The sequence below is a fragment of the Coleofasciculus sp. D1-CHI-01 genome, from assembly GCF_040218875.1.
GTDB lineage: Bacteria > Cyanobacteriota > Cyanobacteriia > Cyanobacteriales > Coleofasciculaceae > Coleofasciculus.
In genome coordinates this window covers 1-82710 of record NZ_JAVJQP010000029.1, presented here as the reverse complement: position 1 = coordinate 82710, position 82710 = coordinate 1, and the positions used below count along the sequence as shown (strand labels likewise).

Genomic DNA, 82710 nt, shown 5'->3' with positions numbered 1-82710 from the left:
ACCCTTAAGTAGCAAAGGCTCTAACAGAATCAAAAGCCTGTTTTATTAGAATTGCTTTTTTTAATCTCCATGATTCTTGCGTAGCAAGGATTATGGAGATTATTTTTTAGTATTTTATCATAGTTAGTCTGAAAGAGCCTTTATTTTTTTGACATTCTGGTTTAAAAGGGTTGAAACTGTTGCCTGTTAAGTGTTGCCTCTCCCCACCACAAGACTTATTCAACAGACCCTAAATAAAGGGCGGGTTTTGTTGTTCAGTTATCGTTAACTAGCCCAATTGAGTCCCTAAACCCGCCCCTACATTCTTGCTCCCCTCTCCCCAGAGTGGGAGAGGGGTTGGGGGTGAGGGGTTTCTTTAACTTAAAACGCATAACCTCAGTGCGCCCCTACATTATCCCCCATAAAAATCATCGCTCCATCGGTGTCCAATCCCCCGATGGAATAAACGCCGCCCAATAATACGGATGCTGATACTCTCCACTCTCTAACATCTCCAACTGTGTCTGACGCAACGCCTCACTTCGTCCCTGATTTTCCCTTAATTTCTGATAGTATTTCACCATTAAATCCTTCGTCGCCGTATCCGAAACCTTCCATAAACTCATCACCTGACTCTCCGCCTCCACCACTGTCACCGACGCGGAATCCAGCTAAAATTAATCCAGATAGGAGTAAGGGGTTATTATTAATTGTGCCTGCTCCAGCTTCCGATTGGGGATTGGATTCAAAGAAGCCGTGAGTGGCAATATGTAAAATTGAGGGACTATTGACCTGTTTTACCGCTCGTTCCGTTGCGAACTCTCCCATCAGTGGGGTAATATTTAATAACTGACCAATCGCTTCCGCTTCCTCAGCAGTTCCCGGAAGCGGCGCAAAGGTTTTTTTGGCTAAATCAATAAAGCGAATGTCAGCAACGAATTCACCGGGACGCTGAAAATAGGGGTCAGCAATGAGTACGGGATTATCGTGACTGGGAGAAGGATTTTGGAGTCGCAGTAAGTCCCGTCCAGAGGTAAGATAAGTAAAGGAATAGGTTTCCACTAAATAGCGGTTACTTTCATCAACTAAAGCTTCAAAGGGAATCAAACTGAGAGCGCCCTCGGGAGCAATCAGGATATGGCGAGAATCGCCAATCTTTTCTCGAATCGGTGCCATGATTGCTTGGTCTAATGCACGCGCCGATTGTTTAATTAGGGGAATGGGAAGTTGAGTACCATTTTGGAATAGTTGGCGAAAATCCGTTATTTTTTTCTCAATCGTATCCGCTGCACCTAAATCAATCGCTTCCGGTTCTCCTGTGGAGGAGAGAATATAAGCCGCATAACGCGGTGCATCATAACTATCATCACTGGGATTGTAGGGTTTGTAGCGTACCAGTTCCACTAATACCGCATCGTCGGGAATTAAAGGTTGAATGGTTTCAATAGTGACGGGTTTCGATTCAAGCCGGAATTGTTCACTTTGGCGAGACAGTTGATTTTCCAATTGTTGCACTCGTTGTTCTACCGAGGCGAGTTGAGTGCGGTAGTCTTCTGAAGCTGAGACTATATCATTGTCTGATGTCTTATATATTAGGTTAGCCAGTTGACTATAAGCCTCAGAGAGTTCATCTAACAGCGCCTGATTCTCTGGAGTCAGGTTTTGGCGCAGGCGTTGCAGACTATTGGTGGAAACATCTAAAATGCGTCCCTTGCGTCGGAAGATGGTGGTTAAGGCTAACTTAGCCGCTTGGGGATTATTGGGAGCAGAATGGAGATGGAAGGAGGGAGCAAATTGGGTACTCCAGAACATTGTTTGTAAATAATCCCGTTTCTGGCGTTCATGGTCTTCCCCATGCACGCTCTGATAAAGCCGTAGCATCCGTTCGGCTAAGGGAATCGCCTCATTATATTTCCCTTGATTGTAGAGTTGTTCAACTTGCTGATAGAGTCGGTTGGCTTCAGCTAAGTCATCGGTGGAGTTAGCGATGAGGGAGTCTGGATGGGGGAGGGAAGAGGGAGGCGGTGATTGACTGAGGGCGATTTTGGGGAGGGATAGGGATAATCCCGCTAGGGCAAGAAGGCAGAAGGCAGGAGGCAGGAGGCAGGAGGGGAGAAAGCTGATACCGTAAGATTTTACACTGTTTTTAACTGGAGAGTTACTTCCGCCGCACTGCACTAGGAATATGTTGGTGATGAGTAGGAGTGTGGATGGAGTTGTCTGGTTTATCATAATGGTAGTCTCCCTAGTGTTTGGTCATTTGTCATTCGTCATTTGTCATTTGTCATTTGGGGGGGGCGATTTTGAGGTTGATGGCGCTAAAGCGCAACTACAAGCGCAACTACAAGCGCAACTACAAACAAAAGTAACTTTCATCGCGCTAGCCTGGCGCGATCGCACGTCACGTTATGATTATCTGGGATTCCCCCAATATCCATTCGTAGGGGCGGGTTTAGGGACTCAATTAGGTGGCTTAACGATAACTGAACAACCAAACCCGCCCTTTATTTAATGGCGATTTTGAACGTAGGGGCGCATAGACGTACACCCTTTATTCAATCGATAATTCCATAAATATCAATCTATTGTCGGGGCGGGTTTAGGGACTCAATTAGGTAGCTTAACGATAACTGAACAACCAAACCCGCCCTTTATTTAAACCCCACATCCCCGAATCCGATTCAGATACAGTTGAGCCACTCTATCCCTAGGACTCAACCGTAAAACCTCTTCAAACCCTTGTGCGGCTTGCTCAAAAATCTGGAGATGATAGAACGATAACGCTTCAGTAAACAATTGCAATGTTGCCAACTTCCCAGCTTTTATCTCCGGAGAATCCGCATCAAAGACTTCATAAACTGTGACTAATTCCGCTTTTCCCTTAACCTGTACCTGACCAATTAAACGAATCGCATAGTCAGTTGGATGCTGTAACCCTAAAAACGTATGATGGGAAATTAACAACGACACGCCATACTCCTTCGTCAATCCTTCCACACGAGACGCCAAATTCACCGCATCACTGATTACCGTCGTATCCATGCGATTGCATCCGCCAACTGTCCCCAACATCAAGGAACCTGTATTAATCCCGATACCAATTCGCAGGGGACTATCACCCTGATTCCGGCGTTCTTGATTATACTCTCTCAGTCGATGCAACATGGCAATTCCGGCGTTCACCGCATCATTAACCTCACCGCCAAAGAGTGCCATAATCCCATCGCCAATATACTTATCGATAAACCCTTGATTATCCACAATCGTCGGTTCCATACATTGTAAATAAGAATTAATCAATTTAAAATTCTCATCCGGTGTGATTGTTTCCGAGAGTTGGGTAAAATCCCGAATATCAGAAAATAACACCGACATTTCCTTCTGCACCTGATCCCCGACTTGCACCTCCACAATACTGTCCTTATCCAAAAACTGGAGAAATTGACGCGGCACAAACCGGGAAAATGCCAGATTCAGTTGAGAGAGTTTTTGGGTAAATCGTTCTTGTTCAGCCTCAGCTTGGCGACGTTCGGTAATATCTTGAAAGGCGACAATTGCATAGATAACATTCCCCTGTTCATCAAAAATAGGTGTTCCCCACGTTTCTATGGGAATAATTCTATCGCCCTGGTGAATTTCAATATTATCCGCTGTCGTATATTCACCACGCAAGGCTTTTACCATGGGTAATTTATCATTAGGATAAAGCTGCTTTGTTCCAGCAACATAGTTTTGATAAATTTCAGCAATTTCATCATAGTTTAAATCGGGTAAAATTCCTTTGCCGAGTAACTCCTGCGCCCGTTGATTCAAGTAGTGACTTTTGCCCCGATTATCGATAACAGCGACTCCCACAGGGACGGCTTCTAAAAGTTGACTTAATCGACTTTCATTGCTGCGAATTTCGGCGTAGAGTTTAGCATTATCAATCGAGATTGTGGCTTGAGATGATAAGAGTTTCAGCAGTTCTAGTCGGTCTGAGGTAAAAGCACCTGTCGTTAAAGTATTTTCTAAATAAATCAATCCAGATAGTTTGCCTTGATTCAGCAATGGACTACACAAAATAGACTTAGACTGATTTTGGATCACATAGATATCCTGGGTGAATTTACCCTGATTCATGGCATCATGTAAGACAACGGTTTCGTGGGTACGCGCTACATAATTAATAATACTTGTTGCCACAGCGGTACTACTTTCTACTGGAATAGACTGTAACACCTTAACCGTCTCCTGATTCACCGCCGCCTCCGCTTCAATCAGCAGTTTTCCCTGAGTGGACAGAATCAAATAGCCTTGAGTTGCACCTGCATTTTCAATCAGAATTTGCATGAACTTTGCCAGTAATTGATCCAAAAGGATTTCTCCTGATAACGCTTGGGAGGCTTTCAGAACACTGGTCAAATCTAAGCGAGACGAATCACTGCCATCAGAGGTTTGAATAAAGGGATTCACGTCGGAGGTTTTTCTGTCGGCTGAACGGAAATTTGCCCGCCGTTCAATTAACTGAGAATGGCGTTTTTCTAAGTCCCTAACTTTAGCGTTTGCCCCCCAGCGACTATAGCAATAATGCGCTTTAGTCATATAGGTTTGAGCAATTTCTACTCGATTGAGACTCAGATAAAATTCGGCGGCGCGTTCATAGGCTAAGGCTTCTTCTTGGATATACCCATGTTCTCTTGCCCCTTGAATCGCGTGGTCATAATCGTCCATTGCCGTGAGAAAATCTCCTAGAATTCGTGCTTTCTCTGCTGCCACTAAATCATACTTGTGCTGATAGTTCATCGGGGCATAATTCGCCCAATTTTGCATTTTTTCTTGATTAGCAATGACTTGATTTAAATACTGTTCTTGTTCAGAGGGTTCTACAGTGGGATACTGCGCCAAGAGGATGAGTGAATTGTAGAACAGATGAATCGCATAAACGATTAATCCCTGTGCTGATCCGGCAAATGCCTCAGTCTGATGGGTTACGGAAATCGCTAAATTAAACTCTTGAAATAAATAACTGAGGATTTCTTTGGCTAAATAGGCAAAAAAGAGTAAGGTATGATTATTGGTTTGGTGTAAGTAGGGCAGAGTTTCCTGTTCATCAAAGCTATCCCCCCGCAATTGCACCACTGACTCGACTTCTCCAATTAAGTTCAAGCAGAGTTGTCGCCAAAGTTGGGTTAAATAAAGGGAAAATGTATGGTTAATTTTAGAGAGGGATTTAATATAGTGTTTATGTTTTTTCTCGACAACATCCAAGGGAGTACCAATAAAAAACGAATAGGTACAATCATTGGTCATGCAATAACCCGCATATTCTAAATCCCCGGTTTCCAATCCCGATTGAATTGCCGATCGCAAGGGAATTAAGGTATCCTTAGCATGGGCTTTCCAGTGGTGGATATAGACGTTAAATAGGTGCAGCACTTTACACTTAAGCGCCTTCGCCTCTAATTGATCTAAGAGTCTCAGCGCCAATTCCCCGGCGTAATAGCCTTCCTCTATTTTCCCCAAGATTCCACAGAGAAGCAATCCGTACACTGAATAGGCGTAAGTAGACTCTGGCAAAAGCCCATAGGTTTGACAAAGATTGACCATGGTTAAGATTACCTGGAACAAGAGTTCCGGCTTGGCTAAATAGGTAGCTGACGCCACAGTAACTAGTATTCTCATTGCCGCTTTTTTCTGCGGATCAGTCATTTGGGGAAACTCGTCTAAGTCGGTGAGCGCGGGTAATTCAACTTGTCCATTTTCTCCGTTAGACTCGACTAAAAAGACATCCAGAATTTCCAGGGTTTCTAAGCCAATATCAATTGCCTGAAGTAGCTGATTTTGGGCGATACTAATCTGCATCATTAGTTCATAAACTTTGACGCGATCGCCCAATGCATTGGCTTGGTCTAAAATAACTGTTCCCAACTGCTTTGCCTCGGCAAAATTTCCTCGCAAATAGGCGGCTTCGGCAGCTTCATAATAGAGGCTTACTGTCAAATTATACTGAATCTGCCAGCTATCCGTGGCTAACAAATTTAGTCCTGTATTTAAATAATTAACCGCAGATTCATAAGCAGTGGCAGCTTTGGCTTTTTGTCCAGCTAGGAGATTCAATTGAGCCAGTTCATTTCTCTCAGACTGATCCGTGATTAATGGGATAGCCACATTTAACTGATTAACAATATCAAATAGTTTCTCGTCCTGCTTTTCTGGGGGAATTGTTTTCAGCATAAACTGACCAATTCGCAGGTGAATGGCAGATTGATCCGTTTCAGAAATTAACGAATAAGCAGCTTGTTGAATTCGGTCATGAATGAATCGATATGAAGGATTAACCGTGACACTGATTGGTGATGTAAGAGAAGGGAAATTGTCATTCGGATCATTGTCAGTGAAATAACTAGACGTGGTAAGTACAGCAGATTGAATAAACTTGTAATCTTCACCGAGAGGAATAATTAGTCCTGCTTGAACCGCCTCCCATAAATTAATCGCTGTTTCTAACGGTGATTTATCATAAATAGCGGCTAAGGTGGTTAAATCAAATACATTACCAATCCCAGCCGCAAGCTGTAAAGTTTTCTGGGTATTTTCGGATAATGTTTGTAGTTTTTGGGCGATAAATTCAACAACATTATCGGATACCGTTTCCGCCGCAATTTCTTGAATATCCCATTGCCATGATCCCGAATCAAAATCAAATTGAAGTAACCCTTGGTTATAAATAGAGGTTAAGAACTGAGTAGCAAAGAAGGGATTTCCTTGCGTTTTGTCCCAAACTAATTCTGCTAGCGGTTTCACCTCCTCTAAAGAACAATCCAGCGCATCGGCAATTAGCTGATTCAGGTGGATCAACTCTAAGGGATTGAGATAAATTTTATTGACCGTTACCCCCAGGTTGGGACTCTTCTCTAGTAGCTGATTTAACGGATGAACCGGGTTAATTTCGTTATCCCGATACGCAGCAATAATTAAAAGATAACGACTATCGATATCAGTCAGTAACCGTTCCAACAAATCCACAGACGCCGAATCTGCCCATTGCAAATCATCCAGAAAAATAACCAAAGGATGTTCTGCTTGAGCAAATACCTGGATAAACTGAGCAAACAATCGATTAAAACGATTTTGCGCTTCTGTCGCGGGAAGTTCGGGTACAGGAGGCTGTTGACCGATAATCAGTTCAAGTTTAGGAATAACGTCAATAATAACTTGACCATTAATACCAAACGCCTCTAACAGTTGAGAACGCCAATCGGCAATTTTGGCTTCACTTTCCGTTAAAATTTGTCCGATTAAGTCAGAGAAGGCTTGCACCAAAGACGCGAAGGGACTATTTTGTTTAAATTGGTCAAATTTACCGACGATAAAATACCCCCGTTTTTGCACAATTGGTTGGTGAAGTTCCTGAACTAATGCCGATTTGCCAATCCCGGCAAAACCAGATACGAGCATTAATTCTTTGCTCCCATTAGCCACACGGTTAAAGGCGGCGAGTAAGATTGCTAATTCAGCGTCTCTACCATAATTTTTTTGAGTAAATTGGAACTTTTCAGCGACATCATTTTCTGCAACTGGAAAGGGTTCGATAAAACCATTTGCCTCTAATTGCATCAGACAAATCACTAAATCCGCTTGAATTCCCAAGGCACTTTTATAGCGTTCGTCTGCTGTTTTTGCGAGGAGTTTAAGCACAATGTCTGAAACCGCCTGGGGTATCTCTCCCACTCCCTTACCTTCCTGCATCTGTTTACTCCCGTCTAAAAGATGGGGAGGTTTAGGATATTTCGCCAGATGGCAATGCACTAACTCCATCGCATCTTGAGCCTCAAAGGGGAGGTTTCCGGTCAACAATTCATAAAAGGTGACACCCAGAGAGTAAAAATCTGTGCGATAATCCATATATCGGTTCATTCTGCCCGTTTGTTCCGGGGAAATATAGGCTAAAGTCCCTTCAATAACGTTGGGGTTTTGTAGAGTAGGATTTTCTCGACTCAAAACACTGGCAATGCCAAAATCAATCAGTTGAATTTGTCCGGTTTGGGGATTGTAAACAATATTACTGGGGTTAATATCTTTATGGATAATATTAGCGGCGTGGATTTGATTTAAACTATCGGTTATTTTAATGCCGATGTCGAGAAACTCAGCCAGAGTCAGTGGATGGTGATTCAGCAATAGCTGTAAAGAATCGCCGCCGAAATCCTCGAATATAATGACTACGTTGTTTTGATACTGTTCTAAGCGATAGGCTTTGACGACGCCTGCCAAATTGAGACGGCGGGTAATCTGATATTCCTGCTTATATTTGCGAATCTCTTCCGGTGTAGGATAATTAGTCTTCAGGCGTTTGAGGATAACCGCTTGCTGATCCTCTTGGCGAATTCCTCGATAGACAATTGATTGAGTGCTTTCATGAATTTGGCATAAAATCTGATAACCGGGAATGTTAAACATAGATGTGATTTAAGGGAACAGGGAATGGGCAATGGGCAATGGGCAATGGGCAATGGGCAATGGGCAATGGGCAATGGGGAACAGAGAAGCACAATCAGGTATATAAACTGTTAAAACCAATAATTTTATAGGAATAAAAAATTATCGATAATTATTTTTCATTCATCTGCCTTGGAACCCTCTGCTTTCTACCTATTCAAACAGCGTAACTGATAAATTCGAGCCACGCTATCTTCAGGGTTTTGGCGCAAACACTGTTCAAACAGACTGGCGGCTAGGTCAAGCTTACCCAGATTATAAAATAACAGGGCTTGTTCAAAGGTGGTTTTTGTGACTAACTTAGCCTGTTGCATTTCAGATTCATCGGCATCAAAGACTTCATAAACACTCACCGCCTCAGATTTCCCCTTAACCTTAACTTTATCAATCACGCGAAAACTATAGTTATTGGCATTATTGAGCTGGCAAAAGGTGTAGTGAGAAATCAACAACGGTACGCCATACTCTTTGGTTAATCCTTCCATCCGATACGCTAAATTAACAGCATCACTAATTACCGTACTATCCATGCGCGATGCACCGCCTACGGTACCCAACATCAACGAGCCAGTGTTAATCCCAATGCCAATGCGAATCGGCACATAGCCAGTTTTGGTACGATGACTATTATACTCAGCCAGCCGATGCAACATGGTAATTCCCGCCTTAAGTGCATCATCCGCATTACCACTAAAGAGTGCCATCATGGCATCGCCAATATATTTATCAATAAACCCCTGGTTATCAATAATTGCGGCTTCCATGCGACTAAAATAGGAATTAATAAACTTAAAGTTATCGTCCGGGTTCATTTTCTCGGAAAGAGTGGTAAAATTACGAATATCAGAAAATAACACCGACATGTCTTTTTGTACCTGATCACCCAGTTGCACATCGACAATACTATCTTTCTCTAACAACTGAAGAAATTGACGGGGAACAAAGCGGGATAGGGCTTGATTGAGGGCAAAGAGATCCGTGGTAAACTGAAGGCGTTCGGCTTCAGCTTTTTTGCGTTCCGTGATGTCTTGAAACGCCGCGATCGCGAAAATAATAGTCCCGTCTTGATCAAATATCGGTGTTCCCCAAACCTCTAGGGGAATCACCTGATCCCCGTGGCGGATTTCTAGGTCATCAGCCGTGGCAGTTTCACCCTGAAGCGCTCGCACAATCGGTAACTGATCAAAGGGATAAAGTTGATTGGTTCCGCTGCGATAAATGTGATAAAGTTTAGCTAATTTTTCCGCATTGACTCCCAGGGGGATGCGATGTCGGGTTAACTGTTTTCCCTTACAATTAATATAGTAAAGACAGCCTTGATGATCCAATACCGCCACACCCACAGGCATGGCTTCCAGAAACTGCAACAGTCGTTTTTCACTATCGAGTACGGCTTGAATTGCCTGATTATGCAACTGGGCAGTAACGGTATCCGAATGTTCGGTTGTCGTTTCCAGCAGAATTTCTAAATCGGCATTTTCCTGCTTCAGGGCGGCGATTTCCTGACGCAGACTGGCATTCTCTAAAATAAGCTGCTCTATAGAGGGGTGGTTAGGTTGCATAGGTGCGATCGGCGTTTTCCGGACGAGCTATAGTTTTCATATCAATCTGTTCAGCCTTATTTCGGAAAAAATGTCATTTGTCATTCGTCATTGGTCATTGGTCATTTGTCCTACTCGCGCAAGCAAAAAGCAAGCTACGTCAAGTCGGGGCGGGTTTATTTACATCTGGGTGCAACCGAAAAGATAGTAGTGAAACCCGCCCCTACACAATCTTCCTCATCTTCCCTATCTCCCCCATCTCCCCTCCGCCCCTTTGCCCTAACATCTTTCTGATGAGGGAAGTCAAAATGCATCGGGCGTATCACGCTTAAATGGAATGGCACTGACTTAAAATTTAGCCCTGAACTAAAGTTCGGGCTAAAAGCTCAAACCCGTTAAAACGGGTTAAATACTTACCTAGTAGGCTTTAGCTCACTTGAGCTTCGACAGGGAAATTCATGTCTTGGCTATACAAGTCAGCAATATTCCTCTTAAGCGTGCCATTCCTCTTAAATGACAGGTAACTATGGGAGGATGAGGTGCGCCAACTGTTAATTCAAGTGCCACGAGGACAAGGGAATAAGGTTCTCGATATGGCTAAAGCTCATCAGGGAACGAATCTGGCACGGTTTGAGGCGTCTGATACTGAGGGAAAGCTAGATTTTGTGATTGCTTATGTTCCCAATCGTCAGGTTGAGCAGTTACTAGAAGCCCTAGATACGCTTCCGGATTTACATCTAACCCTAGTCCCTCGGGGGATGATGCCCCTCAAACCACCCCCGTCGGAAGCCCCTGAACAAGTGAAAGAGGTGCAGCTACGCAGCCCCCTGGAGATATTTTTAGCGGGGTTGCAGAGTGTTGGTTCTTGGAAGGGATTTCTGGGGTATGCGGCTTGTGCGGGTGTGGTGGTTTGGATTGGGTTGTTTACCAATACCATTTATCTACTCACCGCCGCGATGCTGATTGCACCCTTTGCCGGACCTGCTATGAATACCGCGATCGCAACGGCACGAGGCGATTTATATTTACTTAAGCGTAGTATGATCCGCTATGGTGCAGGGATTGGCGTGACGGTGGTTGTGGCGGGGATTTTGAGTGTGATTATGCAACAGCAAGCACCCACCAGTCTGATGATGGGGAGTTTTAAGGTATCATCAGTTACGATTCTCCTCCCCCTCATTGCCGGAACCGCAGGGGCGTTGAATCTAATCCAATCTGAACGCAGTAGTCTAGTTTCCGGAGCCGCCGTTGGTGTGTTAGTCGCTGCATCCTTAGCCCCAGCCGCCGGATTAGTGGGAATGGCTGCCGCGATCGCACGCTGGGATATGGTGGTAAATAGTCTGTTCCTGCTTGTACTTCAATTAGCTGGGATTAATTTTTCTGGCGCGATTGTCTTCCGTCTGGTGGGGCTTTCCGCCACGGGCGCTCGCTATAACCGGGGAAAGCGGTGGCTGTTTCCTGTGGGGTTGGGGATTGGGGCGGTTATCATGGCAGGGTTGTTAACCGCGCAACTTTGGCAGGAACCCACGTTACAGCGAACCACACTCGAACAGCGTACCTCAACGGAGATTCAGCAGGTGGTGCAGGAGAGTGAGTTGGCAAAACTGGTACAGTCGAATGTACAGTTTACGCCGACTAAAATCGAGGGACAAAATACGCTACTGACGATAGTTTATGTCCAGCGTAACCCGAAAGTAACGGCTTCTACGGAAACCATTCAGACGCAGTTAACCAAAGCAATTCAAAGCCATTTACTACAGATGGATTTTAATGTTACCCCCTTAGTCCAGGTGAATGTGTTGGAATTGCCAGATGTTTCAGAAAAATAGGGGAATGGGTGTACAACAATTATTCGAGATCGCAGACACTTCAGTGTTGAACGTATCATTAACTACGCTGCTAGCCTTAATCTTCGCCATACTCCTGGCGCTTGTCCATCTATTTGGTGGACAAATGCGCTTTCTTGATGTGATTCCTCGCAGTCAGTGGTTATCATTCGCCGGGGGAGCATCGGTGGCGTATGTTTTTGTGCATTTATTGCCAGAACTCAATCAGGGACAGCGAACCATTGAACAGACAGAAGGATTCGCGATCGCGTTTTTGGAAAGCCACGTTTATTTAGTCGCGCTTCTGGGATTAACTATATTCTATGGCTTAGAACATCTGGTTAAAGTATATCGACAAAATCAGCACAAACTTAGCGGTATACTCTCTCAAGGAATCTTTTGGTTACACATTGGCTCGTTTTCCCTTTATAACCTGTTAATTGGTTATCTACTGATTCATCGCGAGGAACCCGGATTCAAGAGTCTCTTATTCTTTTTTATCGCCATGGCGTTGCACTTTTTTGTCAATGACTATGGATTGCGGGATCATCACAAAGACGCCTATCATCGGGTAGGGCGCTGGGTTTTAGCGGGTGCAATTTTATGTGGTTGGGCAATTGGACAAGCTACGGAAATATCTGAAGCCGCCCTAGCGGTACTGTTTGCCTTTCTAGGTGGCGGAATTATCCTGAATGTGATTAAAGAAGAACTACCCGAAGAACGGCAAAGTCGATTTGGGGCATTTGCTTTGGGTGCAACTGCTTATGCGGGTTTACTCATTTTGGGTTAAATTTTTAGTTGGGTCTTGAAATATCGATGGCGAATCAAGCACTGTCTTCGGATTTTCCATATTTAGCGTAGACCTGTTGAGGGGTAGCTGGCATTACGTTATAGTATTCTTCGCTACCGTTGCTCTTGCCAATCGGAGCTTGGTATCCACAGACAAACTCGGCTGTGCCGTCACTGAAGATATAAGCCCCACTGTAGTAACCCTCTTGCTCAGGATTACCAAAGGTTTCTTTTATAATTTTGGTTCTGTTGTTCATTTTTTTGCTCATCGAAAATCTCCTTCTCAGTAGTCGGACACAATTAAATACTCCTCCTTATCATAAAGCCTTTTCTGATATTTAATATTAAGTTTAATGTCAAAGAAAACGGAACTCAGCAATCCTTATCCTTTAAGCAACCTGAATAACATCCAAATAAGGCTGGTGGGCAGTGCCCACCCTACGGTATATTATAACAATCTAGCTTATTGGCTAAGTCTTTGAACCCGTTTAAACGGGTTTTAGCTTTTAGCCAGAACTTTAGTTCTAGGCTTAATTAAGATTACCTAAATCAGTGGGGAGGGCGGGTTTTGTTGTTTATTTATTGGTGACAAGTAGTTTGAGTGGCTAAACCCGCCCCTACAATTGACTTATTGATTTTTATCACTAACTGTGGTTACACCAAGCGACACTCTAGGGCATCGCACCGTAATCTTTGAGTAATTGTTTGATATACTTTTCTTGAGCAAGTTGTAGTGGAGTTTCACCGTCAAAATTCATCACATTAACCTCTGCGCCTCTAGCGAGCAACTGCACGACTAATTTAGACCAGTTATTTCTGACAGCTTTATGCAGTGGAGTATCGCCATCATCAGCTTAGACCCTATTTGGCTTGCCTGATGCAGAAGAGTACCATGGGAATAATAGGCTGTATTAATCGGGTTTAATATCTCGATGAATGACAGGCGGTGTTTGCTGATGTAAATAAACCAGGATGTCTAAGACTTGAATAGCAATCTGGCGAATCTCCGTTTCATTCCCCCGCCACCCATTTTGTACCGATTCGGCTAGTGAGCATCCGGGGGCAAATTGTTGGATAATATAGAACGTGCGATCGCGCGGTGTATCTTGATAGAAATAATCCAGATACCGAGGAATCCCCGGATGATTCAGTTGAACCAACACCTGCGCTTCTCGTTCAAACTGTTCAATGGCTTTCCCATCATTAATCTGGCGCAGTGACAAGGCTTTCAGGACAACTCGTTCTCCGGTGTCTAACTCTTCGCCAAGATAGGTGATACTGCTTTTTCCCTGTGCCAAGGGTGCTAAAATACGATAGTGTTGAACAATCTTATTCTCTGGCGCTTGTAGTTGTTCCATAGCCGCGTAACTTGTAACCTGATTGATGGAGTTGTCGCCTATGTTGCTATGTCAATGACTCACTCTATGTAGAGTATACCCAAATTTGTTGCCAATTCTGTCACCCCCAGAAAATTTTAAGTGAAGTGGATTACTATTCTTATCATTAAACCAAACTTTATTAGCCATGTCGTACAGTGACTTTACCCTCTATGAACTCAAAAGCCAATTTAATCTAATTATTCAGGAACGAGTCGAATTATTTAACCCGGTAGAATCAGTCATCCCCAGCCCCATTTTGCAAGAAATTCTCGCGGAAAATATTCCTCTAGCCTTAGAAATAGATACAGAAAAAGCTCGTTCAGAATTAATTCTTGCCCCTATCCTGGTTGAACTGCGGAAATCATTCAATCGAAGGATTAGTATTTTTTCGGGATCAGAGTTTACCGTTGACAAACAGAAAGGACTCAACGGTAAATGCGATTTCCTGATTAGCCAGTCACCCGAACAATTATATATCAATGCTCCTGTCGCCACCCTAGTTGAAGCCAAAAACGATAACATCAAATCAGGCATCGCTCAATGTATTGCTGAAATGATAGCTGCTCAACTATTTAACCAGCAGAGAAATCAGCAAATTTCCTGTATCTATGGCGGAGTTACCACAGGGAGTAACTGGAAGTTTATGAAATTAGTAGATAATACCGTATCCCTTGAAGCAGGAGAACACTTTATTGGTAATATAGAACTTATTCTGGGCATTCTAACTCAGATTATCCATACTACGTTTCCCCAGACGTAATCAAGCAGCTTTATGGGTCTTCCGTAGTTAGTGTGCTAAATTGTTAGTTTAATTTGCCGGAGTATTTGCCATAAAGGTGTATTGATTGGTTCGCTAGTTATTCCCGTCGATAAACCGAATTGAACCCGTGACGAATGACGAGTGTATATACCTAAAATTATTGCCTTTCCCCCGAAAAAATGCCAGATAATCCCAACACCAGTCAAAATACCTTACAACTATCCCTAACTGCTTTACGGGAACAGGAATTGCAACGCCTGCACAATAGCTTACGCCAAGGACAACAACCGATGGCAGATTGGCAGGGAGGTTCTTTGGCGGTGTCGGCGGTACCGGGTGCGGGGAAGTCTACGGGAATGGCAGTGGCGGCGGCTATTGCGATCGCACGCTATCAACTTCATGGTAAACGACAATTAGTCGTGGTCACGTTTACGCGATCGGCGGCGGCTTCAATTAAGGGCAAAATTCGCGAGTATCTCAAGCCACTACGCTTACCCCAAAATAGTTTTGTCGTCTATACGCTGCATGGGTTAGCCCTGAATATTGCCAACCGCCATCCGGATTTATCGGGGATTAATTTAGATACGCTGACGGTTGTTACCCCCAATCAAACTCACCGCTTAATTCGGGCTTGTGTAGAACAGTGGATTGCCTCGAATCCGCGCCGTTATTCCCTATTATTGGAAGGCGTCAGTTTTGATGGGGAAGAAACGGAACGATTGCGGCGACAATCGGTATTAAGAACCGAAGTGTTACCGTCTTTAGCTTATACCGTGATTCACGAAGCCAAAAGTTCGGGATTATTACCGGAAGACTTATGGGTAATCAGTCAACAAACCAATGACCCTTATGACATATTAGCGATCGCGGCGGGATTATACGAACAGTATCAACGAGTCGCGCGATCGCGAGACTTTATTGATTATGATGATATGATTCTGGCAGCCTTGCGAGTGCTAGAGAATAACACCGTGCGTCAACTGTGGCAACAGCAATTCTTTGCCGTCTTTGAAGACGAGGCACAGGATTCGAGTCCCCTCCAATATCGCTTATTACAAACCCTAGCCACTGATCCGAATAATCCTGCGATTCCCCTCAATTTAATCCGGGTGGGTGACCCCAATCAAGCGATTAACTCTACCTTTACTCCAGCTGACCCCATTTATTTTAATCGCTTTTGTACCCAATGCCAGGAACAGCAGCGCCTAGCTACCATGGATCAAGCGGGTCGTAGTACACCGATTATTATTAATGCCGCTAATTTTAGCTTAAATTGGGTGAATCAAACCTATACGCAAAACCAGGATGAATCTACTCGTCCCTTTCGTCCCCAAACCATCCACCCCGTACCCCCCGATGACCCCCAAACCGACGCCAATCCCCAGCCAGAGGGGAGAGGGTTAGAGATTTATCAACCCAGTGATATTTATCAAACGGTAGAATTGTTGGGACAACGAGTAATAGACCTATTCACCCGCAACCCAGACCATAACGCCGCCGTCTTAGTCCGAGAAAATCGTCAAGGTAATTTTATTGCCCAGAAACTCGACTATCTCAAACGCCAACATGGAATTGAGGTGTATGATGTCCAAGGGAGCGATCGCCATTCCCACATTCCCATTGAAATACTGGCATTATTGCAATTTATTGACCGTCCCCATTCTCCCGATTACCTCAAAGCCGCATTAGACGTTCTAGTTAAACGCCAACTGATTCCCACCCAAGACTTAAACGCCCTCGCCACTTATCCCGAACAATTCCTCTATCCTGGACCCCTTGACCCCACTCAATCCCCTGGAGTCAGTCAAGCCGCCAGATACTGTCGCAGTCTCTTACGGGCGCGTCTAGAACTACCCCATTACCAGCTTATTTCCTTTTTAGCCCTCACCTTACAGTACGACCAATCGGAACTCGCCACAGCCGATAAACTCGCCGAACGAGTGGTCAAACAAACCTATAGTAGCAGCGCCATGCCTGCTACCTTAGCCGCATTAAGTGAAATTGTCTCCTCCGAACGGTTTGAACCCGTAGAAACCGACAACGCCGACTCTCGCTATCTACGTCACCGTCAACTCACCATCATCACCATGCACAAAGCCAAGGGATTAGATTGGGACTATGTATTTCTTCCCTTTCTCCACGAAGACACCATTCCCGGTAATCCTTGGGTACCCACAGCCGCCCAATTCTTAGGCGATTTTACCCTAGCTGAAGTCGCCCGGGCGCAAATTCGCGCCAGTTTGCACGAACATCAGTTACCCACCGCCATGGAAGCCTGGGAGAAAGCCGGACAACTAAAAACCGCCGAAGAATATCGTCTATTATACGTCGCCATGACTCGCGCCAAACGACTCTTATGGATGTCGGCGGCACAAAAAGGACCCTTTCGCTGGAATACCTTCAGTGGACAAGCTTCAGATAACTTACAGATAAAAAAGCCTTGTCCCGTGTTACCTGTATTAAGTCGTCGCTTCCCCGATTCAGTGGTTTCTCTGGCGACGAGGGTAAATTAAGAGTTAGCCGGAGTGATGGTCAGTGATTTAGTATCAATGGCACTGAAATAAGCATTTTTGGATCAACGGAACCTTACTATACCGTAGGGTGGGCATTGCCCACCAGCATACCAGTCAGCACCATTCGATTTAGTATGGAACAACAATCTGATGAAGACAGACTGATAAATATACTCCAAAAGCACAGGAACTTGAAACGCTGAGTAATAATACCAATAGAGACGATTCATGAATCGCCCCGACGATAGATTCTAGGCGGTGTGTAACAGAAATTGCTGTAGGGGCGGGTTTAGCCTATCAATGTAGATACTCACCAATAACCTAGCAACAAAACCCGCCCTGACCCCAAATTTATCCTTTCAACTTTTTACCTAAAAGCTGGTTGGTTAATTTGGGATTTGCCCGTCCACTGGTTTCCTTCATCACCTGTCCGACAAAAAACCCTTGCAGCTTGGTTTTACCATTCCGATACTGTTCCAATTTCTTGGGATTAGCGGCAATGACTTGATCAATGATGGCTTCCAGTTGGCTGACATCCGAGATTTGAATTAATCCCCGACTTTCAGCTAGTTCCTTGGCTGAACCGCCTTTCGCTAGGAGTTCGGGGAGAATTTCTTTAGCGATTTTGCCGCTAATCGTATCCTCTTCAATCAACTGAATGAGTTCTGCCAAAACTAACGGTTTGAGCGCAATTTCGGTAATCGCCAGTTTCTCGGTATTCAGATAAGCAGCAATGTCTCCCATCACCCAGTTGGCGACTTGTTTGGCATTGGCATTTGCCGTTACAGCGGCTTCAAAATAGTCCGCCACCAGTTTATCTTCAGTTAAGACGCGGGCATCATAGGCAGAAAGCCCGAATTTCTCTTCATAATGATGCCGTTTCTCAGCCGGAAGTTCGGGGAGTTCACTGCGCCATTGTTCGAGTTGTTCTTTAGAGACTTCAATCGGCGGTAAATCAGGTTCGGGGAAGTAGCGGTAATCGCTAGATCCTTCTTTAATTCGCATACTAATCGTGCGTTGACTTCCTTCTTCCCAGAGGCGGGTTTCTTGGACAATCGGTTCCCCGGTTTCAATAGCTTCAATTTGCCGTTCGATTTCGTAGTCAATGGCTTTTTGAATGGCGCTAAAGGAGTTCATGTTTTTAATCTCAACTTTCACGCCAAACTCCTTTTGACCGACGGGGCGCACGGAGATATTCACATCACAGCGTAGGGAACCTTCCTGCATATTGCCATCGCTGATACCCAGGTAACGCATAATCCGGCGTAATTCTTGGGCATATTCGGCGGCTTCTTTGCCAGAACGCAAGTCGGGTTCTGAGACAATTTCTAGGAGGGGGATACCTGCGCGGTTGAAATCGACGAGAGAGTAGGTGGAACCGGAGAGTCGGTCACTTCCGGCATGGACGAGTTTTCCGGCGTCTTCTTCCATGTGCAGACGGGTGATGCCGATTTTTTTGTCGATGGGGTTTCCGTCGTCATCGATGAGTTCGATTTCTAACCAGCCATGTTCGGCGATGGGGAGGTCATATTGAGAGATTTGATAATTTTTGGGGAGATCGGGATAAAAGTATTGTTTGCGGTCAAATTTACTATAGGGGGCGATTTGGCAGTTGAGGGCTAATCCGGCTTTGACGGCGGATTCCAAAACTTTTTGATTGAGAACCGGTAGCACGCCGGGGAGTCCCATGCATATCGGATCGATGTTGGTGTTGGGGGGAGTGCCAAATTCTGTGGAGGAGTAGGAGAATATTTTGGTGGCGGTGTTGAGTTGGCAGTGGGTTTCTAGACCAATGATGGCTTCGTACTTGGTTTTGGGGGGTGCTGCGGTGGTCATCTGTTTCTTTGGCTATCTCGTTGTAAGAGTTTTGGTCTATTTTAGCGTGGGGGTTGGTTGTTCGTAGTAGGTTCGTAGTAGGCACTTTAGTGCCAGTCTCACTAACCGCCTTGGGTTCAAACCCAAGCTAAAAGCTGGGCGGTTGAAACCGCAGCTACACAAACAAAACCCGCCTGCGCGGGTTTCCAGATTTTTAATTTTGTGTTGATTCTACTGCGCCTAAAGTTTTGAGTGCGATCGCGCTGATTGCAGCGATGATTGGGTCGAGGTTTATCGGGCTCACTGCGGCGAATTCTTTTTTAATGGGGTGATGCGGATTTAATCGTGATCAATCCGGATCTAACTTGTCGCTAATGATCAACCCTCCACAATCACCCGATCGAGAGTGTGGCGAATAATCTCCCGTTGTTGGGCATCATATTGCCAACGTTCCAGAAACGCCTTATAATTTCCCTCTCCGGTGATGGCACTTTCCCGTAACGCTACCACTTTTTCCTGCACTTGAGGTAGATTAATTTTTTCAATTAAATGGATCGTTCGTCTTCGCACTCGATCCGATCCTTGCGCCATGGCTTCATTCTGATTCCGACGGTGGGTAATCGCCATCGCAGCGGACATGGCTAAGTTTTTCACCAACAGTTCAGCGACGGTATCCGGTGAGGATTGCAGGGCTTGAATTACCTCTGGCGAGGGAGTATCCGCTAAACTGTCGTCAGCGGTGAGGTACGTGACAAAAAACCCTCTAGCACCATTTGTGGTTTTCACCAATTGGGCGATCGCACCCGCCGCGTCTACTTGGGAGAGTTCACCGGATGACAGTTGCGTCATCAGAGATTGAGTGAGTGCGATCGCGTCGTCAAAGGTCACGTCTTCTGGAATATCCACCTGATTCCATCTCGTAATAAAATGCTAATCACGTTATCTTGATTCAAAATTACTCCTAATGCAAGCACTTTGGCTGGAAAATAATCAACTGCAACTCCGCCGCGATATCCCCATTCCTCAACCACCACCGGGGGAAGCCTTGGTACGAGTTGTGCAGGCGGGTATCTGCAACACGGATTTGGAATTAATTCGCGGCTATTATCCCTATAAAGGTATTTTAGGTCATGAATTCGTCGGTGTTGTTGAACAAGGACCAACCGAGTTACAGGGACAACGAGTCGTTGGCGAGATTAACGCCGTTTGTGGGCAATGTCACTATTGTCAGAATGGACAATCAACCCACTGCGAAAATCGCACGGTACTCGGGATTGTCAACCGCCATGGTGCGTTTGCCGACTATCTCAGTTTACCGATAGAGAATTTGCATCGAGTCCCGGATAATTTACCCACAGATTTAGCTACCTTTACCGAACCCGTCGCCGCTGCCTTGGAAATTCAGCAGCAAGTCACGGTGAGTTCGACGGAACGAGTGTTGGTGGTAGGCGATGGGAAACTGGGACAATTAGTCGCCCAAACTCTTGCTTTAACTGGATGTGACTTGTTTGTGGTGGGGCGTCATCAGCATAAGTTGGCAAATTTATCGGCACGCGGGATTAAGGTGGGATTAGCTGATGCGATCGCCAAACGTTCTTTTGATATTGCGGTTGAGTGTACCGGGAATCCGGCTGGATTTGAACTCGCCCGCCGCGCTTTACGTCCACGAGGTATTTTAGTGCTGAAAAGTACGTATGCGGGTCAGTTAACCTTTGATGCTTCCTCTCTGGTTGTAGACGAAATTACCCTAATTGGGTCGCGTTGTGGTCCTTTTGCCCCCGCCCTTGAGTTACTGGCGTCAGGACGGGTGGATGTGGAACCGCTGATTCAGGGTCATTATCCGTTAGGAGAGGGACTTAAAGCCGTTGAACAGGCAAAAAGTAAGGGCGTGTTGAAGGTTTTATTGGATATGAGTGATCAGTAGTTTGTCATTGGTCATTTGTAAGGGTTTTCAGGATAAAAACACGGGAGTGTCGTTTATTGGAGTTAAGGATTGGATGAGTGTTACCCTAACCGATGTCAAGTATATTTTGTTGGATATTGAAGGTACAACCTCGGATATTCAATTTGTCCATAAGGTGATGTTTCCTTACTCTAGAGAACGGTTGGAACAGTTTGTTTTAAGCGATCAGAATTTAGATGAGGTGGTTGAGGCGATTAACCTGACGCAGCAGACGGTTAAAGCCGAACAAGGACAAGAGATTGATTTAGAGGGCGCGATCGCGACTTTACTCGACTGGATTGATCGCGATCGCAAACACCCTGCCCTGAAATCGATTCAAGGACTGATTTGGAAAGAGGGGTTCGAGACGGAGGCATTTAAATCACATCTTTACCCCGATGTCAAGCCAAAGTTAGAAGAATGGGCGCGATCGGGGTTAAAATTAGGCATCTATTCATCGGGTTCAATTGCTACTCAAAAAATGTTCTTCAGCCACACAGTCGAAGGAGATTTAACCCCACTCTTTTCTAACTATTTCGATTTAACAACGGGGAGTAAAAAAGAAGCGATGAGTTACGAACAGATTATCGAGGTTCTAGGATTAGCCCCCAATAAAATCGTCTTCTTTTCCGACGTTCCCGCTGAATTAGTCGCGGCGCGAGAGAAAGGGTTACGAGTGGTTCATGTCAAGCGCGAGGGAACCGCATCTTGGTCTGACGTACCCGAAGTAGAATCTTTTCATGAGATATCGCACCATTCATTGTAGAGACGTTGCATGCAACGTCTCTACAACTTCCTTTATCCCTGCTGTATCATCCACACCAAAAAGGCTAAAATTTGCTCAACGGGTGGGAGAGGATAAACAATTAAATCAATCGTGACTTTGGTAGCTTCCAGTTGGAGAAATTGCCATTGGTTACCATTACTAACTGTACCATAGATACATTGAAGCGGTTGTTCCTTAGCGATGTTAAATTTCTGGGCAGCAACCATTTCCGCCACACATTGACCAATTCCCGATTTAAGGTTAGCTTGTTTCGCCTCCACAATCACAACGGCTGGCGCTTCAATGTCTAAAAGTTCGGGGGAACGACTGATCAGGAAGTCACAACGTCCATTAAGCCCCAGTGATTCATCGACGTTAAAGTCTTCACCCGAAAATAAACTAATTTGACGGTTCAAAATGCGCCGCACTTCCACTAAAACCGGACTGATAATTAATTCGGATCGGGCTTTTTCACTCCCTGACGCCACGGCGAGAGGGAGATTTTCTTCCAGAATCGCGGCTAAGGTAGAACTGGGTTGAATCGGGTCAATTTTTGGCAAAAATCTGATGCCTTCGGCTGTCGTGAGATTGAAGGCTTCTTTTGCTTTAGCAAGAGTGGTGAATTGACTGTACGGCATTATTGTCTTATCTAGGAGAATCAGTTCCCATCTCAGAAAACAGGTAAATCTAAAACAAATCCCGGTAAAACATCTTCTCCTGATAAACTCGCAGGTAACTGGAGCATCTCAACAGTCTAAGTTTAGAATTACTGGAGTTGAAGTAATCCTTGCCATGCCAGAAACCAATAAAACGCTGACCCGTTGAACCTTGCATATCCTCTCATATTAGCAGATAGGAGTTAGACTCGCGATCGCACGTTTCCCCCTCATCCCCTAACGTCTTCCCACTCCCAGAAAGACGGGGAAGCATCACTCCCAAGTCTACCCCTGTTTATTTCCACCACCTGACTGAGATAAGGAAAACTTTTAGTCTTTACGCTTACGTTTTAATCATTTAAAGTTCATCAAATTTAACACGGGCAGAAAACGTCACGGGTCAATCCTGATTTGATCGGGGTTTGAGGTTGTAGTACAATGTTAACTTAATCCTGTATTGTGCTTATTTTATAGCAATTTTTTAACCTTAAACGCTTCAAAGCCTTATAAATAGGTTATTTTATCCCGTATCGCTGCGGCAAACTTGATACACGACAAGCATCTTACATTACCCAATTTTCTCGACTCAGACCGAGGCAAATTTGACAAAAAAACATTTTTATGCATCTGAGGTTTAATGAAAAAGGGACAATTGGGGGGAATAGGAATGCAACTCAGTAGGAGTTAGAGCAGTACGCTCTCGCGTAGTTACAGTACAAATGTTCTAAGACACTCCTGATAAAGCCTCAATTTCTAATGTGTAAATACACGCCTAGCGTAGGGCTATAGAGGAAGTGCGATCGCATAAGACACAGATCATCGAATCTCTGCTTGAGTCAACAAATTGAGGAACCAGCGACTGGATGGGAGGGAAGAAATAGGGCGCGATCGCACAGCGACTCAACCCAAATAATTCTCTTTATACAGTTGCGCGGTCTTCGCTTTAAATTGAGGACAGGGCGACCCGATCGCATTGAATAGAGTGGTGTTGTTAATTAAACCAAGCGGGTCGCCCCTACAGGAAGGAATTTGACAAAAGTACATTCAGTTATCCCTGTTTGACTGGTAGGGAATCACCGATCCTTTTAGGTCGGTGAGAATGTCAACGATGTCCTGCATCAGACTTTTTATCAGGATAAACGGTTAACCAACTGTTTCCGAAACACCAACCATTTTTCCATAGCATCAGAATTAGAGTCTACTCCTTTGTGCAATAAAATCACCCCATCCTCAAAGCCAACAATACCATACTCCTGCTTTGCCGTTACCTGATCAATTAGCGATACCAGCGACTTCAAGAGTCCTCGTTCCTGATCAAACGCTACCTGATATTGCTGCAATCGCCAAAGGTCAGCAATAATATACTCTACATTAATAACCTCTTGCTGATCATTACGTAAGCTTAAATCCGGTAAGCGGATAATTTCACGGCGACTAGAGAGATGAGGAATAATATACGTTGTCGCCGAAACACTCGCATCCGGTGGAATTTGGGCAACTAAAGGACGCATTTGTTGTACATGTTGCCACTGTTGGGGTAATGAGATATGTACCCACGGATCAAAGGAATCCGGTAGCATAAAATAAAACGCCCGATTTAACGCCGAAGCACTGGAGGTATAGGAAAAAATAAGCGTTAAAGTAATACAAAAAATCCAAAAATATCGAAACAGCGATCGCTTATATAAATCTTGATGCATTGACCACCAAAGAATCGCCCCATAAAATAGCCCTGGCACTACCGTAAGCGCATAACGAATATTAATCGCCAGTACCGATTCACCCTGACCTAAAAATAACTTAAGTAAAGGAAATCCCGCTATCATCCAAGACGCGGGTGAAATCGCTGGCACAAATGCCAACGGTAACCATTGCCCCAATAAATAATTCAACGTGCGACCAAACGGTGTCACCAATTCCACCAACACTCGTCCAGGATTACTCACCATTCCCCAGATAATCTCTAAAGTAGACGCCTCATCCCCCGTAGCATATTGACCGAATCGTTCCATCATAAACCGCTGCGAAATATCCTCGGAAAATAACGGCATAACTAGATTCGTCAGCAGAATCATATAGCCAAAACTGAGGCTACAAACCACTAATCCAATCCGGGGATATCGCCGACTTAGGATTAGGTAAACTCCCACACCAAATAAGCCGATTCCGGCATCTTCGCGCACGGCTAAAAGTAACACAGCTAATAGCCAAAATAGCCACCAGCAGCGTTTTTCCATCGCTAGCAGCAGTCCAAAAACAAATAGGGGAATCTGGGAAATATCGTGAAAGTTCGATAAGGTTGGACCAATAACCGCATTCGCACAGTAGAAGCTAACTGTAATCATCCCAGCTAAGGTTGGTTCCAGATACTCTCGTGCGAGACCATACAACACCAAACCCGCCGCTGTGACCAATGTGACCTGCAATACCGTTAACGTGGCGGGTGTAGGAAATAAAGCATACAGGGGTAACCAAAGTAACAACGCTGGCGTAAAATGTTGTCCCAAACGATGATAATCCACCGTGGGAACCTCTCCCTGGTGAACCACATTCGTCGAAAGTTGGGAGGATAAGGAACTCTCAAAAAAACGCCCGTGCAGGTTATTCCAGAAGACTTGATTAAAAATACCTTGGTCGTAGGAAGAATAAAACGTATAGTGTCGATGTAAGCCTAAAATTAAAGCCATACAAAAAAAAGCGATTGCCGCCGTAATCGCTAACCGTGATAGAGATACCTGAGAAAATTTAAATCGCATCATAGTATGTCCGGCTGTATAATTTGTCTATCATACCCGTAGTTATTTCCCAGAGAACATTATCCTAACGAAGGACAAAAAACAAAGGACGAAGGACTCCTAAATTTTGCTACCATAGCGAGAGTCCCCTTGCTGATGGTAAGATGATCAAGAGAATTTCCTTAAGCTTAGGCTTGTTGAGTGGAATCCTATTCACCGGCAATCCCGTTAATGCTGATATACCCCTAACTCCAGTCTCCACTGCATCCTCAACGGTTCCCCAAACCATTTCTCAAGCCTCCACCTCTAGCAATGTCAAGCTGTTACTCGAAGACTTACCTGAGGGGTTCCAGGAACTTCCCCCCGAATTAACCGCCTCACTTGCCTCTCAATTTAGACTGTTAACCCAGCAATTCCAGGACGCCAACCTGAACCCAGAAAATTTATTCGCCTTTGTCAATCCCGAAAGCTTCCAAATTGTTCTGGGATTTACCAGTCCCCTATCTAGCGAACAAGATTGGGTAAACTTTGATACTAATGTACAGCAGTTACAACAACCCGAAATTCAACAGTTACTGGTTAGTCAACTGAAGCAACGATTGCAAGGGATGGGAGAAATCAACGTTCTGGAATACAAACCCCTCCCAGAATTGAATAACTTTGCAGATACCTCAACAGGCTTTACCTTAGGCATCGATATGGAAGGAACCCCTCTACAGTTAGACATGGCAACCTTTCGCCGAGGTGGGATGATTGCGTTCACTGGGGTGATGTATGTAAATGGACAAATGCCATTAATTCAAGTTGGCGATGTTGCCCAAAAGCTTGATAGTCGTATTGTCCAAGTTTCGGCGCAATCCTATCCTGCTCGTTTAGCCAACCATCAGTTTTAAACCCCCAACCGACAACGTAGATATATACCCACCTGGCGTCTATCGACTAGCGGAGGTGAAAACCCCCGTGTTTTAACCGGGGGATGAAACCGAGCGAAGCGTCCAGCCAAGTCGCTTTAGCTACGAGTGTTTATTTTTTGATAGCACTTAGCCAATAATGTAGTATAATATCAGCAAACATTGCAGGAGGTCGAGCAAATGTTTACCTTAATTTACGAGTTTAAACTCAAGCCAACTAATGCTCAAGTAGCCGTTTTCCAACAATGGCTAGAGCAATGCCGTAAGGTCTATAACTATGCCCTTCGTGAGCGGAAAGATTGGGTTAATAGCCGTAAATGTAAGGGTTACGCTTGCTCAGTCAAAAGCGAGTACATCATACCAGCAGATACACCAGCTCCTACTTACAATAGTCAAGCGGTAGCCCTTACCCAAGCCAAAAAGAATATCCCTGGACTTGAGCCGGTTCACTCACAGGTATTACAACAGACTCTTAAGCGGCTACAGTTAGCGTTTGAGGGGATGTGGAAAAATAGGCGTGGGTTCCCTCGGTTCAAGAAACCTGGTCGGATGCGGTCATTTGTGTTCCCTGCTTTAGGGAAACAACCCATCCAAGGGAATCGAATCAAACTACCTAAAATTGGGCTGGTTAAATTCAATCAATCCCGTCCTATACCTGACGATGCGATCATTAAACTCAACCTAAAAGCACTAGGTAAAGGCTTCTTAGCTAAACATTGCCTGGATGCGGGTTGGGGTCAGTTCTTAGATGTCCTTCGAGCGTGCTGTTTTAAACGGGGTGTGTACTTCCAGAAAGTACCCGCAAAGGGAACAAGTCAAACTTGCCCTAATTGCTTAGAGGATACAGGCAAAAAGAAGCTTTCTCAACGGGTACATAAATGCCAATTCTGTGGGTACACCTGCGATAGAGATGTAGCATCTGCTCAGGTAGTAGAAATCAGAGGAGTCGTAGCCGTGGGACACACGGTAGGTAAGCTTTCTGAGGGTAAAGGTTCCGTCCTGGAAGACGTTAAACTCTGCCTCCCTGTGACGGAAGAATCCCCCGCGTTTTAACCGGGGGAGTGTCAAACAAAATCCCCCGGTAGCTATCAATAGCTTACCGGGAGAGACTCAGCATTTTCTGTTTGATTTCTATTTTAGGTTCAAGGACACCGATCAAAAATCCGTAAAATTCAGTAATTTCCTGGCTCTAGTTTCCATAAATCGTCAAAAATACGGGTTGACAACGGGTTATAGCAATGCTACATAAGAATACTTAAATAACTCTTTAACAAATGACAAAGGACAAATGACAAAGGACAAATAACCCTTACCGCTCAAAACTGTAGATTTTTTGCGTGGTTAAATGCTCAAATACGCGGGAGGGACACTGACTCAGTGAGTACATTTGCCGATCAAGCTGAACTTGTAAACTAAGCAGGGGATCGACCCCAGTAGACACTAGAAATTCTAGACGTCCCAGTTGCGACCAAGTGCTGAGTGTATCTAAGATTTTCGCGATCGCGATCGAGTAGGGATGATGGCTATCCTTGTACCAGTCGGGTTCTGCCAGGTTAGCTTGATCAAAGCCCAGGTGAACAATTAAGGACGGTTTCCCAAACAGGGCGATCGCCACCGGACGGGCTTCTTCCTGTAACAATAGGTTATGGCTTGCCGCTAAATGTCGCAGTTTTTCCAGTCGTTCATACCGTTCCGTCACCGGTTGCGGCGCATCTAACCACTGAATTCCCACGGTAACTAAATAGGTTTGTAGCAACAGATGCCCCAGTTTCTGTGCCTTGGTTGCCAAATAGATCGAGTTATAGTCATTAGATTCAATCAGCAGGGGGACGCGATCGACCACCTCAATCCCATATCCCCTTAATCCAGCAATCTTACGCGGATTATTCGTAATCAGGCGAATTTTTTTGACGCCAATATCATTAAGCATCTGCGCTCCCATCCCATAGTTACGCAGATCCGCCGGGAATCCCAAGCGTTCATTCGCTTCCACCGTATCCAGTCCCATATCCTGGAGGGAATAGGCTTTCAGCTTATTCACCAAACCAATTCCTCGTCCCTCCTGGCGCAAATACACCAGCACCCCTTGACCCGCCGCCTCAATCATTTTTAATGCGGCTTCCAGTTGCTGACGACAATCACAGCGCAGGGAACCCAAGGCATCTCCCGTGAGACATTCTGAGTGCATCCGTACCATCACAGGATGGTCTTGAAACCTGTCCGGATCGCCCTTGACAATTGCGACGTGTTCTGTTCTGTCCAAGGTATTGCGATAGCCATAAATTTTAAACGTGCCAAACTCGGTCGGCAATTTAGCCACCGTTTCCCGGTAGACAAAGCGATCGTGTTCTAGGCGATAACTAATTAAATCGGCAATGCTAATCAGTTTAAGATTATGCTGTTTAGCATACTGAATCAACTGCGGCAAACGCGCCATCGACCCATCGGGATTTTGGATCTCACAGATCACCCCGGCTGGGTATAAACCTGCCAATCGCGGTAAATCCACCGCCGCCTCCGTATGACCCGCCCGCTTCAGGACACCTCCTTCTCTAGCGCGGATCGGGAAAATATGACCTGGACGACGTAAATCACAGGGTTTAGTGTGGGGATTAATCGCAATTTGGATCGTTCGCGCCCGGTCTTCTGCCGAGATCCCGGTTGTCACCCCCAAATGGGATGCCGCATCAATACTAATCGTGAAAGCCGTTTGATTGCTATCGGTATTTTTAGTCACCATTAACGGCAAATCGAGGGCATCGAGGCGTTCTCCCATCAGCGCCAGACAAATCAAGCCCCTTGCTTCCACTGCCATGAAATTAATCATATCCGGTGTGGCAAATTGGGCAGCGCAAATTACGTCCCCTTCGTTCTCCCGGTTTTCATCGTCAACCACAACCAAAGCGCGACCGGCTTTGAGATCGGCTAGGGCTTCATCTATCGAGTTGAATTCAAACAAAACAGTTTCAGGCGATTCCACGTCAAAAGCGCGAGTGCTAGATCCTCTAGAGTTATAGAGTAAGTTACTTTTCGATTGTATCCCGTTTATCTAGGTAGAGAATTCACAGAGGAACGAATTTTTCGTGACCGAACCTGCCATAGTTCATCTTTCGTAGACCCGCCCCTACAAATGTCATCACTCTGCATGGCTCCCCCAGCTCCCTCTGCTCCCCCAGCTTCCCAGACGTAGCATGCTACGTCTCTACATGCTGCTCCCCCTAATCCCCCCTCTCTCTCATCTGCGACTGCTTTAATGCGGCTTTCGCTTGCTGCCAAAGCTGCTCTAATTCATCCAGGCTATACTCAGACAAGGAACGAGTCGCGATCGCTTCCATACCCGACAGACGCTGGATAAACCGTTGGTTGGTGTCTTGCAGCGCTGTGGCTGGGTCAAGGTCATACCAACGGGCGATATTAATTAGTGTAAACAATAAGTCCCCCAGTTCTGCCTGCTGCTCCTCTTTCCCTTCCTGATCAATTGCCTGATGGAATTCCGCTAATTCTTCGGCGAATTTTGCCCAAACCCCATCCACATCATTCCATTCAAACCCGGCGGCGGCGGCTTTTTGAGACATTTTCATTCCTGCCATTAAGGGAGGGAGTTTCCGGGCGTATCCCTGGAGTTTGCGACTCAACCGTTGTGCCTCGGCTGGGGTTTCTCCTTTTTCGGCGGCTTTGATTTGCTCCCAATTGTAATGGACTTCTGCGGCGTCTTGCACATTGACATCACCGAAGACGTGGGGATGACGACGGATCAGTTTTTCGGTAATGCCATCCGCCACTTCTTTTAGAGTAAAGTCACCAACTTCGGCAGCTATTTGGGCTTGTAAGACGACCTGAAGCAGTAAATCGCCCAATTCTTCGGCAATGGCTTGGGGATTGCCACGGCGAATCGCATCCACCACTTCATAAGCTTCTTCAATCACATAAGGGGTCAACGTCTCCGGCGTTTGGGCAAGATCCCAAGGACAACCCCCATCGGGCGATCGCAACTGGGCAACCACATCGATAAGCTGTTGTAGGGCATTTGTCATTTGTCCTTTGTCATTCGTCATTTGTCTTATGCCTTTGTCAGGGGTCGAGAATGCAGGCATTTTGGTTAAGCTATAGGGACAATCCCTCAAGCGGTTCTATCGGGTAACCATGAATATCAATATTGTTGATCAAAAACTCCGCATCGAACTGGAATGGTACGAGCAACTTTGGGCGTTCACCTTAGATAACTTGTGGGAAATCCCTCTCAACCATATTACCAGCATCACTACCGATGAACCTCCTAGCAGTTGGACAGAAATTCGCGCCCCTGGTACAGCGTTACCGGGAGTGATTAAGGCGGGAACCTACTACAGTTCTAGAGGGAAAGAATTTTGGTATGTGACTCGCGATCGCAATTACCTGGTGCTAGCACTACAAGATGAACCCTACCAGAAAATTGTCCTAACCTTAGACCAGAATGACTTTTGGGCAGAACGCATTCAGCAAGCCCAAGCGTCATCGATTTGAGGATAAATTCTGTTCCCTGTTCTCTGTTCCCTGTTCCCCAAACTTAAATTTATTTTGGCGAATAAAGCCAGCTTTGATATTCAGGATTAGTGTCTTTCATATCTTCATAAATCCAGACCATGCGATCTAGAAACCATAGTTTCCCGGCATAGATTAGCGCTGCGCCAAACAGCGTGATCCAAAGGTCAAGTTCAATGACGCCCCACGCCACAAATCCTGTACCAATTGCTGCTACTGTAGTGAGGATATTGGGCATCATTTGATGTCGGGCGGGGACAGGAATTTGATCTCGATTCATCCAAATCCGTTCGCCAAACACGGCTTTAGATGCCCAATTATCAGTTGTTTCCGGTTGGGTAAATAGGCGTGGGTTTACCCAATTCCAAAGTAATGCCACTGCAATCAAAAACAGAGACCACCAACCCAGCCAAACTCGACTCCAAATGGCTAGAATGAGCAAAGGTAGAACTGTGTTGCGTGTCCAGACACTCCAAGGATTAGCATGACGTGTCCATGTGGCGTCATCCATCTTAAACAGTTGAGAAATTTTGTTTTCTAAGGTCATAGTAGTGATAAAATAGTCAGATAATGGCTTCGCTAAACGCACTACGGCAAGGATTTCGTCATTAAGGAAATCGGGTAGCATCCTTCAACTAGATGGCATCACCTTGCTCAGGAAAAATGTACCCTAACTTCCCCAGCCTCCCCAGCTTCCCCAGCTTCCTCAGCTCCCCTGAACCGAGGCTCAGGTTCGTCGATTTGAGGTTCGTTTGCGTTTAGTTGATTTACGGCGCGGCTTTTGCTTTTGACGCTGGTAGCGCTTGTAGGTGGAACTCGTCCAATCACTGATGGAGTGGATGATAGCGCCGAGTTCTAAGCCGACAAATAAGGCAATCCAGTGGGCTTGATAATCGAGGAGCGATCGCGTGATTTGTTGTTTCAACTCTTCCCCAGTCCAGGGTACAGCCTGGAAGAGGTACAGAATCACGAATCCGATTCCCGCCAAGGCGATGATCCAACTCCCCAGATAAAGGATACGAATCGTCGTCCCCAGGATAAAGCCATGGGAAAAAATAGAGCGGTGGCGCATCACCTTTTGGTAAGGTAGCCAAATCCAGCGCAGCCACCCCCAGCGTTTAAAGGGGCGTGAGTAGAGATCTAAGTCGGGACTGAACATGAGTCCACTAAAAAAAAAGCCTCCAGATACGATCAGGGTTAAGTCCCCATTCCTAGTCATGATGCGGGTTATAGCGGTTACAAGGGGGAGACTCCATAAGGTAATGCGATCGTGTATTTGACCAGAGGGCATATTTTTGGTAATTTCGTGTTAACCTAAGTAAGTATGTTACATACACGGGCGGTTAGCTCAGCGGTAGAGCGCCTGCCTTACAAGCAGGATGTCACTGGTTCGAATCCAGTACTGCCCATTTTTTTTGTACAGCACTTGTAGGGGCTTGGTAACCATGTAGGGGCTTGGTAACCAAGCCCCTACTTGATGGGAACCGGGTGTACCGTTTTGATATAATCGCCTAACTTACCCACCCAGTTTTCCCATGTCACAAGCGTGTATTTTAGCTCACTTGAGTCACCCATCCTCTGTGCCGAACCTGATCACCTCTGAACCCACGTTAAGCACGGTTTTAATCGGGATTGCGATCGCGTTTGGATTCGGTGCGGTTCATGCACTGTCCCCTGGACATGGTAAAACCCTCGTCAGTGCCTATTTTATTGGCTCTCAAGGCACACCACAGCAGGCTGTTTTACTCGGATTAACGATAACCTTTACCCATACGCTGAGTATTTTCCTCTTGGGTATAATCGCGCTGTTTGCGTCTCAATACTTCTTACCTGAACAATCCTATCCGGTGCTGAGTTTCGTGAGCGGGTTAACGATTGGTATCGTCGGATTGAGCCTGCTGAGGAAGCGGTTGCATTCCGATTCCCATTGTCATTCACACGCTCATGCACACTCACCCACTAGCTTTTCCTCCCTGGTTAAATTAGGGATTGCGGGGGGATTAATTCCTTGTCCATCTGCATTGGTGATGTTATTGAGCGCTGTGGCTCTGCACCAGATCAGCTATGGGCTGTTTCTGGTGGGCGGGTTTAGTCTGGGGTTAGCATCAGTGTTAGTTATTTTGGGTGTCGTCGCCATTTATGCTCGCCAGTGGCTGGAGCGATTGCCACAAACGGATCAAGTGTTGCAGAAGTTATCCATTTTGAGTGCGATCGTTATCATGGTTATTGGCTTTGGTATAACAGTTGTTTCAGTCACTACCTCGTTATGAGGCAAAATCAATCACAACCTTTTCAGAGATATCAAATGAAAGTAAAACAGTTCTTTGTTGTCCTACTGGTACTTGTCAGTCTTTTGGGCTTTCCCAGCCAAGCCTTCGCCCATGGTGTAGAAACAAACTATAACTTAAACATTAAGTCCCTGGAACTTCAATCGCTGTTCAGCACAGGAGAAGCGTTTAAAGATGCACCTGTGATTGTCCATCCTCCTGCGGGTTCAGACTACGCGCCGATGGAAGGAAAGACAAACGAACAAGGGATGTTTGTCTTTGAACCCGACTACTCCGTCAGTGGAGAGTGGGAGGTGGAGATTGGTGAGGATAGTCATTGGGATATGTTAGTGATTCCCGTTAGCGATCGCGGAATCGATGTCGAGGCGATCAGCCAGATTCAGGAGGATCATCCTCACCATCATCATTATCTTGCTAGTCAAATCATTGTCGTGGTGCTTGCCATTGGTTGTGGCATTGGTAGTCAATTTGTCAGCCATAAATTTAAGAATTAGCCTCGTAGGAGCGCACTGACTTCATTAGTATCAACTTAAGGCTGAAACCCTTACTTAATCAGAGATCCCCCTTCCGTCCCCCTTTTAGATCCCCCTTCCGTCCCCCTTTTAGATCCCCCTCCCGTCCCCCTTCCGTCCCCCTTTTAGATCCCCCTCCCGTCCCCCTTTTAGATCCCCCTTCCGTCCCCCTTCAAAAGGGGGAGACCAAAGGATGCTTCGCTTTTTGTTCCATGGGGGAAGCCAAAGGATGCTTCGCTTTTTATTCCATGGGGGAAGCCAAAGGATGCTTCGCTTTTTGTTCCATGGGGGAGACCAAAGGATGCGTTCCATGGGGGGAACCAGAAATTAATCAAAGTCCCCCTTTTTAAGGGGGATTTAGGGGGATCTAAACTTTGAGCGCTAGTCATAGAAACTCTTAAGTTGACACGGATGACTGACGTGCGCCCACAGGCAGAAAAACAGGCGATCGCAATTTTGAGTTGTGACGAACAATGATTCCAATTATTATCCCACAAACCCTAAAAGTTACTCAAGAGCAGTTTGAGGAACTCGCTGCGGCTAATCGCGACGTGCGACTTGAACGAACAGCGATCGGAGAATTAATTATTATGCCACCCACTGGGGGAATTACCGGAAAACGGAATATTGATATAGAAGGACAACTGTGGTTTTGGAATCGCCAGACAAAACTAGGGGTTGCTTTCAACTCTTCTACTGCATTTCGGCTTCCTAATGGTGCAGATCGTTCTCCGGATGCATCGTGGGTGAGTCAAGAACGATGGGATACATTGACACCAGAACAACAGGAATCATTTCCGCCACTGTGTCCGGATTTTGCCATAGAATTGCGTTCTAAGAGTGACAATATGGAACCTTTACGCAAAAAGATGCAGGAATATTTAGACAATGGGTTGCGTTTGGGGTGGTTGATTGATGCGAAGAATAAACGGGTTGAAATTTATCGACCGAATCGGGAGGTTGAGGTTTTAGAGTCGCCTACGAGTTTATCAGGGGAAGAGGTTTTACCAGGATTTGTACTGGATTTACAGGTGGTTTTGGGTAGTTAATCGTCAGTTTTTTCTATGCCAGCTAAAGATATCTACCATATCACATGGAGTCTGAAAACGCTATAGTCACCGATAAAGGTTTCAAATTTGTCATGGAATCAACGTGGAGATATTGAGGCGATGAATATAACCCTAACACCAGAAGCGGAACAATTGATTCAAGAAAAGATTAAAAGCGGTCAATATCAAACGGCTGATGAAGTAATTGTTGAAGGTTTACAATTATTAGAGCAGCGAGATAAACACTATGAAGTGTGGTTAGAAAAAATCAATCGCCAAGTAGAAGTTAGTATTAAACAGCTTGCGCTTGACGAAGAGACGGATAGGGAAGTTGTGATGGCTAGACTGCGGGAGCAAGTTACGAGTGAAGATTTAGATCCCCTAGTCATTGAAAAACTGAAGGGGCTAGCTCAGAAACACCAGCGCTCACTGCAAGCTGAGTTAACGCACATTATAGAAGCAGCCATTCAATCCCAAATACTTAACCAAACTAATACGAAAGGAATTCCTAAAACATCCGAAGAGTTGGGCTGGTCTCCTGGTTTTTTTGAGAGGACAGCGGGAAAGTGGCAAGGGGAACCATTGACACGCGGGAAACAAGGAGAATATGAGCAGCGGCTTTGGGAACTTTTGTGATTTATCTGTTAGATACGAATACGTGCATTCTCTATCTGACTCGTCGAAATTCAGCGGTTGTTGAGAAATTGGTGACAATTCCACGGCAAGACATCGTGCTGTGCGATATTGTCAACGCTGAACTCTATTATAAGGAAGTTGTGTGTTAACCCTAGATAGCGATTTTCGGGTTGATCGGAAGAATCGTAATCAGATGATTGATTTGATTATTGCTGATGAACTATAAGATGAGCTATAAAGTTAGAAAGCCGTAAAGCTGGCTGAGGAGTGATGGCGCTTGGCATACACTCCGTAAACGTAGTTTTGCTCAGGATGAAAAACGGACTTAATTCCCAACAGAGTGCGATCGCGCAGCATACCCAAGGTGCAGTTTTGGTACTGGCTCCCGTTGGTACGGGCAAGACTCGCGTTTTAGCCGAGCGAGTGGTTCATACTATAAATACAGGTATTTCTCCTGAAAAAATTCTTTGCCTGACGTTCACGAATCGAGCGGCTCAACAGATGAGTGAGCGTCTATCTCAGTATTGTCCAGAGCAGTTGCCCTTTTTGACGATCAAAACCTTTCACGGCTTGTGTGCTTCTATGCTACGGATAGAGGCTCGTTTGCTTGGACTACCAGCAGATTTTGTAATTTATGATGATGCAGACTGTATTGAACTGATCAAGGAAGTCTTTGGTGTATCGAAGGATCGAGATGCCCAGCAGTTATTCTTTAACCTGGCTAACTGCAAAGTTAAAGCGAGTAACGCCCAACTCTGCCTCAGTGCTGCACTAGAACAAGTGTATGCCTCATTAGGAAGCGATCGCGCTAAAGATGCGGCTCGATACCAAGCCATCCTACAAAAACGTCATGTTCTCGACTTTGGGGATCTCCTTTTCTATGTTCGGGCAATGTTCGCTCATCAACCAGAGATTAGCCACCGTTGGGCGTCCAAGTTTGATTTCGTTCAGGTTGATGAAGTGCAAGATACTCATCTTTCGGAATACAGCATTGTCAGCCACTTAGCCTCTGGTAGTGGCAATCTCGCGATGATTGGGGATTTAGATCAGACAATTTACGAATGGCGAGGATCTCAACCCGCTCAAGTCATTTCTCAATTTAAGCGCGACTTTAAACCCACAGAGTATTCTCTAACCTGGAACTATCGCGCCACGAAAACACTGTTAAAAGCGGCGTCTGGGTTTGCTGACTCCTTTGATCATCGACAAACACAGATTACACCCTCCCCAGATTGTGAAATCGGAGAACTAATTCGAGTTCATGTCGCCAAAGATGAACAAGCCGAGGCGCAGTGGATTGGCAAACAAATTCAGAAATTAGCCGATAATCGCCCAGATTTTGCCTACAGTCGAGTGGCGGTTTTGGCTCGTAACCATAGGCGAACAGAGGTTGTCAGCCAGATAGTGGAACGAATAGGAATTCCCTGCGTCACGGTTGAACGATTCCAATTTTTCATGCGACAGGAAGTGAAAGATGCTTTAGCGTACTTACGTCTAGTTTTGAACCCATTTGACACAGGTTCGATGCGTCGGATGTTGCTCCGCCCAAGTCGAGGAATCGGAGAGGTAACGATCAAAAATGTCATTGAAGCGGGTAAGGATTGTGGCTTCAGACTGACAGATATGGTATCCCGGCAAACCTTCATTAATGGTGATCCATTTAGTGAACTGTTGAATGCCTATTCATCCGCTACAGTGATTGTCTTTGATGTAGAAACAACCGGATTTTCGGTTAGTCAAGATGAGGGTGTAGAAATTGCCGCTATCCGTTTAGTTAAGGGGCAGCCACAGAGCCAGTTTCATGCCTATATTGCCAATACTGTGCCTGTTGGTGACTCGGAGTGGATACATGGACATAGCAATCGTTTTTTAGCCGAACAGGGTAGACCAGCTAAAGAGGTTTTCCGCGAGTTTTTCGAGTTTGTGGGAAATGCTATGTTGGTTGGGCATAATGTCGGTTTTGACATCAAGATGGTAACCGCCCAAGCCCAAAAAGTTGGTATACCTGTTCCTAAGCTGCGATGGGAAGACACGCTGGAGTTAGCCAATCGGTTTATTGAAGCAGAACGCTACAATTTGGAAACCTTAGCCAAGCATTTAAAGCTTGAACATTTGCCGAGTCATCAGGCAATGGATGATGTGAAAACCACGATTGACTTGCTAGCCCGACTCATTCCGCTGGTTGAACGTAGAGTGGATTACCGTCAAGCGTTGGTGTATCGCTACGGCGATGAGTTTGAGGAATTGGCTGAACAGATGGACAAGTGGCGCGATGCCAGCCAAACCATGCGACCTTCAGAACTGTTGGATAAATTGTTGGTTGAATCTGGACTCTATAAATATTACCAGTCAGACGAAAAACGACAGCAAAATTTGTTACAGCTTATCCGAATTTTTCAGGAACAGGATAACCCAGATTTGCACCCGGACACGGCTTTACGCAGCATTCTTGAATTCACTGCCCTAGCTAAGAACTTGGATCAAGTGTCTCAAGATGATAATCAGATTCCGATTATCACTGTTCATCAGTCCAAAGGTTTGGAATTTGACACAGTTTTCATTGCGGGTGCGACTGAGGATGAGTTTCCCAGTTTTTTCAGTGTACGCGACAATAAGCTAGAGGAGGAAAGGCGGTTGTTTTATGTCGCCATGACTAGGGCAAAGCAAAAATTGTTTATTTCAGCTTCCTCAAAGGATTTCAAGGGCTATTCCAAATTACCGAGTGAGTTTATTAACCAAATACATAAGGAATATATCAGTGAGTGACGACAACCAAAATTATCGCTGTTTTCATCCTCTTATTGCCAAGGCTTACACTGCTATACACGATTGGCTTGAAACCAATGTTAAAGATGCCAATGGCTACAAACAAATACCCTACAGCAATTTAAAACAAAAGCTTCAAGAAACGGACTGGAAACATATAGCATTTCAGTATTATGCTCTTTTTCCAGCACACTACTTTAAGGCTGCACACAGTCTAGATACCATTATTGGAGAAGAGCAGCTTACAAGCTGGTTGAGACATAGACAAAAAGTCTGTGTCTTAGATGTAGGTTGCGGCGCGGGCGCTGGTTCTGCTGCCTTTCTGGAAGCAGTTATCAAACTAAAGGAACAAGGAAAGCTTACAAATGATGTAAATATTCTTTTTATTGGTGTAGATCCAAGCATTCGTGCCATCGGACTTTATCATCAAATGATGACAAACTTAAGAAGATCTGTATCAAATTTAATTAACTTGAATTTTAAAACTATAAATAACGGATTTCCAAATGCTACAAGCACTATAATTAACCATCTTCGTCAAGATCGTGAATTATCTCACCTACCTTGTCTCTCAAATGTATTAGTCATGCAACTTAATGTTATTTCTCCTTTTAGTCAAACTTATAGGAATTGCCAGAAAAACTACGACGAGTTAAGAACATTAGGTATTGATATAGATATTTCTATTGCAGAAAGTAATCAAGGGTTGGGAACTGCTGAAGCTCAAGCGTACAAACAATTAGTAGAAGATGTTCCAATTGACGTAATAAACATCTTAACCATTGGAACTAAGAATATGGAAAAGCAAGTGCAAATTGGTACGCATAGTGAGGTGACTTTAGATGAAAGGATCAAAGAGATGGCATCTACTCTAAGCCAAATCATAGGTAATCGACATGATGTTCACCAAGGGAGGGCGGATTGGGATCGCGTACATTATGAAAACCCTCTGAATAGCTATTGGAGAGAACAAAAAAATTGTCCGTGTTATCATTCAGATTTTTATGCTGATTTTCAGACGATATGGAGTGCTGATTTAGCAGAGGATAAGGATTGGAATGACGTTATTAGTCTCGATAATCTTAAGCTAGCTTGGGCACGGGCACGTAATAATCTCTTACGAGAAGCATTTTGTGACGAGACTGAAATACGTTTATTTGAGATTAATTTTGAGGCAAGACTTGATGGTTTACGAGAGCAACTGTGTGCTTACGCTAATGATGTCGCTCTAAACGATGACAGAATTTATTACAGAGTACCTAAGAATATCACGAATACTCGCCCTAGAGCACTCTCACGTATTGAGGAAGAAATTCTATCGGTAGCAGTGATTCAGAGATTAGGAGATAAAGCTTCTCAACTCAGAGGCAGTAGTTATGCCTACAGAATTTCTGGAAAATATGGGAATAGAGACACGGAGTATCTCTATGAATATTGGTTCAAAGCTTACTGCTCTTACATTAAAAAAGCACAAGATAGTGCCAACAAGTATCCAGAGGGGGCAATTTTGAGAGTTGATATTGAATCATTTTACACCAAAATAGTTCAAAGTCAGCTTTGTGATGAACTTTCTCGAGAACTAACAGAGAGTGAACGTATACGTTGGTTAATTCGACTATTACTTTCTCCAGATATCGATGAACATGAGGTTGGTCATGGCATAACACAAGGAGGTATTGGATCAGGCTTTTATGCAAATATATATTTAACTCCAGTAGATGCAAGATTTGGAACGGGTAACGAGTGGGGAGTTGAGTTTCATCGCTATGTAGATGATATGATTTTCGTTATCCCCTATCCAGATGACATGGATGAAATTGAGAGTATGCTTAGAGATGAGTTGCAAAAACTAGGGTTAAGACTTAATGAAGGAAAAACTGAGAAGATTGACAAAGTATCTGCCTTTTTGCAGCAATCTAAAGAGGATGAATGTTTGGAAAAATTAAGCGAACGTTATGACTGTATTGTTAACCCACTTTGGATGCTGAACTCAGAACACCGCACCATTTTTGTTAGTTCCTCTAATAACAATGAGCGCTGGTGGCACAATATTGAATGTTATCATAATTGTCTAAGAGCTATAAAAATTTATAAAAGTGAGACAGAACTGAGTAGAAAAATATACGGATATCTATTTAATAACAAGCGTAGAGAAAGAGATTTTGCAAATCAAAAGAAAGTTTTTGGGCAAGGTGAAGAACTAAAATTTACAAGGCTGACCAACATTAATTCACTGGATACAGTTTATATATGGTCTAACTGCTTTATTAAAGCTAACTCTACTTGGAATCAAAACAGAAATGAATTACGTAAGGATTTAGTAGCTCTTTTTCATGACAGTTGGCAAGAGCTTCAAAATTTGGATAACAATAATGCCGGTGAGTCACGCAAGCTGGAAAGATATATCCGCTTTGCTCTAACTAGATTGTCTGTGCTAGGGCTTGAGGACATAATTATAGCCTTATTGGAAATTTTATATAAAGCTTTTTGGATAATTCGCGATCCTTCAAATGTCCTAGAGAATTTAGCACGTCAGGGCTATATATCGGAAATCAAAAATTTACTGACCCATTATCAAAACCTTAATCAACCAGTTGAGTACCTTAAAGCAATCACAATTAGAGCGATGCGATTCCTGCCGAACATTGATGCTCAAGAATGGGAGCTAATTGTAGAATTTTCCACAAGCTCAGATAACTCAGTTAGCGTAGCTGAAAAACTGATGGCAACTGAAACTTGGTTATATTTGGGACATAAGTACAACGACTTTAAACAAAATCGTCATATTGAAGCTGTTAAAAATGCTCTTCGCTCTAAGCCTTCACCGCCAAGCAGGTTGGAGAAGAACTATCTTTTGATATTGGGGCAGTTTGAGCCAAGTGCTGTACAAGAATTCTTTGTAAACCCAAATGATCCCATGCTTGTTGGTGCTAGAGATCTTGCGCTTCAAGGTAGCCCATCTGAGATATTCGATTTGCCCGAGCCTAAAATTATTCGAGCAAATTATTACAGTGGTCAAAGTCCAACAGACAGTGAGCAAGGATCACCATAAAAAGTTATCAGCACTCATTCTCTTCCTCTTAACTTCTCTAGCCAAACTTTTCATCTCAAGCCCTTTGGTATTTTTGCAGCACAGAGCGATCGCACTCTATACACACCCCTTGATTAACTGGCAATTTCTTCAAGTGTTTGCTCACTTGTAAACAGCCGATCCTCCAATTCAATATCGCTAATACCCAGCATTTCCGCTACCCGCCGCAGGGATAACTTGTCCGCTACAACAGCACGATAGGCAAGTTCTAGGAAGATTCTAGGTAAACATTTTTCCACAGGAAGAAACCCCTCTCTACTCTCCTCAACGAAAGAACTATAACCCAAGTTTCGAGATAAATGTGCGGGCTGAATCTGCTTAAAGTCTTCCTGAGAATCTGCGAGTTGATGTTCCCAATCCAATCGAATTAACATTTCTTCATAGCTAACGCCGAAATAGTGGGCTAAATGCACAACTTCCGCCGGATGCCTCACCCGTTTTACGCCCAGACGATGTAAACGTTCCTGCAATGCTGCTGAAGGAATCAGGAAGTAGGCAGCAAATTTTCCAGCAAAACATTCCAACGGATTAGTAACTCCATGGTAACAAAGAATAGCGGGTTGGTCATGTTGATAGAGACAATGAGCTAATCCATGAGCCAAGCTAAAAGAGAGATGAGAATCAGTCTGGGCTTGATTAATGGCAATAATATTTCCTAGTTTGGGATGAGACAAAAATAGCCCAGAGATAGAATTTTGTTCCTTGCCAAAGGGAATGGTAAATATCATTAATCCTTGCGCCTCTAAGAAGCTTCGCAAATTAATTAGAGGAGCCATTCCCAAGTTGTAGTGATATCGAGCCTTTTGAGCCGCCAACACTGCCATCTCGGTTTCAGGTAAGAGACGATTGGCAAGAGGGGCAAAAGGGGGGTGAGAAACGCCAGAAAAAGGAGTATTAGTCTGAGTATAGAGTTCCTCTAGGGCATAAATTTTTTCAATCAAACGGGCAATTCCTGCCTTACTGGAAGCAGAAATAGTTTCAGAATTAAGCCGTAATGCTTCTTCCCAGTCGGATTGAACGGTTTCTTCGCCAAACAGCGATCGCAGGGGTACTCCGTAAAGCCGAGATAGACGCTCCAAGGTAAGAGCATCCACCCGACGCTTCCCGCTCTCATACTGGTTTAGAGCCGCCGCCGTAACATCTATAACTTGAGCGGCTTCAGTTTGACTTATTCGAGATCGCTCACGCGCTAGCCGCAGGCGCTGACCGAGAATTTCGTAATTCATATTCATCTGAATTAGCCTGAAATAGGCTGATGCTGATTTTTATATTAACATAATGTTAATATAATATTTTATATTTATTTTTATTAACGATTAATTAGCATGACACAAATTATTATAGATACCGTAGTCCTGCGGGTGATGAGTTTTGCCCACCCCCAAGGAATAGAAATTCTGCTGGACGCTATCAATGTCTCCTGTGCGCGGTTTCCCACTGAAGTTTATAACCGCGATGAGGATAATCTTCCTCTAAAAGTCAACGATGAGGAGTTAAGTGAACTAGGGAGGGGACTGCGATACGCTCAGCGTCAGATACAACAACTCCCGCCAACAGAATCTCGGCGTTTCCAAACTTGGCTCAAAAATGCAGAGCAGCTTAATCATCATTTTGATCGAGGAAGCCTTGTGGTTGAAATTTTGACGGTGGAAGAACTCTACAAGCGAGAGATGCTTCAGATAAACTATCCACAGTTAGGTAAAGGTGAGGTAGCTTGTTTGGTGCTAGCCCAGCGTTACCAAGTGCAAGCAGTATTCCTTTCGTCGGATGATAAAGCTTGTGAAGTAGCCAAAGAGTTGAAAATTCCCCATCTGACTTTGCCAGATATTCTTGAGGCTTGGGTGCAAACGAAGCAGCCACCGCAAGATGAACTCAATACCCTAATTGAAGGTATGGCTAACGCGCAATTTGGTTTGAAACGGAGCTTTATAGAACAACTGCGACAGCGATTATAGCGTTTCTGATCAGGATAGATGCAGGGGGTGAGGGCGCAAGCCTTGCGCCCCTACATTCACCTCTTCTGTTAGTCGCTGATCAGGCTGGATTCGATTACTAATGACAATTTGGCAGGATAGAGCGATCGCACGCCTCAATTTTCTGGCATCCTAGAGATGGTCAAGAGTCCCTTAGCACAGCTTCATGCCTCTTTCTCACTGCACCAAAAAAGAAATCCCGCCAACATCTCAACCCACAGACGTTGATGGGCGTAGAGGTTTTGCCGCATGAAGCCAGATAGCAAGTACCAGCCACTCCTGGAATTTCTGCAACAGAGCAATCAAGATGAAGTCATTCTCACCTTTGCAGAAATCGAGAAACTCATGAATGACACCTTACCCGACTCAGCACGGAAAAAACGGGCATGGTGGAGCAATCGCAGCAAAGGCGCACTGCAAGCTTCTGCTTGGATGGAAGCCGGATATCGGGTTGAAGATGTGGATTTTGAGCAACAACGGGTGACATTCCGCCAACCTACAGCAAAACTTAAAGTTCAGCCCGTCGGTGACACAGAACTATGGAATAGTGAGTTAATCAAGACACTTCGCCGCCAGATGGGTTTAACCCAGGCAGAGTTTGCCCAAAGGCTTGGTGTGAGACAGGCGACAGTTAGCGAGTGGGAAAAGGGTATCCATGCGCCGAGTCGTGCTATGTCAAAATATCTGACCATGTTTGCTCAACAAGCAGAGTTCGACGGGGAAGAAGAAAGCTAAAGTTTCTTTTTTAGACTATTGACAACAGAATACGCATTCGTATAAATTACCAGATATTCAAACAAAGCTATCTGGTGACAGTCGAGTATGAATAACCACCATGGCAAATTCAAAGCCCTTGTCTTTCCGCAGATAGCTGTGGTTTCAACCGCCAAGCCATTCACGAGCAATAATCTACCATGCAACCCATACGCCATCGCATCAACCCCAAAACCTTTGTCATCACCCTTAGGCAAATCGCCAAACACCTGAACATCCCCCAAGAGCGCATCCTCAACTGGGAAAAATGGCATAACGTCCTTTGGGTACATATCAAAGGAATCGGGGGTTACTTCGTCAGCTACCGCCAAATTGAACAGTGGATTGCCGCTTGTCGCACGCTCATACGCTATTGTCCCAATCTAAATGCCCTCGATCGCCTCTGGCAATCAATCTGCATTGAAGCCCAACGCTATACAGCAGAGGCATTATCCCGACTCTACATAATCCACCAGCAGCGATATGTCTATTTATCCAACCGCTAACAAATCCAAATGTGTCACAAGCCAGCACCAAGTTTCCGACGCTTTCTGCCGACTTGTGACTACCCCGTAAACGGAGACTTTTACTATGTTAAAACCAAACTGTCCCCCTGGTGAACTCACCTACCAGCAAGGCTATCAACAAGCGTTAGAGGATTTTGCGATCGCATCTCTATTCACTCGCCTGGAAACCTACTCTGAGCCTGACTTTGATCCTGCTGGGATGCAGCTTACCCCATCGGAACTTGAAAGCCTCGCCGCTATCCTGATCCGAGACTTAACCGCTAACCTAAACGGAAACGCGATCGCACCTTATCTCAATGCCCTACGTCACGGTAGCACTGATTTACTGCACAGCCTCAGTTTCCGGCGATTTCTTTTCCCATCCATTCACCTACCCGCCAACTTTCCCCAGGTCAAACCCCCTCGTTTTGGAGACGGAGACAAACTGAAATGGACAAGCGATCGCCAAGATAATCTTAAATCAGCAGACTGGGGGATTGCGATCGGCAGATTTTACAGCTTTGCGCCCCATCATTGTGCTTGGACATGGTGCTATCTGATTTGGCTAGACCAACGTTCCCCCAGTTCTCGGTGGACGGTAGCTGATACCGCTTGGGAAGACGATCTCGAACCCTTCGGCTTCGCTCAGGGTCAACCCTTGGAGGACGCCTGATGAGAAGTCCCCGTCCAATCACCGAACGCGAACAAGCCTTAATTGACCTCTACGGTTACTGTCAACTGGGAATGACGCCGCAACAGTTTTACGCCAAATGGCAGGTGAATCATGAAACCATCGCCTTTATCTGCGATCGTTCCATGTCTACTGTCGAAAACTGGTTCAGAAGAGGTCGCAACTATCGCCGTCCTCAACCCAGAGATTTGCGCCATCTTGCCTTGATGGACTTTGTGTTAGAACGCTATGAAGATATTCCGGGTGAATTGTTAGACTGGCTTTGCCCTCCTGAGTCTAATCCATAGAAAATCTTAAGCAGAATGTCACCGACTTGAGGTTGGTGGGCAATGCCCACCCTACGGCTACGGCATATCAAGGATTTTGGTGCTCCAAAAATGCTTGCTTCATTGCCATTCCTCTTGAGAAACACATTCTGACTCAAGGACTTAAGTAAAGGGCGACCCGACCCAATTGAATGGACTGGTGTTGAAAATTAGAGCAAGCGGGTCGCCCCTACAGTTTCCAAATGACAAATGACAAATGACAAATGACAAATGACGTAGCTTGCTTCTCGCGAAAGCGAGTTCTCAACCGTTCACTTTAATGTCCACCTACTTAAAAACTTTGCCGTTCTTGGGCTAATTCAATCAACTGATCAACTAATTGAGGAAACGGCACACCACTAGCTTCCCAGAGTTGAGGATACATACTGGTGGCGGTGAAACCCGGTAAGGTATTGACTTCATTAATCAAAACCTCTCCTGTCGCCTCTACATAAAAGAAATCTACCCGTGACAAACCAGCCGCATCTACCGCCGCAAATGCTTGGAGTGCCATTTCCTGAATCTGACGAGTCACACCATCAGGTAAGGGTGCGGGAATCGATAACGTGGCACGACCTTCGGTATACTTGGTTTCATAGTCGTAGAAATCACTGGTATAACTAATTTCACCCACCACAGATGCTTTCGGATTATCATTCCCTAAAACCGCACATTCGACTTCCCGCGCCACGACTCCCGCTTCTACAATAATCCGGCGATCATAACTAGCTGCACTATCTAACGCTGTTTCCAATTCCGTTCGCGATCGCACTTTGGCAATACCCACCGATGATCCCAAATTAGCGGGCTTCACAAAACTGGGATATCCCAACGTTTCCTCAATCTGATCACACAGTTTCGGGAAAACGCAGGGATTTGACCACACTTGGGCGCGACTCAATCCCATATACTTCACTTGGGCGAGTCCCACTTGATCAAATACCTGTTTCATAGCAATTTTATCCATTGCCATGGCTGAACCTAAGACACCCGAACCCACACAAGGAACCTGCATTAACGTTAACAAGCCTTGAATCGTGCCATCTTCGCCATTGGGTCCGTGCAAGATGGGAAACCAAACCTCCACGTCAGCCACCTGAGGTGGAAATTGCCAGAGGTTTCCCTCTCCATTGGCTTCTAGAGGCGTTCCCGATGCCAAAACCTGTTGGGCGATATCTGGGGATTGCCAGATGCCATCTTTTTGAATATAAAAGGGTAAAACCTCGTACTTATCCGTATTCGGCGGCATACTCAACGCTTTCGCGATCGCTTGTGCTGAACAAATCGAAACCTCGTGTTCTCCTGAGCGTCCTCCAAATAGCAGTCCGATTCGTACTTTTGTCATGTTTTCGTTGATTGTTGATGGGTCAAAAACTTATCCTACTTGGTCATGGCGAGTTTCGTAATACTCAGATCTAGCAGCCGTCTCAATACAACGAATTTAAGTAGGGTGGGCAACACTTATAAACTTAGAGACACTTACTATTATCATTCGTTGGGCTTGCCCACCCTCCTGCGGACAAAGGACGAATGACGAATGACAAAGGACAAATCGTCATAACCCATAAATAAGAATAATCAACGGCGGAATGACAAACATCATCAACAGACTGAGGGGAGCGCCCACGCGGAAAAAGTCCAAAAACCGATAACCTCCTGCACTGTAGACCATCGTATTGGTTTGATACCCAATCGGTGTCATAAAACTATTCGACGCGGCGAAGGTGACAGCAAACATAAAGGCAAAGGGATTGAGATCCAACGTCTGAGCCACTTGCACTGAAATGGGTAAGAGTAAAACCACCGAAGCGTTATTGGATAACACCTCAGTCAATAACGCCGTAATCAGAAAGAAAAACGTCAGCATCCAGTAGGGCGAAAAACTACTGCCTAGGGAAACTAAATTATCAGCTAACCATTTAGTCGTTCCCGAATTTTCCATGGCAATTCCCAACGGAATTAATCCAGCCAAAAGAAAGATAATATCCCAGCGAACCGCACTATACACTTCCCCGGGTTTCAGACAGCCCGTGACGACCATTAAAACCACTCCCGCCAAGGCACTAACCAAAATTGGTAATAGGTTAAACGCCGCAACTAGAACAACACCCACACCAATTGCTACAGCAATTCCAGCTTTTTCTCGCCGTAACGACTCCATGTCTCGTTGCTCAAAGACTAACAAATCACGACTGTTTTGTAATCCGACAAAACTTTGCTTTGGTCCTTGTACCAAGAGCAAATCCCCAAACCGTAAGGGAACTTTACCCAACCGTTCCCGAACAAATTCTTGTCCACGACGAATGGCTAATACTGTCAGGTTATAGCGTTGCCGAAATCGAAAGTCTTTAAGGGTAGAGCCGGCTAGATCAGAGTTTGACAAGATTAAGACTTCAGCGATCGTATCTTCCCCAGATGTTAAGTCTTCTTCGATGGGTTTCTTGCCAAATTGGACATCAGGCAAAATATCGATCCCCCGTTCCGCTTTAATATTCAGTAAACATTCCCGTTTACCCCGGACAATTAAAATATCTCCAGGCTGCAATATTTTATCAGCCAGAGGTTGGGCGAAACGAGTCTCGTTACGGATGATTTCCAGTACGTCCATATCAAATTTACGCTGAATTTGAGTCGAACGTAACGTTTGTCCAACCAAGCTGGAACCTGGTGGAATCACAATTTCACTCACATAGTCTTGAAGTCCATACTCTTGAGTATCACTACCCGCCGCTTTTTTATTGGGTAAGAGTCGGGGGGCAATTAATACAAGATAGGTTAAGCCAATCGTGAAGGTAATTAGTCCTAATTTGGTGAACTGAAATAAACTGAATGTACCGTACCCCAGTTTGTCTGACAAACCACTCGCCAAAATATTGGTAGATGTGCCAATTACGGTAATCATTCCCCCTAAAATACTGGCATAAGACAAGGGGATGAGAAGCTTGGAGGGAGAAATCCGTTGTTGGCGACATAAATCTTCCACAATCGGCAGAAAGACAGCTAGAACAGCCGTATTATTAATCACACCACTAATCGGACCTGCAATTACCCCCAATGCTAAAATCTGCTGCGAGGATGTTTTACCTCCCCACTTCACTAGGAGTTCGCTGACGATTTGAATCGCACCCGTGCGGGCAATTCCTGCACTGAGGATAAACATTGCCATCACGGTAATCGTGGCGGAACTACTAAACCCAGATATGCCTTCCTCTGGGGTGACTAATCCCAGCATAATCAGCAGCACCATGATGGTGAGTGCGGTAATATCAACGGGCAACCATTCACTGATAAATAAAATCAGAGTCAGTACGATAACACCGAGGGTAAGCAGAATTGTCATAGTGGGTGAGATGCATTAGTGGCAAATGGCGTTCGGGTTAGCCCTGAATCTAATATACTTGCTAAAATTATTAATCCGTCCCTTGATACATCTGTTCAGCGACTCGTTTCAGGCGGCGTAGCTGGGCTTTCATATCCTGCTGTGTCAAGCTTGTGGCAAAGGTATTAAAGCCCCAACTGACGAGAGGATTGGGAATTTCAAACTCAAAACGATTCAGCAGCCTCGTACCTCGAATCGTGGGTTGACATTCCCAGCGATCGCGCCCTCGGAAAAATCCTTGGAATTGCCAAACGACTAAACCGGGTTCGCGTTCCACAACGACGCTGTTGAGGGTAGGCTGGACTAGCGGGATTTGAATCACAAAGCGACTGCGACTGCCAATATCTGTACTCCACTCCCCCACCGGATAGCAACGCAGGGCTGGATTGAGCCAGCGGTGCATCAGCGTCAGATCCGTTATACAGCGCTCAACAGTAGTGGCACTAGCTTTTATGGGGATAGATTGTTCAAAAACTTGAGAATTGGACATTTAAAGCGATAATAGCGTCTCAATAGCTGGTAATCTGACTTGTATTACTACAGCGCCAGCTCGCTGTATCTGACTCAATCCGGATCGAATCTCCTCTATTGTGCAGAAAGGGAAGAAGACGAGGCAAATCGGAGATCAGGAAACTCTTGGCAACGCCAGATCAGGGATGAGAGCATCTGGTTTTCCGATCGGCTTCACTTGCCTCACCTATTTGACAAAGAGAGATGCTATACCCTGATGAACGCCAAAAAAAGCTGATTTGAGGTAAAAAACTAACATAAGCTTGATTTTTGTCACCAAATTCCCCATAAAGATAGAGGTGACGCCGTAATCAATGGGACACCGATAGCAATGACACTCGGAGGCGAAAAATCTTGAATTAGCCCAAAAACATGGAGACAAAGATATCGATGGATTGAGAGGACTATAAATACTCGATGAGTTGTAGCCTGAAAGTCACAGATTGTTTGTGAGAGCGTTTACTGTTAAAGACTATTAGAGAAGGAAGACTATGAACCAACCTTGGCAAGGAATTATCCCAATTGGAGGTGTGCCCCCTTGGGTGCATCCCCTCTTAGCCCAAGACACACCAGCACCCATCCAAAACGCTCAAGCTGGTTTTCAGGGAATTTGGCAAAATGTCACCAGCTTCGCGCCGAATATAATTGCCGCAGGTGCCATCCTGTTGGTCGGTTGGATCGTTGCCTCGATTGCTAAGTCAATGACCAACGGACTGCTCAACCGCACCCGTATCGACAATCAAATTGCCGAGTGGTTTGCTGGCGGTCAAGAAGGCGCAGAAGCGCCGCCGATCGAGAAATGGGTAGCCGGTGCCGTTTTCTGGATTATCATCATCTTTACGGTGGTAGCGGTTCTGCAGACGTTGAATCTTGAGGTCGTCTCTCAACCGCTGAATAATTTTCTCGACCAAATCCTGGGCTTTTTGCCCAAGATTTTCGCAGGGGCAATTCTGTTGGGGGTGGCTTGGTTGTTGGCAAGCTTGGTTAAGCTGATCACAACCCGAGGATTACGGACATTAGGTTTGGATGAGCGCTTGGGTGAACAAGTCAGTGAGACACCCCGTTCTGGAGCAGGTGAGACTCAACGTCAAACCAACCAGTTTTCCCTGAGTGAAACCATGGGGAACGCTCTGTACTGGTTCATTTTTCTGTTATTTCTGCCCTCCATTCTCAGCACCTTGGGCTTGGAAGGCACTCTGCGCCCGGTGCAAGAGTTGCTGAATGAAATTTTGGCAATCTTGCCAGATATCTTGGCAGCCCTTGTGATTGCAGCATCGGGTTGGCTAGTGGCTCAGGTTGTACGGCGCATCGTTACCAATCTGTTGTCAGCCGCCGGAACGGATCAACTAGGAGCGCGATTTGGACTGCAAAGTGCGCCCGGAGGGAAATCACTGTCCTGGATTATTGGCACGACGGTTTATGTCTTAATTTTGATCCCCGTCGGCATCGCCGCGCTTAATGCCTTACAGATTGATGCGATCTCAGAGCCTGCGATCGCGATGTTAAATCAGATTCTTGACGCTCTACCCAAAATCTTTACGGCAGCGTTGATTCTGTTGATTGCTTACGTAATCGGTCAGTTTGTCAAGGATTTAGTTACCAATATTCTCGCCAGCATTGGCTTTAACAATGTTTATCGCTGGATCGGTGTACCGGAACCCCGTCCCAGTCGTCCTGCTCCGACTCCCCCCCCTGCCGAACAGCCCGATTTAGGCATACCCACTCCAGAGACTGGATCACAAACGCGGGTTCAACCGGAATCAACTCCATCCATTCGTACACCGTCAGAACTGGTGGGTATTATTGCATTCATCGCCATCCTCTTGTTTGCCACGGTTGCTGCAGTGGATGTCTTGCAGTTTGAAGCCTTAACCCTGATTGTCAACGGGATTATTGTGATCGCGGGTCAGATTTTGGCAGGGTTAATTGTATTTGCGGTTGGCTTGTACTTTGCGAATCTTGCCTTTAACTTGATTACCAGTTCGCGATCGCGCCAATCCCAAATCTTGGCACAAGCGGCTCGGATTGCGATTATTTCCTTTTCCGCTGCGATGGCGCTGCAACAAATGGGTATTGCTGGCGATATCGTAAACTTAGCCTTTGGCTTACTCTTAGGTGCAATTGCTGTCGCGATCGCGCTGGCGTTTGGACTTGGATCTCGCGATGTTGCAGCAGGTCAAGTTCGAGAGTGGTTATCTTCATTCAAAGAAGACAGACCCCCCGGACCCCAATAACGGGAAAGAGAATCGAACAGCGTTGAATTCGATCCCCTGCCAAAACGTGCAGGGGATTCTCCCGGATTTTTCACAAAAAGATAAAAAAAAGGGGTCACAATATGCCCAAATATAGATATACTAAGCATTTCGGCAATTTAAGCTAATGATCCCAACATCAACAGATTGTATCCCAAAACAAGGCTAAAGCCTTATACCGTAATGGTTTTAACGCTCAAGCTCCTCAAAAATCTTGCAAAGCCTCACGGTGAGGCAGTGCAAGATTTTTTGACTGGGGGAACTTCAGTTTAAAGGGGAGGGAACGTAGTCTGCATTACTTTTTTTGAATATTCTGAGTTTTAATTATTTTGTAAATTTTATCACAGCTTTTACGCCGATGCTACTGGCATGGCACAGCCAAAAAATGGAATAGACTTTACGGTTTAATCGGGCGCACGTCAGTCATCCGTGTCAACTTAAGACTTTGTATAACTAGCGCTCAAAGTTTAGATCCCCCTAAATCCCCCATGGAACCAAAAGCGAAGCATCCTTTGGTCTCCCCCATGGAACAAAAAGCGAAGCAACATCTGGTCTCCCCCTTTTGAAGGGGGACTTTGATTAATTTCTGGTTCCCCCCTTTTTAAGCTGTTCGGTATTTAAACCTTAATGTCAAGAATGGCAAAATCCTTGTAGTGCGTTAAGCGAAGCCATGCCGCAGGCTTTGCATCTTGCTCGCTACCCATTCCCAATTTAAAGTCTCACTTGCTAAATCGTTGGGTTTCGACTTCGCTCAACCCAACCTACAGTAATAACAACGATACAATAAAAAAACTCAGAAATTTTTCCAGACTACAGAATCCTGAGTCGTAGCCGAAACATCCAACGCAGATTATACAAAAATAGAACTGTAGCCCATCCTTTCCCATCTAACCTTGAGTCAATCACAATCCTCTTCCCCTAAACCCACCCACAATCGCCAAGATTACTATATTCACCGCGCTCGTGCCAGTTTGCGGCACACTTTATTCTGGTACAACAACCTGCATCATCGCCGCCCCCTTCCCGATGTGGAACTGCAAGCCGCCCTCCAGAATGAACTGGAGGTATTGCAGTTTGGCTTAGACAAACTTGACCAAGGCGTGATTCGTATTGCCACCTTTGGTTTAGTCAGTCGCGGGAAATCGGCTGTTGTCAATGCGTTGCTGGGTCAGAAAATCTTGCAAACGGGTCCCCTACATGGGGTAACCCAGTGGCCCAAGTCGGTACGTTGGACTTCTGGTGGTGAGGGGAAAGTGCAGGTTGAGTTCATTGATACGCCGGGATTAGATGAAGTTCAGGGAGAAGCCAGGGCGCAGATGGCGCGACAGGTGGCGTCTGAGGCGGATTTAATTTTATTTGTCGTGGCTGGGGATATTACCCGCACGGAGTATCAGGCGTTGTCGGAACTGCGACAAGCCCAAAAGCCGCTGATTCTGGTATTTAACAAAATTGATTTGTATCCGGAACAAGATAGAGAGGCAATTTATCGACAACTGCAAGAACTGGGTACAGGGACTCCCCGCGATCGCCGATTACAAAAGATGTTATCACCCCAAGAGATTGTTCTAGTCGCCGCAGAACCGTCTCCTATACAAGTGCGGGTGGAATTGCCTGATGGAAGCGTCAGTTATGAATGGGAAACCCTACCGCCGCAGGTGGATGAGTTGCAGCAAGCCATTTTAAGGATACTCAATCGCGAAGGGCGATCGCTCTTGGCACTTAATGCCCTATTTCAATCCCGAATTGCCCAAGTTAGCATTGCCCAGAAAACTGTAGCACAGCGTAAGGCGGAAGCCGAAGATTTAATCTGGCGTTTTGCGAAGTATAAAGCCTTGGCAGTGGCGCTGAATCCGATTGGTATCTTAGATATCTTAGGGGGAACTGTAGCAGACTTGGCACTGATTCGTTCCTTATCGCGACTCTACGGTTTACCGATGACAAGTTATGAAGCGGGAAAATTATGGCGCAAAATATTAATTAGTTCCGGTGGTTTACTGTTGGGTGAACTGGGAAGTAGTGCGCTGTTGGGAGTGGGTAAAAGTGCCTCAGCCGTTGCCAGTATTGGCGGAGTAACAGCCTATGCTGGAACCGCTGTAACTCAAGCGGGGATTGCCGGGTATGGGGCGTATACGGTTGGTCATGCGGCGCAAGTGTATCTGGAACAAGGCTGCACTTGGGGACCTTTAGGGGCGAGTACAGTGATTCAAGATATTCTCAATCAAGTTGAACCGGATATGATTCTCTATCGCCTGCGACAGGAATTGGGTCAACACCTGTCCTAAGTAAGTAGGTGGACACAATAAAAGCTAACGGTGGAGAACTCGCGAGAGCGAGAAGCAAGCTACGTCGTTTTTATATAATTGTTGAAACAGACGTGATCGAGTAGGGGCGGGTTTAGCCGTTCACTTTCGGAATCTACAGCTAACGTCTCAACAAAACCCGCCCTTCGTCTTAGGGGCTTAAGCGAGTCAAAAACTTGCTGGGAGAGATCAATAACCACCATCCTATGTCTAAGAGGTTAACGGCTGAAACCAAAGAGGTTGTTAAGGAAATTGATTCCCTAATTAAAGAGTAGATGGCAGTTTATTTGATTAGGCGGTGCTTCCTCTACTTCTAGGGTAAAAATAAAAGCAATTGTCTAACTTTTACAGTATGTTGAGCAACGTGAGTGTTGATTTTGTAGGGGCGGGTTTTATGATCATCTTTTTGGTTGCACCCAGATGTGACTAAACCCGCCCCGACTCAGGTTTCTACTTGACCAACTCCCTAGGAAACCCAACAAAATCCAGGGCTAAACCCTCTACTACAAACCACATTGTTCCAACTTATCCGCCATAACTTCAGCATGACGCCACCAGTCGTAATAGCCTCCCACCCAACGACGAGATGGTAGATGTCCGAGGGGAGCTTTAATAGTAAAGCGATAAGCTTTATCTGGAACGCGAGGATTATGAATTGACCAACCCACGCGATCGCACAACCTGGGATAGTCAGCTTCAACCTCTTGATAGATGCGACGTTGTACTGTCAAGCCAAAATGGTTTTTACTGTATTTTACCCATAGCTGATCCAGGGTATGCAAGTCTTCACAAGGTAATTCTTGGATATCATCCAACTTTAGATAATAACCGGGGAATTTACCACAGGCTTGACCTAATATGATCCAAGTTTCTTCATCGGCTTTTTGCCATTTATGGGTAGCCAAAAGTTGCTTTAATTGCCGATAATCAATTCCTACTTCTGAGGTGAGATTATTCTGTTTAGTTTTGCGGGTTTTGGGTTGCCGAAGGTTGATAAAATGAGTGCCGACGGGAGGAGAGGTAGCAGGGGTCAAATCCGTAATCACCTGATCAGCCGATTGATAACGTTGTTTGAGACGAGAATGAGTTAATTGATCCAGGATTTTCAGAAGGCGATCGCTAATTTGAGTTCCCGGAGGTAAGAAATCCCGCCACACCCAAGTTTCGTTGAAGGTATCATACAGGTCAAAGGGGGAAACCTGAGTCAACAAATACAGACAGGTTACTCCCACACTATACAGATCACTTGCCCAAAATGCTTTACCTTTGAGTTGTTCGGGAGCCATATATTCTGGGCTACCAATAATTGTACCCGTTTGCAGCAAGGCGGTATCCGTCAGCAATTTAGCCACGCCAAAGTCAATTAACACTAACTTCCTGTCATCTTGGCGGCGGATAATATTGGCGGGTTTAATATCTCGATGGAGTACACGATGGGAATGAATATAGCGAATCAAGGGTAATAGTTCACGCAATAATTCCCAAATTTGCTCTTCGTTGTAATGTCCCTGCTGGTTTAACTCCTCGCTCAGGGTTAGCCCCGGTATAAAGTCTTGAATTAAATAGAACTGTTGATTTTCTTCAAAATGTGCCAGAAGGGTGGGAATTTGCGGATGCTTGCCTAATTCATTTAAACGGATGGCTTCTTGTTGAAACAGTTCTTTGGCTTTTGGGAAGGTGTCTGGATCAAAATTTTCTAGATAAAGTTGTTTAATAACACAATGGGGTTGACTGGGAATATCTTCGTCAACTGCCAAAAATGTTCTGCCGAATCCACCGCTACCGAGGGGGCGTAGAGGGCGGTAGCGTTCTTTGAGGCGTAGCCGTTCCCCACAGGTTTGACAAAAGTGAGCGGAATCGAGATTTTCCGGCGTAAGACATCCCGGTTTAATACAATAAGTCATAAGTTATAAGCAAAATTCGCCCTAACTGTAGAGACGTAGCATGCTACGTCTCTACATCTCCTACTACGTTTCTATATCTCCCTCAGCTTGCCCATTTCCTGTTCCCTGTTCCCTGTTCTCTCGAAATCATTATTAGGAGACAATTTGAATTCCATGACTGGCAAACTTTGTCACCCAAAAACCTAAATTTGGATCATGAATTTCTGACTGGACATCTTGTAGAAGCGCTTGAGCCTGTTCCTGAGACTGACAAAGAGCGAATACGGTAGGACCCGAACCGGACATCATTGTGCCTAATGCACCGCAATTTTCAAAGGCTTGTCGCAGTTGCAGGACTTGGGGATAGTTAGGGAGTACAACTTGCTCCAAATCGTTGTACAGCAGTTGACCAATTTTGGCGAAATTTTTATTTGAAATTGCTTGAACCATTGAACCCGAATGCACACGAGTGGGGAGATTTATCGTTTCAGTTATTATCGATTTATCGACTCCCTCAGAACGTCCATACGTATTGCTAAACTGAGACCGATAGGTTTGATATGCCCAAGCTGTAGAAACGGCTAAATTTTGATGTTTGGCTAACACCAGATAGAACGAATCCAGATTGGGTAAGGGATCAAGTTCTTCACCTCGCCCGGTTGCGATCGCGGTTCCCCCAGCTAGACAAAATGGTACATCTGAACCCAGTTTCGCCGCTAACTCTTGTAATTCTGGCTGCGTGAGTCCCAGTTGCCAAAGCATATTCAATCCTACCAAAACGGCGGCGGCATTGGTTGACCCTCCCGCTAATCCAGCCGCGACGGGAATATTCTTTTTAATTGTGACTTCCACACCGCCAAACTGCGCCCAGCAATCGGGAAACTGTTGACTCATCAAATCCACCGCCCGGTAAGCCAGATTCGTTTTATCCAGGGGAACTTGCGGATGATCACAGTGAACTTGAATGGTTTGAGTCCCAATAGCCCGGACACTCACTTGATCAGCGAGTTCAATGCTTTGCAGGATCATCGCCAGTTCATGATACCCATCGGCGCGATCGCCTAGTATTTCTAGATACAGATTAATTTTGGCAGGGGCGATTAGGGAATAGGAACGCATGGGAATGATGAGTTATAAATTATGAATTATGAATTATAAATTACATCGAATAGGTTACTCGTGCAGCTTTGTGGACATAATCCATCAGTCAATTCCCTGCTTCCAGACGTGCCATGGCACGTCTCTACATTGCTCCCCCAGCTTCCCCAGCTTCCCCTGCTGTCTCGTTTAAGCGATTAGCCAGAGCAACCCATTGGCTAACGCTTAAGTCTTCAGCACGGGCTTGGGGATGACTGTCTATCTGTTCGAGTAATTGGTTAATTTTATCGCGATCGCACAGGGATTTGAGGTTATTTCGTAACATTTTCCGCTTACTGGCAAAACCCAGCTTGACTAAGGTTTCTAGCTGTTGGGGGTTATCGGCTGAGGGCTCTACAATTCGGGGACGCAAGCGGACAACGGCGGAGTCAACTTTCGGCGGTGGGGAAAAAGCTTTGGCGGGGACATCACAGATCCAGTCACAGTCTGCCAGATATTGTACCCGCACCGATAATGCACCAAATGCCTTAGAACCTGGTTTGGCACATAATCGTTGTGCCACTTCTTTTTGCACCAAGAGTACAATTAACTCAAAGGCAGGAATAACAGGTTGGGCGATGGTTCCCAGCAGCGTTTGCAAAATCGGTCCAGTAATGTTGTAGGGAATATTAGCAACGACTTTATTCGGAGACTGGAAATGAGGAAAAGCGGCGAGATGTTCGGCTAAGTTCAGGGAGAGAATGTCACCTTGTAAGAGTAAAAAATTCTCGTTTTCACCTAAAATTTTGACCAAACGTTGGCACAAATCCCGGTCAATCTCAACCGCTACCAATGACTCTACCTCCCCTAAGAGTCGCCGCGTCAACACACCCGTTCCCGGACCAATCTCCAGCAGGCGATCGCGTGGCTGCAAGTTGGCTGCTTTCACGATTTGATTTAAGGCTTTTTCACTACGCAGCCAATGTTGAGCGAATTGTTTATGGGCTTTGGGTGTCATTAGCTTATTGATTATGAATAAGGGCGGGTTTTGTTGTTCAGTTTTTGGTAACTAAGTAGTCGGACAAAATAAAACAGCATGCCCACGCTTGTTTTGTAAACAAGCCTCAAACCCTGACAAATGACGTAGCTTGCTTCTCGATGAAAGCGAGTATGACGAATGATACCAAATCCGGGGAACGCTACCTCCGTTATCACCCAGTCCGCGCAGGCGGACGCAAGGCAAGTGTAGCAGCGATTTCAATCGCCTCCTCTTGCTTACCTAGATTGAATCCCTAAACCCTCCCCTACAAGGTTAAAAAATCTTTCAGCCTCTGTTGGTTCTCTGCGATGTAATCTCGGGCAAACATAGTTAGATTAGCAATATTTTCCGGACTGGCATTGTCGATCTCAAAATTCATAATATCAGGTTGGAGACGGAGGTAGCGCTGAAAGTCAGGATTATCTAAGTCCTGAGAACTCAGGATCTGCCGAGTAATGTAATCGTGAATATCAGAAGAGGCATCAAATAATACATCAATCAGGCGTCCTTTCCATCCCCATTGTGCCAATCCCCAACCGCGTGTCTCATTCCAGGGAAATGGACGCTCAGAACTTCCAGTACCAATTGAGAGTACAGAAATGTCTTGAATTGAATAATTTAATCGTAGGGCTTCTGCCAGAGCCGCCGCCGCCGGATTGTTGGCACCAACGCCACCATCAATGACCGAATATTGTCGCCGTGGTGTTTGTAAAAGGTGAGCTGGGAAATAGGTGGGTGCAGAGGAGGAACAGACGCAGGCTTCCCATAAAGGAATCGTGAAAAAATCTTGGTCTTGACGCCAACTTTTGAATACAATCGGTTTTCGCCCCAGGGTATCGTAGGCAATAATCATCAGTTGCAGCGAATCCTCAATATCCGATAACCGGGTTGAGCCAAACTCTTCTTGTAACACTTGAATTAAGCCATCGTCTGGGTAGAGCGGTGCGGAAAGACCGTATTGAAACACTAATCCCAACCGCCGGGGGGAAAAACGACCTTGATAAGGAAAAATTCTTGCTCCTTTGTCTTGATAGAGCCGGATAATCTCCTGGCTTTTGCGTCCAGTTGCGATAGCTGAGGCGAGGATTGAACCCGTAGACGTTCCGGCAATCAAATCGAAATATTGGCTCAAAGGTTGGTTGAGAACTCGCTCAACTTCTGCTAAGATAACGGCTGATATAATGCCGCGAATGCCTCCACCATCTAGGCTTAAAATTCGATAGGTCACTTTTAAATGTCTCCCCAACTCTCGTTTAAGTGTAACTTATATTACAGTTTCCAGAAAAGCGTTTAGGTAATCAATAAATAGAGAAAGAGGACAAAAATTGGAATAGGGGATTTTTTTGCGTCACATTTATAACTTATATAGCATTTTCAAATCAGGCATGAAATCCCAGGCTAGTTGCGAATGACACAAAAAAGACTCGAACCAGTTTCCTACTGTTTCCCGTTTCCTGTTCGCGGTTCCCTATATAGGATTTAAGGGAACCCTTGTATCCCGATTAACCCTTTACTGGACGATAATTATGTCAGACCTCTATGTTACTTGGTCAGAATACCATAAAAAAATTGAACGCCTAGCCGTCAAGATTTATCAAGCCAACTGGGAGTTTAACCAAATTGTCTGCATTGCTAAAGGAGGACTGCGGGTGGGGGATATCCTCTGCCGAATTTATGGTAAACCCTTAGCGATTCTTTCCGCATCGTCTTATGGGGGTTGCCAAAACCGTGTTCGAGGTGACATCACCTTTTCCCACCATCTGACGATGACAACGGAAACCTTGGGGAGTCGCGTGCTGCTGGTAGATGATTTAGTGGATTCTGGCGTTAGCCTACGGGAATCGATGAATTGGCTAGAGGAACGATATGGGAATGAACTGGAGGAGATTCGCACGGCGGTTCTGTGGTACAAAGCTCACTCCCTGATCACCCCTGATTATTACGTGGACTATTTACCCGACAATCCCTGGATTCATCAACCCTTTGAACCTTACGAACAGATAAGTCCGACTGAGTTAGCCGCAAGCTATTTGGTCAAGGAAGCCTAAGTATTTGTACTTATCAGGTTGCACAGATTTTTAAACCTTATGTCTAAAGAAAGACGTTTGTAGAAGGCAACTTTGAGTATGGTGAGTTAATTAGGACTCATCACTACACAACTATTATGTCAGACCCACAAACAACGAACCCCATCGCCGAGGCAAAGGAAAACGTAGCTGAGGCAGTTCCTACTCCACCACCCCAACAGATGCCAGAGTCTAGCGCTCAAGCCCTCAAATCGCGCCTGCAATGGGGTGAACCGGCTTTGACCATTCTGGATGTTCGCGATCGCGCGGCTTTTAACCAGGCTCGGATCAGGGGTGCAATTCCGATGCCGATGGAAGAACTCCCGGATCGCGCCACAACCAGTCTCGAACCGCAACGTGAGATCTACGTCTACGGTGACAATGATCAACAAAGCAATCAAGCCGCATCCCAACTGCGAGAAGCGGGTTTTGAATCTGTGTCTGTCCTCAAAGGTGGATTAACGGCTTGGAAAGCAATTTCTGGTTCAACAGATGGTCCTGCTGAGCAACTTTAATTGGGTTTTGGTATAACTTGAACGCACCCCAGCTAAATTAAAAATTATAGCTGGGGATTCTTATGCTAGGCTTCAAACGTTATCGACATTGCCGTGAGTTGGCTAGTATCAACCGGGCTAATTCCTGGAGTCACGGAGACAGAATAGTCACGACTTGGGGTTAAATCAGACAGCAATTGTTCAATTACCTCATCTCTCTCATCTCCCCCCGCTTCCCTAAATGACTATTCCCACTCAATCGTTCCCGGTGGCTTAGAGGTAATATCGTAAGCCACCCGATTCACACCCTTAACTTCATTCACAATCCGATTAGAAATGAGTTCGAGTAAATCGTAAGGAACTCGTGACCAATCCGCCGTCATCCCGTCCTCACTACTGACCAAACGCAGCACAACCGGATACGCATACGTGCGCTGGTCCCCCATCACCCCAACACTGCGAATCGGGAGTAAAACAGCAAACGCTTGCCAAAGTTCATGATAAAGTCCGTGTCGATTAATTTCCTGGCGCACAATCAAATCCGCATCGCGCAGAATATTCAGCCGTTCTGCGGTGACTTCACCAATAATCCGAATCGCTAATCCGGGTCCGGGGAAGGGATGACGCCGAACAATTTCTTCGGGTAAACCAATGGAACGTCCCACTTTGCGAACTTCATCTTTGAAGAGTTTCCGTAAGGGTTCCACTAGCTTAAAGCGCAAGTCTTTGGGTAAACCCCCGACGTTATGATGACTCTTAATTTTCACCGCCACCCGTTCCCCGGTTTTGGGATCAACATTAGTATCCGCCGACTCAATCACATCGGGGTAAAGCGTACCCTGAGCCAAATAGTCAAAAGGACCCAGGATTTTGGATTGTTCTTCAAAGACACGAATAAACTCGTGACCAATACGACGACGCTTTTCTTCAGGATCAGTCACCCCTTCCAGTCGAGCCAGGAAGCGATCGCGGGCGTTAACATATTCTACAGGAATATGAAATTCGCCCTGAAACAGCTTAACCAACCGTTCTGGCTCCAGTTTTCGCATGAAGCCTTGATCTATAAACATACAGGTCAATTGGTCACCAATCGCCTTGTGCAATAAGAAAGCGAGGGTTGAGGAATCCACACCTCCAGAAAGAGCTAGTAGTACCCGTTTATCTCCCACCTTGGCGCGGATTTCGCGAATAGCTTCCTCGACAAAAGCTTCCGTCGTCCAAGTGGGTTCGCAGTCGCAGATGTGATAAACGAAATTGCGAATTAACGCGATACCCCCAACCGAATGCACGACTTCCGGGTGAAACTGCACCCCATAGAGCTTTTTCTGATGATCTGCGATCGCGGCGCAAGGAGTATTATCGGTATGGGCTAGGACTTCAAAACCGTCTGGCAATTCCTGACAGGAATCCCCATGGCTCATCCACATCGTTGAACTTTCTTCCACATTCGTCAACAAGTCCGTGGGATCATCGATATGCAGCGACGCTTTGCCATACTCTCCCCGTTTAGAGCGAGTTACTTTCCCACCTAGTTGCTGTACCATTAACTGCATCCCATAGCAAACCCCCAATATAGGGATACCCATAAGCAAAATTTCGGGATCACACTGAGGTGCAGCGTCATCGTAGACGGAATTCGGACCTCCCGATAGAATAATTCCTTTGGGACTCAGTTGTCGGAGTTGTTCGGCGCTGGTGCGATAGGAGATGACTTCCGAATACACCTGAGTTTCGCGGATACGACGAGCGATGAGTTCTGAATATTGAGAGCCAAAATCCAGAATCACAATCATCTGGCGATGTAACTGGTTTTGTAGAGTGGTTGTGGGTAATGTCTCTACGGGTTGAGATGCGTTTCCTGTTGGTCTAGTCACTGCTTTGTCCTGTAAGCGCAATTTGAGTAATATAAGGATATATCTCGCTGAGCAAGTCTGCTACTGATAGCAAGAGAATCTATTGGTTTAACAGAATAGATATTCTTACCAACTTAACATAATTGCGAAAGTAATGTGGCTCCCGTTGGGCTAGTGACGATGACTTGGCGGTTGCGATCAAATAACAGGGAACCGACTCGTACTTCTTGCTGGCTATGCTTATAAATATAGTCTTGGCTACGTTTATCTATCGTAGACGCGATCGCCCGATAAATCTGATTCACCCAATCACTCCCCTCCTTAGCATCCAATTGCCGCAAATAGGTCAACGCGGCTTCGGTGGTGGGACTGGTAAAAACTGCCTGTAAAATCGGCGTGGGTAATCCCACTTGAGCGCCATGAGCGGTGAGAATTTCCAAGCGTCCATCAGCTAAGTGATGATGGGTGTGAAAAATTCCACCGGCTAACTTAATCAGCTTACCATGGTACCCGAATAATAAAAGTCCTGGGATTTCCTGGAATCCCGCCGCCACTAATAGAGGTCCTAGCCAATTTGCCGTTTTGACTAATTGCTCTGAATTAATTCCCATCTGTCGCGCCAAACTTAACCCATTTTCTCCCACACAGAAGACTAAACAATCAAAACAGAGGGCTTTAATTTGCAGTTGTTCGCGATAAGCTTGCAGTTGATCAGGAGCGCTTAACGGTTGAGAAATACCCGTCGTTCCCAACAGTGATAATCCTTCTAGCACACCAAACGCCGCATTCGATGTCCGTTCTGCCAGAATACGACCTTCGGGTAAAATAATTGTTACCTGAATTTTCTCATCGGGTGCAAGTAAGCGACTGAGATTCCTTTGTAATAACGTCTCAGCATAGCCATAAATTGCCGCTTTTCCGGCGGCATTTAATTGTCGCCCAATTCCTTCACCGCCGACTATCTGTACCTGTTCGGTTTGCTCAGATTGTCCCCATTCCACAACTGCCCAAATCGGAGTATTTCGGGTTAGATCAATATTATCCCCCGGATCACTGCGGGTAATTGCCAATGCCATTCCTGGGTGAATTCCGGCGACTTGCTCAATCGGAATTTCTGCCGTTTCTTGAGGTTCAATTAAATCTACAGATACGGCATCTAGGGGTTTAGCTTGGCGCAACCACTGCAACGCCGCAATAGCGGAAGCACAAGCAAAGACGGGTAGAGTATATCCAGATCTCATTGACATGGTAGATGATTAGATTCTTCACTGGGACAAAGCGACGCCCTAAACCCAGCCAATAACATCCCGAATCTGAGACTTGGCATACTCGCAGTCAATATGCTGCTGTGCTTTAGATAACGCGGTTTCCGGTCGCTTGTACCAGCGTTGCGATCGAATACAAAGACCATCTCGTCGAGTGGCTTCCCAGGAATAACGGGCGCGGTCTACTACTAACCACACTTTATAACCCCGATGCTGTTGTTGGGGGAATTTCAAAAGACCAATCTCAGCTAGCACGCTTAAGCGCATCCGGGAACGAGCTAACCGTTTCATCAACTCCAGAAAGCAAACAGCAGCGCGTTTAGCGTCATCATGAGTTGGGTAACGATAGCGATCTCTGGGTTCAAACTTAAAGTCAGATCCAATCAGGGAAAACCGGAACTTCCCGGACGCTTCCTCCACGAAGGTGACTCGCCAGGAAGTTTTGGGGTATCGAACGCAGAAGCCAGAAGGCTGAATTTTGACCGTCGCTGTCATCTGAAGTCTAAAGTATAAAGGGTGGAAGACATTGAAAGAAGGTAGAAATCACCATCAAAATTTTCAGGCGTCTCACTGGATGTCGGACTCGTTACCACGCCAAAATCCATCATAGCTTTTTCCATGAGGCATCTGCCTCAGCAAATAGTCCCATGTTCTAAGAAAAAAGTCGATGCTGATCTACCTATCTCAGGCTGGGAAATGTTAAGGTGAATGGCAGCTAACTGAAGCCTTTTAAGATCGCCGAAACCCTTAATATACCCTAGCGTGGGTTTCGACTTCGCTCAACCCACCACCATGCCAGTCAGTACCATTCATGCTAAGGTAGCGAAGCTAACCACTTGGAAAGTTCATCCCATCGAGGAGTGAGGAAATGTCAGGAGTATTTCCACGCCGAGGACACAATAAACACAAGACAACCGTAAAACGCTTTCTCCTGTTCGCTGGACTAAGTTTAATCAGTCTTATCCTCTGGGGAGTCATCACCCAACACCGAGTGACCGCCTCAGAGGTTATGCCGACTCAGATAACGACCAACACCAACACCTATTGGCAGGGAGGTTCGTTTCCCGTTGAGAATTTTCAGGCTTATACCTCTCCCTACGGCTACCGTCGTTCTCCCCGTGGGTCAGGTACAGAATTTCATCGAGGTTTAGACATCGCCGCACCCGAAGGCAGTTACATTCGCAACTGGTGGGCAGGTCAGGTGGTATCCCTGTCCGATAATACTGCCTGTGGCACGTCTATCACCATCCAATCCGGTGAGTGGAAACATATCTACTGTCACCTCAAAGGTCATGTGGAAACAGATAGCCAAGGCATGTATTTGAGCGATCGCAGTGGCGGGATTCAACTCTGGAAAGGTCAACAGATACCCACTGGCACTCGAATTGGTCGCGTGGGTATGACCGGGCGCACCACGGGTCCTCATTTACATTGGGGGGTAAAGTACGCCGACAAATACATTGACCCCGCCTTAGTTCTCCGGGAAATGTACCGACAGCAAACGGCATCGAACTAAGGAGCGTTATTGCTGTAGTAGACGTTAACTGTTCTGGCAATTCACTGATATCTGCCTTCAAAAGCCGAATTCCCTAATGTAACCCACTCATAATTATCCCATCTTTAGCTCGCATATAAAGCACAGGTGTGGCAAAGTCGGGCTTATCTAGTCCGACTTCTATGGAAATGGCATTACGGGTACTCTGGATAGCAGCATCTAAAGGCCAATCTAGGGCAAGGGTACGATAAAATTCGTCGGCAAATAGTTTGGCAGTGCTGTCGAGGATAGAATATTGCATAGCGATGATGGCGGGTATGCCGCGTCGCACAAGATTCGGGGCGATGCCTGCAAAGACTTGGTTGGAGGATACTGCCGCACCTTGACAAGAATTTAACACAGCCAAACCTAGGTTACGGTTGCCTAAAAACAAGTTGGCAAAGCCTTCATCGTCTAAGAGTTTGGATTTATTATCTTGATCAACAAGAGCAATGAACCCCTTATTGTTCTTAAAGACGCCGTGACCAATGAAGTGGAAGACGTTGTAAGGCTTCTGGCGTAATTTCTGGTTAATGTTGCGGATAGTGGCTTCTGGTAGCACATCTAACTCAATCTTACCTGCCTCTATATGTTGTGTGAGTGCTTCACGGATGAGGTTTTCTTCGTCAGCGACATCTAATGGGATGAGGTTAGTTGGACTAGAGATAACCAGCAAAACTTTCAGGGGGAGGCTAGCAGCTTTGAGTTCTCGCTTTTTTTGAGGAATGTCAATATACCGTGACAGGGCAGTTTGAGTGTTATTGGCGAGAAAGGTGTTAGTGCTTTGCTCGTAGAGAAATTCCCAGGGGAGAGCGGCGAGTTCTGGGGATTCAAACACCAAGCGCAAGCGCACGTCGTATTTGTTCTCTTCAGCGCCTGCTAGGGTAGCTCGAAATTGACCGTGAATCTTAGCGGGGAAAAGCGCTTGATAGAGTTCACTTCCCAGTGATTTGAGCAGTTCAGTATTTGTTTGCCGATGCTCAATCAATCCCAGCGTCAGCCTAATTTTGTTCATATCTAACTGGAATTCATCCCACTCCTCACCTTGTTCTGAGGAAGCGCGAATCTTGCGATCGCTTGTTACCAAGAGTTGAAAGTCGTAGTAATTCATGGTGTTTGGCTCGTTGATAATTTCTACGCTAGATTGCAGCTTGATAATCTGGTCTTCTATAGTGTCGGTGTCAGACCGCAATCTTGACAAAGCGGCTAGAAGCATCTGCATATCAGCCATATTAGGTGCTTCAATATCAGATGGCTGACTAAGTTGAGATTGAAGTTGCTGAGTTACAGTATGAATGTTATCGCAGGCAGAATTCAGCCATTCAACAGCTTTTTGAGGACTATGGAGGATTTGTTCGTAATCATCCCAGGTTGAATCGATAATTTGAGTGATAGTTCTTTTTAGAGAAAAGTAAAGGACTGCTGCACGAACGGGAAAATTATCGGTTTCCAAGTCAATGAAACAAGCTGTGCAGCATAGGCGCTGATTAGGAATGTCCAAAAGTCGCTATGGATTAATCGTTGCTCTCCCTCAACTAAAATATCCTGCAACCATCTTGACTGTTCAGGTTGATATTTATAGCAGTAATTAATACCGACAGCAATACCAAGCAATTCTGTGGGACGATAAAAAAATGAAGTCCGATCTATAGGAAAAGCCTCCCGACCTGAGAGTCTAACTAATCCATTTGCCCAACTTTCCAGAAAACTTTCACTAAACCGTCTTCCACAGGCAAGACTATAGCCTACTGTTGCGAGAACAGGAGCGTGACTAAAACGGTTTGAATCTAAACTATCAATGTCTGCATCGTTGGCTACCTCAAAGGGAAGTTGGCTGTTTGTCTGATGGAAAACATAGTGAGCAAAGCCACTCTCTGGTGATTCTCTGTGATAATTCACCTGTAAATACTGCCCCAGGTTGTCCAACTGGAAACTGAAACTTTTCCTAATCGCATCTATCATAGGAACCACTTACTTGCACGAAGTTTAATATTGAGCATTTCAGGTGACCATCCCCGAACATTTCTTAGACGGGCAAGTAACTTAGCAATCAGTTCGGAATAATAGATGGTTACAGGATCAGATGCAGGCAATAGCGATCGCCAAGATAGTGATGTAAACTTTAGCACTTGTTCACTTAGATATGTGAGGTCATAATAGGTGGATTGTGGATGCAGATGAATAAGTAATGGTGTTGGTAAAGGTGAGCTAGAGCGCTTAATAAGCCTTGGACTATTGGTACTTAAAAGTCGCGTGTAACGTCCAAGTTGCAGAATGATACCCCGCTCCGGTGCATAGATTCCTTTTTTTGTACTACTTCTCCCCCGGATACCTTGCTGGGATTTATCCAACATTATAAATGGATGATCGTGAGATATGGTTAAAAATGCAAACTCAATATTCTGTTCTCTACCAATTTGAGCAACACACTGAGCAATAATTTCTGCGACATCAATATTCTTTAAAGGTCTGGCTGCATGGAACACCAGACGTACTGTATCATCACGTTGCCAATTATTTCGAGTTTTGATTTCCTGCAAAATTGACAGGGTTGATTGCCTCAACATATCCGGATACTCATCATAGAAACACTCTTTGGAAAGATTTCCCAAAATGTAATTTCCATCAGCTCGAAATACTGTAGTAATACCGACGAATCGCTGTTTAGCTGTAAAGCGACTTCCCGATAACTCACATGCTCCAATTCCAATAACAAGTTCGTCACTGATGGTCTGATCGTGATCAACAGTCCAAGGTAAGCCATTCATTTTGGCATAAAGTGCAACAGTCAAGTTTTGTAGCGTATACTGTAGCTCCCTATGCGATTGACTGATTGTTGCAAAGCGAACATCCTGGGATGGAATACCTGCCATTAGTAAAAGTGATTTGGAGTAAAGATAGGGATTTTCGGAATCAGGAAGACGTGCGTGGTTATCAAGAAGTACGACGATTGCGGCATCGGGCATAACTTCTCGATTTTTTAACGTCTGCTCAATAGTATCTCGATAGAGAGTAGCTGGAGGTTTAGTGGTGTTTTTGAACCAAGGAATAGACTCTAATATAAATCTTGGATTAACCAGACCGAAAATTTTAGCAAATCCGCCAGTATACCGAGATGATTCTTGCCAAGATACATCACCATATTCATTAATTTTTTTCTTTTGAAAGCTGATACCGTCCCGTAAGGATCGAATAAAATTTTCAACTGTACCTTTCACGGTATCAGGAAAGAAAACAACTATTTCTGGAGTTTTCTTAGAAAAGTTTTCCCGACTGAACGGTCCGTAATGGTTAATACCCTTCCAAGCAAAAGGTGCTTTCTTCGTTCGTGCAGCATCAAAGCAGTATTCAACGGCAGAAGCAGTAATTACAGACTGATAGTCCTTAGTATTGATGGCAGGAATTCTCTCCCCGATTGCCCCTTGTAAATCTGGTGCAATTTGGAGAGGAGATTTTTTAACTAAAAACTGTTGCATTTCAGTGAGCGTTTGGTCGAGAGCGGGTCCAGTCAATAACTGACTTTCTTGGTCATCTAGTGCAGACTTAAAGGATTTATACTGATCTTTAAGTATAACTTTTAGACAACGGCTAAATGAAAATTTAGATCCCTCTAACCAGACTTCTTTCTCAGGAATTGAGTCTATATCGTCGAAGGCTTCAGAGAGATAAACAATTTGATTGGAAATATAATTAATGCGTCCGACTAAAAGTCTTTTACCAGGGACACGAGAACGACGAACAACATACAAATCTTGAAGCTCAACACCTTCATTTTGAAGGGAGCTTAAGGATGCCTGAATTTGCCAATTGGTTTTGAGGCGAAGAAACAATCCAATACCAGGTTCGTCTTGACGGAGTTCAAAAATTTTTGGTTCAAGGATGTATTTGGGAATAATTTTGAAATTGAAAATAATGTTAGGTAAATTGTTGCTAGTATTAGCAACTAGGCTGATGAGTTCTTTCCTTTGAGCCAAGAAAGTAAAGGGTTTTCGTTTTAGCGGATTATATTTTGAGAAGATACCTGGAAGCAGACTACTGATACGACTGGTTAAAAGTTGAAGATGCTCATTACAGTTTAGATCCTCCGGTTGACCAAAAGGCTTATGAGGTTGAGTTACCTTAGGAATACCATAAAGTTTGCCCTGTCGCCAGTGAAGAAACCATTCATCTCCCAGTTCTTGTCGGAGTGGTTTTACCTCCTGGTTATTTGGTAAAGCTTGTATAGATGCTTTGAAGCTTTGGGCAGAAAGTTTGACCTCGAAACCGTTGAGAAAAATAGACATAGGACATCTTCTCGATTAGAGCAAAAATTGAATTCTCAGTGCCTATCACTAAATAGGCACTCAGGTAAGTACATATATACTATCGCTCTTGTGTTACTCTCGAAAAATTTCCCTCAAAGCCAGGTTCTCAAAGCCTCCCTAGTTAAGGATTTCAGAAGTAATACCAAATCCGGGTTAACTACCCCCTTTATAATCCAGTCCGCGCAGGCGGACTTTGTTTGTGTAGCAGCGATTTTAATCGCCGTGGCAAAAGGGGGTAATAAAGGCAAATTGGGTTTACTTGACTTTCCTTTTTGCCTTCTTAATGTATCACCGCCATTTGTTTTTCCGGCAGTTGGGTGTGTTCAGCAACAATTTGTCGAAATTGCTCCCCTTCAATGGTTTCCTGCTCTAACAAAATATCAACTAAGCGATCAATCAACGGTCGATTGTCGCGAATTAGCTGACGCGCTTCCTCATAGCATTCCATCGCGATCGCTTGCACTCGATGATCGATTTTGGCGGCAACTTCTTCGGAATAGTCAGATCGCTGCGTCCAACCGCCGCCGAGAAACACTTCGCTATTCGGGCGTTCCAGAGCAACCGGACCTAAATCAGACATACCATACCGAGTCACCATCTCACGCGCCAGTTCTGCGACTTTCTTAATATCACTAGCGGCACCAATGGTCACTTCACCATGACCAAATACTTCTTCTTCCGAAGCCCGACCCCCTAAAGCAATGGTAATCTGATCAATCAGCCACGTCCGAGGCAAGTACAAATCCCCCAGATCAGTAGAGCGACTGATATTCATGAATTCTTCATTGGGTAAGGGTTGGGCAAATCCACCCACGCCACCAGAACGGGGTAAAATTGTCACCTTGTTTAAGGGATCAGAATTTTTGAGGATGGTCATCAGCAGGGCATGTCCGACCTCATGGTAAGCGATTAATCGCTTCTTCTTACTATCCAGAAGCGGTGTCATTTGCAGACCAATACTGACGCGATCGATGGCATCATCAATTTCTAGGGGAGTAATTGCCTCTTTACGCCGTCGGGCGGTGAGGATCGCCGCCTCGTTGAGTAGGTTCGCCAAATCCGCGCCCGAAAATCCCGGAGTGCGTCGCGCGATCGCTTCTAAGGATATCTCTGCTGCTAATTTCTTATTCCGACTATGGACATCCAAGATCCCCAGCCGTCCATTATAGGTAGGCAGATCTACCATAACATGGCGATCAAATCGCCCAGGTCTAAGCAGGGCAGAATCTAAAACATCGGGACGGTTGGTCGCCGCAATAATGATAATACCCGTATTTCCCTCAAACCCATCCATTTCTGTGAGTAACTGGTTGAGGGTTTGCTCTCGCTCATCGTTCCCTCCACCGATACCCGCCCCTCGTTGTCTACCAACGGCGTCAATTTCGTCGATGAAGATTAAGCAGGGAGCATTTTCTTTGGCTTTCTTGAATAAATCCCGCACCCGCGAGGCGCCCACCCCGACAAACATCTCCACAAACTCACTGCCCGAAATGCTAAAGAACGGAACCCCCGCTTCTCCCGCGATCGCTTTTGCCAGCATGGTTTTCCCTGTACCTGGAGGACCGACTAACAGCACCCCTTTGGGAATACGCGCACCAATGGCGGTAAATCGTTCCGGTTGTTTGAGAAACGTGACGACTTCTTGTAATTCTTCTTTGGCTTCTTCAATTCCCGCCACATCCTCAAACTGTATCCCGGTTTTCGCTTCTATCTGAAAGCGAGCGCGGGATTTGCCAAAGTTTAACGCTTGACCGGAACTACTCGCCGAACGACGCAGAATCATCATCAGTCCGGCGAGCAAGAGTAAGAGCAAAAATAACTGCATCACCAACCCTAAGGCGGCAGAATTATTCGTGGTTGGCGTTACATCCAAGGGAATATTGGTGTTCCGCAGTTTCCCAATCAGTTCGCCATTTTGCTCCAGTAGCATGATCTCTTGAGGCGGTTCGGCGTCTTCGGGTCCGGCTAAGTAGACTCTAGCAACATCACGGGCGGGGTCAAGTTCAACTTTTTCGATATTACAATCCGTTTTCGATGTCTGACTCGGTGGGATCTTTTCCTCTGGGGATGAGGGTGGCGGCGTGCAGGCATCAATTTCCCCCAAAAGCTGCCCATAGCTTAACGATGGCTTTTCCTCCGTCTGTTGCGCTTGGGCAGGGACACCCAACATCACACCTTGAACGATCACTAAGCTGGTTACCATACGCCACCAATAACGAAGTTTATTCTGTGGCGGCTTTGGCTTACTCGTTGAACCTCTATGCGGTTCATGTCCCATCCATGATCTCATCCAGGAACTGTTGTTCATCGAATAATTTCCCTTGTTGGTCCTGTCTATTAACTCGCAGCATAATGCTGCCAAGGCGTGACGCGGCACGTTCAACTGCTTTACCAACCTCTAGTTTAGCGTTCCTCCAATCTAGCCGTGGCTAGGGGAGGATGCAATCGTGGCAATACTGCAAAGGATAGGAGAGCCGGGGTGTAGGGGCGGGTTTTACAGCTAACTTATGGTTCCACACTCTCTACTCGACTAAACCCGCCCTTCTAGGGGAGCAGGGGGAGAATAAATGAAACTAGAGTTCGCTGCGTAAGTCCTGAAGTTAATGTATTTTGTATTAGAAAGTATTCATCGGCAAGACATGGTAAAAATTGTTGGCATTAATGGTAGCCTGCGAGCTAAATCCTATAGTTATCAAGCCTTAACCTTAGCCATTCAGCGGGTGCAAGCCTTGGGCGCATCCACCGAAATCCTTGACCTGCGACAGATGCAGTTACCATTTTGTATCGGTAGCGATGACTATCCCGGTTATCCCGATGTCATCCGGTTACGGGAAACGGTACAGGAAGCCGATGGCTTAATTTTGGTTACACCGGAATATCATGGGGGCGTGAGTGGGGTACTCAAAAATAGCCTGGATTTGATGACATTTGACCATTTATCGGGTAAAGTGACCGGGCTGCTCAGTGTTTTAGGCGGTCAAGCTAACAGTAATGCCCTCAATGAACTTCGGCTGATTATCCGTTGGGTTCATGGTTGGGTGATTCCAGAGCAAATCGCCTTCGGTCGGGCGTGGCAAGCCTTTGGTGAGGATGGCAAGCTTTTAGATGAGAAACTCTCGAAGCGTTTAGATCAGTTTGCTGAGAGTTTAGTTGATCATTCTCGTAAGCTGCGAGGAGTGTTGTAACAATTCTAAGTTACTTCAGCCTGAATCTTCTTTCTAGTCTCATGTTCGTATGTATTGACACGTTAAATGTCAATACCTCTTATATTTAATTTTGTCAACAAATATAAAATTTAGTATAAATTTAACAATTATTTTTAGTAAACTTAAACTCTCATTTGTAAAAATTAAAATAGAGGGAGTCAATCACCTTCGCTTTGTTACTCAAGAATAAGTTACTCAAGAACACCTAAGACCCATGATGATATCAGCCATTCCTTCACAACCGACGAGTGCTTCTGCTCAACGTCTTTGTAGCTATGCCAACACAACTAGCTCACTGCAAGTGATTCGGATTGGTATCCCTAGCGCTTACAGTTTTGAGCGTGTTGTTTTTCCTGGCGATCGCCTGTTGTTTGAAGCAGCATCGGATGCTCAACTCGAAGTTTTATCAACTTATCTGGGTCAAGCGATCAAGATTGAGAAGATTCCCTGTCGCCAGTTGCAGGTTGAAGTTGATCCGCCTCGGCTATCAGCTTAAGAATAAGAAATACCATGAATTTGGCACATTGGTACAGGTTTTCAAACAAAACTTAACATTGTTTGAAACCTATGTTGCCACAATCGATAAAGAATGGGGGAGGGAGATCGGTTTCCTCCTCTTTTTGTGCTTGCGGGGACGTGCGACATGCCTGTCAACTTAAGCTGAATGGTGCGATCCTTAAGGTTGGTGGGCAATGCCCACCCTACGGTATCAGTGCGATCCTTAAGGTTGGTGGGCAATGCCCACCCTACGGTATCAGTGCGATCGCGTATTTTCCCGTATAATTAATCCACCCAATAGCATCTGCCACAGAAACCGCAATGAGTTACCGAATGGATCGCCGCGCTTACGCTGAAACTTATGGTCCGACTGTAGGCGATCGCATCCGTCTGGCTGATACTGAATTGTTCATTGAAGTGGAACGGGATTTCACCACCTATGGCGATGAAGTCAAATTTGGTGGCGGTAAAGTCATTCGCGATGGGATGGGACAATCTCCGATATCGAATGCGGATGGGGCGGTGGATCTGGTGATTACCAATGCCCTGATTTTGGATTGGTGGGGAATTGTTAAAGCTGATATTGGGATTAAAGACGGTAAAATTTCCCAAATTGGCAAAGCCGGAAATCCCTATATTCAAGATAACGTCGATATTATTATTGGTCCGGGGACTGAAGCTGTAGCTGGTGAAGGGATGATTCTCACCGCTGGAGGGATTGATGCCCATATTCACTTTATTTGTCCCCAACAAATTGAAGTCGCGATCGCATCCGGGATTACTACGATGTTAGGCGGCGGTACAGGACCGGCTACTGGTACCAATGCCACGACTTGCACACCGGGTCCGTGGAATATGTATCGGATGCTGCAAGCCGCCGATGCGTTTCCGGTAAACTTGGGATTTTTGGGTAAAGGCAATAGTAGTCAACCTCAGGGACTTGTAGAACAAGTGTTAGCGGGGGCAATGGGGTTAAAGTTACACGAAGATTGGGGAACAACACCAGCCACAATAGACACCTGTCTGAGTGTCGCGGATGAGTATGATATTCAAGTCGCCATCCATACCGACACCCTCAACGAAGCCGGATTTGTAGAAAACACGATCGCGGCATTCAAAAACCGCGCCATCCATACCTACCATACCGAAGGCGCAGGCGGGGGTCATGCCCCCGATATTATCAAGGTTTGCGGTCAAGCCAATGTTTTACCCTCCTCCACGAATCCCACTCGCCCCTACACGATGAATACCCTGGAAGAACATCTGGATATGTTAATGGTATGTCATCACTTGGATCGGGGGATTCCAGAAGATGTCGCCTTTGCCGAGTCCCGGATTCGCCGGGAAACGATCGCGGCTGAGGATATTTTGCACGATTTAGGCGCATTTAGTATGATTGCCTCCGATTCCCAGGCGATGGGGCGAGTCGGGGAAGTGATTATTCGCACCTGGCAAACGGCGCACAAGATGAAAGTGCAACGGGGCGTTTTATCTTCATCCTCTGAGGAAACAGTGGATCATGATAACTTCCGGGCAAAGCGGTATGTGGCAAAGTACACGATTAACCCGGCGATTACCCATGGTATTGCTGACTATGTAGGTTCAGTGGAGAAAGGGAAACTGGCTGATTTATGTCTGTGGAAACCCGCCTTTTTTGGCGTCAAACCAGAGATTGTGATCAAAGGCGGTGCGATCGCTTGGTCCCAAATGGGGGATGCCAATGCTAGTATTCCCACACCCCAACCGATTCACAGCCGTCCGATGTTTGGCAGTTTTGGCGGTGCGATCGCGGCTACGTCGCTAACGTTTGTCTCTCAGGCGGCATTAGACCGAGATATTGCTACACAATTAAAGTTACAAAAACCTGCGGTTGCGGTGTTCAATACCCGGCAAGTAAGTAAGCGAGATATGAAATTAAATGATGCATTACCGGAGATGGAGGTTGACCCAGAAACCTATCAAGTTAGGGCAGATGGAGAATTGTTAATTTGCGAACCAGCTAAGAGTTTACCGATGGCACAGCGTTACTTTTTGTTTTAAGAGAACAGTGCGATCATGCTTTCTGCTGTCTTTGTCTGAAAGGCTTGGTTTGGCACCATTGTAGAGACGTTGCATGCAACGTCTCTACATAAATGATGTGTCCTCTATTAGCCACCATCCGACGACGCCATCTAAGCGCAAATATTGATTGATGCTTATCCCACTCTTGTTTAATATCCGGCGTCATTACAAATTTGTGACAGATATCCAAAACCGCTTGTAAAAAATCCCGACAGTGTACTGAAGTTGGATAAGTCGCATCCTCTCCGCCAGATGAACGGGCAACTGACGCATCAATTACCAGTCGTTTGGAAACCCCTTTATCCGCCATTAGAACCTTCCGATAAACGAGATTCAGCCGCATTTAAATAACGACTTTCTAGTTTTAGAGATACATCGCTAAAATCTTCGGGAAAATCTCCAAAAGCACCCGCTTCATCGAGATCAGCACTACTAACTTTTGTTATCCCATCATCTCCCCGTGTAAACCAGTGCAATTTTACCAAATCTGGTGATAGTTGACGTTCTGCGACTAATGATTGAACGGCTAAAAGTAGCAATTCACTGTGAGTTTCTATAACAACACGGACATCTCGTTTTGCTGCATCTGCTAGTATATTCGCTAAAGCAACTTGGGCGCGAGGATGAAGGTGAAGTTCTGGTTGTTCTATATATATTAGCTGTCCTGGTTTGGCTACCAGAAGCGTTACTAATACTGGCAAAACTTGAGAGACACCGATACCAACGTCAGCAATGCTAACCATATCATTTTCACTGTCTCTTCCTGGTAAACGACTTACACGCAATTCAAGCTGAACATCATTTATTTTTCTAGCCTCAACTCTACTTGTTATACCTAATTGATTTAGTGCGTTTTCCAAATCCAAAATTAGGTTACTTTTAGTGAATTGCCAATTATTAATTATACTTGCAACATAATGCTCAAATTTTCCTGGAAAATTCTCACTAATTGCCGTAGCGTTATAAGTGCGTTCTGGATTGCCTCTCAATCCAGAAACATGGACTATTTGACGAATTTTTTCTTTAAAAACCTCAAATGTTGTTATTCTAATAATTGTCTTTATCGGCTCTAAAAAACATCGATTTCGACCTACATTAATACCCGCAAGACTTGGTGGTGGCAGCATAGAATGAATTGATTTTTTAGTCGGGGTTATCTTAAAATGTTCCCTCCGCATATTTTTTTGATCTAATATCTCCCTTGTTTTGCCATCTATGGGCATTTCCAAAATAAGTCCATTCCCGAAATTAAAATTTGTACAAATAAGCTCTATGCCTATTTCTCTTGTTATTTGAAAAATATTTTCTATGAATGAATTATTATTTATTTGAATTTGAATCTTAAATTGATTATTTAATGATGTCCTAGAAGCACAAGATAAGAGTTGTTTTGCTAAAGTGAATTTTACGTTGGGACCATTCAGTAACAATGCGCCAGGGTCATAGGGTGCTTCCAGGGTTTGCTTCATTAGCAATAATGGTTGCATGATGCTGGATTTACCGGAACTATTCGCACCCGCCAGAATGGTTAAGGGACGGATTTCAATACTGCACTCGTCATAAAGAGACTTAAACCCCTGTACAGCAATCCTGGTAATTCCCTGAACTTCCTTGTTGTTGCTTTCAGTCGATGTAGATTGACTCATACCTTAAATACACTCTTTCTTTTGTTTTACCGATTTTTTTCAATATCGGCATAAGCTGCATAAACTCCCTGCACGTTATACCAATTGAGGAAAATTCGGGCAACTTCTAATGCCAACTGCGGCTTCCCACGATTAATCAAATATTGCAAGAAAGATGCCATGGTTCGTTCATTTAATCGCCCACCCACGGAAAGAACTCCCCACAGTATCCGGTGCAGCCATGTCATCTGAATCATCATTCGCACGTCCCAAGTGGGATGTTTTTGATAAAATAATACCCCCATGCGTCCCCGTTGAATTTCTCGGTCAATCATCTGGGGAATTTGGTCTAAATTAAACGGAGGATGCCAATGATAGCCGACAGCCGCCGGACATTTAATCAGTTTTAAGCCTAACTGTTTGAGGCGAACACCCAGTTCTAAATCTTCCCAACCATAGAGTTGAAAGCGCGTGTCAAAGAGTCCCGCTTCCTCCAACCACTTCCGCGCGATCGCAACATTTCCAGTAGCAAAATACGCCGCCGAGAAATCCGTTATCTTGTAGGGTTCCGAACTGGGATTATCGAAATTGTTGGTATTAATTACCCATCCATAAGTAAAGACGCGATCGCTCCCTAACTGCTGTTGTCCCTGAACCAATGCATCCGCATGGGCTTGCAGGAAATTCTCGGTGACGACTAAATCACTATCGATAAAGATAATTGTATCGCCTTTAGCCTGCTCAACGCCTAGATTCCGGGCGGCGGCTGGACCCAGGTGATCTTGAGAGAGCGATCGCACTTTGGACAGTTCCTGACGATGAGAGTCCAGCCACTCTAGGGTACCATCTGTTGAGCCATCATCCACCACGACGACTTCATAGCCAGTGACAACAGTATTTTCCCTGAGATGTTGGTGTTCTAAAGCTTTTAGGCACTTTTTTAGAATGGGTAGACGATTGTACGTGGGAATAACAACGCTGAAAAACAAGGATGAGGAATGGGGTATTACAGATGAATTGTTGTACTTCATTCAGGGGTAAACGGCTGTAGGACTTATTAATTATGAATCAGGGCGGGTTTTGTTGTTCCATTAGTGGTGGAGAGGGCGGGTTTTGTTGTTCCGTTATTGGTGGAGAGGGCGGGTTTTGTTGTTCCATTAGTGGTGGGGAGGGCGGGTTTTGTTGTTCCGTTATCGGTGGGGAGGGCGGGTTTTGTTGTTCCATTAGTGGTGGGGAGGGCGGGTTTTGTTGTTCCGTTAGTGGTGAATATCGGAATTTAGTCCCTAAACCCGCCCCTACGGTATTGTGCCAAATGTCACCCCCTTTTGTTTCAGCCAGCGACGGTAAGCTAGGGACGCTTTATCACTGGGTAAATGACACTCCCGTTGTAAATCTAAAGGCAATAATTGAGGACGTTGCGACTCCACAATAGGAATATCTTGAGCCACAACTTGATCTTGAAACGCTTTTAATTCAGCTTCAGGAACATCAAACCCATAATTCATCGCTAACCCCATCCAGCCGAGACATTCGGTTTCCGTGACTGGCGTGACGGTAAAAAAAATAGCCAAGTTTCCTTGAGTCGATGCTTTGATAAAATGAGCCGTTAGCGGACGCAAAATTCGATACGTATAGGTGACATAGCTGCCTTCACCCGTACCATCGGGATCAGGTTGCCAGACGCGGATATTGTCAATCATAATTTCATCGGGAGTAGATTGGACGTGATAATCCGCGATCGCACTTTGACACACATCTCCCAGTAATCCCTCATGCACAAAGGGAAAATGAGCCAAATCCAGAAAATTTTCCAAGGCGCGAAAGCCGCTAGCGCGATAATAATACGCACCACAGAGAATTTTCCGATAACTGGGGTTATCCCACTCCGGGAAACCAGGAACTGTATGCTTGGGTTGACCCAGAGATGTCCAAATTAAGCCGTAACGTTTAATAATGGGATAAGTCGTCAAACTTGCGCTTGCTGGTGGTGTCAGGTGAGGATGAGCAGGAATGCGAACGCAGTTTCCCTTGCGGTTATACGCCAAGCCGTGATAAGGACAGATCAAATTGCCTGAGCGAACAACTCCTCGTGATAAAGCCGCCCCTCGGTGCGGACATTGATCTTGCCCAACCGAGAAGTCTTCGCCATCATGCCATATCACTAAATCATGTTCCAGCAACCGTATAGACTGCACCGTACCCGCAGTAACATTATCAGCCGCCGCAATAACCTGCCAGTCGTTGAGCAAAACAGAGTCTTTGAACATACGTGAAGTACCCCAACTTGCGAGAGCTGAAGTTGAGGCTTCCAAAATCAACTACGCAAGGACGGTCTTATTCGTCTTTGGAGCTTCCCGTCTCAACCGCCGATGCCTCCCCAAACCCATGTTTGATTTGGTCTTACTCAGCGTCCACAGGCAGACACCCGTCTTCCACAGGTGTATAGCTTTGCGTACAACACAACTTGGAGTCTATTTTTACCATAGGGCGTAACCTATGAACCAGCGGTCATGTTCTTTCCCTAGCTGCGATGTTTCTGCGGTAAGCATATTACTGCTACTTCGGATTAACCTGTCTGATGTCCATACGCCTAGGCGGGTCAGCAACCATCTATATATTACTATGTATGTAGATTTTGTGTAGATAGCGATGACGAAAAAGGGATTGAATTTGCGAATATCTGAGCGTCGTTTGAATAAGCTCAGGTTGTATGCTGCCAGCAAGGAAAAGACGATGACTCAACTAGTAGAAGATTGGATTGACCGACTGCCAAATACAGAGATTGACAATCACTCGGACACCCACAAGAGGTGTACCTCGTAATTGTCCGGCTATTCATCCCCACCGTGCAGACGAATGGGGAATTCCGCCGAATTAGTTAAAGTATGGTAAACGGATAAAAGTTAATGACCGATTACGACAAAGCCACCAGTGATAACTCCCCACTCAACCCCCAGCGCCGACAGTTTCTCAAACGATGCGGTGTCCTTGGTGCAGGAATTGCCCTATCTGACTTAATTTTGCAATCAGTCAACCAACCTGTTGCAGCCGCACCACTCCCAAAAACGCCCCTTGCCGGAGATACAAATAGTATGATAACCCTCAACTCTGGAGAAATCCCCCGTCGTCCCCTGGGGCGCACTGGCGTAGACGTCTCAGCCATTGGCTTAGGTGGCGCTCATTTGGGTAATGCCTCGAGTCAGGAGGAAGCAACCCGTATTGTCCAAGAAGCCGTTGACGCGGGAATCACGTTTATGGATAATGCCTGGGAATATAATAACCATCGCAGTGAAGAATTGATGGGCAAAGCCCTGGTTGGGCGGCGTGATCAAGTTTTTCTGATGACCAAAGTTTGTACCCATGGACGCGATGCGAGTGTGGCGATGCAACAATTGGAAGAATCACTGCGGCGACTGAAAATTGATTATCTGGACTTGTGGCAAATCCATGAAGTCGTTTATTATAACGACCCAGAGCTAATTTTCCGCCAAAATGGGGTCATTGAAGCATTAGAACGGGCAAAGCGTGAGGGTAAAGTGCGTTTTGTGGGCTTCACGGGTCACAAAAACCCAGCGATTCACCTGAAGATGCTGGCTTATGATTTTCCTTTCGACACTTGCCAGTTACCGCTTAACTGTTTCGACGCCACGTTTAGCAGTTTTGAACAGCAGGTATTACCGGAACTCAATCGGCGCGGTATTGCGCCCATTGGCATGAAAAGCTTAAGTGGTAATGGTCAAGCGATAAAAAATGGGATTCTCACCGTTGAGGAAGCGCTGGGTTATGCGATGAGTTTACCTGTCGCCACTACGGTTAGCGGTATTCCGTCACTGGATGTATTGCGTCAAAACTTAGCCATTGCCCGGGGTTTTCAGCCGATGAACCCTGAACAGATGCAGGCGCTACGCGATAAATGTGCCGTTTATGCGGCGGATGGGCGCTTTGAACTGTTCAAAACCTCCAAGAAATATGATGCTGATATTGGCAGAATCCAGCATGGCTTTCCACCGGAAGCGGAAATGCCCAGTTAGGTAGGGTGGGCAATGGCTACAATTTGGATATTAACAATCCCTATCAGGAGAAGGAAAAGCATCGGGATTTAGGCGAGATGTTGACAGAGTATCAGGAGTTGATGGTAGGGGTAAGTGAGACGCGGAATTTATTGAAGGCTGAATTGATGAACGCTTTGAATGAAGGTGAGATACTCGACTTCTTTAAGAAATCGGATATCTGAATATATAAGAAGGAGGTTCACCAATGGCATATAGCAATTTCACGTTAGCTAAAGTTAAGGAAGATTTTGGTTTAACGGTGGATGAGACTCAAAATCTATTTGTAGATGTTGAAGGGGTTAAGCCATCGGATATTTTAAGCGTTACTTTACAAGAGTATATTCCTTTAGCAACGGCAATTGGTACGGAAAAAGCGCGTTCTGAGTTTCTGATCGCACCAATTTTAAGTGAAGTTAGGCGGCTATTGAATTATCAGATTAGCTTGTTTTCTGGTACTGATTTTAATGTAGATATTGAGAAAGGACTTATAGGATACTGTGATTTTCTGCTCAGTGCTTCTAGAGAGCAGTTTTTTATCAGCGCTCCTGTGATTACTATTGTTGAAGCTAAAAATGAAAATATTATTGGCGGGTTGGGGCAATGTGTAGCCGAAATGGTAGCGGCTCAGATTTTTAATCAACGTAAAGGAATTGATATTCCTGTCATTTGTGGGGTTGTAACTAGTGGTACGGCTTGGCGGTTTTTGACGCTGGATGAAACCAATGTTTGTATTGATTTAGTGGAATATTATATTAATCAAGTTGATAAAATCTTAGGGATTATCTTAAAACCCATTCAAGCTTATTTACCAAAGTAGTGGCTTGGCAAGGTTAAAACAGTGGTCAAGTATTTTCAAGGAACCCTTATGAGAGTAGCGATCCAGAAAAAATTTACCCACAACTTTAAGCTTGCCAGCCCACTAGGGTATATCAAGGGTTTTGGCGATCCAAAACGGCTACCTGGAGCGTGCCATTGGGTCTTAGGATAGGTAAGTCAAGCTCAAAGTTGTACTTGGAGTCTTTATAACCAAGGGAAATACCGATATGTCAATTGACTGGCAAACCGCCAAAACCTACGAGGATATCCTTTATCACAAAGCCGACGGTATCGCCAAAATTACCATTAATCGCCCCCACAAGCGTAACGCCTTCCGCCCTAAAACTGTTTTTGAACTCTACGATGCCTTTTGTAACGCCCGCGAAGACCAAAGAATTGGTGTTGTTTTATTAACCGGGGCGAGTCCTCACACCGATGGTAAATATGCTTTCTGTTCTGGAGGGGATCAAAGCGTTCGGGATAAGGCGGGATACGTTGGCGATGATGGCGTTCCTCGCTTAAATGTCTTAGACTTACAACGCCTGATTCGTTCTATGCCCAAAGTGGTGATTGCCTTAGTCGCCGGGTATGCTATTGGCGGCGGTCATGTGTTGCACGTTATCTGTGACCTAACCATTGCCGCAGATAATGCCATCTTTGGTCAAACCGGTCCGAAAGTCGGCAGCTTTGATGGTGGGTTTGGCGCTAGCTATCTCGCCCGAATCGTGGGTCAGAAGAAAGCCCGGGAAATTTGGTTCCTCTGTCGCCAGTATACGGCACAAGAGGCGCTGGATATGGGTTTGGTGAATACTGTTGTCCCCGTAGACCAGTTGGAAGCGGAGGGGATTCAGTGGGCAAGGGAAATTTTACAAAAAAGTCCCATCGCTATCCGTTGCTTAAAAGCGGCGTTTAACGCTGACTGTGATGGTCAAGCGGGTTTACAAGAATTGGCTGGAAATGCCACGTTACTGTACTACATGACTGAGGAGGGGGCAGAAGGGAAACAAGCCTTCCTGGAAAAGCGCCCTCCTGATTTCCGTCAATATCCTTGGTTACCTTAAGCAGCATCTCTCGTTAATTTTTGCACTCGGTCGGGGCGGGTTTAGTCACTTATGGGTGAATCAGAAACGATAACGGTGAAACCCGCCCCTACACAAAGGCGGGTTTAGTCACTTAGGGGCTGCTGAATAAGTGTTGTGGTGAGGGGGAGCTGGGGAAGCTGGGGAAGCTGGGGGAGCTGGGGGAGCAAGGGTACATTTTCCCTGAGCAAGGTGATGCCATACTTATGAAGGATGCTACCCCATTTCCTTGC

The 82710-nt window shown here is 45.4% G+C and carries 69 protein-coding genes, 1 tRNA gene and 1 pseudogene; 36 read left to right on the top strand and 35 right to left on the bottom strand.

The features are described from left to right. Positions 1-407: 407 nt before the first annotated feature. The gene (locus tag RIB93_RS06130; protein ID WP_446371277.1) at positions 408-563 is read right to left on the bottom strand and encodes a CHAT domain-containing protein; all 156 of its coding nucleotides are present in this window, start codon (positions 561-563) and stop codon (positions 408-410) included. Next, the gene (locus RIB93_RS06125; RefSeq protein WP_446371275.1) at positions 517-2211 is read right to left on the bottom strand and encodes a CHAT domain-containing protein; all 1695 of its coding nucleotides are present in this window, start codon (positions 2209-2211) and stop codon (positions 517-519) included. The genes RIB93_RS06130 and RIB93_RS06125 overlap by 47 nt, the downstream gene beginning before the upstream one ends. A 1-nt stretch (position 2212) precedes the next feature. On the opposite strand from RIB93_RS06125, the gene RIB93_RS06120 reads away from it, so the two are divergent. Further along, positions 2213-2491 carry a hypothetical protein gene (locus RIB93_RS06120; RefSeq protein WP_446371273.1) on the top strand — a complete coding sequence of 93 codons (279 nt, stop codon included), beginning with the start codon at positions 2213-2215 and terminating at the stop codon, positions 2489-2491. A 143-nt stretch (positions 2492-2634) separates the two neighbouring features. Here RIB93_RS06120 and RIB93_RS06115 read toward each other — a convergent pair whose 3' ends face one another. Beyond that, positions 2635-8421 carry an AAA family ATPase gene (locus RIB93_RS06115; protein ID WP_446371271.1) on the bottom strand — a complete coding sequence of 1929 codons (5787 nt, stop codon included), beginning with the start codon at positions 8419-8421 and terminating at the stop codon, positions 2635-2637. A 188-nt stretch (positions 8422-8609) separates the two neighbouring features. Then, positions 8610-10022, bottom strand: coding sequence for an adenylate/guanylate cyclase domain-containing protein (locus RIB93_RS06110; RefSeq protein WP_446371269.1), 1413 nt, complete (start codon positions 10020-10022; stop codon positions 8610-8612). A 518-nt stretch (positions 10023-10540) separates the two neighbouring features. Here RIB93_RS06110 and RIB93_RS06105 point away from each other — a divergent pair. Further along, positions 10541-11830, top strand: coding sequence for a DUF389 domain-containing protein (locus tag RIB93_RS06105; RefSeq protein WP_446371267.1), 1290 nt, complete (start codon positions 10541-10543; stop codon positions 11828-11830). A 4-nt stretch (positions 11831-11834) separates the two neighbouring features. Then, positions 11835-12617, top strand: coding sequence for a hypothetical protein (locus RIB93_RS06100; protein WP_446371265.1), 783 nt, complete (start codon positions 11835-11837; stop codon positions 12615-12617). Between the two features lie 34 nt (positions 12618-12651). On the opposite strand, the gene RIB93_RS06095 is transcribed toward RIB93_RS06100, so the two are convergent. The 3 genes and pseudogenes from RIB93_RS06095 to RIB93_RS06085 all read right to left on the bottom strand — a co-directional run bounded on the left by RIB93_RS06095 (position 12652) and on the right by RIB93_RS06085 (position 13974). Continuing rightward, positions 12652-12873 (bottom strand): hypothetical protein, encoded by a 222-nt coding sequence (locus tag RIB93_RS06095; RefSeq protein WP_446371263.1) that lies wholly within the window; start codon positions 12871-12873, stop codon positions 12652-12654. A 414-nt stretch (positions 12874-13287) separates the two neighbouring features. Beyond that, positions 13288-13452: pseudogene (locus tag RIB93_RS06090) on the bottom strand (hypothetical protein); the annotation flags it as partial. 75 nt (positions 13453-13527) lie between these two features. Beyond that, the gene (locus RIB93_RS06085; protein ID WP_446371261.1) at positions 13528-13974 is read right to left on the bottom strand and encodes a serine/threonine protein kinase; all 447 of its coding nucleotides are present in this window, start codon (positions 13972-13974) and stop codon (positions 13528-13530) included. Between the two features lie 166 nt (positions 13975-14140). Here RIB93_RS06085 and RIB93_RS06080 point away from each other — a divergent pair, with 166 nt between their 5' ends. Both RIB93_RS06080 and RIB93_RS06075 read left to right on the top strand, forming a co-directional pair. Further along, on the top strand, positions 14141-14755 hold the full coding sequence (locus RIB93_RS06080) for a hypothetical protein (protein WP_446371259.1): 615 nt from the start codon (positions 14141-14143) through the stop codon (positions 14753-14755). A 179-nt stretch (positions 14756-14934) separates the two neighbouring features. Further along, on the top strand, positions 14935-17268 hold the full coding sequence (locus tag RIB93_RS06075; RefSeq protein ID WP_446371257.1) for an ATP-dependent helicase: 2334 nt from the start codon (positions 14935-14937) through the stop codon (positions 17266-17268). A 351-nt stretch (positions 17269-17619) separates the two neighbouring features. Here the strand turns inward: RIB93_RS06075 and gatB are convergent, their stop codons facing one another. Continuing rightward, positions 17620-19104, bottom strand: coding sequence for an Asp-tRNA(Asn)/Glu-tRNA(Gln) amidotransferase subunit GatB (gene gatB / locus RIB93_RS06070; RefSeq protein ID WP_446371255.1), 1485 nt, complete (start codon positions 19102-19104; stop codon positions 17620-17622). A gap of 357 nt (positions 19105-19461) precedes the next feature. Then, positions 19462-19989 (bottom strand): hypothetical protein, encoded by a 528-nt coding sequence (locus tag RIB93_RS06065; protein ID WP_446371253.1) that lies wholly within the window; start codon positions 19987-19989, stop codon positions 19462-19464. Positions 19990-20047: 58 nt separating this feature from the next. On the opposite strand from RIB93_RS06065, the gene RIB93_RS06060 reads away from it, so the two are divergent. Continuing rightward, positions 20048-21007, top strand: coding sequence for an MDR/zinc-dependent alcohol dehydrogenase-like family protein (locus tag RIB93_RS06060; protein ID WP_446371251.1), 960 nt, complete (start codon positions 20048-20050; stop codon positions 21005-21007). A 73-nt stretch (positions 21008-21080) separates the two neighbouring features. After that, entirely contained in the window at positions 21081-21791 is a 711-nt protein-coding gene (gene mtnC, locus RIB93_RS06055; RefSeq protein ID WP_446371249.1) for an acireductone synthase, read from the top strand. A gap of 32 nt (positions 21792-21823) precedes the next feature. Here the strand turns inward: mtnC and RIB93_RS06050 are convergent, their stop codons facing one another. After that, positions 21824-22429 carry a hypothetical protein gene (locus tag RIB93_RS06050; RefSeq protein ID WP_446371247.1) on the bottom strand — a complete coding sequence of 202 codons (606 nt, stop codon included), beginning with the start codon at positions 22427-22429 and terminating at the stop codon, positions 21824-21826. A gap of 1148 nt (positions 22430-23577) precedes the next feature. Next, positions 23578-25203, bottom strand: a complete 1626-nt coding sequence (locus RIB93_RS06045) for a DUF2079 domain-containing protein (protein WP_446371287.1) — start codon at positions 25201-25203, stop codon at positions 23578-23580. Positions 25204-25346: 143 nt separating this feature from the next. Between RIB93_RS06045 and RIB93_RS06040 the strand changes: the two genes are divergently transcribed. After that, entirely contained in the window at positions 25347-26075 is a 729-nt protein-coding gene (locus RIB93_RS06040; protein ID WP_446371245.1) for a hypothetical protein, read from the top strand. A gap of 198 nt (positions 26076-26273) precedes the next feature. Then, positions 26274-27146, top strand: a complete 873-nt coding sequence (locus tag RIB93_RS06035; protein WP_446371243.1) for an RNA-guided endonuclease InsQ/TnpB family protein — start codon at positions 26274-26276, stop codon at positions 27144-27146. 256 nt (positions 27147-27402) lie between these two features. On the opposite strand, the gene ribBA is transcribed toward RIB93_RS06035, so the two are convergent. Together ribBA and mazG are read right to left on the bottom strand one after the other, a co-directional pair. After that, entirely contained in the window at positions 27403-29073 is a 1671-nt protein-coding gene (gene ribBA, locus RIB93_RS06030; protein WP_446371241.1) for a bifunctional 3,4-dihydroxy-2-butanone-4-phosphate synthase/GTP cyclohydrolase II, read from the bottom strand. 238 nt (positions 29074-29311) lie between these two features. After that, the gene (mazG, locus tag RIB93_RS06025; RefSeq protein ID WP_446371239.1) at positions 29312-30148 is read right to left on the bottom strand and encodes a nucleoside triphosphate pyrophosphohydrolase; all 837 of its coding nucleotides are present in this window, start codon (positions 30146-30148) and stop codon (positions 29312-29314) included. An 88-nt stretch (positions 30149-30236) separates the two neighbouring features. On the opposite strand from mazG, the gene RIB93_RS06020 reads away from it, so the two are divergent. Beyond that, positions 30237-30596, top strand: a complete 360-nt coding sequence (locus tag RIB93_RS06020; RefSeq protein WP_446371237.1) for a hypothetical protein — start codon at positions 30237-30239, stop codon at positions 30594-30596. A gap of 49 nt (positions 30597-30645) precedes the next feature. Here RIB93_RS06020 and RIB93_RS06015 read toward each other — a convergent pair whose 3' ends face one another. Both RIB93_RS06015 and RIB93_RS06010 read right to left on the bottom strand, forming a co-directional pair. Then, positions 30646-31161, bottom strand: coding sequence for a DUF6653 family protein (locus RIB93_RS06015; RefSeq protein ID WP_446371285.1), 516 nt, complete (start codon positions 31159-31161; stop codon positions 30646-30648). A gap of 180 nt (positions 31162-31341) precedes the next feature. Next, positions 31342-31905: a metal-binding protein gene (locus tag RIB93_RS06010; protein WP_446371235.1), complete on the bottom strand. Its 564-nt coding sequence runs from the start codon at positions 31903-31905 to the stop codon at positions 31342-31344. Between the two features lie 46 nt (positions 31906-31951). Here RIB93_RS06010 and RIB93_RS06005 point away from each other — a divergent pair. The 8 genes from RIB93_RS06005 to RIB93_RS05970 all read left to right on the top strand — a co-directional run bounded on the left by RIB93_RS06005 (position 31952) and on the right by RIB93_RS05970 (position 40917). Continuing rightward, positions 31952-32023, top strand: a tRNA-Val gene (locus RIB93_RS06005). A 126-nt stretch (positions 32024-32149) separates the two neighbouring features. Beyond that, positions 32150-32884, top strand: coding sequence for a nickel/cobalt transporter (locus RIB93_RS06000; RefSeq protein ID WP_446371233.1), 735 nt, complete (start codon positions 32150-32152; stop codon positions 32882-32884). 35 nt (positions 32885-32919) lie between these two features. Further along, positions 32920-33396, top strand: a complete 477-nt coding sequence (locus tag RIB93_RS05995) for a hypothetical protein (RefSeq protein WP_446371231.1) — start codon at positions 32920-32922, stop codon at positions 33394-33396. A gap of 491 nt (positions 33397-33887) precedes the next feature. Further along, a complete protein-coding gene (locus tag RIB93_RS05990; protein ID WP_446371229.1) occupies positions 33888-34463 on the top strand; it encodes a Uma2 family endonuclease in 576 nt (191 codons plus the stop codon). Positions 34464-34550: 87 nt separating this feature from the next. Further along, complete coding sequence (locus RIB93_RS05985; RefSeq protein ID WP_446371227.1) at positions 34551-35099, top strand: ribbon-helix-helix domain-containing protein; 549 nt, start codon at positions 34551-34553, stop codon at positions 35097-35099. Further along, positions 35096-35248, top strand: a complete 153-nt coding sequence (locus RIB93_RS05980; RefSeq protein ID WP_446371225.1) for a hypothetical protein — start codon at positions 35096-35098, stop codon at positions 35246-35248. The genes RIB93_RS05985 and RIB93_RS05980 overlap by 4 nt, the downstream gene beginning before the upstream one ends. A gap of 163 nt (positions 35249-35411) precedes the next feature. Next, positions 35412-37865, top strand: coding sequence for a 3'-5' exonuclease (locus RIB93_RS05975; RefSeq protein ID WP_446371223.1), 2454 nt, complete (start codon positions 35412-35414; stop codon positions 37863-37865). Next, entirely contained in the window at positions 37858-40917 is a 3060-nt protein-coding gene (locus tag RIB93_RS05970; protein ID WP_446371221.1) for a reverse transcriptase domain-containing protein, read from the top strand. Before RIB93_RS05975 ends, RIB93_RS05970 begins: the two co-directional genes overlap by 8 nt. A gap of 113 nt (positions 40918-41030) precedes the next feature. Here RIB93_RS05970 and RIB93_RS05965 read toward each other — a convergent pair whose 3' ends face one another. Continuing rightward, a complete protein-coding gene (locus tag RIB93_RS05965; RefSeq protein WP_446371219.1) occupies positions 41031-42188 on the bottom strand; it encodes a helix-turn-helix domain-containing protein in 1158 nt (385 codons plus the stop codon). 93 nt (positions 42189-42281) lie between these two features. On the opposite strand from RIB93_RS05965, the gene RIB93_RS05960 reads away from it, so the two are divergent. From RIB93_RS05960 to RIB93_RS05940, 5 genes are all read left to right on the top strand, one after another. Beyond that, a complete protein-coding gene (locus RIB93_RS05960) occupies positions 42282-42911 on the top strand; it encodes a hypothetical protein (protein ID WP_446371217.1) in 630 nt (209 codons plus the stop codon). A 267-nt stretch (positions 42912-43178) separates the two neighbouring features. Next, positions 43179-43664, top strand: coding sequence for a helix-turn-helix domain-containing protein (locus RIB93_RS05955; protein WP_446371215.1), 486 nt, complete (start codon positions 43179-43181; stop codon positions 43662-43664). A gap of 179 nt (positions 43665-43843) precedes the next feature. Next, a complete protein-coding gene (locus tag RIB93_RS05950; RefSeq protein WP_446371213.1) occupies positions 43844-44188 on the top strand; it encodes a hypothetical protein in 345 nt (114 codons plus the stop codon). Between the two features lie 85 nt (positions 44189-44273). Further along, positions 44274-44861, top strand: coding sequence for a hypothetical protein (locus RIB93_RS05945; protein WP_446371211.1), 588 nt, complete (start codon positions 44274-44276; stop codon positions 44859-44861). Further along, positions 44861-45166, top strand: a complete 306-nt coding sequence (locus tag RIB93_RS05940; RefSeq protein WP_446371209.1) for a helix-turn-helix domain-containing protein — start codon at positions 44861-44863, stop codon at positions 45164-45166. Before RIB93_RS05945 ends, RIB93_RS05940 begins: the two co-directional genes overlap by 1 nt. 310 nt (positions 45167-45476) lie before the next feature. Here the strand turns inward: RIB93_RS05940 and RIB93_RS05935 are convergent, their stop codons facing one another. The 3 genes from RIB93_RS05935 to RIB93_RS05925 form a co-directional block, all read right to left on the bottom strand. Next, the gene (locus tag RIB93_RS05935; protein WP_446371207.1) at positions 45477-46529 is read right to left on the bottom strand and encodes a D-alanine--D-alanine ligase family protein; all 1053 of its coding nucleotides are present in this window, start codon (positions 46527-46529) and stop codon (positions 45477-45479) included. A 210-nt stretch (positions 46530-46739) separates the two neighbouring features. Then, positions 46740-48524, bottom strand: coding sequence for an SLC13 family permease (locus RIB93_RS05930; protein WP_446371205.1), 1785 nt, complete (start codon positions 48522-48524; stop codon positions 46740-46742). Positions 48525-48594: 70 nt separating this feature from the next. Beyond that, entirely contained in the window at positions 48595-49053 is a 459-nt protein-coding gene (locus RIB93_RS05925) for an SRPBCC family protein (RefSeq protein ID WP_006105513.1), read from the bottom strand. 511 nt (positions 49054-49564) lie between these two features. Between RIB93_RS05925 and RIB93_RS05920 the strand changes: the two genes are divergently transcribed. Together RIB93_RS05920 and RIB93_RS05915 are read left to right on the top strand one after the other, a co-directional pair. Next, positions 49565-51307 carry a mechanosensitive ion channel gene (locus tag RIB93_RS05920; RefSeq protein ID WP_446371203.1) on the top strand — a complete coding sequence of 581 codons (1743 nt, stop codon included), beginning with the start codon at positions 49565-49567 and terminating at the stop codon, positions 51305-51307. 911 nt (positions 51308-52218) lie between these two features. Next, positions 52219-53607, top strand: a complete 1389-nt coding sequence (locus tag RIB93_RS05915; RefSeq protein WP_446371201.1) for a GTP-binding protein — start codon at positions 52219-52221, stop codon at positions 53605-53607. 521 nt (positions 53608-54128) lie between these two features. On the opposite strand, the gene RIB93_RS05910 is transcribed toward RIB93_RS05915, so the two are convergent. The 4 genes from RIB93_RS05910 to RIB93_RS05895 form a co-directional block, all read right to left on the bottom strand. Then, complete coding sequence (locus RIB93_RS05910; protein ID WP_446371199.1) at positions 54129-55529, bottom strand: protein kinase domain-containing protein; 1401 nt, start codon at positions 55527-55529, stop codon at positions 54129-54131. 132 nt (positions 55530-55661) lie between these two features. Next, a complete protein-coding gene (gene ispE / locus RIB93_RS05905) occupies positions 55662-56627 on the bottom strand; it encodes a 4-(cytidine 5'-diphospho)-2-C-methyl-D-erythritol kinase (protein ID WP_446371197.1) in 966 nt (321 codons plus the stop codon). A gap of 124 nt (positions 56628-56751) precedes the next feature. Continuing rightward, entirely contained in the window at positions 56752-57603 is an 852-nt protein-coding gene (gene rsmA / locus RIB93_RS05900) for a 16S rRNA (adenine(1518)-N(6)/adenine(1519)-N(6))-dimethyltransferase RsmA (protein WP_446371195.1), read from the bottom strand. Positions 57604-57889: 286 nt separating this feature from the next. Continuing rightward, the gene (locus RIB93_RS05895; RefSeq protein ID WP_446371193.1) at positions 57890-58852 is read right to left on the bottom strand and encodes a CBASS cGAMP-activated phospholipase; all 963 of its coding nucleotides are present in this window, start codon (positions 58850-58852) and stop codon (positions 57890-57892) included. Between the two features lie 298 nt (positions 58853-59150). Between RIB93_RS05895 and RIB93_RS05890 the strand changes: the two genes are divergently transcribed. Together RIB93_RS05890 and RIB93_RS05885 are read left to right on the top strand one after the other, a co-directional pair. Continuing rightward, positions 59151-59672 carry a phosphoribosyltransferase gene (locus tag RIB93_RS05890; protein WP_446371191.1) on the top strand — a complete coding sequence of 174 codons (522 nt, stop codon included), beginning with the start codon at positions 59151-59153 and terminating at the stop codon, positions 59670-59672. Between the two features lie 116 nt (positions 59673-59788). Next, complete coding sequence (locus RIB93_RS05885; protein WP_446371189.1) at positions 59789-60205, top strand: rhodanese-like domain-containing protein; 417 nt, start codon at positions 59789-59791, stop codon at positions 60203-60205. A 224-nt stretch (positions 60206-60429) separates the two neighbouring features. On the opposite strand, the gene guaA is transcribed toward RIB93_RS05885, so the two are convergent. From guaA to RIB93_RS05870, 3 genes are all read right to left on the bottom strand, one after another. Further along, complete coding sequence (gene guaA, locus RIB93_RS05880) at positions 60430-61977, bottom strand: glutamine-hydrolyzing GMP synthase (protein WP_446371283.1); 1548 nt, start codon at positions 61975-61977, stop codon at positions 60430-60432. A gap of 194 nt (positions 61978-62171) precedes the next feature. Beyond that, positions 62172-63284: a cobalt-precorrin-5B (C(1))-methyltransferase CbiD gene (gene cbiD, locus RIB93_RS05875; RefSeq protein WP_446371187.1), complete on the bottom strand. Its 1113-nt coding sequence runs from the start codon at positions 63282-63284 to the stop codon at positions 62172-62174. 39 nt (positions 63285-63323) lie between these two features. Next, the gene (locus RIB93_RS05870) at positions 63324-63797 is read right to left on the bottom strand and encodes a hypothetical protein (protein WP_446371185.1); all 474 of its coding nucleotides are present in this window, start codon (positions 63795-63797) and stop codon (positions 63324-63326) included. A gap of 373 nt (positions 63798-64170) precedes the next feature. Here RIB93_RS05870 and RIB93_RS05865 point away from each other — a divergent pair, with 373 nt between their 5' ends. After that, positions 64171-64818: a M23 family metallopeptidase gene (locus tag RIB93_RS05865; RefSeq protein ID WP_446371183.1), complete on the top strand. Its 648-nt coding sequence runs from the start codon at positions 64171-64173 to the stop codon at positions 64816-64818. A gap of 73 nt (positions 64819-64891) precedes the next feature. Here the strand turns inward: RIB93_RS05865 and RIB93_RS05860 are convergent, their stop codons facing one another. The 4 genes from RIB93_RS05860 to ftsH all read right to left on the bottom strand — a co-directional run bounded on the left by RIB93_RS05860 (position 64892) and on the right by ftsH (position 71418). Further along, positions 64892-66289 (bottom strand): CHAT domain-containing protein, encoded by a 1398-nt coding sequence (locus RIB93_RS05860; protein WP_446371181.1) that lies wholly within the window; start codon positions 66287-66289, stop codon positions 64892-64894. Next, positions 66238-66798: a hypothetical protein gene (locus tag RIB93_RS05855; RefSeq protein ID WP_446371179.1), complete on the bottom strand. Its 561-nt coding sequence runs from the start codon at positions 66796-66798 to the stop codon at positions 66238-66240. The genes RIB93_RS05860 and RIB93_RS05855 overlap by 52 nt, the downstream gene beginning before the upstream one ends. Continuing rightward, positions 66795-69119 (bottom strand): Piwi domain-containing protein, encoded by a 2325-nt coding sequence (locus RIB93_RS05850; protein ID WP_446371177.1) that lies wholly within the window; start codon positions 69117-69119, stop codon positions 66795-66797. Before RIB93_RS05850 ends, RIB93_RS05855 begins: the two co-directional genes overlap by 4 nt. A gap of 301 nt (positions 69120-69420) precedes the next feature. After that, positions 69421-71418 carry an ATP-dependent zinc metalloprotease FtsH gene (gene ftsH / locus RIB93_RS05845; RefSeq protein ID WP_446371175.1) on the bottom strand — a complete coding sequence of 666 codons (1998 nt, stop codon included), beginning with the start codon at positions 71416-71418 and terminating at the stop codon, positions 69421-69423. A gap of 361 nt (positions 71419-71779) precedes the next feature. Between ftsH and RIB93_RS05840 the strand changes: the two genes are divergently transcribed. The 4 genes from RIB93_RS05840 to ureC all read left to right on the top strand — a co-directional run bounded on the left by RIB93_RS05840 (position 71780) and on the right by ureC (position 74884). After that, a complete protein-coding gene (locus tag RIB93_RS05840) occupies positions 71780-72325 on the top strand; it encodes an NADPH-dependent FMN reductase (RefSeq protein ID WP_446371281.1) in 546 nt (181 codons plus the stop codon). 235 nt (positions 72326-72560) lie between these two features. After that, positions 72561-72842, top strand: a complete 282-nt coding sequence (locus RIB93_RS05835) for a DUF1830 domain-containing protein (protein WP_446371173.1) — start codon at positions 72561-72563, stop codon at positions 72840-72842. 140 nt (positions 72843-72982) lie between these two features. Continuing rightward, on the top strand, positions 72983-73129 hold the full coding sequence (locus RIB93_RS05830) for a hypothetical protein (protein ID WP_446371171.1): 147 nt from the start codon (positions 72983-72985) through the stop codon (positions 73127-73129). A 36-nt stretch (positions 73130-73165) separates the two neighbouring features. Next, positions 73166-74884 (top strand): urease subunit alpha, encoded by a 1719-nt coding sequence (gene ureC, locus RIB93_RS05825; protein ID WP_446371169.1) that lies wholly within the window; start codon positions 73166-73168, stop codon positions 74882-74884. 13 nt (positions 74885-74897) lie between these two features. On the opposite strand, the gene RIB93_RS05820 is transcribed toward ureC, so the two are convergent. From RIB93_RS05820 to RIB93_RS05800, 5 genes are all read right to left on the bottom strand, one after another. Continuing rightward, positions 74898-75215, bottom strand: coding sequence for a hypothetical protein (locus RIB93_RS05820; RefSeq protein WP_446371167.1), 318 nt, complete (start codon positions 75213-75215; stop codon positions 74898-74900). Next, on the bottom strand, positions 75205-76551 hold the full coding sequence (locus RIB93_RS05815) for an AAA family ATPase (RefSeq protein ID WP_446371165.1): 1347 nt from the start codon (positions 76549-76551) through the stop codon (positions 75205-75207). The genes RIB93_RS05820 and RIB93_RS05815 overlap by 11 nt, the downstream gene beginning before the upstream one ends. Positions 76552-76577: 26 nt before the next feature. Beyond that, on the bottom strand, positions 76578-77519 hold the full coding sequence (locus RIB93_RS05810) for a glycosyltransferase family 2 protein (RefSeq protein WP_446371279.1): 942 nt from the start codon (positions 77517-77519) through the stop codon (positions 76578-76580). Between the two features lie 79 nt (positions 77520-77598). Continuing rightward, entirely contained in the window at positions 77599-77754 is a 156-nt protein-coding gene (locus RIB93_RS05805; RefSeq protein WP_446371163.1) for a hypothetical protein, read from the bottom strand. Positions 77755-77825: 71 nt separating this feature from the next. Beyond that, complete coding sequence (locus RIB93_RS05800) at positions 77826-78797, bottom strand: aromatic ring-hydroxylating dioxygenase subunit alpha (RefSeq protein ID WP_446371161.1); 972 nt, start codon at positions 78795-78797, stop codon at positions 77826-77828. 639 nt (positions 78798-79436) lie between these two features. Here RIB93_RS05800 and RIB93_RS05795 point away from each other — a divergent pair. The 4 genes from RIB93_RS05795 to menB all read left to right on the top strand — a co-directional run bounded on the left by RIB93_RS05795 (position 79437) and on the right by menB (position 82459). Further along, positions 79437-80561 carry an aldo/keto reductase gene (locus RIB93_RS05795; protein ID WP_446371159.1) on the top strand — a complete coding sequence of 375 codons (1125 nt, stop codon included), beginning with the start codon at positions 79437-79439 and terminating at the stop codon, positions 80559-80561. Between the two features lie 5 nt (positions 80562-80566). Continuing rightward, positions 80567-80764, top strand: coding sequence for a hypothetical protein (locus RIB93_RS05790; RefSeq protein ID WP_446371157.1), 198 nt, complete (start codon positions 80567-80569; stop codon positions 80762-80764). A gap of 23 nt (positions 80765-80787) precedes the next feature. Continuing rightward, on the top strand, positions 80788-81399 hold the full coding sequence (locus tag RIB93_RS05785) for a hypothetical protein (RefSeq protein ID WP_446371155.1): 612 nt from the start codon (positions 80788-80790) through the stop codon (positions 81397-81399). Between the two features lie 226 nt (positions 81400-81625). After that, positions 81626-82459, top strand: coding sequence for a 1,4-dihydroxy-2-naphthoyl-CoA synthase (gene menB / locus RIB93_RS05780; RefSeq protein WP_446371153.1), 834 nt, complete (start codon positions 81626-81628; stop codon positions 82457-82459). Positions 82460-82710: the final 251 nt, after the last annotated feature.

Bases quoted from the DNA above. Each gene is read 5' to 3' on its own strand.
- RIB93_RS06130 (WP_446371277.1), bottom strand. From the start codon at position 563: ATGGTGAAATACTATCAGAAATTAAGGGAAAATCAGGGACGAAGTGAG.
- RIB93_RS06125 (WP_446371275.1), bottom strand. From the start codon at position 2,211: ATGATAAACCAGACAACTCCATCCACACTCCTACTCATCACCAACATA.
- RIB93_RS06120 (WP_446371273.1), top strand. From the start codon at position 2,213: ATGGTAGTCTCCCTAGTGTTTGGTCATTTGTCATTCGTCATTTGTCAT.
- RIB93_RS06115 (WP_446371271.1), bottom strand. From the start codon at position 8,421: ATGTTTAACATTCCCGGTTATCAGATTTTATGCCAAATTCATGAAAGC.
- RIB93_RS06110 (WP_446371269.1), bottom strand. From the start codon at position 10,022: ATGCAACCTAACCACCCCTCTATAGAGCAGCTTATTTTAGAGAATGCC.
- RIB93_RS06100 (WP_446371265.1), top strand. From the start codon at position 11,835: ATGGGTGTACAACAATTATTCGAGATCGCAGACACTTCAGTGTTGAAC.
- RIB93_RS06095 (WP_446371263.1), bottom strand. From the start codon at position 12,873: ATGAACAACAGAACCAAAATTATAAAAGAAACCTTTGGTAATCCTGAG.
- RIB93_RS06085 (WP_446371261.1), bottom strand. From the start codon at position 13,974: ATGGAACAACTACAAGCGCCAGAGAATAAGATTGTTCAACACTATCGT.
- RIB93_RS06080 (WP_446371259.1), top strand. From the start codon at position 14,141: ATGTCGTACAGTGACTTTACCCTCTATGAACTCAAAAGCCAATTTAAT.
- RIB93_RS06075 (WP_446371257.1), top strand. From the start codon at position 14,935: ATGCCAGATAATCCCAACACCAGTCAAAATACCTTACAACTATCCCTA.
- gatB (WP_446371255.1), bottom strand. From the start codon at position 19,104: ATGACCACCGCAGCACCCCCCAAAACCAAGTACGAAGCCATCATTGGT.
- RIB93_RS06060 (WP_446371251.1), top strand. From the start codon at position 20,048: ATGCAAGCACTTTGGCTGGAAAATAATCAACTGCAACTCCGCCGCGAT.
- mtnC (WP_446371249.1), top strand. From the start codon at position 21,081: ATGAGTGTTACCCTAACCGATGTCAAGTATATTTTGTTGGATATTGAA.
- RIB93_RS06050 (WP_446371247.1), bottom strand. From the start codon at position 22,429: ATGCCGTACAGTCAATTCACCACTCTTGCTAAAGCAAAAGAAGCCTTC.
- RIB93_RS06045 (WP_446371287.1), bottom strand. From the start codon at position 25,203: ATGCGATTTAAATTTTCTCAGGTATCTCTATCACGGTTAGCGATTACG.
- RIB93_RS06040 (WP_446371245.1), top strand. From the start codon at position 25,347: ATGATCAAGAGAATTTCCTTAAGCTTAGGCTTGTTGAGTGGAATCCTA.
- RIB93_RS06035 (WP_446371243.1), top strand. From the start codon at position 26,274: ATGTTTACCTTAATTTACGAGTTTAAACTCAAGCCAACTAATGCTCAA.
- mazG (WP_446371239.1), bottom strand. From the start codon at position 30,148: ATGACGAATGACAAAGGACAAATGACAAATGCCCTACAACAGCTTATC.
- RIB93_RS06020 (WP_446371237.1), top strand. From the start codon at position 30,237: ATGAATATCAATATTGTTGATCAAAAACTCCGCATCGAACTGGAATGG.
- RIB93_RS06015 (WP_446371285.1), bottom strand. From the start codon at position 31,161: ATGACCTTAGAAAACAAAATTTCTCAACTGTTTAAGATGGATGACGCC.
- RIB93_RS06010 (WP_446371235.1), bottom strand. From the start codon at position 31,905: ATGCCCTCTGGTCAAATACACGATCGCATTACCTTATGGAGTCTCCCC.
- RIB93_RS06000 (WP_446371233.1), top strand. From the start codon at position 32,150: ATGTCACAAGCGTGTATTTTAGCTCACTTGAGTCACCCATCCTCTGTG.
- RIB93_RS05995 (WP_446371231.1), top strand. From the start codon at position 32,920: ATGAAAGTAAAACAGTTCTTTGTTGTCCTACTGGTACTTGTCAGTCTT.
- RIB93_RS05990 (WP_446371229.1), top strand. From the start codon at position 33,888: ATGATTCCAATTATTATCCCACAAACCCTAAAAGTTACTCAAGAGCAG.
- RIB93_RS05975 (WP_446371223.1), top strand. From the start codon at position 35,412: ATGAAAAACGGACTTAATTCCCAACAGAGTGCGATCGCGCAGCATACC.
- RIB93_RS05965 (WP_446371219.1), bottom strand. From the start codon at position 42,188: ATGAATATGAATTACGAAATTCTCGGTCAGCGCCTGCGGCTAGCGCGT.
- RIB93_RS05960 (WP_446371217.1), top strand. From the start codon at position 42,282: ATGACACAAATTATTATAGATACCGTAGTCCTGCGGGTGATGAGTTTT.
- RIB93_RS05955 (WP_446371215.1), top strand. From the start codon at position 43,179: ATGAAGCCAGATAGCAAGTACCAGCCACTCCTGGAATTTCTGCAACAG.
- RIB93_RS05950 (WP_446371213.1), top strand. From the start codon at position 43,844: ATGCAACCCATACGCCATCGCATCAACCCCAAAACCTTTGTCATCACC.
- RIB93_RS05945 (WP_446371211.1), top strand. From the start codon at position 44,274: ATGTTAAAACCAAACTGTCCCCCTGGTGAACTCACCTACCAGCAAGGC.
- RIB93_RS05940 (WP_446371209.1), top strand. From the start codon at position 44,861: ATGAGAAGTCCCCGTCCAATCACCGAACGCGAACAAGCCTTAATTGAC.
- RIB93_RS05935 (WP_446371207.1), bottom strand. From the start codon at position 46,529: ATGACAAAAGTACGAATCGGACTGCTATTTGGAGGACGCTCAGGAGAA.
- RIB93_RS05930 (WP_446371205.1), bottom strand. From the start codon at position 48,524: ATGACAATTCTGCTTACCCTCGGTGTTATCGTACTGACTCTGATTTTA.
- RIB93_RS05925 (WP_006105513.1), bottom strand. From the start codon at position 49,053: ATGTCCAATTCTCAAGTTTTTGAACAATCTATCCCCATAAAAGCTAGT.
- RIB93_RS05920 (WP_446371203.1), top strand. From the start codon at position 49,565: ATGAACCAACCTTGGCAAGGAATTATCCCAATTGGAGGTGTGCCCCCT.
- RIB93_RS05910 (WP_446371199.1), bottom strand. From the start codon at position 55,529: ATGACTTATTGTATTAAACCGGGATGTCTTACGCCGGAAAATCTCGAT.
- ispE (WP_446371197.1), bottom strand. From the start codon at position 56,627: ATGCGTTCCTATTCCCTAATCGCCCCTGCCAAAATTAATCTGTATCTA.
- rsmA (WP_446371195.1), bottom strand. From the start codon at position 57,603: ATGACACCCAAAGCCCATAAACAATTCGCTCAACATTGGCTGCGTAGT.
- RIB93_RS05890 (WP_446371191.1), top strand. From the start codon at position 59,151: ATGTCAGACCTCTATGTTACTTGGTCAGAATACCATAAAAAAATTGAA.
- RIB93_RS05885 (WP_446371189.1), top strand. From the start codon at position 59,789: ATGTCAGACCCACAAACAACGAACCCCATCGCCGAGGCAAAGGAAAAC.
- guaA (WP_446371283.1), bottom strand. From the start codon at position 61,977: ATGATTGTGATTCTGGATTTTGGCTCTCAATATTCAGAACTCATCGCT.
- cbiD (WP_446371187.1), bottom strand. From the start codon at position 63,284: ATGTCAATGAGATCTGGATATACTCTACCCGTCTTTGCTTGTGCTTCC.
- RIB93_RS05870 (WP_446371185.1), bottom strand. From the start codon at position 63,797: ATGACAGCGACGGTCAAAATTCAGCCTTCTGGCTTCTGCGTTCGATAC.
- RIB93_RS05865 (WP_446371183.1), top strand. From the start codon at position 64,171: ATGTCAGGAGTATTTCCACGCCGAGGACACAATAAACACAAGACAACC.
- RIB93_RS05855 (WP_446371179.1), bottom strand. From the start codon at position 66,798: ATGATAGATGCGATTAGGAAAAGTTTCAGTTTCCAGTTGGACAACCTG.
- RIB93_RS05850 (WP_446371177.1), bottom strand. From the start codon at position 69,119: ATGTCTATTTTTCTCAACGGTTTCGAGGTCAAACTTTCTGCCCAAAGC.
- ftsH (WP_446371175.1), bottom strand. From the start codon at position 71,418: ATGGGACATGAACCGCATAGAGGTTCAACGAGTAAGCCAAAGCCGCCA.
- RIB93_RS05840 (WP_446371281.1), top strand. From the start codon at position 71,780: ATGGTAAAAATTGTTGGCATTAATGGTAGCCTGCGAGCTAAATCCTAT.
- RIB93_RS05835 (WP_446371173.1), top strand. From the start codon at position 72,561: ATGATGATATCAGCCATTCCTTCACAACCGACGAGTGCTTCTGCTCAA.
- ureC (WP_446371169.1), top strand. From the start codon at position 73,166: ATGAGTTACCGAATGGATCGCCGCGCTTACGCTGAAACTTATGGTCCG.
- RIB93_RS05820 (WP_446371167.1), bottom strand. From the start codon at position 75,215: ATGGCGGATAAAGGGGTTTCCAAACGACTGGTAATTGATGCGTCAGTT.
- RIB93_RS05815 (WP_446371165.1), bottom strand. From the start codon at position 76,551: ATGAGTCAATCTACATCGACTGAAAGCAACAACAAGGAAGTTCAGGGA.
- RIB93_RS05805 (WP_446371163.1), bottom strand. From the start codon at position 77,754: ATGGAACAACAAAACCCGCCCTCCCCACCGATAACGGAACAACAAAAC.
- RIB93_RS05800 (WP_446371161.1), bottom strand. From the start codon at position 78,797: ATGTTCAAAGACTCTGTTTTGCTCAACGACTGGCAGGTTATTGCGGCG.
- RIB93_RS05795 (WP_446371159.1), top strand. From the start codon at position 79,437: ATGACCGATTACGACAAAGCCACCAGTGATAACTCCCCACTCAACCCC.
- RIB93_RS05785 (WP_446371155.1), top strand. From the start codon at position 80,788: ATGGCATATAGCAATTTCACGTTAGCTAAAGTTAAGGAAGATTTTGGT.
- menB (WP_446371153.1), top strand. From the start codon at position 81,626: ATGTCAATTGACTGGCAAACCGCCAAAACCTACGAGGATATCCTTTAT.